This window comes from Paenibacillus sp. Leaf72, from assembly GCF_001422685.1.
Lineage (GTDB): Bacteria > Bacillota > Bacilli > Paenibacillales > Paenibacillaceae > Pristimantibacillus.
The window spans coordinates 1,960,829-2,076,171 of sequence record NZ_LMLV01000001.1; the positions used below are offsets into that span (position 1 = coordinate 1,960,829).

Consider the following 115,343-nt stretch of genomic DNA (forward strand, 5'->3'; position numbering starts at 1 on the left):
TTAAAAGCGATTTCGAGCTGTCCAATCTCATCCTGCTTATTCACCTCCACCGGCAGCGGAAGACCCTCTGCTCCCCGCCTCGTCATAGCCGCCTGCAAGCGCAGCAGACGCCTACGAATATGGCGGAAGAACAACAGCGATAAAGCCACGAAGAACAGGAACACCAGGATGAGAAAAAGAATATAAAACGGGGCTCCAGATATGAGCGGCGTATTGCTTTGCACAAGCGAACGCGGCAATTGCATCGCCATAAAGCCTTGGCCAAGCGGCTTATCGCCAATAAAGGCAACAACCGTAAACGTGTCTGATCCGGTATTTTCTTTCATAAACTGGATGGCATCTTCATTCGACCACGTCACCGGCAATCTGTCCTGCCCGCCAAGCTCCAGCTTCGTCTTCCCCTCTCCATCGACCCAAAAGAAGGAAGCATCGGGATAGCTCTCCCGCAGCTTTCGCAGCGTTTCATTGATATGCTGGCTGGATGCGCCGGACAGCACGGCCGCCTGCTGATGGAACATTAGCTCAATCTCGCTGCTCTTGCCGTATTTAAGCTCCTGCATGTCCTGTTGCTGAACCGCAACTCCCAGATAATAATAGAAAACCGTCGCCACTGGAAACACGATCGGCACGAACAGAAACGCTGATAGAATAATGAGCAGATATCTGGATTGCAGCGATTGAAACAAACGGCCGCCTATGAGTGTCCGCCGCTCCTTCTTATTCCGCTTCACGGCTTCACCCGGTAGCCGATACCCCGCACCGTCTCAATAATTTCGGGATGAGCCGGGTCCTTCTCCAGCTTCTCGCGCAAATAGCGAATATGTACCATCAGCGTCTTGTCCCCTTCCAGATAAGCCTCGCCCCATACACCCTCATAAATTTGCTCCTTCGTCATAATCTGCCCCAAATGGCGCAGCAGGTAAGAGAAGATTTGAAACTGCTTGCCTGTCAAAAGGATTTCCTCGCCCGTTTCCCGATTTTCAATGCGGTTCTCCTGTTCAAAAACAAGCCAATGCTTAACCGCCAGCGGCTCAGCCGCAACGCTCGCAAAGCGGCGCAGCAGTACCTCGACCCTTGCCGTCAGCTCATCAGGATGAAACGGCTTCGTCAAATAATCATCAGCAAACTGCAGGCCTTGCAGCTTATCATCAATTGCCGTCCGCGCCGATAGCATTAGAATCGGCATGCTCGGCTCTGCCTTTTTCAACCGCTGCCCAATCGTAAAACCATCTAGTCCCGGCAGCATCACATCCAAAATCGCCAGTGAGCAGCCCGCCGCCTCCTCCAGCGCCCGTTCGCCGCTCAGCAGCCACTGCACCTCGTAGCCCCGCTCCTGCAAATGCGCATAAACGAACTGCCCAATTTCCTTGTCATCCTCAATATATAAAAGCTTTACACTCAACGCGCTTTCCCCTCCCCAGCTACAGCAAAGGTTATCAAGCTGCAATACTTTGAAAATAATACGCAGCAGCCTCAAACTCTATTTTTCTTCCTTCAATACAGGAGCAAAGCGATGCTTCGTTAATTGTTCAAAGCCATAAGCCAGCTTTATTAGGGTTGACTCGCTGAAGGCGGCCCCCACAAAAGTGATGCCTTGCGGTCCATTGGTTACATATCCGCCGCTTGCGACAACCCCCTTCTCCGCGTATCCGCCAGGTACGGTAATAACCGGATAACCCGCTCTTGCAGCGAGATCGTCACCCCCCTCGTTGCCAAGGAACAGCAGCGCGTCCAGTTGATGCTCTGCAAGTGCATGGTCGATTCCTAGCTTACCCGCCATTTCTTTATTCCTCGCTAGGCTTTCCAAATAAGCCGGCTCCGTTAAGGTCCCGCTCGTCTCTTCCGAAGAAATGAGAGTATCTTGGCCATATTTTAACGCTTGCTCAGCGTTTGCCGCATTAAAAGCAATGACCTCCTGCAAGGAATGAACAGGGACATGCGCAGCAAGCTTGCCCAAATAATCATTCAAGCCCTGCTTCAATTCGTAGCGGATGACATTGCCATCCCACTGTTCCTGTTCACATGGCAGCTCTACAGGATCAACAATCGTTACTCCCGCCTCTCTTAGAATGACAATTGCAGCCTCTACTATCTCAAGCCGATCAGTATCTAAGCCCTGGTAATAAAATCTGGGAATGCCGATTCTCGCTTTTTTTAAATAGGAAGCGTCCAGAAAAGGGAGATAGTCATTTATAAAGCTCGTCTCTTGCTGTCCGTCCGCACCCGTCATTGCCCCCAACAGCAGTGCTGCATCAGCAACGGTTCTCGTCAAAGGACCCGCTGTATCTTGTGAATGAGAGATGGGGATAATGCCAGCGCGGCTAACGAGACCAATAGTTGGCTTCAGTCCGACAAGGCCATTTTGGCTGGCAGGGCTAATGATCGAGCCTGTCGTCTCCGTTCCAATAGCTGCCGCTGCTAAATTAATTGCGGTAGCTGCCGCTGAACCAGAACTGGAGCCACCAATGAACAATTCCCCTGGGCCATATGGGTTGAGCGTGAGACCGCCTCTAGAGCTGTATCCCGCCCATATTTGACCCGACATGCACCCTGCCCATTCGGTCATATTTGTTTTACCAAGCAGTACCGCACCCGCTTCACGCAAGCGGGCAGCTACGAACGAATCCGCTTCGGCAATGGAATCCGCTAATGCTATGGAGCCTGCGCTTGTATGCATGGCGTCATGCGTATCTATATTATCCTTTAACAAAATAGGGATTCCATGCAGCAGTCCCCTGCTCCCACGCTCCTCGCGTTCCTTATCCAACTGCTTCGCGATGGCTATGGCCTCTGGATTTAGTTCAAGTACCGCATTGATGATCGGGTTATAACGTTCGATTCTTTCTAAATATATTAGCGTCAGTTTTTCAGAGCTAAGTACGCCCTCCTCCATCGCTTTGTGCATAGAGGCTATATCAGCTTCCACAACCCATTCCTCAAACTTAATCCACATAAATCCAACCCCTTGATCGTTTGTATGTATATGGCTTCCATATTACCTTGTTCTTAGGGATTGTAAAGAAGTTTAGCCAAACTAAACTGATTCGTTATTCTTACTTTAAATCGCAACAAAGAACCAAAGCCGCCTATGGCTCTGGTTCTTTATTTTTCCGCTGAATGCGGATACATCCTTGCTTTTTGCAAAAAACGCCTCTATTGCTCTAACTCTTTATCCCATTATATATGTGCGCTTACCAGCCGAAATCAAGCGTCTTGCCCGTCTCCGCCAATGTCTTAATATTACTGAGAATCATCCACCAGCTTGTCTTCGTATTTTCATATGACGGGTGGTCAGCTGGCCACTTATCATTCACCAGCGTCAGCTTGGTGCAGCCGCCGACCTTCTCAAGTGACAGCGTAAGCCGTGTCTCGAGCTCCGCATGATTTTCACGATATGAGGGCCCCGGGTGCTCCGTACAGCTGAATAGCTCATTTGGCTTATATTCCAGTACCGTTCCGTAAACATGCACAACCTCTTCGCCCTTCTCATTTGGCCCAATGTATTCATAATGGGCACCTGGCTCAAACGTCGAATGCAGCGTGCTGCCAAAAAAGATTTTGCGCGTGTTTTCCGGCTTCATGAACGCATTCCAAACGTCCTCCGGTTCGGCATTCACATAAAAATCATATCTCAAATCCATACCTACACTCCTCCGCAATCGTGAATGGGCTGACCTTATACTTAAAATATAGGAAAGGATATGATTTTTCCATCCTCTCTCTATATTTCTCGGAATGAAACGCGCCGCGCCGAGAGAGGTCGGCGAAAGCCGTTTCACCTTATCTTGCTAGTAAGCTTAGCTGTGATAAAATTATTATAAGGTGCAAGCAGCAGCATGTATTGTAAAAACGCGACAACGACTATAACAATAAATTGCGGAGGAATTTATGATGAGCGCAAACATGCAAAGACCGAGCATGGGCCTTCTCCATTTGCAGGAGGGGGAGAAAAATTTTCAACTTACGCGTTATGCGCCTTCCGAGGATATTGCTTTTTTCGTCAAGCATTTCTGGATCGTCAGCTGGGACTTGACTGAGCAAAAACAATATTTGCAGGAGGTTGTGCCTAATCCATGCGTGAACCTTATCGTTCAGCAGGGAAGAAGCGGCATTTTCGGTGCGGCCAAGCAGAAGTATAGTTATCTTGTAGAAGGCAAAGGCTGCGTCTTCGGCGCAAAATTCCGCCCTGGCGGCTTCTATCCTTTTATGCAACAGCCGGTGTCCTCTCTAGCAGACCATCCGCTAGGCATTCATGATATTTTCGATATCGATGGGCCAGCGATGGAGAAGCTGCTGCTGGCACAGGAAGAAGAAGCCGCTATGGTCGAGCTCGCCGAGCGCTTCATTAAACCGAAGCTGCCTGCCCAGGATGAATCGGTCACGCTCATTAATCAAATGGTCGATTGGATTATAGCTCAGCGAGACGTTACGAAGGTCGACCAGCTATGCGAGGCTTTTCATATTAACAAAAGAACGCTGCAGCGTCTATTCGATCAATATGTTGGCGTTACGCCAAAATGGGTTATTCAGCTGTACCGGCTGCAAAATGCCGCTGAAACGCTGGAACGCAGCCCAAGCCATGACTGGACGCAGCTATCGCTAGAGCTTGGTTACCACGATCAATCACATTTTATTAAAGATTTTAAAGCTGTTGTCGGCGTCACTCCAGAACAATACGCCAGTGTCGACCATGGCATCAATCAAGTCGTTGCTGTTCCAGCACGAAGTTTAAAATAACATCTGGAGACTTATCGCCTTTCTCAAATCGCACATGCAGCGCCTTGGTCGCTTTTGCTTCCGTCCAATCGTTCGCTTCCGCGAGCAGTAAGCAGGCTTTAAAATATTTCTCGTAAAACGCGCTTTGCTGCTCGTGTGCTGCTTGAATCACTTCATTGCTAACGTGAGACCTTGTTAATTCCGGACTGCGTTCCGGGCTCGCTGCAGCGAGCGCCTGTTGCATCCCAGTCGCATCAAGGTCGACGCAATAGGCCGGCTTGCCCGGCTGCAGACGCCAAGACTCATCCAAACTGCCGGCATCGACAGGGTCGAACCCTACCTGATCAACCAGTTGGAAAACAATGGATTTGGCTGCGGAGTCGTCTCCGGCGACAGGCAGGGCCAGACGGCCCGGGGTTCCCGCCGGCACACCCCAAGTCAAGTTATACCATGGGGTCGCATTAAACGCCTTAATGACCGGGCGTTTAATTTGCTGCTCCACCCAACGGCTTTCGGGAAGGCCTTTTTCGATCTCATCAATTACGCCATCGTGATGCATAAATGGATAATAGTTGTTCGTATCGATAACGACTACGTTTGGAGTGGCCTTGTCCAGAAATCCGGATGGCAGGCTCGAAATCCGTTTTATCGGGATGGAGATAATCACGACCTCAGCACCTTCGGCAACGTCCTGAATGGTTGCCAGCTTCGCCCCTGTCTCTTGCGCTAAACTTTGCAGAGCTTGAGCATTGCCAGAGTTGGCGATGGCAACCTCATGCCCCCATTTCGTTATAGAAGTTCATTGGAAGAAAGAGAAGTTGACCACTGAACCTACGGAGGAGGGAAGACATGAAAACGGTGGAAACGAAGCGGTACCTCAAGGGGAAACAAACAAAAAAGAAAATATTTTCTGTTGCCAAAGAGCTCATTTTAGCCAAAGGCTACAATCAGGTTACAGTAGACGAAATCTGCGCGAAATGCGGCCTTTCCAAAGGTGCTTTTTACATTCATTACAAGTCGAAAGAGGCTATCGTCAAACAATTATACCGCGATGATATTAGCGAATATATAAATGAGCAATTCCAGCAGTATGCGAACGAACATCCTGCAGCTGCCCCGATAGACAAGCTTAAAGCTTTTGTTGTCATCGCATTAAGCTTTTCGTCGGTCGCAGGAGCAGAATTGACAAAGCTGGCGCATATCGTCAATTTGTCCTCCACATCGCCGGACAGCTCCTCTTATTTGGCGGACTGTTTGAAGCCAGAGCTGCTGTATGAAATTGTGGATGAGGGGCTGTCCCAATCGCTGTTCACTGGCGAATTGTCCCGGGAAGAAATCGCAAATTTTTTATACACCTATATCACGGGAGCTTTGATCACCTGGTGCCAATCCGACTCTGCCTACGATATCGTGAAAACGGAAGAGAAATCGGTGGAAGTGCTTGTAAAAGGCCTTCAATGACCGATATGCTTCAGGGAATCCCCCTCTCCAACTGGCTATGTCATAAAAACACCCCGAAAGTGATGCATCATCTGAAATTGCCCCCGTTCATGAAACAAGGATAAAACACCTCCAAGTTGTACGATTATTTTACAATAGCCGTATTTCCAACTTAAAGGCGCTTTATCCTAGAGTGAATTTTTCATACAAGCGCGTAAATCAGCCTACCGCTGCTCATTTTCAACAAATGCAATAAACCGCTTGGCAGCCGGAGAAATATGACGATCCTCCCTCCACTTTAAGCCTATTTCCCAATACCAGCCATCATCCGTAATCGGAATCCAAACAAGTTCGTTTAACATTAATCCCATCGTCTTAGGCAAGACAGATACACCGAGATTTGACTTAACAAAGCCGGCTACTGTGATTAAGTCCTCGGCTTCATACGCCGAATCAAGTACAAAACCAGTATGTTGGAAACGCGACATTATCGTCGCTTTTAAGCCGCAATTGTTTTTCAAACCGATGAATGGCTCGCCCGAAAGCTCTGCCAAACTCAAAGCTGAACGATTCGCTAAATGATGCTGAGAGGCTACAACAATATACAATGGGACCTTCTGGATCATCATCCATTTATGATTGTCTAAAGTAGATTCCTTCGATGTAATCATAAGATCCGAATGTCCTTGTTCCAAATGCTCATCTATATCTCCAAGATTCCCTTGTGTCAATTCAAATCGAACCTTGGGATAGTCTAATTGATAGCTTCGGACTAAATGGGGGATTAAGTCAACACCAAGGATATTGAGATAGGATAAAGTAATAACGCCCGTCTCCGGGCTAGACCATTCTTCGATTTCTTTTACGCCGCTTTCAATGTTCTGCAAGGCTTTGCCGATCCATTTGGAGAACATGGCGCCATTGCGGTTCAGCTTCACGTTTCGCCCATTACGCTCAAACAAGGGAGCCCCGATTTCGTTCTCAAGCTTTGCAATCGCATGACTTAGCGCTGGCTGGGTAATACCGAGTGTCTTTGAAGCCATCGTCATGTGTTCTAAGCGTGCTACCGTCATAAAGTACTCTAATTGTGTAAGCTCCATTATGTGACCTTCTTTATATTAATATTATTCATCAATTTCATTATTATAATAGATTGGACGTTATGGAAGAGTCAAGTGTACTATTATTCATTATAAGGAGGAATAGATATGGATAGCACATTTGAGTACTCGGCAACAGAATTTAAAGGCAAGAAGGTGCTTGTAACTGGCGGTACAAAAGGAATGGGGCAAGCTGTTGTGAAGAGGCTAGCAAGCAGTGGAGCCACTGTCTTGACAACAGCCCGTTCCGTATCTGCTGACATGCCCGCTTCGGTCAAATTTGTTCAAGCCGATATTGCTTCGCCTGAAGGAGTAGAGCAAGTGATTGCAGCAGTGAAAGAACAGCTTGGTAGTATTGATATTATTGTCCATTGTGTAGGCGGATCCTCTACTCCACCAGGAGGCGCACTTGTCCTTAGCGATGACGATTGGCTGCAGGCATTAAATTGGAATCTTCTGGCCGCAGTAAGGCTTGATCGCGGTTTAATTCCACTCATGTTGGAAAACAAATCAGGCGTTATTCTGCATTTCACCTCCATCCAAAGAAAATTGCCTCTTTACGAGACTACATTAGCTTATGCAGCAGCTAAAGCTGCTCTCGCTAATTACAGCAAGGGGCTGTCTAATGAATTTTCTCCCCGTGGTATTCGTATTAATTCATTGTCTCCTGGTTTTATTCAGACTGAGGCAGCAGATGCGTTAATTGAGAGGATGGCAACTGCAACAGGAAGCAGAGAAAGTGCGCTCCAGCAGCTTATGGATTCGCTTGGAGGCATTCCAATTGGCCGCCCTGGGTTTCCTGAAGAGGTTGCTGAGCTGGTTGCATTTTTGGTTTCTGATCGTGCAGCATCCATTACAGGAAGCGAATATGTCATTGATGGCGGAACCATTCCTACCATTTAATTACTCAAACAAACTAAGGGGGAGATACTATGGAAATCCTTCAAATTCCAACTGTAATTCGTGAATATATGGATGCATCGAATAAGCCCGATCCAGAAGCATTTATAAATTGTTTTTCAGAAGATGCCGTTGTTTTTGATGAAGGAAAAAAGCGGATTGGCAAAAAGGAGATTAAAAAATGGGCCGATCAATACCATTTTGGAGCAAATGTAACGTTAGAGCCTAGATCAATACAAGAGAATAAGGATGAGATTGTTGTAACATGCAAGTTGGAAGGAACTTACGACAAAACAGGGTTACCCGACCCATTATTGCTCGATTACCATTTCCGTATTGCAGATGTTAAAATTGCGAGTTTATCCATTTTTCTAAACGATCACAAAAAAGATTAGAGAAATCAATCGTACAAAGTTTAAAAGCAAAGAGACAGCCCCTGTGCTACCGGGAGCTGTCTCTTTGCTTTTATTACAAATGAAGCTTGAAAGCCGGCATTCGCTTATACTTTGAATCTGCTGATTTTATCCTGAAGCTCCTCAGCCATGCTGGACAATGATGCCGCCGAGGATGCAATTTCCTCCATCGAAGCAAGCTGCTCCTGTGTCGCTGCGGATACATTATGCGCGCCGCCCGAAGCTTCCTCCGCAATATGCGAAATTTGCTTCACGAAGCCGACAACCTCATCCGTGCTTGCCGCCATTTGCTCGGCACTAGCCGAAACCTCTTGGATTTCGCCAGCTACCTTGTTAACGGCATCCAAAATTTGTTCGAAGGCTTCTCCAGCATTCGTCACAACTGCGATACCTTGCGATACCTCTTGTTTGTTCATCGTTACAGCTTGGACTGCATTAATCGTGTCCTTCTGAATAACGCTGACCAATCCGGTAATTTGCATGGCCGAAGCGGACGATTGCTCTGCCAGCTTGCGGACCTCATCTGCTACGACCGCAAAACCGCGACCGTGATCGCCTGCCCTTGCCGCTTCAATCGCCGCATTCAGAGCAAGCAGATTAGTTTGCGTTGCAATGGCGGTAATCACATCGGTAATTTTGCCAATCTCATGCGAACGCTCGCCAAGTTCAGTGACCAAGTCAGCAAGCGAAGAAATCGAACGCTGAATGGAATCCATTTGTACGACGGCCTGCTGAATCGTCCGGTTGCCTTCTGATGATTGAGCCGCCGCATCGAGTGCCGATGTAGATACGCTTTGCGCACGCAGCGCGATCTGCTCGACACCTATCGACATTTCGTCGATCGCTTGAGAGGAGCGCTTCACCATATCAACCTGCTCGCTTGTTCCGACAGCCAGTTCCTCGACCGTCTCGGAAATTTGCTCCGAAGCCTTGCTGTTCTGCTCAGCGCTTGCCATCAGCTCCTCGGAGGAAGCGGCAACGAGCGAGGAGGTCATGGAGACCGAATTAATGACCTCACGCAAACTGTGGGTCATTGCATTAAAGGATTTAGCCAAATCGCCGATTTCATCGCGGTTTTTAATGACGATCGTCTCGCCGGTCAGGTCGCCTTGGGCAATTTGCTCCGCCGCTCTGCTTACTTTCTGTACAGACCTAGATACCATCTGCGAAATCAAGATAGCAATAGCAATCGCTAGCAGTACAGCGAAGATGACTACGGCTATAATGGTATTCGTGCTAGTCACAGCCAGATCAACTGACTCGTCTGCAGCGTTTTTCGATCCTTCTATTCCCAGATTGATCAATTTGGTAATATTGTCATTAGCCGTATACCAGAGCGGGTAAGCTGTCGTATGCAGCTCGCTCGCCCTTTCAAAGTTATTTTCCTTGCCATATGCGATAAACTCTGGCATTTTGGTCAAATAAAGATCCAAGCTTTTGCCGAATTCATCGAACAGCGCCTTCTCTTCTTCAGTTTGAACCATCGTTGCATATTGCTCGCGTTCGGTTTTAATCTTGTCGATAAGATCGTTCAAAGCACTGTTCAACTTGTTGACTTCATCTGTATCCGTCTCGACAATGATGTTCAGGGCAAGCCGCTCAATGTCAGACACTTCCCCGTTCATAATTCCAAGAAGGGATACGCTTGGCATCCACCTATCATTCATTTCCTTTGCTTTGTCGCCCATTCCGTTCATGGCAAACATCGCGATTAACCCTGTTGCAACAAGCAGTAACGCTACCGAAATAAAACCCGTTAGCAATTTAAAGCGAATGCTGAACCTCATAACTTCACTCCTCTGATGTGTGTCTTAAATATATCGACATTTTTATCATGGGAGTGAATATGCGTTCGACAATTTTCGGGATAATATTCCTTTCTTAGACAGGTAAGATACCATTGCCCAATAGTCACAAGGGCAAGCTGCTAGAACAGCATAAGATTCAGCTGTCTTACATCAGCCCTCAGCTCGGAAACGTTGTCCAAATAGGCTATAAGCACGCGTACAAGTGTCGGATTTCGCTGCTCTGCCCGAGCCTCCTGCCCAAGGAGCGAAACGACTTCCCGCAGTTCTGCGCGAACAGCCTCTGGCTTAGGCAGCTCGTCTATTTTCCCCGCCAGTGCTTGAAGAAACTGCACAGCCGTTTCCCGCCGTACCGGCTCATCGCTCGGGTTCAAATGGTTAAAATAGACGTTCGCGCCATCAATAATCGGCTTCGGCTGCTTGTCCGTCATATCGCTTACGATGGCGTCCATCCGGTCCACCAGAAAAGCGGCCAGCTCTGCCATCGGCACGGCTATGACCTTCTGAATGGCATAGGACAAATATTGCAGCAGCATGCCTCGAAAAATGGTAACGACATCCCATATGATAGCGTCGATTTGCTCGCCGTACGCTTCTGTCAGCAGCTCCCGATGCCACGATAGCATAGCCGCTTTTTTATTTTGCCATGCTGTCAAAAATTTATCATTCGCCGTTATCGGCAGCTCTTTAAAGTCGAGCATGAACAAATGGTTCTCCATCGTATAATACAGCTGGAATTCAATTTTCCGGCGAAACTTCTCCTTTGGCGCAAGCCCCTGCTGCGACTGCACACTGTCAAGCTCCGCTTCCTGCTCCAGCAAAGAACGGTAGCAAACGGTAAACACCTCGGTGAATAAATCTTCCTTGGAAGCAAAAAACTTATATATGCTCGCTTTCGCCATGCCGCAAGCTTCAGCAATATCCTGCATGGATGCAGCGCTGTAGCCCTTCTCCCGAAAAAGCGCCAAAGCAGCGTCTAAAATTTTTCCTTTTCGTAATTCCTCCATTTAGATGCCCTCCTCCCCCCTATCTTGACATGAGGAAAGGGCGAGGTCAACGTCTGGAGTTGACACCGAAACTATTTAGTTTTATATTGAACTCATAAGTTTTACTTTACTGGTAAAGGAGGTGCGCTGCCGCTTGTTTCTATTTAAATAGGAATAAAGCTGTGGCCTGCACATGCGCATAGCCGAAGGAATTGAAATGCTGGAATTGACTTTAAGCTTGGGAGACAATCATAGAGTATTTCATCCCACAGCGATATTAGGGCCGGACTTCTGGGTGCTGGTTGATACGGGCCTGCCAGGCTCTGCCGAAGCGATTCAGCGAATGGTCGTAGAGGCAGGATTTCCCGATGTACCGCCAAGCGCTATTATTCTTACTCATCAGGATCTGGATCATATCGGGGGCTTGCCAGGTTTTCTGTCCTCGAGTCGCAAGCTGCCCGTCGTTTACGCCCATCTTGGGGATCAGGCTGCGGTTGACGGGAAAGAGCCTCTGCTCAAAGCGTCTCCTGAAAGGCTGGCGCAGCTGCTTGAGACGATGCCCGAACAGCAGCGGACAGCGTTTGAGCACACTTTTATCCATCCAACCCGTCCGAACGTTAATTTGACGATTGCAGATGGCGATACGCTCGACTTCGGCGGCGGGCTTACCGTTATTCATACACCCGGCCATACGCCGGGACATCTCTCTCTGTATCATCAGCCGAGCAAGACGCTTCTCGCGGGGGATGCCATGGTGGTGATCGATGGCCAGCTATCCGGGCCAGTGCCTGCTGCCACCCCAAATATGGCGGAGGCTATCCGTTCCCTCAGCAAGCTTAAAGCGTTTGATATCGAGCAGGTGATTTGCTACCATGGCGGGCTGTTCCAAGGAGACGCAAACAAACGAATTGCTGAGCTGGCTGACCAGCTGTGATCCGTTTTGTAACGGCACTCGTGCTCGCTTTAGCCGGGGGCTATCTGTTCGCATCGCTTCATGTGCCGCTGCCTTGGCTGCTCGGTCCGATGGTATTCGCCTTTCTCGGTTCACGATTGCTGAGAAAGACATTCAAACCGCAATGGCCCAGCTCCATGCGCAATATAGCACTGCTTATTATTGGCTATTCAATCGGACTGTCCCTTACAGTCGACACGATGAAGGAAATGGGCCATCAGCTGCCGACTATGGTGCTTATGACGGTACTGCTGCTGCTATTTAGCGGGTTAATTGGCATCACGATTGCCAAGCTGTCTGGATTGCCGCTGCCGACCGTCCTAATGGGCTGCATTCCGGGCGGCTTGTCGCAAATGGTTATTTTAGCGGAGGATACGAAGGGCATTGATATTACGGTCGTCACCTTTTTGCAGGTATCGCGGCTGATGATGATTATTTTTTGTGTGCCGCTGCTCGTATTCAGCCCATTGTTCGGGGGCGTTCACGATGAGATCGTCGTTGCAGCAGCAGGCTCCGAGTGGACGCAGTGGGGCGCCTTATTCCCGGGCATTGTGCCGTTTGCCCTCGCTTGTGTGGCGGCGGCGCTGCTGGCAAAAAAGATCAAGATGCCTTCGTCCTATTTGCTCGGCCCGATGATCGCAACCGCACTGCTTCATAACTTTGGCTTAGACGCTCCTCTGCTGCCATCGACCTTGTTGAGTGCAGCACAGCTCATGATCGGCACCTATGTCGGACTGCTGCTGCGGCCGGAAAATTTGAAAAATAAAACACGCATCACCCTGCTCGCCATCCTAAGCGGAATCGTCCTCATTGCCGGAGCGTTCGGCATGAGCCTGCTGCTTGCCAAGCTGCATAATCTGTCGCCTGCCACTGCTTTTCTTAGCATGTCCCCTGGCGGCATGGACCAGATGGGCATTATCGCCAAGGAAATTCATGCGGATGTTGCCATCGTCAGCTGCTACCAGCTGTTTCGAACATGGTTCATCTACTTCGCCATCCCTCCCCTGCTGAGGCTTCTTTTCAAGCGTATCGGCAGTGGCAGCGGAACAGGATCGGCAGCCGGCTCAAATGGGCAGCAGCCGATGGAAAGTAAGTAAGCAAGGACAGCGGGCTTAAGCGAAGCCGCGCTGTCCTTTTTTATCCACCACTTATCGTCTTTCGTTAGCTTTCCCCTCCATTTTTGCAAGGAACGCCTCCTCAAGCTCATTCCAGTTTGGCGTCGCTATACGGGCTTGCTGCTTCCAAACGTCGAACGCTTTATGCAAATGGGCGATTTCCACGAATGAGCCATCTATCATTTTCGCAACGGGAAGACGATGATAAATGTTCAGAAAAAAGTAGACGAGCTGCCTTTTCCGGCGAAAATAATCAACCTGGCTTGCAGGTGTAATCGTATAGCCGATAGCCTCCATTACTTTAAAGCCTTCATCAACGGCTGCAATCATTTGCAGGAGCAGTTTTTTGTCCTTCGCTATCTGTTTAAATTGATTGTCTTGGACATAACTAACGGAGCTCAACACCAGAATAGGGACAATGTGGCTTTTAAGCCATGCATCTATATCCTCATGATAATCGATTTTATATTTGACATCAGCAAATGCTTTGTCGATTAAATCTTTAAAGGGAACAGGCCCGTTCAAGCTGCCAAGCACCATTTGACCGCCTCCACGCACGGAGATCATGCGCCCCTTTTCTCTGCGGCCGCCGCTTAGCTGGAAGCCGAAGGCAACCTTTTTGTCAGGCAAGCTATTCTCCAACAGCTCTTTCTCCGTCGTACTGGCCGTCGGATTATTGCCGACAAGCACGATATGGCTGCTTTTATTTTTCGCCAAAATCGGCAGCACCGCTGGGAAATCATTATATTTCATCACAACAAAAATCAGGTCATAGCTGTCATCCGCCGGGAGTGCTTGAATGACCTTCACTTTATCTACGGTCGTTTTACGCTGAAAATAATGGCGAATGACGAGCCCATCCTCGCTCAGCTCCTCCGCTCTGCTTCCTCTTGCAAGCACCGTGACGTCATTGCCTCCCTGCACTAACACATGGGCCAGATAGCTGCCTAAAACGCCCGCGCCATAAACTAATATTTTCATATTCCACCCCTTATCGATTTGAACATTTGTTGATTTATCGACATTCGTTCAATACAATGATAGTACCAACGACTTGGGATCGCTTCAATCGTTAAAAAAGTCCGATTCGTTGATTAATCAACAGATTTGGTGAAGTTGTTTATATCCACTTTTCAGGAGGATTCTATGGACAGACGGGTGCTCAAAACGCGGGATGCGATTATGAAAGCTTTTATTGCCCTTATGGCAGAGAAAAATTTCGAGCAAATTACGATTAATGAAATTGCAGACCGGGCTAATGTAAACCGGGGCACCGTATATTTGCATTATGTAGACAAATTCGATCTTCTCGATCAATGCATAGAGGTCCATTTAGTCCAATTGCAGCAAAAATGCTTGCCTAACGAGGAGGCAACCTCCTTTACGTCTAAAGAGCTGCTGCTTCGAACGCTTGTATTTTTAGAGGAGCATGCTTTCCTATATTCGACTCTGCTGACAAACAAGAGCATCCCCGCTTTTCGAAGCCGCATGATGGAGTTGATGTTTCAGCAGCTAGGTGAAAACATCGATAAGAGTGATATGAACAAAGACAGGAACCAAGAAGTACTGAAGCAGTTTTTAGTATCCGCTGCGGTCGGTGTTCTGGAGTGGTGGATTACCCGTTCCATGCCCTATCCAGCCAAAGAGATGGCCGAAGAGTTATGGGCGCTGCTTGAGCGCAATCAGATGGTGCCGCAGGATGTGGAATCGAAATAAGCCAGGGCAGTTCCTCCTTGTAGAGGTACTGCCTTATTTTCGTTGCTGATCTGCAACGGATTTATTAACGAGCAAACCGACGAATAGCTGCTTAAATTTTCAACAGACAAGCAAGTTAGCTGAAATTTGAACATACAAATGTTTTAATACTCCAGCCAAGAGAACCATTTGTTGGACAAAATTGAAAGCAAAGAGAAGTGTTAGGCTAGCTGGATGAAGGAGGCCGTGCATGAACAGCAATCCGCAAATTCGAAAATGGTACCCCTTTGTCGGGCCGCATGATCCGTGCGAGCCGATGATTGTGCGGACGTATGTCGTTCCGCCGAACCAGTACATTCCTTTTCAGCCGATGAACCTTCCGCAATTTTCGCTAGAAGAGGCGCTGCGGCTTGGAACGCTATGGCCTGCCTTATACAGCCCGTACGCATCCAAATGTGGAGGGGGGAGCTATTAGCCATGAGTGAGCAGCCAATGGTGTGCGATGAAGCCTATTATGCCAAGCTTTTGGAGCTGCAGCAGTTGGGTTTTGGCCTGCTTGAGCTGAACCTCTATCTCGACACCCATCCGCATGACCATCATGCCCTGCAGCAATTCAATTATTTGGCCCAGCAACGCATGCAATGCGCCCAGCAGTTCGAAATGAAGTATGGTCCGCTGATGAACTATGGACACAGCTTCTCGGGTTACCCTTTCCAATGGCCGAATACGCCTTGGCCGTGGCAGGTGTAGCAGGCCTGACAGACAGTCAACATGAAGTACAGCGGGCTGCCGCTGCTGATGACATCTGGGTAGCGGTCTAAAAAAGCGGCAGCTTAGCATGTTGGAGGTGACAACGGCATGTGGGTTTATGAGAAAAAGCTCCAGTACCCCGTTCGGGTTAGCAAATGCGATCCTCGAATGGCGCGTTATCTCGCCGAACAATACGGCGGCGCGGATGGTGAACTGGCGGCGGCACTTCGTTATCTGAATCAACGCTATACGATTCCGAGCAAGGTCATTGGCTTGCTAACGGATATTGGCACAGAGGAATTTGCGCATTTAGAAATGATTGCTACGATGATCTATAAACTAACCAAGGATGCGACTCCTCAGCAGCTTGAAGAGGCTGGGCTGGGGCCGCATTATGCGAGCCATGACAGCGCGCTATTTTACAACAATGCCTCGGGCGTTCCTTTCACCGCCGCCTACATACAGGCCAAGGGAGATCCGCTTGCGGATTTATACGAGGATATTGCGGCTGAGGAGAAGGCGCGAGCGACCTATCAGTGGCTGATCGATATGACCGACGACGTCGATTTGCAGGACAGTCTGAAGTTTTTGCGCGAGCGGGAAATTGTCCATGCGCTGCGCTTCAAGGAAGCGGTCGAAATTATTAAGGAGGATCGGGATCAGAAGAAGGTTTATTGAGGAAGGGACAAAAAAAGGAGTAAAGCAGCCACCTGTGTGGGATGCTTTACTCCTCTGATTATTGCTGTGGGTAATCGCTTAAACATCAATGTTCTTAATGATTTTTGCAGGATTGCCTCCCACGACAGCATTGGCAGGTACATCCTTGGTTACTACCGCTCCAGAAGCGATGACGACGTTATCCCCAATCGTAACCCCCGGATTGATGACCGCTCTTCCTCCTATCCAGACATTGTTGCCGATGGTTACCGGCTTGCCAAATTCGGCGCCGGTGATTCGTTCAAACGGATTCAATGGATGAGTAGCTGTATAGATATGTACGCCTGGTGCTATAAAACAATTTTCCCCGATACGAACCTCGCATACATCCAGAATTACACAGTCAAAATTAACATAAAAATGGTTGCCTACATGAATGTTGTAGCCATAGTCGCAACGAAACGTCGGTTCGATATAGAGATGTTCCCCTGTTGAGCCAAAGAGCTGTTTGAGCAAATCAACCCGTTTGCCATAATCCGTCTCTATCGTTTGATTCAATAAACGGGTCAATTTCCTGGCATTTTCCCGGTCTTTCGTTAATTGCGGGTCCGAAGCCAGATATAGTTCTCCAGCTAGCATTTTTTCTTTCTCGGTTCTAATCGTCACGCTCGTTCACCCTTTCATATTGCATGAACTTATCTTAACAGCTGCACGAATTAAATAGTATGGTCCGTCCATTAAAAAGGCTACCACAGTGCTATTTTCTCTTTAAAAGCGCGCTCGACCAACCAGACTGGCACCATGAGCTGCATGGAGTCGCCAATATAAGCGCCTATTGGGTCAGCAGTGGGCTTTCCGTTCACAACCGCCTCATTTCCCCAGCTGCGAACGACCAAAGTCGTATCATCCCGGGAGAAAATCGCCTCGCTCTTCTGCTCGTTCCACTCAAGAGAGGCTCCGATCCGCTCGGCCATTTCCTGTGCAGGTATCCTCGTTGCATTGTAGGCTTCCACATCCGCTGCGGATGCGACAGCATTTAAGGCATCACCCGGAATCTCAAATACAGCGAAGCCGCCTGTCTCCGGAAGCGGAAAGCGGAAAACGAGGCTCCCCAGCACAAGTGATGCGGATTCCCGAAGAGCCGCCACCGAATGATACATATGATCTAAATCGTTTGCTTCCATCGCCCGTTCCAGAGTAACTGCTAAATCGAAGGGCAGTTTTGTAGTTCCGTAATGCGGCACTTCCCCGCGAATCGACGCAAAATCATATTCACTGACCTTACAGCAGGAAAAATCGATACTCGCGTGGCGAGCGTAATCAGGCTGTATGGGACGCAGTAGTGCCTCCGCTTCATTCATCGCCTGTGTTTTCCAAAAAGTGGTCGCATAGTCGTCCGTTAATCCGAGCTCCCGTTCCTTACTATGGTAGATATAAAACTGGAGCGATGGATCGGATTTTGGCTGTACAGTCGCTACTAGCGGTTCTATGTTATCCCATAAATAACGAACGTTCACAATCGTCATGTCTTCGGCATAGGTCTCCGCCAAATAATGCTCCGCCCGCTGCTCGAATCGAAACTTTTGGTAAAAGCCGTATTGAAACTCCGCGTAAAGCAGAATAGGGATGAGAATCGCAGCAACGATTCCCACCACCACGATTTTTCCGGCATTTAGCTTCATGGATGCGCTCCTTTTGCTTTGCTTATTCCCAAGTCGTTACTAGGAAGTACAATAACTAGACGTTCCAATTCCATTCTTTGTTGCCATAAATGGGTATCCGTCAATAATTCGAACTAACTACTATAAAGAAAAAGCAAGATATAGATTCAAACTTTAAAAAAAACAAAAAAAATCATTTCAATGCATCCCTACTTCGATTACAATATGAACTGTCTTCATATTATTGAACTGGGGTGTTTGATGTGGATAAATACAAGTTTAGTCCTGCACATAATAATATGATTGTTGATGCTATTGTTGAAGGTTATCGTGACTATGTTGATCATCGGAAAGACAGAAAATCAAAAATGAAAATCAGCTCTGCGTTTTCTTGGACTAAGGGTAATTTTATTGAGAGCAAACTCGCTGAAGAGTGCATCGCTCATGGATTTACATACAAGAAAGCAAAGGCTGGATTAACATGGGACTACCTCCAATTCATGAATGGAGATTCCAAAATTCTTTTTCTTATTAAAAATGCCGCTTATTTCAATGAAGATTGCTTTTCACAAGCTACGCTCCCGGATGAGAGCGAAAGCAATGGGTCTCTTCGCACCTATCTTCACGAACTCTCAAAAATAAATAAAGATTTAGCATTTTCCTCATCAGAACAATCGCTAAAAAGAGGAAAACGAACAGAGCGAGTCGAACAACTTTCCTTATTTATTTTAGAAAGTAAAGTCAAAGCTGACCTGGATCATTTCAAATCTTCTTACAACGAATTCCACATACTCACCTATTCTATTGATGAAGCGTATCAAATTTCTGAGGTTTTGCACTACCTTCCTAATCCAAATGATAACATCGCATACCTTGTCGAGGATCTGTCCGATTTCATCTCAGGAGCTACACTATCTGATGAGGACCGAGAAGTAGTAGCACCTGAATTAAATGATGATCGTATGGACCCAGCAGCATTTGATATTGGTATTATTGAAAAAGATAAAAAACAAGATATATAAAATGGCATTATGTTAAATAAATTAGGAGGCAGCAGGCATGTTTATTGGTAAGAACCTAACCAATTTACGAATCATGCACGGATATTCGCGTAAAGAGCTCTCCGACAAGTTAGGCGTAACCGAACAAGCAGTCTGGCAATACGAGAATGCTTATACATCTCCTAAAATGCAAATCGTAAATGAGTTAAAACAGATTTTTCAAGTGAAAAGTAAATATTTCTATATAGAAGATATGCTTGAAAAGAATATCACTTCAGCCAATATCGACTTAACGAATATTGCTTATCGCTCAAAAGTGCTGAATGTCATCTCAAAAACACAAGCAGAGGCTAAGCATGTTGAATTTTTGAATGTATTTGTCAACTATCTTACAACTAAAATTAGTTATCCCACCCTTAAAATGATTAAATTACGCGATGAAGTTATAGCGTATTTAAATCATACAGAGGACGATAGATCTGTTCAAATCAACCATGTTGCTCTCTTGGCACGACAAAGACTTGAGCTATCAAAAACGAATAATGATGATCTTATGTTCTTAATTGAAAAAAGCGGTGTTTTCGTGTTTGAAAAGGCTATTGGTGAAGAAATTGATGCCTATAGCCTTTGGACTCTGGAGGATAGGCCATATATTATACTTGGCAATATGAAGCGTTCCGCCGTTCGTAGGAACTTTGATATCGCTCATGAATTAGGTCATTTATTACTTCATTATCGTATGGAGTTTACGAACTTAGAACGAAAAGAACACAAACTTATTGAGAATGAAGCAAATATGTTTGCTGGCGCTTTATTATTGCCTGAAGACGAATTCACCACCGATATGCAGGACGTGTCCCATCTTACCAATCCAGATGATTATTTGGATTTAAAAAAGAAATGGAAAACATCGTTGCAGGTGTTGGGGTATAGAGCAGCTAATCTTGGAATCCTTCAGCCAAAGGATCATCGTAACTTCTATGCAGCCATGCATCGGAAAGGTTATTTGGAGTTTGAACCCCTTGATAACGTAATTCCAATTCAGAAACCAATGAAAATCAAAACCATCATTGATTTCGTTTCAAAAAAAGGAGTTATTGACATTGGTCAAATGATTGAGAATGATTGGAAAGCCGAAATTCCCTTTTTCCATCAGCTGACAGGAATTGATTCAAGTTTTTTCAACAAATATTTGACTCGAAGCTTGGATTTTGAACTCCGTGATATTTCTGAAATATCTAAGCATACTTCTTAAGTAAAATTATTATACAAAAGGATTTATATATTGTTGAAGGTGCAAGTTACTACGATCTCTACGACAGACCAGAACCGGTTAAACAAGCTGTTGAAAAATGGGGAGCTTTCTATAAAGCTAATCTTTAAGTGATTATTTTAATCGCAGAACACAAAAGTAAAAAAGCAAAAAAAACACATTGTCGAAGTCGCAGACAATGTGTTTTTTTGCTTTCTACTGAAATAAGGTGGAAGATACGTTCCACCAAGCTTTATGAACCTATACCTTTACAAACTAAAAAGGCGAATCATTTTAGGCTTTTCATGGGTTTGCAACCCTCACTACAATTTAAGCGTCTTATAGATATTATTAGTGAGGGTTAGGTGGTGAGCACATTGAAATATATATTCTCTTTCTTGATTTTCCTTTTTGTAGTCACTGGTTGCAGTAGTAACGACGGAGGCTCTAACCATTCAAAAAAATCGAAAAACTCACTTCTTACACTTGAAGCTTTCGTTGTTGCAAAACATGATTTGGAAGGACGCAAGAAAATTCTGCTTGCATTAGATATAGAAAATACTGAGTTGCAGTCCAAATTAGAAACAATAGTTGATCAAAATGCCGAGGACATTCTAAGGGCTAATAAATTCGATTTACACTGGCTGGATGTAAGAAACATTTCCGCAGAAGAATTTGATTTTGACGCTATGAAAATCGGTTCGAAAATTCGTTTTGTTGCCGAAAATGAACAGCTGGATACCCATCCCCCAACTTCAATTGCCAAAGCAGTAAATATAATGAACTAGAGCGTGTATGCAAACGCAAGCGAGCTGGTTTCCGATAAAAACCAGCGTTCAAACGTCTTCCCTCTACTGCCGGGAATAGCACAACTTATAAATATGAAAAATGTGAACCTACGAACCAAAAGTCTGCTTCATGCTCTTCGTTTCTGGGGTTTGCTCCCTGCACAAAGACATATAGACAGACTTGGCGGACACAGAAACCGCTATTTTAATCGAATCATGGGCTACGACAGAGGCTGCGGACTCAGGGGCCGCTAATGCGCTGCACATCGTCATTTTGAGAGGATTATTAAGACAATAGCGGATCTCCTGTCCGCTTAATGCCCGAAAGGGAATCAAAAGCCAGAATAACGGAGACTCAGTCCGCCAAAAAAGGAATTCGCTTCCAAAACTGCGTGTTCTCAGCCACAGTGCTCACTGCAACTGTGCTCTCAGCAACAATTGCATGCTGTGGTTCCTTAAGCCTTGAATGGTCCGAAGAGATTTGCCTCGAATAATCACTTAACAAGGAGCAGCAGAAGGGCTCCCGTTTGCATACACACCCTAGAGCAAAAGAAAAAGGCCGGAGGTTCACCTCCGGCCATAAGGAAAAGCTTATTTGTTTAAGTGTTTAGCGGTGTTACTTGATTACAACATACTCCAGGTTCACAAGTTTAGCATAAGTCACGATTTGGTCTGTCGTCAGGTTCAAGGAAACGACCGTATGATGGCCGCCGCCATTCTCAATCCAAGCTTTTACGCCATCCTGGAAGTTCGGCTTCACCGTCCACAGCACACGAGCTACAGGGAGCTTAGGAGCTGGAACCGTTGGCTCGAATGCGGAAACCTCGTTGATTAACAGCTTGTAATGGGTGCCGAAATCCGCCATGGAGACGACGACGCCTTCGCCAGCTTTGCCGTCGAATATGAGACGCGCTGGATCCTCGCGATCGCCAATACCCAATGGGGAAACGATGATTGTTGGTTTGTTGCTGGCCAAGGTCGGATCTACTTCGAGCATATGAGATTGCAGAATGGCTTCTTGCCCAGCTGCCATCTCATATGTGTAATCCTCCATAAAGCCTGTATTTTGGTTATGACTCATCACTTTCAGCAAGCGATCAAGCGCAGCCGTCTTCCAGTCGCCTTCACCGGCAAAGCCGTAGCCTTGTGCCATCAGGCGTTGGACAGCCAGACCCGGAAGCTGCTTCATCCCATGCAAATCCTCGAAGTTCGTAGTGAAGGCATTGTAGCCCTTCTCTTCAAAGAAACGTTTCATCGCGATTTCATAGCTCGCTTGTACTCTTACGCTAGCTTCCCAAGACTCTTTGCTGCTCGTGCCATAATCAAATGTATATAGCTCTGCATAAAGCCCCATCAGATCGTCGATTTCTTGCTCCGTAACGGCATTTACGAATTGTACGAGGTCGCCGATGCCGTAATAATCTACCGTCCAACCGAATTGAATTTGAGCTTCAACTTTATCTCCATCCGTAACGCCGACGTTGCGCATATTGTCGCCAAAACGAGCAACCTTGATGTTAAAGCTTTCGTTATAGGCAACTGCTACGTCCATCCAGTCGGCAATTTGCTGATGCACTTCCGGACGCTCCCAGTAGCCTACGACGATTTTATTTTGCTTCTTCAGACGGGCATTGATGAAGCCGTATTCGCGGTCACCATGAGCGGCCTGGTTCAGGTTCATGAAGTCCATATCGATCGTGGCCCAAGGAATGCTTTCGTTGTATTGAGTTGCCAAGTGAAGCAGCGGCTTCTGCAGCAATTTCGTGCCGCGAATCCACATTTTCGCAGGCGAGAACGTATGCATCCACGTAATGACGCCCGCCACTTCGTCGCGATAGTTGACTTCTTTCATAATGCTTGTGATTTTATCTGCGCTGACAGCCAGATCCTGCAATACAACCGGGTAAGGCAACACACCGCTTGCATTCAAGGCATCCGTCATCGTCTGAGCATGTGCTTTCACTTCAGCCAATGCTTCTTCCCCATACAGGTTTTGAGAACCTACGACAAACCAAAACTCTTTAGCTAATGTTACTGACATACCGATCATCCTCTTTTCTAATTTTAGTCGTGGAAAAAATGATTATTTCTGCCCGTAATAAGCGTCTTTCCCATGTTTGCGCAAATAATGTTTGTCCAAAATGCCTTGCGGCAGTTCTTTGGCAAAATGATTCAATTGCCGTGCATACAAGTTCATTTTGCAAACTTCCTCCAGCACGACGCTGTTCACGACTGCCGATTTTGCATCCTTGCCCCACGTAAACGGTGCGTGACCATGGAGAAGGACAGCCGGTATCGCCATGACATCCAGCCCGCGCTGCTCGAAAGTTTCAATGATGACACGTCCCGTTTCGGCCTCATAACCCCGGTCAATCTCCCCTTGATTCAGGAAACGGGCACAAGGCACAGCTCCATAAAAGGTATCCGCATGCGTCGTTCCCATGACTGGCACATCAAGTCCTGCTTGTGCCCAGATCGTTGCCCAAGTGGAGTGGGTATGCACGATGCCGCCGATCTCTGAGTAATGTTTATACAATACGGCATGAGTCGCGGTATCAGAGGAAGGTCTTAGCTCTCCCTCAACCACATTGCCATCGAGATCGACAACGACCATATCGCTCGCCTTCATCTTGTCATAACTGACACCGCTTGGTTTGATGACGAAGAGTCCGCTTTCCCGATCAATGGCGCTTACATTGCCCCATGTGAATTTTACGAGTCCATGCTTCGGCAATTCCAAATTCGCCTCATATACCTCTTCCTTCAGCTGTTCTAACATCGCTAGTCCCTCCCGTTCTCTATCAGATGGTCTACAGCAGCCTGCTCAATGGCCAGCCCATTCCGGTAGCGCTCCATAAATAATTCAAAACCCAACACATCGGATGGGTCTGGAGAAATTTCCTGCCCTTCCACATCTTTAAAGACCTTGTGTTCAAGGAAGTCGTCCAGGCTTTCCTGCTGATCCTTGTTGATCAAATAAGAAGCAAGAAGCGCCATTCCCCACGCCCCGCCTTCGCCGGCTGTAGACATGACGGAAATCGGAACGTTCATCGCCGCGGCTACCATTTTTTGTCCGACGACAGGGGTTTTAAATAAACCGCCGTGAGCCAAAATGCTGTCAATGGCGACTTGCTCGTTTTCAGTCAAAATGTCCATGCCAAGCTTGAGTGCTCCGAAAGCCGTGAACAGATGGGTGCGCATGAAATTAGCCAGAGTGAAGCTGCTCTCCGGCGAGCGCACGAATAGCGGACGGCCTTTTTCAATACCGGTAATGTTTTCGCCGGAGTAATAACCGTAGCTCAGCAAACCGCCGCCATCCGGGTCGGCCTCCAAAGCTTTATTAAACATGACGCTGAACAATTTTGCATTATCCGCTTCGTAGCCCATGGCTGCAGAAAATTCGCGGAACAATCCCATCCATGCGTTGATATCGCTGGAGCAGTTGTTGGCATGCACCATGCCAACCGGACTCCCGTCTGGCGTCGTGACCATGTCGATTTCCGGATAGACCTTGGATAATTCCTTCTCCAGCACAATCATCGCAAAAACGGAGGTGCCTACAGAGATGTTCCCCGTACGCTTTCTCACGCTATTCGTGGCAACCATGCCTGTCCCGGCATCACCTTCCGGAGGACAAAGCGAAATGCCTGGCTGCAGATCCAGTGACGGGTCCAAAATGCGGGCTCCCGCCTCCGTTAATTCCCCAGCTTGCTCGCCTGAAAGGAGGACTTTGGGAAGAAGATCCTCAAGCTTCCAAGGATAACCGCCCGCAGAGATCAGTTCATCGAATTGCTTAACCATCAATGGATGGTAATTATGAGTCGATTCGTCAATAGGAAAAATACCAGAGGCATCCCCGATACCAATCGCTTTATTGCCAGTTAGCAGCCAGTGAATGTAACCGGCCAAAGTCGTCACAAAATCAATACGAGGCACATGCTCCTCTTTGTTTAAAATCGCTTGATACAAATGGGCGATGCTCCAGCGCTCAGGAATATTGAATTGGAACTTGTTCGTCAGTTCCCTTGCTGCCTCGCTGGTTGTTGCATTGCGCCAAGTCCGGAACGGTACGAGCAATTCACCCGTGCTGTCGAACGCCATATAGCCGTGCATCATTGCGGAAAATCCGATCGAGCCCACGGTCTTAAGGGTGACCTCGTATTTGCGTTCCACTTCTTGCTTCATTTCGCGATAAGCCGTTTGGAGGCCGATGAGAATATCCTCTTGGCTGTATGTCCAAAATCCGTCTTTCAATTGGTTTTCCCATTCATAGCTTCCTGATGCGATGGTCTCAAAACGATGATCGATCAATACCGCTTTAATCCGCGTAGATCCAAATTCGATCCCCAGCGAAGTTTCTCCCTTAGTTATCGCTTCTTTCAACTCTACATGATTCATGATCACGCATGTCCCCTCTCTGTTCGCGGTTTTTAAACCTGAAGGATGGAAAATAAAGTGAATGTGACACCTCATAATAACGGGTCTATGTTGTTTCGTATAATAGCTGCTCCTAATTAAACGGTTCACCTCTTAAAGAGAGGCGTATCGATTTAATCAAAAGAAGGCGCTTTCCATTAGTGACAGCCTTAGTATATTTTTTGTACGTACATTTGTCAATACAAACAAATAGTTATACTTACAACGGCACGCTCTCCTCTTAATCCTTGGAGTTAGCTTCTTCTTTTCAGACAATTCCCCATGTAAAATCCCAGTAAAAAGCATGGAATTACCTCATTTTTTTCATGAAAAATGGTACTGCATTTTCATTCACTGCAAATCATGTTAGAATGTGTACGTACAACTTTCTGAACAACGATGAAAGAAGTGGATTGCGTGAAGCCAAAGTATCAGATCATCATTGATGATATAAAAAGCAATATCCTGTCAGGAACGTACAAAGCAGGAGAGCAAATTTCTACAGAATCTGCTTTGCAGAGCAGTTATAATGTTAGCCGCCAGACGGTTCGGAAGGCCATTTTAGAGCTGTCCAATGAAGGGTTCCTAAGAAGCGAAAAAGGATCTGGGACGTATGTCAGCAGCCAATACCGCTCCAGATCGGGCGGGAATGCCGCCAAAAAAACGATAGGCGTCATTACGACCTATATCTCGGATTACATTTTCCCCTCTATTATCCGTGGTATAGAAGGCCGATTGAATGAAGACAACTATTCGTTACTGTTAGCCAGTACAAATAATGATATTATGCAGGAAAAAAAGGCGCTGGAAATGATGCTGTCCTATGGCGTGGACGGTCTCATTATTGAGCCGACCAAAAGCAATTTATACAACCCCAATATTGCTTATTACCTGTCTTTCAAGGAGCAGGAAGTTCCGTTCACCATGATTAACGCCTTCTATGAAGAGCTGGAGGTCCCTTTCTTCTGTTTGGATGACGTGCAGTCCAGCTATCTCGCAACCCGGGAACTGATTGCTAAAGGTCATTCCCAGATTGGCATTATCGCGAAAATGGATGATCTGCAAGGGAAATATCGCATGAAGGGATATATCAAGGCACTTGGGGAAGCCAAACTGCGGTTTCACCCCGAGCAAGTGCTTTCCTTCGACACGGCGACGAAGCCGAACCTCTCCACGAGCTTGGAGGAGTTCCTAAACGACAACAGGGATGTTCTGACTGCGCTTGTTTGCTACAACGACGAGGTAGGGCTGGAAGTTGTGCATGCCTGCAGAAAACTGGGGATATCCATTCCAGATGAACTATCCATCATTGGCCAGGACAATTCGTATATCGCCAAAAATGCGAATATTAAACTGACGACTCTGACGCACCCCCAAGAACAAATGGGACGGGACGCAGCGGACTGGGTCATTAAAAATTTACAAGGAAAAAAAGACCTGCCTACCAACACCTACTACCAACCCGTGTTAGTTGAAGGTGAAACCGTAAAAGAGATTGAAGTGGAGTAATTTTTTGTGATTAGGTTCGACTTAAAGGTTTCGGATCTGTCGGCGAAAAAGAAAAAAGGAGCCGCCGCGGCAAGCTCCTTCGTTGTGCTTATATTGCTGCCGGAAGCACCTCAGGCATCACGTTGTTCATTTTTAGACATCCGTTGGTCCTGCTCATAAATGCTGATGTCTAAATCTAGAACGGCCTACACACGTTTCATCCCCGAATATCGACCATTCAACTATTTCCTCATTTTTCTATCCAGCGTTCATTACCTGATCTATAAATGCCCTTAACTTGCCGCTTCGTGCTTCGAGAGACGTTTCAGCAATTCCTGCAGAGCTGGCATCTGATGGCCGCGACGCTGCCCTTCGGCAAGGGAGCTACGCATCGATTCAACGTCCTGAGCACGAACCTTGCCGCCATGATGGAAGCGGTTGAATGCCTGATAATCTAGCGGCAGCATGTCCCGCTCCATTTTAATGTGCACGTTTGCCGTCATGCGCGGCCCCATAACCAAGGCCATTAATTTGCCCAACAATCCATGCTGCGGCAGTGCCGCTATTTCGCCTTGTGCACGGATGGCAAGCCGCCAAAGCTCCTTGTTCGCCGAAACCGTCGAAAAATCAGACCAGCCCGCAATGTCACACGCTGCATATACAGGAAAGCCAATACTGGAATAAATGTTAAACATCGATGGGCTTACTTGACCACAGCGCGAAATCTTACTGCGGTTGTAAAGCTCAATGAATTGCTTCGCTGCCGCTTTATTGTTGGTCTCGACTTGGAAGCCGACCTTGTTCGTGGGATGCTTGTAACAGACAACAGCCTTTGCTATTTTCGCTGGATCTGTTGGTGCATGTACAGGCAGGTTCGCGCTTCCCTGGTGGCTGAGCATGCCGAGAATTCCTCTTAGCAAGCGATCTTCCGAAATTTGCATGACCTTGATATAGTGCTCGCGAAGGCCAATCCCGAAACCGTTCATAATGACAGTAGCTTTAGAAGCGCGCACGATGTCGCCTAATTTGCTCAACATAGCCATGCCTTCTGCCGTTCGACTGGCATTTCCGTCAAGTGTAATGAAAATAAACTGAAGTGGTGTATCCGCCAGTTCAGCGACATTCTCAATGACGTTGAAGCCGGTAAAATTTTTCAGTGTTGCATCGTCATAGCAATAAAGCTGTTGAGGAGATTGGAATGCCGTTTTCCGTCCTTCTCGCACGAGGAAGGTAATGTTAGCGCCGGACAAACTGAGATGGTAGCCGACAGAGAAGCCTACTGCCCCCGCTCCTACAATGAGAATATTGGGTTTGTTCATGCTAGTTGTCATTTTTATTCACTCTCCAATTATTCGTTGAAATAAATTTATGCCGCAGGAATAAGAGGAACGACTATGTGATTGCCGTTTCGTCCACCCCTATAAAATGAACACCTGTTGATTTAATATCATGGTGATAGTATAATCTCAAAATAGCCGCAAGCTCAATCATCAATATGCGGAATAATGTTATTCATTCAACACTTTCCCTGGCGTTTGTTCGATTAGATACGGAAAGGGACGGATCTTATGGTCGGAGTAAAAAACAATAGAAGAACCAAATATACGACGGAGCTTATTAAGCAGTGTTTTCTTGCTCTATTGGAAACGAGGAAATTGCCGCAAATAACGGTTACCGAAATATGCAAGCAAGCTGACATTAACCGAGGTACCTTCTATTTGCATTACAAAGATCCTTATGAATTATTTGAAGTGATGCAGAAGGAATTTAATCAAGAACTATGGGAGACGCTGCAAAAGGATCAAAGTCCATGCGCGGAAGATGGCTCCTTGATCAAGCTATTGAACATTATCCAAGAGAAGAAAACAATTTTTCGCATCATGATTTCGGATCGAGGAGAAAGCAGCTTTTTATCCGAGGTGCTGGTTGAGGTTCATCAAGATTATTTGCAAAGAAAAGGAGATGACCCAAACCGAAAAGACTCGTCCGCATTGGACTACTCTTTTACTTATATGGTTCATGGCTCAATGGGAGTCATTAATCAATGGCTGGAATCAGATGGCGAGGAAAGCCCGGAAGCGATTGCGCGTATCATTTCTTCTTTCAAACCACAATGAACGGCTCCTTTCCACTTAGATCCATGGCGGAAGAAGCTTTTTATCTGCAATAATATACTATAGGCTTATCCCTTTAAGATGTAGCATATGAGAATAGCTTGAAAGGGGTATTCTCATGGATATGACATCTTTTTTAATTTATTGCGTGATTGCTACTTTTACACCAGGTCCTACTAATATCGTCATATTATCTACCGTGCAAAATTCGGGTGCCAAACTAGCCTTGAAATATACGTATGGAGCAGCGGTTGGTTTTGGACTATTACTCGTTATATCGGCTATGTTGAATACGGCGCTCTTAACGATATTGCCGAAAATTCTATTGGTGATGCAGATAGTGGGAAGCTGTTATATGATCTATCTCGCTTATCAAGTCTACAAAATGGATGCATCAAACCCAGCTGCAAACCATACGGCTACCTTTAAGTCAGGCTTCCTTATGCAGTTTTTAAATCCAAAGGTAGTTCAGGTGTACTTAGATAGAGGTGAATCGAGTGGACAAATTTATTTATAAAAAATCGGCAGGTATTACTGCGCTGTCAGCAAGCATGACTGATTTTAAATATAAAAAGCACGCTCATCAGGAATATGCAATAGGTGTAACCTTGCGTGGGATTCAACATTATAACATGGATGGCGGTTTGCAATTATCCTACCAAAACGGCATTATGCTTTTCAATCCTGAGCAGGCCCATGACGGTATGGCCCATGATAAGACAGGCCTCGATTATGTCATGCTGTATATTGAACCGCAATTGCTTCTAGACGTAATTGAGAAAAAGGATAAAAAGCAAAGGATATGCTTCATGCCCATTTTGAACATGTCCTTAAGCTTGACGAGATCTGTGAAGAGCTTCAATTATAACTGCAAGATCGAATATGCCAAGCAATTAATTGAAAAAAATAGCGATGTTTATTCAGCCGTAGCTGAATGCGGTTTTGTTGATTTAACTCATTTAAATAAACATTTTAAAGGCGTATATGGAACAACCGCATTTGAATATATTTCGCAAATAAATGGATGTGCAAAATAAAAGACTGCTCGTTCATCTTCCGTTCACATTGTCGTCATCGCGAGGACATCTTCGTCGTATAAGCTTACATGAGCAGCCGTTAAGGCAGTCTACTATCAAGATAACGACAGGAGAAGATACGATTATGAAAAAATGGCTTAGGGTTTTACTTAAAATATTGGCAGCAATTGTGATAGCAATCGTCGTTTTTATGGCTATTGTGTTTATAGTCAACAAGGTCAGCAGCAAATCTGAGCAAGGCAAAATACATGCCTATGGCCAGCTCGTACCCGTAGACGGGAAAAAGATGAATGTGCTGATTCAAGGGGAAGGCAAAGAAACCATCGTGCTTCTGCCGGGTTATGGAACAGCAGCGCCGGCGCTCGATTTTAAGCCGCTAATCGATGAGCTTTCACCCTCTTACAAAGTAGTTGCAGTTGAACCATTTGGTTATGGCTTAAGTGATGGAACCGATAAGGAAAGAACGACAGAAAATATAGTAAATGAACTCCATGAAGCGCTGCAAGCTCTTAACATTGACCGCTATATTCTAATGGGCCACTCGATTGCAGGCATTTACGGTATCGATTATGCAAACAAATATACAAGCGAAGTTACTGCATTTGTGGGCATCGACAGCAGTGTTCCGACACAACCCGGCATGGATGTGAAATTCCCATTAAAAACGTTTGGTTTTCTCAAACAATCCGGTTTGCAACGATTGATCGTGAAAACAGGCAGCGACCCTTATGAAGGACTTCCATATGATGAGGAAACCAAAGAACAGCTGAGCATGCTTTCGCTCAAGAACAGCAATAGTCCCACGATGCTAAATGAAATGAAAAATATTTCTTCTAACTTTAAAGCAGCTGAACATTTAACCTTTCCAAAAGAGCTTCCGATTATTTTCTTTATCCAAGCGAATAATGAAGACATTCCAACCTGGATACCGCTGCATGAAGAGCAAATTAAAGATTCTATGCATGGAAAAGTGATGACCTTTGAAGGCGGACATTATTTGCACCATACCAGATCCAAAGAAATCGCTGAAAACCTTAAGGCGTTTATGGAAGAAGCAAGGTGAAACGGCCGAAAGCCGTCCCCTGGCGGCGCGCGGCGTTTCAGTCCGAGAAGCAGATAAACGCTTTTAGTATTCCCTATGCCATGGCCATATGTGCAAGCTTCCTTGCATATGATGCCATGGCATTTTTTTACTTATTCATACTCCGTTCATAATGACGTCACGGTGAGGACATCCCCGTCATATAAGCTTTATTTAGCGGCCCTTAAGGCAGCTGAATACACTGCTGAAGATAGGAGTAGATCAGAATGAAAAGAACTTCCATTGTCGCTGTCACCCTCGCGCTGAGTATGCTGGCTCCCATGTCTGCAATGGCTGCTGCGAATAGCAACCCACTTGCTTTTGATGCGGCTAAAAAAATAGCGGCTGAGAAAACCAAGCTGCTGACAGAAACCTACGGCATCACAAGCGTCCAATACGCGCTCATCGATGACGGGGAAATTACGATTTCGGGGCATGCAGGAAAAAATGATCTAACGGATTCGATTCCACTCTCCTCAAAAACAATATACGGCATCGGTTCTACGAGCAAAATGTTTCTCACGGCGGCTGTTATGAAGCTTGTAGACGAGGGCAAGGTAGATTTGGATTCGCCCGTTGTGAACTATATCCCTGATTTTAAGATGAAAGACAGCCGCTACAAACAGATTACACCACGCATGCTGCTGAATCATTCCTCCGGTTTTCTCGGAACTACGGGCAATAATGCAACCTTGTACGGGGATAATGATACTTTTGCACATGATACTTTTCTAGAGCAGTTGGCGACGCAAAGCTTAAAGGCAGACCCCGGAGCCTTTTCGGTCTATTGCAACGATGGTTTTACGTTGGCTGAGATTCTGGTAGAAAGAGTTAGCGGCATCGGCTTTACAGCATTTATACACAAATATATTACTGAGCCTCTAGACATGAGCCATACGAAAACACCGCAGGATCTCATTGATCAAGCGGCGCTGGCCGGCAGCTATTCCCCGCTGTACGAGGGACAGCTTCCACAAGAGAATTATAATATTATTGCAACGGGAGGCCTTTACTCCACAGCTGAAGATCTCGCTGCTTTTTCACAAATTTTCACAGGGCAGGCTGAAGGCATTATTTCTGCAAAATCGCTAGAAGCGATGGCACAAGAGGAGTATAAAAGCGGCATGTGGCCGGAGGAAGCCAATCCGTCCTACCTCTCCTACGGGCTAGGCTGGGATAGCGTCCACTTGTTCCCCTTTAACGAATACGGCATTAAGGCCCTTTCCAAAGGTGGCGACACGATTTCGTATCATTCATCCTTAGTCGTGCTCCCGGAATACAAGCTGTCTGCCGCTGTTATCTCTTCAGGTGGTTCAAGCGCATTAGACCAAATGATCGCCAATGAACTGCTGCTTAGCGTCCTTCAGGAGAAGGGTGTTATTAAAGAACGGAAACCGGAGGAGTCGTATGGCGTGCCTATTAAGGCAGACATGCCGCAAGAAATAACACAGTACGCGGGTATTTATGGTAGTGGTTCAAATAAGTTATTGAAGATAGAAGTGAATACTGAGGGCGAAATGGCTGTATCCACGGTTACGGCTCCGAACAATCCTGCCCAAACGTATACGTACACTGCTGACGGTTCTTTTGTAAACGATGAAGGCACAGAGAAATTAAAATTCGTTGAGGAGAAAAATGGGCATGCCTACTTGTGGTCCCGCTCCTATATAGCTGTACCGGGGATAGGACAAACGGCAATCTCCGAGTATAATGCCGAGAAGCTTGAAGACAACCCATTGGCTCAAGACGTAGCTGACGCATGGGAACAGCGTGACGGTCAAAAATATTATTGGGTGAATGGAAAATACACATCAACGTCCTACCTCCATTCAACACCTATCATACCTTTTCAGACCATTAAAGCAGTTCCAGGGTATGTGTTGAATCATAAAATTATTGGAGCAAACAAAGCCGTTAACCAGTTGCAAATCCCTGGCATGGATGGCCGTGACACGATGGAAATCGAATTTTTCAAGAAAAATGGAGTAGAGTATTTGAAGGCAGCAGGCAACCTATACGCCAGTGGGGAGCTTGTAAAACCGCTCTATTCGGGTAAACAATCCTGGGCAACGATCCAAGCGGACGGCGAAGCCAAATGGTATACCGTTTCAGCGAAGGATAAAGGAAAAGTTTTGACGGTTAACATGCCTGCCCACGGCTCCTTTGCCGTCTATAATCAAGCCGGAATATGCATAAACCATACCGTTATCAGTGATAACAATCAGGTCGTATTGCCAGAGAACGGCAGCGTTGTCTTTGCGGGCGAGGTTGGCTCTACGTTTGGCATTTCATTGAAAAAGTAAAAAATAGAGACTTGTCTTCATATATTAAACAACACTAGGGGTCACCTCATTTAAGGTGGCCCCTTTACTCCTTGAATTCGTATTAGAGACGTTGCTCAAAATATTATGAATGAGCAGCATTCTAAAGAAGGGACTGAACAATGCTGACATCCGGAATCTTATACCCGTTTGGAGCTGCTTGAAAAACACGCTCCCAGATGTCCTCCTCTATTGGAGGAAGCTCGTCATATCGCGGGTATACAAATAGAGAAGATAAAAGATTAGAGATTTTATCTACAGGCTGCGCTGGCTGTATGGCTGGATCATGGTCATTTGTGGGCACTACTTGTTGATTTTGTAATACATGGCTTGCCCGTTTCAGTCTGGGGTGACGTTTACGTACCCGCCTTACGATCTTTTTCTTGTAAATCTTCTTTGTTTTCTTCTTATTTTTCTTTTTCGCTTTATTGCTGCCGGTTGTTTTTTTCTTCGATTGGCGCGCCATTTTCTTCTTCCCCTCTGTAGTGGCGTTATTGGGCTTTGCTGCTCAGTCTGCTGTGCGAGCTGTGGTTCGATTTGCGGTTCGATCTGTTGCTCAGCCTGCTGTTGCTCAGCCTGCTGTTGAGCAGGCTGTTCCGTCTGCGGCTCAATCCCCGTATTTTGTTCGGGATGCTTGCTCCTCGCCAACTCATACAGTGCTAACACACGGTTAGTCATCTCAGGCAATGCCCAATGCCGCTCTCCCCATTCTTTTGCCTGACTCGCCATGCTGCTTAACCAGTTTGTATCCTGTAAAGCGGATCTTAAGCATAAATGCAGCTCATTAATATCTCCGGCATGAAATACAAGCCCATTCACGGAATGGGTTACCATTTCCGGTATACCGCCAGCGTCAGAAGCGATGACCGGCTTGCCCGCTATTTGAGCCTCAATAACGGCAAACGGCTGATTATCCTGCATGCTGGGCAAAACGATAAAATCTGCCTGATGAATCAAAGCTGGAACGTCCTCACGGTTTCCTAAAAATATGACGTGGTCGCCCAGACCGTAATCTTTCGTTATATTCATGATTTCATCACGGAGTGAGCCTTCTCCAGCTAACCAGCAAACCCAGTCCGAACGCTCCGCTTTCAGTTTTACTAGTGCATGAATGAGATAAATATGTCCTTTCACAACATCAAAGCGGGCAGGGCATAAAAATACACTTACTCCTTCAGGCTTGACAATCATGGAATCACGCAGCATATTTTGTTGAAATTGTTCTTTATCAAATCCATAGTGGCTTACGATAATATTGGGTTCGGGAACTGCAAAATCCTCAACCATTACTCTTTTTAACCACTCTGAAGGCGATATCGTGACATCACTGACTGTTGCCCCCAGATGCTCACGTAATGCCGAATATTTCCAAAGAGGGGAGTTTGTATCTTGGTCTGTTAACCCCAATGTCTTTAATCTAACGAACCATTCCTTCGTGAGGCATCCGTGAATAGTCGTTACTAAGGGCGTATGAGGAGGCTTCACACGTGACAATGCATGAGCACTCATAATGTCCTGTGCGTGTATTAAGTCATACTCGGCCAAGCCGAAATACATAGCAGCTGCTTCAAAACAGTAACGCTCAACTTCAGAAAATGTAATCCAGGGATCAATTCCGGACAAATGGTGTTCCATGTAGTGGTTCGATTGATGGGCAATCAGTGGTTGCAGCTTGGCTTTATCAATAGCCATTTCTTTGCCTGGAATATAAAACCCCTGCCCATCAGGTGTCGGGGAGAAGATATCAACATGATGCCCCGCGAACTTTAGTCCTTTTTCCAGCTGATTTACATATGTGTTTACGCCGCCGGCATGTGGCAGCGACCAACTGCAGGCGATTAATATTCGCATGTGTTCCCTCCGATTGGTCTGTCGTCCAAATATAATATGAGATTTCAAGTGCGTTGTTAACGTACACCAACCTATTTATCCCTCGTATCGATACAGGCAATTATCATATCGTTTTTTCTTTCCAGCCCCTTTAATTCCAACTATTGTTTCCGAAACCCAGCGCCTCTCTCTATTTCTGCTAGACCTCGTGATACTCTACTATTTCCATAAAATTTAGACACTCAACTATAGCGGCTTTCATTCATTCGCGTATCATGCTAGAAGATGAATGAAAGGAGTTGACAGAATTATGGAGCAGGCCCCTGAGTATAAAATTGGTATTATCGGTCTGGGGTACGTCGGATTGCCACTCGCCAAATTGTTTCTGGAAGGAGGAAACACGGTTTATGGCATTGATGCAGACGAACGAAAAATCAATATGTTGAACAAGCAGCAATCCTACCTGTCTGACTTTAATAGAAAAGACATCCGAAAGCTTTTTAGTAAAAATAGTTTTCATGTAGGTACTGCATTCGATGTCATTGAGAAAGTCGATGTCATAATCCTTTGCGTTCCGACACCGCTTGATGAGCAGCATCAACCTGATTTGAGCTATGTAATAGGCGCAGCACAAAGCTCACTCCCCTATTTGCATAGAGGGCAGCTTATTGTACTGGAAAGCTCTACATTTCCAGGAACAAGCGAGGAACGGCTAAAACCGATGTTGGAGTCAACTGGACTTCTTGTAGGTAAAGACATTTCGCTCGCCTATTCACCAGAGCGAATTGATCCCGGTTCTAAATGGGAGCTGGAACAAATCCCTAAAGTGGTTGGCGGCGTAACTCCATCCTGCACAGCCTATGCGAAGCAAGTATATGGCTCAGTGTTTAATGAAGTGGTCCTCGTGTCATCGCCACGCGTAGCTGAAATGACGAAGCTTCTGGAAAACTGCCAGCGATACTTGAATATTTCATTTATGAACAGTCTGTTGAAGTTAAGCGAGGAGCTGGATATTAATCTCTGGGAAGCCATCGAGGCCGCGGGAACTAAGCCGTTTGGATTTACAAAATATTATCCAGGCCCTGGCGTTGGAGGGCATTGTATTCCGGTTGACCCCCTATATTTGCTCTGGAAGGCGAGAGAACATCATATGGATTTGCCGTTCATTGACCTTTGCCATCAAGTAAACGAGGATATGCCTGGGTACATTGTGGGACGAGTGGCAAAAAGCCTGCAGCCAAAAGCGCTTAACGAATGCAGTGTGCTTGTCATTGGAGTTACGTATAAAAAAGACGTTAACGATATGCGGGAGTCCGTTGCGCTGCCTATTATGGAGCATTTACTGCAGGCGGGCGTCAATCTGGGATACTTTGACCCCTATGTGAAAACTCTGAAAATAGGTGAAACTGTCCTTCATAGTACACCGCTTACTGCCAGAAAAATGAAAAATTATGATTGCACTTTAATTTTAACGGATCATTCTAATATCCCATATGAGCTTCTTGTGGCGCACACGCCCATTGTCATCGATACACGTAACGCCACTGGAAAAATGGCAGATCGAAACAATGTTATTTTACTCTAGGAGGGTATTCCAATGAAGGTAGTAGTAACGGGTGGTGCAGGTTTTATCGGCTCTCATTTAGTAGAGCGTCTGCTGGAAGCGGGCCATACGGTGTGGTCGTTGGATGATTTCTCGACCGGACGGCCGGAGTTTTTATCCCATCTTCAAGCTAATAAACGTCATACGCTCATCCAAGGCTCAGTAACTGACCGAAGGACGCTCAAGAAATTGATGGATAGAGCGGATGTTGTCTTTCATCTTGCTGCTGTATTGGGTGTCAAAAATACAGTAGAGGATCCCCTCAAGGTTATTGAAGGCAACATTGATGGCACGCGCAATGTCCTTGAATTGGCATATCCACGTCATACAAAGGTCATTTTTTCATCAACGTCAGAAATATATGGAAAAAATGAAATTCTGCCCTTCCACGAAATGTCCGATCGTTTTTATGGTGCCCCCTCTGTCCATCGTTGGTGTTATGCAACAGCAAAATCGCTCGATGAGCATATGTGCTTCGCCTATGCAGCAAAGGGACTCCCTGTCACCGTGCTTCGATATTTCAATGCATATGGACCAAGACAAACGAACTCGCAATATGGCGGGGTAGTCGCAAGATTTATTAAAGCAGCTTTGAAAGGGGAACCGCTAGAGGTTTATGGCGACGGAGCACAGACGCGTTGCTTCACCTATGTGGACGATACGGTTAATGGCACCTTAGCGGCACTTCACGAGAAAGCAAACGGACTCGCCTTTAATATTGGCTCAAATTGCCCTATCACAATCTGGGAATTGGCGCAGCTGATTATAAGGCTTAGCGGTTCGACCTCCCCGATCTTGCTCAAATCGTATGCCGAAGCTTACGGCTCAGGCTATGAGGATATGCCTGGACGTGAGCCGGATTTGACTCGATCCGAATCATTGCTCGGCTACAAGCCTTCCGTGAATTTAGAAGAGGGGCTTTACAAGACAATCGAATGGTATCGTAATCGATTATGATATGAATCCTTGCAGCCGAATGGGGAGTGACAGATGAAAATTGGACTTGTTTCCTATTGGTGTATTCCTTATACAGGCGGAGTATCCACTTATGTTTTGGCGCTGCGAAAAGGCCTTGAGGAGAGGGGACATGAAGTTGACATCCTCTCCCATAACCAATCCGGATTACATTATCATATCGTTGATAAAGGCAAATCCATGGATAAGCAAACCTTTTTAACTCCGATTATGAAACAAATTGGGATTCGCTTCAATATGAATTCAAGAAACTACGATGCTTGGCTTGCGGCAATGGAAGGTGAGCGTCTTGCTTTTCGTCAAGCTCTAACAGCATTCACACTAACAAAATACGATGTACTTCATGCACAAGATGTCATTTCTGCGACTGCTGTTTCTGAAATTAAGCCAAAGAACACTCCGCTTGTCGTTACCCTCCACGGCAAGCTGGCAGCCGAATGGAAGCTTCAGGGTGTTATTTCTGACCCCTCCCCGGCAGCAACGTGGGCCAATACACTTGATCAATATGGAAGCAGGGTGGGAGACCGAATCATCGTCCCTTCAGGGTGGCTCAAGCAGCAGTATGAGTCAACTAGCGATTTAGAAAAAGATCCATTTGACGTCATACCATATGGCTTCGATACGTTATCTTTTCTTCGCCAAGCCATAAGTCTGAATGGGGCCATTCCAAAAAACGATTTAAAGCTAATCGTTTGTCCGGCGCGCCTAGACGCGGTTAAAGGCCACGAGGTTTTACTACATGCTCTTGAACTTCTGCGAAAGAGACGGTCAGATTGGGTTTGTTGGCTAGTTGGGGATGGTCCGCTGCGCCCAAGGCTTGAGCAACTGACCCATGATTTAAAGCTTCAGCAGCATGTTATGTTTCTGGGACATCGCAACGATATGGCAGCACTTCTAAGTCAGGCTGATATGGTTGTGGCACCAAGTATTCATGACAATTTCCCTTTTGTCATCATGGAGGCACAAGTAGCCGGGAAGCCAATAATTGCGTCGGATGCAGGAGGAATTCCAGAAATGATAGCTGATAGAGAAAGCGGGTTATTATTCACATCCGGTCGTGCAGATTTATTATGTGAACGCATCAATGAACTGCTTGACGATGACAGGCTTCAGAAAAGACTTGCCAATCAAGCCAGATACCACGGGCTTAGGCAATGGTCTTTGGATACAATGACGGAACGAACGCTGCAACTGTACGATGAGGCACTTCAAGCCAAGCAGAGTGGTGGAAAATGAGGATTCTCCTTGCCACGTATTGGAAGCTTCCACATGTTGGCGGTGTATGGGCATATATCCAAGATTTAAAAACTAGTTTGGAGCGTCTAGGCCATGAGGTAGATGTGTTTGCGTTACATCCCGATGAAAAAAGCTACTATATGCTGGGTACAGGGCAGCGAGTACAGAAAAGGTATTTCAAACAGCTCGTCGAGAGAGAAATTAAGGCCGTATATGCTGCACAGCAAATTCCCATCGATCCATGGATCGTCGACCAAGAAATTGAGTTTTGCACCTATGCGCTAGCAGCCTCGTATTTCGGACTGAAAAAATATGATTTGATTCATGCACAGGATGTCATATCCTCCCGGGCGCTATGGCAGATTAAGCCGGAGGGCCTGCCTTTAATAAACACTATTCATGGATGCCTGGCGACCGAATACTGGATTTCGCTTGAAGGAAAAGCACCACCTGAATTCATTTGGAAATATGCTTGCGCAAGAGAATATTACGGAGCTACTTCGAGCGATTTGTCCATCGTGCCGACAAAATGGCTGCAGCAAACACTAGCCAGCTATTTAGTGCCCATCGATCATATGGAAGTTGTACCCTATGGAATGAACGTTGAACATCATTTGCAACGGATGAAAGAGAATACTACCTTAAAGCTCCCGTCCAATCTTAACATTATTGCCTGTCCAGCTAGGCTTGATAAAGTGAAAGGTCATAGCAGCTTGCTCAGTGCTTTATACAAGTTAAAGCAGACCAGGAGCGATTGGATTTGTCTGTTTATTGGTGACGGCTATCTTCGGTCGGAGTTGGAAAATCAGACTGCTCATTTGGGACTGAGTCAACATGTGCTTTTTATTGGCAGCAGAAACGACGTTCCCGCACTGCTGCAGCAATCCGATATTGTTGTACTCCCGAGTCTGCATGATAACCAGCCTTATGCTGTGATGGAAGCGCAAATCTCGCGCAAGCCCCTCGTCGTCTCCAATGCCGGTGGAATTCCGGAAATGGTGAGGCATAACCACACCGGATTGATGGCAAAAGCAGGTGATAGCAATGAACTGTCACGTTACTTGCAAGTACTGCTCGAAAACCAATCGCTTTCACAAAGATTAGCTTATAACGGTTACGAATGGGGGATCAGACAATGGTCGCTTCCGAAGATGGTCGATCGGGTAGTTGACTGTTATGAAATACTTCTAAGTAACCAGCATATACGAAAAGCAAATCATCCTCCGAAATATGCTGGCCATTATGGATCTGGCATATGTGAATTGCTCCGCAATAATCAACGAATGTATATTCCAGCTTCCTTCTCCATCGTGGATGATCACATTGTCGGCTCGATTATTTTTCAAGCGAGATAAGATTAACTAAAAGTATAGAAAGGAAGCTGCAGATGGCCAATATACAAGTAACCCCCTCAGGCCCTCAACAGGAGCCGTCTATTGCGCTCAATTCACTGGATCAAGCAACCGTTATCGTGACGACGAATGACTTGCGTTCGGGAAACAATATGACGACCGTTTACCGCTCAATTAATAGCGGGGCATCGTATACCCAGATGCTGATGTCACCCCCGGTTGGATTCGCAGCCTCCGGTGATGGGGTTGCTGCGTATGGTTATCCCAATTTGTTTCTTGTTGCTGCAACGGCATTAAATGTTAACCCTGTAAGGGATTCATCCATCATTGTTTACCGATCAACAAACAATGGCGCTTCTTTCTCCACACCCATCATTGTCAATCAAGGGTATAGCACGGCGATCTATAATGATAAACCAGCGATAGCCATTGATACGGCGAATGGGAGTCCTTATGTTGGCCAGGCGTATATTGCATTTACACGCTATTTCAACAATTTCAAAAGCTCCGAAACGTTATTTCAACGATCACTCGATCAAGGTGTGACCTGGTCTGTGCCTATATTGCTAACGAACCAAGTACAAGGTGTAACTAGCTTCGGATCAACCATTGCTATTGGACCGCAAGGCGATATTTATGTGGGGTGGATGCAATATGGGCCAGGAACACCGCAATTTCTTATGCGCCGATCTGTTGATGGCGGGATAACGTTTGGACCCATTATTACGATATCGACCGTTTCGCTCGTTCCAACCCCTCTTCCTGTACCAACCTTTGGCTTTCGCGTCCTGACTATTGCTTATTTAGCGGTCGACATTTCGCCGTTCAATGGCGAAGGAATAGTCTATGCTGTCTGGCAGGATAACCGAACAGGCAATGCACACATCTATATGTCACGTTCAACCGATAGAGGCCTTTCCTGGTCAACTTTACGTCAAGTAGACGATAGCCCTGCCGTATCACAAAACTTTTTGCCCAATTTAACGGTTTCTCGTGATAATGGAGGGGTACGGGTTATGTATTATACAAACCGTCTCACCACCACGCTGCTCGATGTATATTTGGCAGAGTCCAACGATGCAGGCTCCACGTTTTTACCTAACCGCCGCATAACAAGCGTCTCCTTCGATCCTAACGCCGATCCGTCGATTGGAGTCCCTACTCCTTCAATTGGGGATTATAACGGCCTCGTCGTAAGAGCCACGGGCACTCCTATTATTGTATGGATGGATACTCGCACAGGGTCCCAAAACATTTTTGAGGATGTGTAAACGTAAACGGCTGTCGCCGTCCTCTGGCGGCAAAGCTTCCGTTTCGAGGGTGAAATATAAGCCCACTATACGGGGGAAACTTATACATGCTTATATTTTAAGAAAGAGTGGTCGGATTTTCATTTTCACGAAAATCCGACCACTTGGTAAATTTCAACTACATCATAAATAAACAATACCATCAAAATGAACGGGTCCGGTTATCGTGGCGGAGTTTTGCCCAATATGCTCTACAGTCAGGGCGTATTGTTGAAAGGTTCCGACGATTCCAGCTGTGGCAGCTTCAGTGTGCTGAAACGAAGTTGTGAAATCAAGCGGAACCCATGGACCTTCAGATGCTGTTCCCAAAAAAACGGAATCCGTTGTTTGAAATACAACGGTTGCCGGGGCGCTTGTTCCTCCGCGACGAATCCGAAAAAGCAGCTTCGGCACAATATTCAAGAGCAGTAATTGCGCCTCCCATCCGATTGTAGCTTTTAACTCAATACGGTTATTAATATTGTTAATCTGGAGAAAGAGAGACGTCAGCAGCACTTCCGATCCTGGAGAAATGATAAACGGAAGCGAACCTGTTCCAACAGCAACCTCTTGAAACTGATAATCTACTATTGTAACGGTCATAGCGATCACCTCCTTTCTAGTAACGCGTTCTATATATTAGATTCATAGATAGGGTTTGATGCAATGTACAGATGTACCAGGAGAAATAGCTGATATTTTCAAAGAGAGAAAGCCGTGAGAAAAGAGACTAGACTGGTAATGGAGGGAAATTAGATGGATGACGAAATCGCAAAGATGGAACGGATGTATGCTACCTCCATTCATGATGTCATGATGGATCATCATTACCGCTATCATTTTGCAACGCGCTTTATCCGCCCTGGAGATTTCATACTAGATGCAGCATGCGGCTCGGGATATGGCACTCATTATATAGCCATTCATTCCCCAAGTGCATTAGTCGTAGGGGTTGATCGCTCGGAGCATGCATTAAATTGGGCCATTGATCATTTTTCAGGTGACAATACGGTTTATGTAAAAACGGACTTGTCCGAATCGTTTCGTGATGAGCTTCCTATCCAAACGTTCGATGTTATTACCTGTTTCGAAACCGTGGAGCATATAAAGGATGATCGGACCTTTATTCAAAAGCTTTATGAATCGCTCCATACAAACGGTATTCTTCTCATCTCGGCCCCTAACGAAGAGATTATCCCCCATTTGAAAAACCCTTATTTTCTTAACGGGGTGAATCCTCACCATTATCGGCATTACCGGCCAGATGAATTGCGTAAGCTGCTAACGGATTGCGGTTTTACAATCGAACAGGTGCTGACACAGGATAATGCGACGTATGAGCTAGTTTATGGGCGTGAAGATGGGTTTGCGAATGTGCTTGTAGCCATAAAATAATGCATAATAGTAAAGCCGATATATGTCATGTTTTTGAATGACATATATCGGCTTTTGGCTTATACCTATCCTTCAACGATATTGCTGATAGCTTTGCGTTAATCCTTCAAACAGGCTGCTCATTGGCCGCCATCCTAGCACTCGTTCAGCTTTTGAGTTATCTAGACAGCTATCCATAATATCACCCGGCCGTTCGGTGCCATACGTAATCTGGGCGTCCTGGCCATGAATCATTTTCATCATGTGTATGAGGTTGTTTATAGAAGTCCGCAAACCCGTGCTTATATTAATCGTCTCTTGCTCTCCTTGGTGAATGGCCGCCATGTTTGCCTTAACAACATCCTGTACATAAATAAAATCTCGAGTCTGATCGCCGCTGCCGTGAACAAGTACAGGAAGTCCTTTATTTAATTTATTTAGAAATATGGCGACAACACCACCTTCTCCTGTATAGCTCTGTCGTGGGCCATACACGTTGCTATAACGCAAGATGGTATAGTTAATGCCGTACATTCTATGAAACAATCGAATATAGCTTTCGCTAGCATGTTTGGAAAGCCCATAATAGGAAATTGGGGCGGGAATAGCTTCTTCTTCATGGCGTTCGTTATTGGAGTCTCCGTATGTGGCAGAAGTAGAAGAGAAAATAATCTTACTTACTTTAGCTTGTTCGCAAGCTTTTAAGAGCCGGATTGTTCCGACAATATTAACAGTAGAGTCAAAAGCGGGGTCAGCCATTGAACGCTGGACATCGACTTGAGCAGCTAGGTGAAAGACAACATCAGGCCGAACATGTTCAATAATTTTAGAACAGGCATCACTGTTAATATCCTCAACATGCAGGATAGCGGCAGGATGCACGTGATTCTTTGATCCCGTTGATAGATTATCAATGACATGTACCACAGCACCGCTTTGGATAAGCATATCCGTTAGGTGGGAACCAATAAACCCCGCACCCCCGGTAACCAACGCTTTCATAACTCCACTCCTCATTAAACGATATACTTCATAGTACGCATATCAATGGAATTGGAAATGTGCATATATCTCATCAGCTATAGCCAATTTATTCGTTTGTAGACACTAACGATTACAACATGCTAAAATCATCATGTGATGAATTATTGTTTTGAAGAAAGTAGGCCGACAAAGTGAAAGAGACGAAGCGCCGCCCGGGGCGTCCATCCAAGGATGAACCATTCCAGAAAGAGCAGATATTGACTCATGCCCTTATTGAATTTGCTAAGCATGGTTATGAGGGGGCAAGTCTTAGAAAAATGGCAAACTTATCGAATGTGGATGTCGCCCTGCTATCCTACCATTTCGGGTCAAAGCTTGGTTTATGGACTTCGGTGGTCGATTATTTAACTGAACGGATCACGCTTCAAACCGTACCCTTTAAAAATAATTATAGGCATATGAAGCTAGAGGCTGCTTGCCTTGCTCTTGTCGACAACATTGTAGATTTTTGCTTTGAATTTCCTTTCCACATGATGTTTGTGACGAACGAGTTGTCCCACCCGAGTGAACGCTCCACCTATCTAATGGATAAAATGCTCCTGCCGACTTACCGGCATCTCGTGCCTTTTATTAAGGATTGTATGGAGGCTGGCGTTATCAAGAAACAGGAGCCTACTCTCTATTATTTAATGCTTGTGAACTCCGTTTCCCTTCTTGGAACGATTCCTAATTTTGTAAATGAGTTCAAAGAAGACGTTACGGCAAACAGCGATCTTAAAGGCGAAATGAAGCAATCCGTTTTGGCTAATTTTTTTCAAATAGCCGTCGATTAAAAAGGGAATAATAAAAAAGGGAAACCATTTTGCTGGAAAAATGGCTCCTCTTCTTATGATTATAATTCATCGATTGTTGAATTAATTCCATTCAAATTAGACTTGAAAGGTGTGGAACAAATGAAACGAAACAAGCATGAACATGAAGAAGAGCATGTGGATGAGTCCTGGCTGCTGCCCTATTCGGACTTAATGACTTTACTAGTCGCTTTATTTATCGTGCTTTATGCCATGAGCAGTGCTGATGCTGCAAAGTTTGAACAGATGTCGCAAGCTTTTCGAATGGCCTTTAATAGCGGTACTGGCGTACTCGAAGGGCAGCCTGCATTAGAGAATCCTGTCATTGCAAAATCAGATAAGGGAAACGTGCAGGAAACGCCGGATACCGCGCAAGCACAAGAAATAAACGAATTAGAACATATACAATCGCAGGTGAACCAATATATTTCCGAGCACCAGCTCACCGCAAAGCTAGAAACCCAAATGACGGATGAAGGGCTGCTCATTACGATCAAGGATGATGTTTTATTTGCTTCCGGCAGTGCCAAGGTCCAAAGCTCCAATATCAGCATCGTCAAAGATATATCACAGCTTCTGGTCATGGACCCTATACATAATGTAATCATTAGCGGACATACCGACAATGTCCCGATTGGCATGACTGAATTTGATTCCAATTGGCATCTTAGCGCCATGCGAGCACTCAATTTTCTAAATTTATTGCTGCAAAACAAGGAGCTCGATCCCCGGAACTTCAGCTCCAAAGGCTTTGGCGAATATAAGCCCATTGACAGCAATGCTACAGAGGCGGGCCGGCAGCGCAACAGACGTGTTGAGATTTTAGTGCAGTCTAATACGATTCAGATGAATTAACCTTCAGGATGCGTCACCAAATCAATGACCGTTTAATGCTGCGCCGATGCTTTCTTGGAGCCGAAGATTATAAAACTAATCGCGGCCAAAACCCACACGCCAACGCCACCATAGAGCATCACCAAGCCAAAGCCGTGCACAAGTGCTGCATGGACCACTGCTCCGGACGCGTCCAGAGCAGTTAGCTCTGGCAAACCCTGATTGAGAGATGCAAAGTTTCCGGCGGCTATTTTCTCGGCTAAATCCCGTAATTGCGTTGTATTGAGATTCCCAAGAAGGGTTCCCTTCAAATAAGACCGTATCCCTTCCTGTAAAATGAATCCCATCACGGCGATATTGATGGCTAGACTGATTAATCTCGCACTCATGTCTATACCTGAAGCCATGCCTGCACGGGTAATCGGAACGGAGCCAGTCGTCGTGTTGGTCACAGGCGTATTGGTCAAGCCCAGCCCAATCCCAGCCAACAGAGAGCCTGGAAGCATGGTCAGCCAGCTGGCGTGATCGCCTCCACTGCCATATTTCATCAAAATAAAGCCCAGCCCAATGATGAACAGACCCAATGGGATAACTATACGAGGCTGATAGCGAAGCGAAAGGCGCTCTGCCAAGGGCGGGATCACCAGAGTGGGAAGAGCATACGCCAAGAGGGATAACCCGGCGGCTACAATGCCATAGCCAAGGCCGCTCTGAAAATAGATTGGCAGATAGATCATGAACGGCCAGAAGCTAAAATTCATGCCGATGGATCCAAGGAGAGCACCGGAAAAATTACGTATCTTAAATACGGAAAAGTCGAACATCGGATGAGCGCTGAGCTTTTCCGCAAAAAGAAAAACGATAAAGCTTGTTGCCGCTGCAGCAAGGATGATGATGGAGGTTAGACTGGTAAAGCCTAGTTCAGAGCCTTGTGTGATAAAATAGGCAAGGCCAAAAACCGCGAGCGAAAGCGTGACGATGCCGATCATGTCCAGCTTTTTCGCTTGCGGATCACGCGACTCCTCGACACCGCCAAAGACAAGAATCAAAGTGAGAATGGTCAGCGGGACGTGGACTAGGAAAACCCAATGCCAGTTCAATACGACCACAATCATCCCTCCGATGATGGGTCCAAAGCCGAGGCCGATCCCAAACACGATCCCCCATGCTCCAAAAGCTTTGCTGCGTTCTCGTCCTTCCTGAAACCGATGCGAAAGAATGGCTATCTGGCAAATCTGCATCGCACCAGCACCCACACCTTGAAGAAACCGACTGACGATTAGAACCGATGTGCTCTGGGCCAAGCCACAAACCAAGGAGGTAATGCCGAACAAGACGAGGCTGATAATAAAAATGCGCTTCCTTCCATAACGGTCAGCCAGCGTTCCCACAGCCATCAGAACCGTCGCACATGCAATAGTATAGGCATTCATGATCCATTGCATATCCTTAAGATTGCCATGCAATACCTTTTCGAGGGTCGGCAGTATCACTGGCACACTGGAAATTTCGAGGCCGAACATTAGCGCGGACAAACATATCGCGGACAATGCGATAATATTTTTACTGGAATGGGAAAGAGTCATTGAAAGCACCCTCCAAATAAATCGTATTTACTCATTGCTTGCCATCCTCTCCAACTTCTCATATGTGAATCACCTTATTCCCGTTTGACTTATTATATAATTTAAATTCTTTATTTTACATATTAGATCAAATCAAATATGATGAATACACAAATGAATATAATCTGTTTTATTTAAAACGCCTTAAATTTAAAGGAGTGTATTCTAAGTGGATCATACAGACAAGCAAATCCTCTTCTATCTTCAAAACCAGGCAAGGATTTCTATGACTGAGCTGGGTAAAAGCGTGGGGTTGTCCCAGCCTGCTGTAACGGAACGAGTGAAGAGAATGGAAGAAAAGGGAATAATCGAAGAGTACCGCACCGTCATTTCTCCCGAAAAAATTGGGAAGCATACGGCAGCCTATATGTTATTTCGGACTAAGGACTGCTTGGCGTTTCTTGATTTTATCCATGCATCTCCCCATGTTGCCGAGTGCCACCGCATAAGCGGAGAACATAGTTATTTATTAAAAGTAGTGACGGACTCCACACGTACGCTAGAAGAGTTTGGCAATCAGTGCGATAAATATGGAACCTATACCATACTGATTGTCATGTCTTCACCGATCGATCATAGTCTTCTCATTCGTTCTCTCGAAGAAGCAAATGGAGTTTCCTAATGGGGAACGTAAAATAGTGCGCTTCTTCTACGGATAAACATGCAAGTCACCACGCGTATCAATTGCTGGCTAAAGCCTTTCTTCAGTAAATGGCGGAAAATGCAGCGGTGTATGCTTCAAGTTCCACTTGGGCTGGGATAAAATTCAATCCAACTTCTCATACTACACTTTGAAAAGATGGAGGTGAATATCATGCCCAAAAATAGCGCCGATCCCAAAATGGACCGCTCTAATAATCGTGCAGATAAGAAAAACAATCAACAAAACGACGATCACTTAACGGAAGAAGCTCAGACGTTGACTAGCAACAAAGCTGCCGATTTTGCCCCAAGCTTGAATGGCATTTCCAAAAATGAAATTTAACTAGCAGCCTAGCTGCTTTAACGTCGCTGCATGGCGAAGGTTTTACTTTCTGCACAACGCCTCGACTTGGCGGACTCAGCAGCCGCTATTTTCACCGAATCACGGGTTAAGCCATAGTCTGCGGACTCAGGAGACGCTAATGCGCGGTAAACGGCCATTGGGACGGGATAACGAGAGCCATAACGGCCTTCCTGTCCGCTTACGGCCTGAAATCGAAGCAAAAGCCAGAATAGCGGAACGCCAGTCCGCCAAAAAGGAGTAAAGCAGCCTCAATGGGGCTGCTTTACTCCTTTTAATTTGCCAGAATCGCGCCTAACCTAGCTTTCTTTGAATGGCTATTTTTTGATGCTGTCATACACAGCTTCACAAAGGTCGACCGTAAACTGGCCCGACATGCCTTCCAGTGCAGTATTGGTGAACGCCACGACGCTGAGCCGCTGCTCTGGATCGACAAACCATGAATGTCCGTAGGTTCCGCCCATACGCCATGTGCCCGGTGATTCCGGTGTATTTGCCGCAATGGGATCCTTGAGCACCGTGATGCCTAGACCGAATCCTCGCCCTGGCCAATAAGCCATTGGTAAATCCCCAATCTGATTGGTAGCCAGCTCATGAACTAGAGCCTCCGGCAGCAGAGGCGCTCCTCCTTTACGCAAGGTTTCCAGCAGCTGCATAAAATCCCCGGCGCTGCCGACCATACCGGCTCCTCCCGAAGGGTATGCCGTACCGTCAAGTGCACGGCCTGGAGCAAGCCGGAAGCCTGCCGTGCCTTCCAAAAAGTCGATTTTATCAGGATTCCGTATTGGCCTCGGCTCTGGACGATCATTGGTATATGCAATAGCCAGTCTGTCTGGGTCCACTGCAATAAAATCGGTGTCGCTCATGCCAATCGGCTTTGTCACTAGGGAATGCACGGCCTTGCTGAGCGTTGTTTCCGTTACCTTTGCAATGACTGCTCCGAGCACATCTGTCGCGATGGAATATTTCCACTCGGCACCTGGCGTATAGAGTAGCGGAACAGAGGCAATACGCTGCAGATTTTCTTCCAACGTAATACCCGACTGATCCATGCCATCCGATACCCCGGCTTGTTGATAGGGGCCATTTTCTTCTTGAAAGAAGCGGTAAGTCAGACCTGCGGTATGTGTCATCAAATGACGAATCGTCAAAGCAGCTATCTCTCCGCTTTGTAATCGCGGCCGGAACTCGGGCAGCCAACGATCAACGCGGTCATCCAACTGCAGGCGACCTTGCCCCACCAGCACTAGGGCGGCCGTTGAAACGATAGGTTTAGAAACGGAAGCGAGACGGAACAAGGCATCTTCTTGCATGGGCCGGTTCATCTCGCGATCGGCAAAACCTGCAGCGCGGCTGTACACCATTTTTCCATCCATCGCCACTTTAATGACAGCACCGACCAAACGCTTGTCAGCAATCGTCTGATCGATTACCTCATCCATTCGGCCGGGTAGAAATTCTGGGCTAACTTTGCTTGAATCCATCTTATTCAACAGTCTTCATCCTTTCGAATAGTTAAAGCCTTTCGACTTTACTATTGTGAGTTAATTATATTAAATAAGTATTTTCGTTTATATAAGGCAATTAAGTTAAATCGGTCTTGCAGCAATCAAAATGAAGACAGTTTGCATGGAAAACCTTAAATTTAAAAGAGCCGGTTTCAATAAAATATTAGCTCAGTGTCAGAACCACAGCTAAACAAGACATTATTATGCAAAACCCACAATCCCATATGATTTTCGCAAAAAGACAGCTTTTTAATACGGCTGCGATACGTTATGATAAGCTTGCTTAGTTATTAAACATCTTTAAAAAGTATAATAGCGAGTAAGGGGAGCTTCTAATGAATGAACAATTAAGCGCAAGACAGATTGAATTATGGCGTAATGCCATCTATGTGATTTTCACTTTATGCGGCTTTGCCACGGCATCCTGGATCTCCCGTACGCCCGCCATTCGCGATACACTCGGCGCTTCGACTGGCCAGATGGGCTGGATTATTTTCGGGCTGTCTGTTGGCTCAATCCTCGGCCTGCTTGGCGCAGGGCATTTTATTGCTAGCAAGGGCGGACGTTTCGTCATGATGAACGGGATGCTCATTGCTGCAGGAGGCCTCACAATCATTGCTCTTGGCAGCTCCTTTTTCACCTATGCTCCTGTTGTGTTCGTGGGGTTAGCAATCTTCGGATTTGGCTTTGGCATTTGTGATGTGGCAATGAATGTTGAGGGCACCATGCTGGAGCGCGCAATGAAAAAGTCTTTGCTGACCGGCTTTCATGCTGCCTTCAGCTTAGGAACCTTTATCGGCGCTGTCGCGGGCTGGTTAGCAACGAAGTCTCATGTGTCCGTCATCATGCATTTGGGTATTGTTCTTATTTTATTAGTTGTGCTCATCGTCTATTTGTCCCGATTCGTGCCTAAAGGAACAGGACAAGAAAGTAAAACAGACAAGAATGCTCCTACGCTAACGACTAAAGAGCGCCTTGCCATCTGGAAAGAGCCGCGCACCCTACTGCTCGGCATTATTATTTTGGGTATGGCCTTCGCCGAAGGCTCAGCCAATGACTGGCTTCCTTTAATTATGGTCGATGGCTATGATACTTCTGCTTCAACAGGTTCGTTCGTCTATGGCATATTTGTAGCAGCAATGACGATCGTTCGGGCAACTGGCGGCATGCTGCTCGATAAATTCGGCCGAGTAGCTGTGCTGCGAGCGTCTGCTGTATCCGCTATTGCCGGCCTGCTCATCGTGATCTTGGGTCACAATTACATCATCGCTTCTATCGGCGTTGTATTGTGGGGCTTTGGCGCAGCCTTCGGCTTCCCTGTCGCTTTGTCCGCCGCTGGCGACAATCCGCATGGTGTAGCTGCACGGGTCGGAGCTGTAGCAACAGCCGGATATTTGGCTTTCCTTGTTGGGCCGCCGCTGCTTGGCATGATTGGCAACTCAATTGGCTTGCGAATGGCCTTAATCGTCGTCCTTGTCGGCATTGTATTCGCAGGGCTGACGTCTCATGCCGCGAGACCTCTTGGCGAGAAGGATCAGGCAAAGACCAAGTAGGTCTCACATTTTATAACCGTCAGGAGGGTGGAAAAAATAAAGCTTCCATTTGTGAATCCTAAATTAATGGGCGAAATGATCCGGCAGCAAATTCGCAGCGCGCTCTATTATGAGCAGGAGTCGACCAAGGTCGAAATCGCTCAAATAACAGGGCTGACCTTCCCGACCGTGAGCAAAGCGATTGAGGAAATGAAGGCGGATGGCGAGGTTTTGCTGTCGGGGCTGCGGGAATCCAGCGGAGGTCGAAGGCCGCAAATTTATATGCTGAATGCAGCGCATATGTCGGGCTTAGCTGTGTATTTGGAAAAGGACTGCACCATTTATACCTTGCTGAATTATGTCGGAGAGGTCCTTCTGCAAGACAGGCTGCCCGGTGTTTTGGATGAAGGGCCGGAAGCGCTGGACCGTCAAATGAAGGTTTATTTGGAGCGATATCCGCTCATTCGCGCATTAACCTTCGGCGTTCCTGCGAGCGTGACGAACGGCCAGGTTTTTCATATTCCCAGCTACGAGAAATTTAACGGCTATGATTTGAAGGCCGCTTACGAGAGCCGCTATCCGCTTCAGGTCCAGATTGAAAATGATATGAACGCCACGGTACTCGGCTATCATGACCAACTGGATAACAACAAAAGTTTATCGCTTGTTTATCTGTATTTCGGCATGAATGGCCCCGGTGCTGGCATTATGGTCAATGGAAAGCTCGTCAGAGGGAACACCTTTTTTGCTGGCGAGGTTTTTTATTTGCCCCTTGGGCAGCAGAACTTTGGCGAGGTCATTCAAGAGCTTACCGATCGTTCCAACGAAAAACGCGATGATGCCAAGCTGATTGATGCCATGAGCCGCTTGGTTGCGATTTTCACGGCAACGCTGAACCCGGATATTTTTATTTTTTGCAGCATCAATCTGTCTGAGCAGGAGCTGGAGGAGGTAAGAAGCCGCAGCGCTATTTATGTGCCAGAGGCTCATTTACCCGCACTTATCATTCGAGATTGGCAGCAGGACTACATTCATGGATTAAAGCAAATGACAATCCGTACGATGCTGGGCACGGGAGTCGAATAACGTTCGTTTCAGGGTTATATGCGGCTTGCCGCAGCCGTTATCGCTATCTGCATAGAAAAAACCGCATGGCAGCAGCCGTGCGGTTTCCTTCTATTTTCACGCCCTATTTACATGCCCTTTTTACACGCCCCATTGTCTGGCTATGCCCTTACTTCCAACACCTACAGCGCTGCAAGCTCCTCAAGCACCTGGTCAATCGTCTCCTTGGAAATACGGAACATGCCATTGTCGCAGATTTGCTGAAGAGAGAACGGCTTAGCAATGTTTGCCTGTGCGCCGCTGAACAGATTTGGCATATGCCGGCTCACAATGGCAATCGCCCGCTCATCCATCCATATTTCACTCATCTTCGTCTTGGCACTGTACTGCGAGCGGAACAGGCCTTCACTCTCATAGGCAAACTGGTACGTACCCGAGCCGGCACGGATGATCAAGCCAGCTGCGGTTTCCTCCACCGATGCGATGTCCGCTTTATTTTCAAGCGAAGTCCCGCCTTCTGTCGTGCCAGCGAGCGTCGCTCCCCGCAAAATAATATCTGCTGTCGTATTCGCTGGAATGACAACTTGAAGCTCAATACGGCTGCCTTCTACACGCCAGCCCGACTCGATCCGTCCGTATACGGAGTCGTAGGAGGCTTTAGCATAAGTCAGCATGGTCGATCCGAACAACGGCTCGATTCGAATATGCTTGAAGGCAGGCTGCGAAGGGTCCATGTCTAGCCCAGCAACCTTGCGGTACATCCAATCGCCGATCGCCCCATAGGAATAATGGTTGAACGAGTTCATGTCGTCGCTCCAGAACGAGCCGTCCGGCTTAATGCTGTCCCAATGCTCCCAAATCGTCGTTGCGCCTTTCGATACCGAATACAGCCAGCCCGGATAGCTCTCTTGCAGCAGCAAGCGAACCGCCGTTGTGTGATAGCCGCTGTTCGACAGGGCAAAACATAAGTACGGCGTACCCACAAAGCCGGTCGTCAGGTGGTAGTCATTTTCGACGATGAGGTTGTTTAGATCCTCTGCTACCCGATCCTTCACGCTTTCATCCACCAGGTCGAACATAAGCGCCAAAATATGCGCGGTTTGCGTCGGTGAAGCGATCCGTCCCCTCTTAGTCATAAACTCGTCGCGGAACGCGGAAATTACGCGGCTGTGCAGCTCGTCATAGCGCTCGGCGTCCTCGTCATGTCCGAGCACCTTCGCTGCATCGCGAACAATGCGCGTGGAGTAGGCATAATAGGCTGTTGCAATCAATGCCGTTGGCGTCGCGCCAATATAGCTGTTCTCCTTCGCATCGAGCGCAAGCCAATCCCCGAAATGAAAGCCGCTATTCCACAAATACTCTTCGCTGCCCTGTGCCCGAATGTACTCCACCCATTGCTTCATGCTTTCATACTGCTCGGAGAGCAGCCGCTCATCGCCATAATATTGATAAACCGTCCATGGGCAAATAACCGCAGCGTCTCCCCATGCCGCCGAATTGGCTCCGCCTACAATATCAGGAATAACGAAAGGAATGCCGCCATCCTCATGCTGCTCCGCCTTCAGGTCATGCAGCCATTTTGCAAAAAACGGCGCGCCTTGGAAGTTGAATAAAGCGGTGCTGATAAATACTTGCGCGTCGCCCGTCCAGCCGAGCCGTTCATCGCGCTGCGGGCAATCCGTCGGCACGTCGAGGAAGTTGCCGCGCTGTCCCCAGCGGATATTTTGCTGGAGCTTGTTGATTCGCTCGTCAGAGCATTCGAATTCACCAGATGAAGGCATATCGGAGTGAATAACCTCGCCTTGGAATGCATCTGCCGGCAGCGCAGCGCCTGCTTCCTGCCCGGGGAAGCCCTGCACCAGCACATAGCGGAAGCCCATAAAGGTAAAATGGGGCGCATAGCTTTCTATCCCGTCGCCTTTCGCGATATAGGTCAGCGTCTGCTTCGCCGGACGCAGGTTGCCAAAATATATGTTGCCTTCCTTGTCCAGCACCTCCGCATGGCGCAAAACGATTTGCGTTCCTTCCGGCGCCTCGACGGTAAATCTCATGCGTCCAACGATATTTTGCCCCAGATCCAGCACATGATCGCCTGCCGGGGTAATAAACGAGGAGATCGGCTTGATGATTTCGGTGACGTTCGTCGGCCAGTTTTCTTGTGCTACAAGCTGGCTGTATGGCAGATCCAGCACTTGCACTCCCGACCATCCGCCAGCTGCCTGCTTGTCATCGCTATGAGCTTCCGATCCGTTCATTCCACCATCGGCTTCGCTCCAGCCCTCGATTTCCAAGCGGGCATCATACGTCTCACCGTGATAGATATTCGCGTATTGAATCGCCCCAAGCGCCGCCTGCCACGAGCTGTCCGTCGCTACGACCTCTTCCGTGCCATCCGCATAACGGATATGCAGCTCCAGCAGCGCGGCACGATTGTCGCCGTACATATAATTTTTGTCATCAAAGCCCAGTCCGCCGCGGTACCAGCCGTCGCCCAGCATAAAGCCAATGCCATTTGCGCCTTCTTTCAGCTCCGCCGTCACATCATAGGTCTGATATTGCACACGGGTGTGATAGCTGGTCCAGCCTGGAGCGAGCAAATCATCCGACACCTTGCCGCCGTTCAAGTACAGCTCATACACGCCAAGCGCGGTCGCATACACTCGTGCGGATACGATACCCCCCGCTTTCACCTGAAAGGTGTGGCGCAGCAAATAGGCTGGGGCCGCATCTGCAGCAATAGAAGACGTATCCGGCGTAATCCATTTCGCCTGCCAGTCTGCCCCGCCAGCAAGGGCCAGCTCGAAGGTGCCCTCCTCGCTCCAAGGCGACTCTTCTCCTGCCGTATCCCATACTCTAACCCGGAAGCGATAAGCAGTACGGGCTGCAAGCGCAGGACCGCCATATTCGATATGAAGCGACTGCTCCTGTTCGATCCGGCCCGTATCCCAAAGGCTTGTCTCAAAGCCGCTTGATGCCTCGGCTACTTGCAGCTGGTAAGCGGCCTGGCGGACTCCTCTGCGTTCTGCTGCTTCCAGCATCCAGCTGAATCGCGGCTTTGTGAGGTCTGTGCCAAGCAGAGCACCTCTATATTCACAGCTTGCGGAATGAACATTTAACATGTAGCTATCCCCTTTTTACTGGATTTATGAATGAGACACTAACCTTTAACCGAACCAGCTGTCATGCCCGCTACAATACGCTTGTTAAAAATAATAAACAGCAGCAGCGGCGGAATCGTAATCAGCAATATGTTCGTGAACAGCAGATTGTATTGCGTCACATACTGGCTCTGGAAGTTATAGAGCGTCAGCTGCACCGTGACATTGTCCGAGCCCGGCAGAAAATAAAGCGGGTTCGTGAAATCATTGAAGATGGTAACCGAGGACAATACGACTACCGTTGCCGTTACAGGCTGGAGCAGCGGCAAAATAATACCAAAGAACAGCCGAAGGCCGCCAGCGCCGTCAATAACGGCCGCCTCATCCACTTCACGCGGAATGCCGCTCATGAAGCCTTTATAAAGCAGAACTGCGAATGGAAAGCCCAGCGCGACTTCGATCAATATAAGACCGATCAGTGTTTTGAACAGGCCAATCCCGTCCATGACCCAGATCGTCGGCACGATGGCCGGCGGAATGATAAGCCCGGCAAGAATCAAGAAGTTGAACAGTGGCGACAGCTTTCCTGTCCGGCGCTGCAGCACATAGCCTGCCATCGCGCACAGTACGATCAAAATAGCGATGGAGGCCACCGTCAGCACCGTACTGTTGATGAAGGCGCGAATCAGCATAAAATCGCGGGCCACAACGACGGTTTTAATATTTTCCCAATATTGGCTATTGGAGGCCCATGACATCGTGAGCAGTGAAGACTCTTTCGCGTCCTTGCCCGAATTGACCAGTATGAAGTAGAACGGAATCCAGAACACGACAATCGTAAACAAGACGGCACCAATCTCAAAGCCCCATTGTCTGATCTTTCTCACAGGTCTACCTCCTTGCGGTTCAAATACGTATAGAGCGGGAAGGCAAGCGCTGTCACAACGAGGAACAAAATCACATTGCCCGCAGTAGCGAGGCCATAGAAGCCGCCTTGATATTGCTTGTAAATGATCGACGCAATCAAGTCGGTCGTGAAGCCCGGGCCGCCCTTGGTCATCGCCCATACCAGATCGAAGGAGCGCAGACCGCCGATGAAGGCCAAAATAATAACGGAGTTCGTAGCTGGACGGCTCAGCGGCACAATAATGTTCCAGAACTTATGCCAGTTGTTGCCGCCGTCGATTTGCAAGGCTTCATAATATTCCGCGGGGATCGACAAAATCCCGGCAATGTAAATGACAGTCGCGAAGCCTAAGCCTTTCCACACATCGACCATGGCGACCGACAGCAGCGCGATTCTCGTATCGCCGAGCCAATCCGGACCTTCAATGCCGATGGCGGCAAGCGCTGTATTAATGACGCCTTGCGTCGGGTGCATCATCATGCTGAAGGCAATACCGACAGCAATCGTGCTCACCAAGGTAGGGAAAAATATGACAGACCGCAAGTAGCTTTTGGTCCGAATTTTCGAGGTTAGCAATACGCCTAGCAGCAGTCCCAGTGCAACCTTGAGCGTACAGGTAACGACCGCATAGATCAGTGTATTTTTAAAACCAATGCTTAAGGACTGCTCCTGAAAAAATGTAATAAAATTTTCAAACCCGATAAACTCCCAATCCGACAGCGTCCATCTCGTCATACTGAAGAAGAAGGACATAATCGTCGGCAGGATGAAAATAATAAAATAAATAATGGCTGCTGGCAGCAGGAACCAATAGGAGTAGGTTCGTTTAAATATACTGTTCATCGTTATCACTCCTACACAGTCAAGCGTATATTTTGAAGTAAAGCGGCCCTGCAAGCAGGGCCGAGCTTCTCTATCTATTTTTTACTACTACTTAAGTTGAAAATTACCAGCCCGCCAGTCCAAGCTGTTTCGCTTGCTTCTCCACATCTTTATCGTAAGCAGCCGCGCCTTCCGCTGCCTTCTTAATGCCTGCGCCAACCTCGACGGTAATTTGCTCCAGGCTTGGTCCTTTAACTGGGGAAACGAACTCCAGCGCTGGCGCCGTTTTGCCCGATTCGAAATACGGCAGCATGTCTTTCACCAGCGTAGGCACATCGTCCGGAATCGTCGCATCCTTGATCAGATACGGGCCGGTTGGCTTCGAGACAGCTGCCGCAACCTGTGTCCCTTCTACAGAAGCGATGAAGGCCACAAACTGCTTGGCTGCCTCTACATTTTTAGTTTCCTTGTAAATATAACTCGCCCCTGGCATCCAGATGCTCAAACCGTTTTTCGAGGCATCGTCGCCAGGCTGGGCGAAAAAGCCGATATTTTCGATTTCATCCGGGAAGTTCTGCACAAGCGATGGTGATGCGAACGATAGCATTGGATAATGCGCGCCCTTGCCATCGGCAAGCATTTTGAGGCCTGCATCATAGGTTGTCGCCAGCATATCCTTGTTCATAAAGCCTTTATCATACAGCTCCTGCAGCTTCTCGAAGCCTCTCAACGCTGCAGGCGTGCCTGCGAAAGTTGCCTTATGAGCGGTAAAATCTTCCGCAAATGACGGTACCTGTGCCTGTACATTGTAATAATCGGCCAGCACAACGAGCTGCGAGGTCCACGAGTCCTTGTAGGAGCCTATAACCGGGGAAATGCCTGCCGCTTTAATTTTCTCGTTATTGGCAATCAGCTCATCCCAAGTAATAGGCACCTTCAGTCCAAGGTCAGCATAAATTTTCTTATTATAGAACCAGCCTCCAGCAATCGTGGAAGATGTCGGCACGCCATACACTTTTCCATTGAAGGAAACCGTCTGCTTGAAGGAGTCCACGACGCCCGACTGGAATGCTTCATTCGTCAGGTCCAGCATGTTTTTCTCTGGAGACAATGCCTGCATCAAGGAGCCCGAGTTATAAAAGAAAACATCCGTCATATCGCCTGTCGCCAGACGAGTCTTTACAATATTGTCGCCTTCGCCGCCGCCCGGCCTTGTTTCCATCTCAACTGTAATGTTCGGATATTTCTTCTGGAAAGCGTCGACATAAGCATTCGCCAAATTGACCGAATCCTGCGTATTATCAACCAGCAGCGAGAGCGTTACCTTCTTCTCTGTATTGCCTCCTGTGCCGCCCGCCGCCGTATCCGTACCGGTATTGCCGCCCGAATTGCTTCCGCCGCATGCCGCTAGCGTTCCGGTAAGCACAAGTGCGGTTGCTGTCATTGCGAGCGATTTTAGCTTCATGTTCTTCATGTTTCGTTCCCCCTCGTTCGTTGTCGCTGATGCTGTATAAGTAGCTTTCTATACCCTTATTGTAGAGAGGAAATGACCTTTATGAAAGCGCTTCATTTTTCAGGTGAGTGTCGGTTTTTTTTAGGTAGGTTCGATGGGTTGAAGCGCAGGGTCACACGGGTGCCCTCTCCTTCTCGGCTCCAGACGGTCAGCGAGCTGCCTTCCCCATAAGACAGCGACAGCCGTTCCTTAACGTTGCGCATGCCGTAGCCCTGCTCTGTCTGGGCCATATCCGCCATCCCCACCCCGTCATCCTCGACCGTGAAAATCAAATACGGCCCGTCAGTTCCACCCGTCAAACGGATCGTTCCTTTTCCGACCTTCGGCTCCAAACCATGGTAAATGGCGTTTTCGACCAGCGGCTGCAGCAGCAGCTTCATGATCTCCAGCCCCTTGATCGTCTCCTCCACCTCCTCGATATAGTGGAAGCGGTTGTTGAACCGAATGTTTTGGATGTTCAAATAATGCTCGATATGCTTCAATTCGTTGTATACGAGAATCGTCTCCTTGCCCTTGTTCAAGCTGAGCTTGAAGCTTTCGGAGAGAGATACCGCCATTTGGGCGACCTCTTTATTATTTTGCAAAATCGCCATCCAATAGATCGAATCCAGCGTATTATACAAAAAATGCGGCTTAATTTGCGATTGCAGCGCCCTAAGCTCCGCCTCCCGCTCCTTCAGCTCCGAGTTGATGAGCCGCGCATTCAGCTCCTCATTTTCGCGGGCAATGCGCTTGAACGTTTCACCGATGACACCGACCTCATCCTGGGCAAATTCCGCCGGAAAATCGCGCTTGCCAAGCGTCCAGTCGTTCATCATTTTTTTCAGCCGCAGCAGCGGCCTTGTGATGGTTCCCGATATAAAAAAGGATAGAATCAGCGCTGTCACCGCGAAAGCCGCGGCAATAAGCGTCGTCGCCAGGCCAATGTATTGGGTATGCTTTAGCAGCTCCTTCGATTCGACGAGATGGACCAGCGTCCAGCTTGTCGTCTGATTATAATAAGGATTGACCAGAAAGCCTTCATCCTTCAAGTGGCCCAGCGTTTCCGAGATGGTCCCGCCAGCAAGCGGAACAGTATCATTATGGCTGTATACTGCTTTTGTCGAGCCAGTCCCCTCGCTGAGCACCATGAAGGAGCCGTTCTCCTTGCTGCCCCCGAACACTTTATCAAAAATCGTCTTGGATACATTGATGACGAGAATGCCAATCGGCTGGCCGCCCGGGTCCTCCGCATCGCGAAACAGCTTCACGGTAGAAAAGGACTTATTCGTATCGTCAAAAATATCTGACGGATAATACACAACCTTTCCCTTGCTCTCATACGCCGCCTTGTACCAGTCCGAGCTTGTAATCTTGGCTATTTTATCGCTTCCTTCATACACGCCCGCATCATCGGAGCGGCCAAAGCAGTAGGTGTGCAGCTTTAGATCAAGCAGACAGACCGAGGTTACATAACGCGTATCAGCAAAGCTGCTGCTGATTAAGCCTTTGAGCCGCGAGGAGGTTGTGCTGTTCACCGTATCGGGCTGGCTGCCCGGATTTTCTCCGCTGCTGCGCAGGCTCTGCCGAATGGCATCGTTGACAACAATAGATAGATGAAAATTGTTAATATTTCGAAATAATAGGTCGGCCACCTCGCTGGACGTACGCAAATGGTCCAAATTCGTTTTTTCATTCATATCCGTCAGCGTGTCCTTCGTAATATTGAAGGAAATGTAGCCGAGCAGCATAATCGAAGGCACGATGAGCAGAATCATTGCCGCCAAAAACCGGCTTCGGATTTTTTTGAACCGCAGCCATTCTACTAGCCGTTTTTTAGGCATGGCCATCTTCCTTACGCTCGATCGAGTAGGCTTCCCGGTAATGCTTAGGCGTCATGCCTATGAGTTTTTTGAACGTTTCCGTAAAATGCCTGTAGTTGAGATAACCGACCTTCTCGCTGACTTCCCCGACGAGCATCCCTTCTCGCAGCATCACCTTTGCACGCTCCATCCGTTCATGAGTCAAATGCTTAATATAGGAGATGCCCATCTCTTCTTTGAAAAGCAGGCTGAAATACGTCGCATTCAGGCCAACATGCTCCGCCAGCTCCTGCAAGGAAATGTCCTGCCCAAAGCGAGCCTCCATATAGGCAAGCGCCTTCTCGACCGCCGCATGCTTCGCGGAGCGCCTAGCTTCGGTAACGGCCGTCAGCATCGCCTCCACCTTGCCCCGGAGCCAGCGGAACATTTCCTCGCGCGTATGCATGACGCCAAGCTCCTGATGCGCGACCTTGCCGAGAGAGCGAATGTCCCGCCCCGTCTCCTTCAGCACCTCAAGGCCCACATAAACGAGCTGCAAAATTTCGCGCTCCGCCTGCTCCGGGTCCAGCTTCTGCTCCCCAACCGACACCTCGAATTCGTCCAACGCAGCCAGCAGCCCCTTCTTGTCCCCCGTGCGCAAGGAGAAAATGACCGACTCCTCATGCTTCGTCAAATGGCCTGCCAGCTCATCGCTGCCTTCCATTTCCTCAATGCGGATCAAGCCGCTTTCCTCCAAAAACCGGCCGTAGCGCAGCGCCCGCAGCGCTTCCTTGCAGCTTTTTGGCGCTTCTGCTAGCGTTGCATAGGTTCCTCCTGCTGCGAACAGCTCACAGTCTCCGCCCTGCAGCATAAGCTGCTCCCACAGCTCGTCTGCGGGCAGCTTGAAATGAAGCACCGCCGACAGCCGGTCTGCCCCATTCGTCACCTCAACGATTTGATAAGCGGCACTTTCTGGCAGCTCTACACATTCCGAGGAAAAAGCGAGCACCGTAATGCCCGCAATCGCTTCCCACTCCGGGCCATAGCTTTCCTTCCATTTGCCTAGCGCACTATCGCCCGCTAACAGCAAGTTCAGCGTCGCTTTCTCCAGCAGCTCCTGCTTCGACGCCTCCCATTTGGATTTCATGGAGCTGAATGCTTGCTGCTTCTCAATTCGCTCGATTGCTTTGCGCATCACTTCATCTATTTTCTCTACCGTAACCGGCTTCTCCAAATAATCAACAACGCCAAGCCCAATCGCCCGCATCACATATTCAAATTCATTAAAGCCGCTGAACACAATAAACATCGTATCCCCTGCTTCGCCTGCCACCGTCTCAATGAGCCTCAGTCCGTCCATGCCCGGCATCCGAATATCCGTCAGCACAATGTCCGGCCGCTGTTCGCGAAACATCTCTAGTGCCGATAAGCCGTCTCCCGCCGTTCCTACCAGCTCGACGCCATAACGCTGCCAGTCGATCATTTGGCTCAGCCCTTGGCGGACAATATATTCGTCATCAAATACAACCGCTTTCAGCATTTTCCCCATCCTCCCTGCAAAGCACCTTCTAAATAATTCTAGTATACCCGCCTTATTCTCCTTCATCGTAATGGAGAGCTGGATTTTTTCCTACCGTTGTTTATTTCAGGTCGATGTCTGCTTTTTTCAGGTAAAAAACAAGATGAAACGGCTGTCGCCGTCCTTTGGCGGCGCAGCGCGTATCATTACGAGAAAATCATATCCTTTCCTATATTCAAAAAACGGCACATCGGAGCATGCTCCGATGTGCCATTTTTATAAAGTATATATAGCTACTCATCCTCTTTCAGCAGCTTGTAAAGATAATCGACAGAGCGCATCGCGTATTCGAACCGCTGGGGCTCGCCGTCCTTCACCAGCACTAGGCAGGGAACGCTCGTAATTTTCCAAGCCTCGCGCAGCTTGGGCGCGTAATTGATGTTAATTTTATACATCGTCGTCGGCACTTCCGCTGCCTGAACGATGTCCAGCATCCGCTCGGCTACCTTGCACGTTCCGCAGAAAGGGCTGGAGAACAGCAGCGCATCCTTCCCATTGCCGATTCGCGCCAGACGCAGCCACTCATCCTCTTCAATTTCATAAATTGCCATACGCTCTTCCTTCTTTCCTTGCTCTGGCTGTATATGTGCCCAGCGGCACCCGGCCAGCTTCGTTGTCTTCTATTTTAACATAAGACATAGACGAGCAGCCGCCAACATACGTTTTTATAACAACCGTTTTTGGAAAGGATGCGATAAGGCTTGATGGACCTGCTGCTGCTGCTCGGAATGGCGTTTTTTTGGACAATCACCTATCTGCTTATTATTTATCAAGGCTTTAAGGACAGGACGTGCGGCATGCCTTTGGCTGCGCTCTGTGCCAACCTGACGTGGGAGCTGCTGTTTGGCTTTTTCATGCCCTTCAACCCGCTTCAGCAAATCATTACAATCGTCTGGTTCGCGCTCGACATCATCATTTTGCTGCAATTTTTGTATTACACCCGCAATGACTATTCACCGAAAAAAATTGCCGTCATCGTAGGCTCTCTGCTCGCTACCGCCTTCTTGCTGCATTATGGCGTCTCGGTCGAATTCCATGACCCGGAGGGCAAATATACCGCCTTTGGCATCAATTTGATGATGTCCATATTGTTTATTCAAATGCTGTTCCAGAAGGACTTGCTAGGGCAGTCCCGTTTTATTGCCTGGGCGAAAATGCTCGGCACCCTATGCGCCTCCGTGCTCAGCTACAAGCTCTACCCGGATTCCCTGCTGCTGATGTTCATGTATGTCCTTATTTTCCTTTTTGATGTTGGCTATATTTTACTCGTGCAAAGCCGTTCGGTGAAAATCGTGCAGCGCCCCGGCGCAAAACAGGACAATTCGCAGCAGATTGTAACATAAGACGCAAAAATCGTCTATTTGTCTTGTTTTATTTGATCCATAAACATCCTGAGGTTTTCAACGATTTCTGCCGAATGAGTACGATATAAATAGTGGTCTGCTTCAAATAACACTATTTTCCCATGAACAGAATCCTTGATTTGCTTCTCATGCTCGGGTATCCATCTATCCGTTACTGGATGATTGGCTTGGATAAAGAAAATAACGGGAAGAGCTTTTGGGAAGGTTAATTGTTCTGCTGCTTCAAAATTAGCATACATACTTCCGGCTTCATTTAATTGACTGGAATTATAAATGTTTTTGCGAATCATGATTTTCAGTTGCTCTTTGGTTTGATCATCATATGGCAATTCAGCATAAGGGTCATCGCCTAATTTCAATTGCAATCTGGCGAAGCCTGATTCTCTGAGCAGGCTAAGCGTCTTTAATATGGAAGATCCTATCTTCTGCTCTTTGAGCGTTGGGACACTGCTGTCGAGTCCGACAAATGCGCTCACTTCGCTTGGATATTTGTTCACATAATCTAAGCTGTATAATCCTGAAATGGAGTGGCCCATTAAAATGTAACGGTCAATATGGAGACTTTGCAGCGCTTCATGAATTTCACTTACTATATTTTCTGTGCTTCGTTCCTTGTCGGTCAGATCGCTTAATCCATAACCAAATGGCTCAACTACGACGACTTTGTAATACGGTGACAGTTGTTCGATTAGCGGCTTAAAATCAAGTGCCGGCGCTGCTGTGCCATAACCTGGCAGGAGCACGATCGTTTCTTCTCCTTGTCCATGGGTCGATACATTCATATATTTCCCATCTACAGCTACCGACTGGCCATAAGGCAATAATTTCGCTTGCTCTGATTTGCTGCTGAACAAATTCACGAAAAAAACGACGGCTATAAAAACGACGATTGCTATTCCTATGGCCGCTATTACTTTAAGCAACCTGCGAAGCCATTTTTTCAACCTGCTGGCTGGCTTTTTATTTGTTGTTGTATCCAGCTCCATCTTGTTTACCTCTCGTATTTCCACTTGCATCTTCTCCTATCGTCATCTCTCTACTGGGCGCCCTTAAGGGCCGATAGGGAAAGCTTACACGATGAAAATGTACTCTATATGCCGGCAGGATGAACGGAATATGAACACGCAAAAAAACCTGCGTCATCATAGGCAGGAGGCTTGTACCTGATGACGCAGGCATGGGGAGAAGCGAGGGGACCGCTATGAGATAATGATGGATAAGCCTCTTATTCAGCCAGCATTGTGACGGGCAAGGTGATGATGAAGGTCGTTCCCAGACCCGGTTCGCTTTCCACTCGAATATCGCCTTGATGAAGCGAAATAATCTGCTTAACGATGGCCAGACCCATGCCGCTGCCTTCATATTTTCGGCTGTGAGAGCGATCTGCCTTAAAGAAACGCTCGAATATACGCTTCTGGTCCTCTAGTGAAATACCAATGCCCTCGTCTGATATTCGGACGGTCAAATGTTTGATGTCTTGCTCGATGCTGACTGTAATCATGCCGCCATCGTTGGAAAATTTGATGCTATTGCCAATGATATTGATCCATACCTGATTTAGCTGATCGTGATCAGCCGTTAGCATAGCTGGCTTCAAATTAAGCTCAAAATGGATGTTCCGCGCCGACCATTGCGGCTGAATCCCGACGATGACTCGCCTAATCTGTTCATCAAGTCTGAGCGTTACGAGTTGCAGCTGCTGTGACTGTGATTCGAGCATGCTTAGCTTGAGCAAACTATCGCTCATCTTGGACATCCGCTTGGCTTCATTAATAATAATATCGAGATAACGGCTGCGCTCGCTAGCTCCGATGCCTTCTTGCTTGAGCGCTATCGCATAACCGGATATCGAGGTGAGCGGCGATTGTACCTCATGCGATACGTTCGTTACGAATTCCCTGCGCATCTGCTCCAGCCGCTGCAGATCATGCATCATTTCTTCGAAGCTGCGAGCCAAAGTGCCTAATTCACCCGTCTGCTTAATATTCAGCTTGACGTTGAAGTCTCCAGCCGCTATCCGTCTGGTCGCTTTTGTCAGCTTGTTAATCGGGCTTATGATGAAGATCGAGGCAATTAGAACAAACAAGCTTCCTGTAATTAACGAATAGGCTGCAATCGTTAATCCCCATTTTATGACAAATGAGGTGGACGGAGGGGAGAGCGTCTCCACAAACATCGCTTTCGTCCCCATATCTGTGTTCAACGGAAATCCAATGTAGGCAACCGTAACACCTTCCTTATTGCCTTGAACCGTTTCCCCAGCTAATACCTGTTTTACTTGCTCCGTTATTATAGCAGCAGGCTTATGTCCGCCCAGCGCTCCAAAAGACTGGAATCGATCCGTTGCTTCATAAATTCGAATATGATAGGAATTGAGCTGCTTCATTTTACTAACTAACGCGTCCGCTTCACGCGAAGGAATGGTTTCGTAGATCGAGGCGATGTCATGTCCAAAATTACGCAAAAGAATTTGCGAGTTTTCGTTCAATTGATCTTCAAATAGCCAAGTGGCTGCTAAAAAAGCAATGATCGTGCTCCCGATCACGGAGACTAGGAATATTAGGACTACGCGTGTATATAATGATTTGATCATTGTTGCACCTCAAGTCGATAGCCAAGCCTACGAACCGTTTCGAGTTGAAAAATAATAAGCATCCAATCCCTCTTTCCCTGTTTCGTATCCTATTCAGTAGTAATCATTATACTATTATAGCAAGGAGATATAATAATGGGATTTAGGTGCCTTTCCTTCGGTCATCGAGTATCCGATTGTCGGAAGATGTATATCCTAAGTATATACATGATAAAAGGGGTGAAGTATACTTGAAAGACCAGAAGAGAGAGGATATGAGCCCAATGACGACTGTAACGCTTAGTAAATGGGGAAACAGCAGTGCTGTCCGGATTCCGAATCAGCTTCTTAAACGTCTGAATTTGGAGGAGGGCGCTGAAATCGAATTGGTCATTACTCCTGAAAATGAATTGCTGCTGCGTCCTATGAAACAACAGCAAGAAACGAATGAAGAGCTGCGCACTCATTTAAAGCAACTCCTTGCTAAAATCCAGCCCGCTTCCCCACGGCATGAGGAATTCGATGTTGGCATTGAAGGAGACGAGCTCATTTGACGATACCTATCCCCCAGCGCGGCGATTTAATATGGCTGGATTTTGATCCCCAAGCTGGTCATGAGCAGGCTGGGAGAATACCAGCTCTTGTGTTGTCCGAGGCTGATTTTAACGAACTAACCGGCTTTGCAGTTGTGTGTCCCATTACGAGCCAAATTAAAGAATATCCGTTTGAAGTCGCGTTGCCTGGCGGTCTTGCCTTCTCTGGAGTTGTCCTGACCAATCAAATGAAAAGTCTCGACGTGCAGAAACGGAAAATTAAAATTATGGGCAGCGTCCCTGTAGATTCTCCTTTCATGAAAGCTGTGCTGCGCAACACGCGCTCTATACTGGCCTAATTAAGCAATCGCCGCGCCCTTAACCATTAGGAGCGCGGCGATTTCGTATGAATGAGCGATTTGCCAACTCTATTTTTATTCGCGTATAGTTAGGATGAGAAAAACGGTGGGCGAACAAGAGCAGCATACTAAAGCGCTCGGTCAGCTCAGCACGAATATTCTCCATTTAAAAGGACTGACATTCCGCTATTTCAGCAATTTTCATGTTTTCGACTGTTGCGCGGACAGGGAAGCCGTTATGCCACACCCTATCGCTTCAAATAGGAGGAATAGGGGCGATTAGCGGCTTCTGTGTCCGCCAGCACGGCCAAAAACCATTTTTGCAGAGAATAACGGCTGCTGTGTCCGCCAAAGTCTCTATATATCCAAATACATAACCATAATTGCCTATACCTCGCACTTTTTGATGAATGGAAGCTGAATGAAGCTAGCCCACAAGCCCAGCCTTCAAGAAAATGTCTCAGGAGATTGATTCGAATGATGCCTATAGATAAACAGAACGAGCGAAAAAAAAATGCCGCACTCCAGCAGCTACCCGAGCAGCCGATTTCGCAGTGGCGAAAATGGCTGCTGCAATGCTTGGAGCCGCTGGCCGCACAAACGAGAAACAGCGACTATGCTGGCCGCGCAGCTGAGCTTATTAAGCAATCGCGGCCCGCTTTTTCCCCTGCGATGAAATGCCTGTTCGAGCTGCACAGCTTCCTGTTTATTATGGAGCAGCTGCATACGGGCACGTTCGTCGGCTACCACACGCGAGTCGCGATGGAGGATGTGCAGGGCAGCATCAACAAGCTGTTCGAACTGTCGCCGGATCTCGCTGATGCCGAGCCGGCGTTTTGGGACCGCCTGGCGGAAACGCTGGCGGATTTGCGTGGAAGACTGCTCGCGGAGGAGCGGTATGCGGATTATTTTTCACCTGTGTATTATGCGCTTTGGAGAAAATGGCTCTATCCCCGCCTGCCCGGCAGCCCGCTGCTTGCGGAGGAGCTTGAACACCTTGAGGCGCTAAAGCCCCAGCAGAAAATCGCCCAGACGCGCTATCAATGGATGTTCGCCAAATGCTGGCTGAGCTTTCTGCTAGGGCGCGACGAGGAGGCGCAAGCGCTGCTGACCGCGCTGGGCCGCAAATCCAAGCTGCGCATTCATGATTATTATGCCTTGCTGGATGAGCTGGAGCAGCGCAAGGAGTGGAATCGGCTGCTCTACTGGCTGAAGCAAACCGCGAGCCTGCTGGCGGATCATCATGGCGTGCATTTGAACGCTTTTTTCGCCTATTGGGATGCGGTGCTGGCGGAAATGCCTCAGGAGGAGGAAGCGATGTGGGAGCAATTGCTGCTCCTGCTGCCCGCCTCGCGCTCCATCTATGCAGACAAGCTTCATCATTATGAAAAATGGCAGGAGTGGATCGATTACCAGCTAAGCGAAGGCATCGACCCCCTGTATTATCGCGTCGCCATGTTCGCTCCGATCGAGAAGCACGCGCCTGAGCTGCTGCTTCCCTTCTATCACCAAGCCGCCGAGCGTTATGTGCTGCTGAAAAACAGGGACGGCTACAAATCGGCAGTCAAGCTGCTGAAACGATTAGCGAAGCTGTATAAAAAACGCAAGGACGAGGCGGGCTGGGAAACGTTCATCACCGCCTTCGCTGGGCGCTACAGCCGCTTGCGGGCTTTGCAGGAAGAGCTGCGAAAGGGGAAATTGCTGTCATGAGCACCGAGCTGACGAAGAGCCCATCATGGACGACGATAACGGTACATTTGGCTTTAACCGATTTTGGCGATGCGCTGCTGTATGCGGTGGATGACCGCCAGGATCTGCTTTCCGGCATACGCCTCAAGCAAAGCCTATTCGCTTGGCATGCGGCCACCACCTATGGGACCGAGCTTGAAATCCGGCAAATGGAGCAGGTGGAGTTGGTTGTGCTTCCCGCGGAGCATGTGCTCCCCTTCTTTGCCGAGCAGCGCCTGCTGGCGCATATTCATTGGGAATGGGACGAGCAGTCGGCTGCGCTCATCCGGCTTGCGCCTTTGCTGCACGAGCACACGGAGGCCAAGCGCTACTTGCCGAGCCACTCCGCATGGCGAGCCGGACAGCTGCAATGGGTGTGGGACAGCTCCGCTTCGGCGGAGCTGGCAAGCGAGCTTGCGCTTGCTGAGGAGAAAGTGAAGGACGGCCGCTTGTCGAATGGCTTTCTCGGCATGCTGGAAGCCGCCTTCTCGGCGGCGGTGTTCCAGCGCTATTACAACAGTGAAGCAGCATCCGCCGATTTGCGCGCGGAATATCCGCTGCTGTTCGTGAAGGAGAAGGCGATCTTCGCTGGCCTTGATGCGTCCGGCTGGCTGATGGCCGTCGGCTGGAAGGCAGACCATGCGCCGTTCCGCCCTATGCTGCAGCTGCTTGAGCCGGGCGAGGAAACCGATGAGGCGTGGCAGCTGCGGCTCGTGCTGCAGGACAAGCTGGACCCATCGGTGCTGCGGCCTGTGAGGCTGTCGCAGCATGGCGATGTCGCCGGCGAAGTTCCGGCGGCTTGGGTTCATGCTGTGCGCGAGCGATCCTCCGGATGGCTGGATCATCTGCGCGCCAGTCTGCCTGACGAGCATTTGGCAGGCGAGAAATACGATGTGCTGAGAGTGCCGCTCAGCAGCGACTCCGTCTGGCGCTTCCTGACGGTGGGCAGCAACCGCCTGCTCGAAGCAGGCTGGCAGGTGCTGCTCCCCGCCTGGTGGGAAAGCGCCCGCCGCAAAAAGCCTAAACTGCGCGCCAAGGTCAAGGAAGAGGAAAATCCGGCGAAAGGCCGCTCCTTCTTCGGGCTGGACGCCATTATTGAATTCGATTGGCGCGTTTCCGTCGGCGATCTTACGCTCACGGAGGCGGAGTTTTCGGAGCTGCTTGCCCGTCAGGAGCGGCTGCTGCAATTCCGCGGGCAGTGGGTGACGCTCGATCCCGGCTTGCTGGAGCAAATCAGCAAAATGATGAAGGGCATGAACAGCGCCCAAGGGCTCTCCTTCCAGGATGTGCTTCAGCTCCATCTGCTTTCGCGGAAAGACTATTTCGCCCGCAAGGAAGAAGCAGCAGAAGACTCGGCGGATGAGGCTGAGGATGAAAATGAGCAGCTGCGGCTGGAAGTCGAGCTTAACAGCTATATGCAGGAGATGATGGACCGGCTCGTGCAGCAAAAAGAGGCGCCAGCGCTTCCCGTTCCTGCGGGCTTGCAGGCGACGCTGCGCGCTTATCAGCAGGAAGGCTATTCATGGCTTGCTTTTATGCGCCAGCTCGGGCTTGGCGCATGTCTTGCCGACGACATGGGCCTCGGCAAGACGGTGCAGCTCATCGCCTACCTGATGCAGATGAAGGAGACGAGCGGCACGGGCCGCGCCGCCGCTCTCATCATTTGCCCGACCTCGGTGCTCGGCAACTGGCAGAAGGAAATTAGCCGCTTCGCGCCATCACTGAACGTCATGCTGCATTACAGCAGCAAGCGGCTGACGGGCGACGCTTTCTACGAAGCCGCCAGCAAAGCGGATGTTATTCTCACTTCTTTCGCGACCTCCATGCTCGATCAGGAGCTGCTGCAAGGGCGCACATGGGAAGCGATTTGCCTCGACGAGGCGCAAAATATTAAAAATGCGCAAACGAAGCAGGCCGCTGCCATCCGCAGCTTGCCCGCCAAGCATCGCATTGCGCTGACCGGAACGCCGATTGAAAACCGGCTGAGCGAGCTGTGGTCGATCTATGATTTTATGAATCCCGGCTTTCTTGGCAGTGCGCAGGGCTTTCAGAAGCGCTTCGCAACGCCAATTGAGCAGGAGCAGGACCCGGAGCGCGTTATCGATTTGCAGCGGCTGGTCAAGCCTTTCATGCTGCGCCGCAAAAAGAAAGACCCGGCGATTCAGCTCGACCTGCCGGATAAGAATGAGATGAAAACGTACGTTCATCTCACCGCCGAGCAAGGTGCGCTTTATACGCAAACCGTCAATGAGCTGATGGCTAAGGTGCAGCGGGTGGAGGGCAACAAGCGCCGAGGCGCGATTTTGTCCGTGCTGACGCAGCTCAAGCAAATATGCAACCATCCCGCTTTACTGGAGGATGGGATGCCGCTTGAGGTGATGGAGGCGGAAATTGCCAGTGGCACGACCGGCGCTGAGGCCGCAATGGAGTCGCTGATTAGCCGATCGTCCAAGCTAGAGCGGCTGATGGCGATGGTGAAGGAGCTGCGAGCCGAAGGCGAGCGCTGCCTTATTTTCACGCAATATATCGGTATGGGACAACTGCTACAAGGGGTTCTGGAGCGGGAGCTTCAGGAGCGTGTGCTTTATTTGAACGGCAGCACGACGAAGCTCACTCGCGACCGGATGATTGAACGGTTCCAATCGAATACGCTCCCGGCGTCCGAGCAGCCGAACGTCTTTATTTTGTCGATTAAAGCAGGCGGCGTCGGCCTGAATTTGACCGCAGCCAATCATGTATTCCATTTCGACCGCTGGTGGAATCCCGCCGTGGAAAATCAGGCGACCGACCGCGCCTACCGCATGGGGCAAACCCGCGACGTGCAGGTGCACAAGTTCATTGCGCTCGGCACGCTGGAGGAACGGATCGACGAAATGCTGGAATCCAAGCAGAAGCTGAGCGAAAATGTCATTTCCAGCAGCTCCGAGACGTGGATTACCGAGCTCGATAACGCGGCGCTCCAGCAGCTCGTCACGCTGAAGCAGGACTGGGCCGGTGAAGCTTAGGCGGCTTCGCGCCGCCAGCGCCATACGGACGGTGAATGGGAGGCGCCGCCTCACTCGCGCTAGACAGCGGAATGATGATCTCCTTCCTTATGCTAATGACCCTCCCAGCCTCACCACAAGTGCACGCACGGTCGCCAAGATGCTGGATGGGCCATTTTTATGCTAAACTGGTTGTACCTAAAACAATTTAGCCGGAATGACGGAAAGGCGGGAATATGATGGAGTATGCGTTTGTAATTGAACCGCAAAATTACCAGCTCTTTGAAAATGATGAGGAACAGGTGGAGAAATGCCAGGAGTGGGGCCTGCTTTCAGGGAAAGCCAGCAAAACAAAAACCTTTTATTATAAAGGCCACGGCCTGAATATCGTTTGCAGCATCGTCGGTTTCGTCGATAAAATGACCGCCGTCATACAGCTCGGCAACGATCAGCTGCACTGCATCCATCCTTCGTACCTGAAGGAAATGCAAGCGGCAAGCTATGGCGCGAAGCATGCGGCCGGCGTCGAGGCTGACGAGACTGGCGAGGAAGCTGCAATTAATGAAACAGAAGCCGTTGAAGCGCAAGCTGTAGAAAACGGCACTGACGTTAACAGCGATTTCGCAGCCGTGGGCGAGAGCGATGCGGGTTCGGCCAAGACGGTCGAGGAAATGCTTGCGGAAGCAGGCTTTGCTTTCGACTCGGTCGAAAGTGCAGCAGCGATTCCAGAAGCAGTAGAGGAAGCGGCGGACAAGGCGGAGCAAGCGGAAGAAAAACCGAAAAGCAAAGCCAAAAAAGAAAAAGCGCCGAAGCTGGAGCTGCCGGAGGACAAGGTTAAAATGATCGCGACCGTTAAGGAGTTTACGACGGTGCCGAACCATTTTTCCGATAATGATGATGAGGTTGTCATTTATGAGGCCGTGTCCATCACTGAACAAGGGACGCTCGTGGGCGAAGCCTGGTCCAGCCATAGCGCCACGCTCAAAAAACAGGAGCTGGAAGTAGGCGATGTTATCACCTTCGAGGCTAAAATTGTAGCCAAAAAGCTGACCAAGCATCCCGTTCCTTATAAAATCAACAACCCCGCGAAAATTAAAAAAGAAGAGGCTTGAATATAAGGGCAGCATCAGCACAGCCTACTTAAATACGCGGACGCAAAAAAGAGCTCCTTTGAGAGCTCTTTTTCCCTTTTTACCTATAAAATGATCGTTATGCTTTAATTTCACGGCCTTCTGAATCTTTAAATGCGCCGCAAATGATCATAATTAAGTCGATTAGTGTCCAGATACCAAAGCAACCCAATGTAATCAGCATCAAAATGCCTGTTCCCACTTTTCCCGCATAAAAACGATGAATGCCGAAAGATCCTAAAAAGAAACATAACAATATTGCTGCTACAAAAGATTTATCACTCTTTACCACTTGTAAATCCCTCCATTATATATTCTACTCTTCCATTATCGGCATATGGCCAGAAATTCTTTACATATAACATGAAAATGTTAATAAAATATTTGGTATTTCTTTAACTATATAACCCTCTTAACCTCTCATTTGCATTTCCCCTGATTATTTTGCTATTATTATAGAACGAACGTTCAGTATAATTAACAGAAAGGGGCAGCGCCTCATGAACAAGAAACAGCTGCAAAGCGAGCAAACGAAGAAGAAAGTCGCAAGTGCCGCGCGGGCGCTTTTCGCCCAGAAGGGCTATAAAGGGACTTCGATTGAAGACATTGTAGAGGCGACCGAAAGCAGTAAGGGCAATATTTATTACCATTTTAAAAGCAAGGAAGGCTTGTTTCTCTATCTTTTAGAGGAATGGGATTTGGAATGGGAGCAAAAATGGAATGAGCAGCAGGCGCTCTATGAGACGTCCACCGAAAAGCTGTACGCCATTGTCGAGCAAAGTGTAATGGATGATTTCAGCCATCCGCTTACGAAAGCGGCCGATGAATTTTTCAACCATGAGGAGAAAACCACTGAGGTTGAGAAACGGATGACGGTCATGATTGACCGGCATTTGGAATTCAACAAGCGCCTCATTCAGGAAGGCATTGACCGTGGCGAATTAGAGCCGATGCAGGTTGAGCATTTGGCGATTATATTGGAAAGCTTGTTTTTCGGCTTGAATCAATTGTCCAGACGCTCCTATGCGATGGATGAGGTTTTGACCATTTACAGAACCGCTATAAAGGTTGTTCTTTATGGCATCGCAACCTCTAAGCAGCACCAAACCTAATCATTAAAACAACCTAGATCAGGGTGAAAGGATTTTAACCATGTCATTATTACTACGGAACAGAGGAGCTATACTCCTTCTGATGGGCAATATTTTGCTCGTATTTACAGGCATTGGGCTCGTCATTCCCGTTATGCCTGCCTATATGCGAGAGCTGGATTTGAACGGAAGCATACTTGGCTTCATGGTAGCGGCCTTTTCCTTGGCCCAATTATTATTTTCCCCGCTTGCAGGCAGGCTCTCCGATTCTTTCGGCCGAAAAAAAATGATCGTCGCAGGCGTTACGCTGTTCGCGCTCTCAGAATGGATGTTTGGCGCGGTCAGCGAGCCGTGGCTGCTGTTTGTTTCACGCATACTTGGCGGAGTCGGGGCCGCGTTCAGCATGCCTTCGATTATGGCTTACGTCGCTGACGTTACTAGCAACGAAGAACGCGCCAAAGGCATGGGCTATATCAATGCCGCGATTACGACCGGATTTATTATTGGTCCCGGCATCGGAGGTTATTTAGCCGAATTTGGCGTTCGCGTCCCTTTTTATGTAGCGGGCATCGCCGGCGGGGTGGCCGCCATCGTTACGCTGCTTGTTTTGCCAGAATCCAAGGCGAAGGCCGCTCCAACGGCTGCCGCTTTAGCCCCCTCTAAGGCTAAGGCCTCAGCCTCGGCTTCGGCTGGCGAACCCAGCTTTATGTCCCAGCTGCTGACGTCTTATAAGCAGCCGTATTTTTTCAGCTTAATCATCGTGCTTGTCGCCTCGTTCGGACTTGCGAATTATGAGACGGTATTCGGCTTGTACGTTGACCATCGCTTCGGCTTTACAGCAACCGACATCGCTTTTATTATTACGTTCGGCTCGATCGCGGGCGCGGTTGTGCAGGTCACGATTTTCGGCTGGATTTTGAATCGGTTTGGCGAGCAGAACGTCATTACGTGGTCGTTGTTTATTGCGGGCCTATTCGTTCTGCTGATGTTATTGACCAACAACTACTGGATGGTGTTCGTGGTCACTTTCTTTCTGTTCCTGTCGGTCGATATTTTGCGCCCAGCCATCGGCACCCAAATTTCCAAAATGGCAAATGACCAGCAAGGCTACCTCGCTGGCTTGAACTCCGCTTTTACGAGCCTCGGAAACATTCTTGGCCCGATCACTGCGGGCGTGCTGTTTGATATGAATATCAACTTCCCGTATGCCTCCGCTGGCATCGTGCTCCTGCTGTGCTTCCTTCTGTCCATGCGGGCTGGGAAAAAGAAAGCTGTCCCCGCTCGCGGTTAGAGCCGCGCATCGTTTGCAGGCGGGAGCGATTCTGTTTAGCATCGCCTGTCATCAAAGCAAAGCAAGCTGCCGCATGCTGTGAAGCACGGCGCTTGCTATCTCGCATTCTATGGGTGAGTTTTGGCTTAATCGCCAAAGCCCACCCTTTTTTTATTAAGAGATACGCTTTGACCAATCCCATTCTCTTACAGCTTGCCCTGCTGCTCCTCCAGCAGCTCTCGCGTTCGGCGCGGCGATTGGCCGATGACCTTTTTGAACATTTTGGAGAAAAGAAAGGGATCGGTGTAGCCCACCGAGCGGGAAATATCGCTCACCGACAGCTGCTTGCTGCTCAGCAGCTCCACTGCCCGATTCATTCGAAATTGCAGCAAAAACGCTTGCAGCGATAGGTCAAACTGCTGCTTGAACAAGCTGGACAAATAGGTACGATCCAAGCCAACAGCGTGAGCGATTTGCTCAACCGTTGTTTTCTGGCTGTAGTTATTTTCGATATAGGTAATCGCCTCATTGATATAGGTTTCCTTGGAGTTCGCACGGAGCGGCTGCGCATCCACTAATGCAGGGTCTGCACATTCCATCAACTCTCCAATTAGCCGGTACAAAATGCTCTGGTACAAAATGTCCCGACAGCCCGTTTCATGGGCATTCACAAGCTCCTGATGGCTAGTGTCAAACCAATTGGCACAATCACTATTCTCTCTATTGCTCTCCCCTCTCCTCTCACAGCTCTCACTCTCGCTCTCGCTCTGGCCCCGGCTATGGCCTTCCCCTGTCCTCTTGGCGCGAAATATCGGCTGCGATACACTGAGCCCCGCCCGCCGCATAAACGCCCTTGCGTGAAGCCCATCAAAGCCCACCCACGAGTAGACCCAAGGGTCAGCCTCATCCGCTGTATAATGGACAATTGCGCCCGGCGTTATGAGAAAGCCCTGACCTTGTGTCAGCTGATACGTCTCTCCTCCGGTACTAAATTCACCTGAGCCGCTGATCACATAATGGATAATATACAAGTCGCGCAAGCCCGGGCCCCAGCTATGTCTAGGCTCACATTCTTCCTTGCCAAAAAAACGCAAAAACAGCTCCATCTGCCGCTGCGGCGTCTCCCGATTATGCCTAACTTCGGTCAGAGGCATTCCACATCCCCCCTCATTATGACAGGTAATAGTATAATATGATGAATAAAATCATGCAATGTAAAGGCATTATGACAGGTTTAACAGGAATTACTCCATGTTCCTGCTTCCGCTTCGGGGCTATAGTTAAGGAGTCAAAGCTATTCATAAACGGAGGCGAATTCATTGGCAAAAATAACGTTCCTTGGTGCGGGCAGTACTGTTTTTGTGAAAAATGTGTTGGGTGATGTCATGCTTACAGAAGCCCTGCAGGGCTTCGAGCTAGCTTTGTTTGATATTGATGGCGGCCGGCTGCGTGAATCCGAGCAGCTGCTGCAGAATATGAAGGAGTCGCTCGGAAGCAGCTGCATCATTAAAGCGTATACCGACCGCAAGGAGGCGCTTCGCGGCGCTAAATATGTCGTCAATGCCATTCAGGTTGGCGGTTACGATCCTTGCACCATAACCGATTTCGAAATTCCGAAAAAATACGGCTTGCGCCAGACGATTGCCGATACGGTTGGCATCGGCGGCATTTTCCGCAATCTGCGTACGATTCCGGTCGTGCTTGATTTTGCAGCAGATATTCAGGAGGTTTGTCCAGACGCCCTGTTCCTCAACTACACCAATCCAATGGCTGTACTGACGAATGTGCTCATATCGCAAGGCGGCTTGCAGGCTGTAGGACTCTGTCACAGCGTACAAATATGTGTACCGCATCTATTCGAGCATCTGGGCATCGATACGGCAGGTGTCAAAACGAGGATCGCCGGCATTAACCATATGGCGTGGCTGCTTGAAGCAACGAAGGACGGCGTCGATTTGTACCCGGAAATTAAACGGCGCGCAGCGGAAAAACAAGCGGAGCAGCACCACGATATGGTACGCTACGAGCTCATGCTGAAATTCGGCTATTATGTAACGGAATCTTCCGAGCATAATGCAGAATACCATCCGTACTTCATTAAAAGGAACTATCCGGAGCTGATTGAACGCTTCAATATTCCGCTTGATGAGTACCCGCGCCGCTGCATTGAGCAAATCAAAGGCTGGGAAGAAAGACGTGATTCGATGCTTGGCAATAAGAAGATTGAGCATACGCGCAGCCGCGAATATGCTTCTCATATTATGGAAGCAATCGAAACGAATAATCCTTATAAAATCGGCGGCAATGTGATGAACACTGGCCTCATTACGAACCTGCCGAAGGAAGCCTGCGTCGAGGTGCCTTGCTTGGTTGACCGTTCCGGCGTGACGCCAACCTTTGTTGGCGACCTTCCACCGCAGCTCGCCGCGTTAAACCGCACGAATATTAATACACAGCTGCTCACGATTGAAGCCGCCAAAACATTGAAGCGCGAGCATATTTATCACGCCGCTCTGCTGGACCCGCATACGTCGGCGGAATTGTCGATGGACGACATTGTCTCGCTTTGCGATGAGCTGATTGAAGCGCATGGCAGCTGGCTTCCGTCGTATCGTTAAGAAAAGAGTAAGGTATACAGCAAAAAAGGGCTAGTCCAACTGCATGCAGCAGCCGGACCAGCCCTTTTTCATTTATATATAGGCTTACGCTTTGTTGGAAGAACCGAACTCGCGAATTTTGCCCATAACGGTTTGTTTGATCGCTTCACGGCCTGGAGCCAAAAATTTACGTGGATCGAATACTTCGGAATCCGAAGTCAGGATTTCACGAGCAACTTTAGTGAACGCGATTTGGTTTTCAGTGTTAACGTTGATTTTAGCTGTTCCAAGGGAAATGGATTTTTTGATTTGCTCAGTAGGGATACCAGTACCACCGTGCAATACCAATGGCAGCTTGATTGTTTGGCAAATTTCTTCCATTTCTTTGAAGCCCAGGTTTGGTTCGCCTTTGTAAGGACCGTGAACGGAACCAAGTGCTGGAGCTAGGCAATCGATACCTGTAAGCTCAACGAGTTGTTTACACTCTTGTGGATCAGCGTAGATAACGCCATCAGCAATAACGTCATCCTCTTGTCCGCCAACTGTTCCCAGTTCAGCTTCAACAGAAATGCCGCGCTCGTGAGCATATTCAACAACTTGCTTCGTTGTTTTTACGTTTTCTTCGAATGGGGAATGGGAAGCATCGATCATAACGGAAGTGAAGCCTGCATCGATTGCTTCTTTACATTTTTCGAAGCTGGAACCGTGGTCCAAGTGAATCGCAACTGGAACCGTGATTTTCATTTCTTCGATTAGGGATTTAACGATTGCAGTAACAACCTTGAAACCGCCCATGTAACGTGCTGCGCCTTCAGAAACGCCCAAAATAACTGGGGATTTTTCTTCTTGAGCTGCGCCCAAAATTGCTTGCGTCCACTCCAGGTTGTTGATGTTGAATTGACCAACCGCGTAACCTTCTTTTAAACCTTTGTTCAACATGTCTTTCATCGAAACCAATGCCATGATAAATCCTCCTTCAGTGTAGTTGCAATTTAATGAATAGAACTTTCAATCATGCCCATTGATCTACAGCTTAAAACAACGCTTATAAACGACAGATCTATAAGCATGAACGGAATAATTTTATCCTTGTTCACATTCCTCATCTAATACTATATGTTATCACAAATTATATTATAAAACTACCTGCCCTGCGAGTGAATACTTTTCACACAATTGATAAGAATTTATAAATGAATTATTCCGGTTCAACAGATACACCATTTCTTTTGGTCAGGGAAAACAATGGGCTTAGCCGTTTCTCCGCCCATTCGGCAAGGAATAAAATCAGCATCAAGCCGAGCAGAGCCGCGCATACGGATATCGGAATGAGCCAAAGATGCGTCGAGTGGGAAAAGAACGGTATGAGCGACACCGCTACAATAGGCGGAGCATTCCATTTAAATTTGGTAATCATCCAGATTGTGATCAACACATTCACGAATAAGGAAATCGCGCTTGGATAGATGAAGAAAAGCAGCGTGCCGACGATTGACGAAATAAACGCGCCTAATGTAATTTTGCTGATCTCCGTATAACGGAATGACCGGGAAACGAACAGGAAGCTGAAAGCCCCCAAAGTAGGGAAAAATAAAGTATCGAGAAACGTAAAATGCAAGGAAAGCCAATAAATAAGCATAACGTAGGCGCCGATTGCGATCATTTTTAGATTCATTTTAAACCAATAAACCTCCAGTCAAAATTGCCAGCGGATTAGCTGAGTGTTCTGCATGGAATACTGGCAGTTTTGTAGTGCCTGCTTCATTCTATTAAGTTTCTCAAGAGGTGTCAATGCTGTGAACCGTCTGCCAAACGACAAAAGAGCACCTTTACGGTACTCTTCTCGTCTAACTGATTTTTTGTTTCTGAATCCGCCTAATCCGCTCGGGTCGATGCATGTATTTGCACCCAGACCGGGCGTCCAGCTATGCCGCTCTTAGGCTTCTCTTCCGAACACCTCAAACTGCGTTAAAGCCGGGAAAGGTGAAGGATCGGATGATTTTTTCAATTCGCTTAGCGTTACATGGTCAATCGCTCTGGATTCCAGCAGAATCGTTTGTGGTTTATGGGTTTTGATCAGGCTGGCCTGATGCGAGCTGCCATCCGAAAACGTCAGCGTCACATTTTCCCAATAATTATCATGTGGAAAATCGGCTCGCAGCGTTAAGACGACCTTGTCTACGACTACGGTGCGTCCGAAATCAATTGATATAGCCGCATCCGCTCTCTGGTTAATTCCCCATGATTCATAAGGCCATTCGCCATGCGAGTCATTCGCGGCATTCCCATTAATGGCGTTCCGTGCCGCAAATACGGCCTCTCCCCGCGTCTCGACATTAGCGGTAGCATGAGGGAAACAAGTGTCGTTGGCATGCTGGTCATATTCATTTTTCGCTACATTTTTGTAAGCGCCTATTTCCTCGTCGGTTGCCAGGCGAGCAGTCAGCACATGGATGTCGCCCGTAAACGATTTAGGTGAGTAAGATACTCTTTTTTCATCAAAAGGAATGATGTAGCGGTACTCCTCGCCCTTCAAATAAATGAAGGCCGGATTGATCGAATCCTCCAGCTGAATGACCAGATGCACATTGGCCCTCGAGCTTTTGAGAACGATTACATTTCCAGGCTCGTAAGCTTGCTTGTACACCAAATATACCTGTTCGCTGTCCGTACGGGTCTCAAGCACCGCTCCGTCGGCATTTTGAATCTCTAGGGATAAGTTAATCATCGCTTATTCTCCATTCTTTATGATAGTTCAGGAAATGATTACTTGAAAAAAAAGAGCAGGGGCTCTTCACACTTACTGCCCCTGCTCTCCATCCTCTTCTACAATCCCAGCCTCTGTCCCTTCTCCAGCCGCTGAATTTGCACCTCGCCGGTATCCGCCAGCTCTCTGAACTGCTGGATCGTTTGGCGCATTTTAGGCAGCGCCTCCTGCTTGTAGGTGCTGATCGAGTCCATCGCCGAAAGCACATCAGCGAAAGCCGTCTTTAGCGTATCGACGGAGATATTCGCTTCCATCGATTGCTTTTGGATCGCGGCTCCTTGGTTTTTCAGCATTTTGGAGGTGCCGCTGATCAGGCTATCGGTCGTCTGATTCAGCAGCTCGATTTTTTGCAGGACGATTCGTTGGTTGTAGAGCGCGCTGGCTACGGTAACGGAGATTTTCAGCGCCGAAACGGTGACGTTTCTCGCCCGATCTACCCCGCGGATCAGCTCCTTGTTGTTGCGCATGACAACCTCAATCGCCATAATGCCCTGCTGGTTCACGACGAGCATCTGCTGCAAATCCATGACGCGCTGGCGAAGCGGGAACAGTACCTCCTCGGTTATGAAACGGATTTTATCCTCCGACTCCTGACGTGACTTGGCTGCTGCAATCTGCGCTTCAATGCCTTCATCCATCAGCATGCCAAGCTGGATTTCCTTCTGCAGCTTCTTCGTCAGCTCGCGAAGCGCGTGCTGTTCCAGTTCCAGCGTAGTGTTGTCATTTTTAAGTATCGTACTGCCTTTGTCCAGCGATAAAATGATGCCCGAAATGACCGTATCCGCCTTCTGGTATTTCGCAAAATAACGCCGCAGCGGATTAAAAAACATGCCGAGCACGCCGCTTTTGGCAAAATCGACGACGCTCGGGTCCAGATCCTTGAGCTGGATGTGCAGCTCCGTCAAACCTTTCGCCACTTGGCCGCCTTCATCGCCCGTTTGAGACAAATGGCCAACCGCCACCTGCAGCAGCGAATTTTTCTCCGAGGAAGACCTCATCGACTGAATGCCAAACTGGTCAATCGATTGCAAAATCGCCTTCCGTTTTTCGAGTGAATCCAAATCCAGCTCCAAAATCGTCGACACATTGCTCGTCGCCAGCTCCCGCAGCTGGGTGACTTCCTCAGGCTCAGGCTTTACCTGCTCTTCAATGACCGATTTCAGCTTCTCCTCACTGACCACTTCCATCGTAAATGACATGGCTACCCCTCCTCTTCAACATAAAACGGTACTGTAAAATTACATTTGAACGTTCAGCAGATTTCCAATTTTATAGACGACATCGTCGGTGTCGGCGTTAATGCTTGCCGCCTCGTTAATGCTCGAAATGCTTTGCAGCGCCTTAATATTCGCGTTGTAACCAATGGTGTAAATCGGAATTTTGTACGTTTCGATAAGCCCTTTAATATCCTTCAGCGAATGCCCTTCATTCGTCTCCCCATCGCTTAGCACAAAAATGAGCGGCTTCACATCCGGGTTCGCAGCAAGCTCATCTTGCAGCATTTTCATGGCAACGACGATGCCGTCGAAGGTCGCCGTTCCTCCGCTCGCCTGCAAGCTATTGATTGCGCCAACAAACATCGATTGATGGTTGGTGTCGTATTTTCCGATTGGCAGGTTGATTGCCACGTCACTGGAATACGAAACGAACCCGATGCTGTTGTTTCTGCCCAAAAATTTCTGCCCCTTAAGCAGCGATTCCTTCAAGCGATTAAGCGGCTCGCCGCCCATGCTGCCCGAAATATCGGCTACAAAAACAGCGGCAATCGGCTTGCTTCCATCCTTCTTTTCCTTCCAAAGCTTCTGCGCGGAAGCCAGCGTTTTGCCGTTCACAGCTTCCATCTCGGACTTGTAGTCATTCAGGCCATTAAAGCCTTTTTCCTCAGCAGCCTTCTGGTATTTATCCTGCGTAACAAAATCGGCGAACTTCTGGATAATGTCCTGCTTATCCTTCGGCAGCTTGCCGAGCGCATACAGCGGGCTGTCATGTCTGACGCCGAAAGGCGTAAACACGTAACCGCTCTGGAAATCCGCCGCATTCACATAGGTTTGATATTCCAGTACAAAAGCATCTAGCATCCCCGTCTTAGCAGCCTCACGCATTTGCAGTGTAGTCGAGGCAAGGAATGGAACATTGGCCTGGAACTTCTCAAAGCCTTGCACCGCCTTCTCGCCCAGCAGCTCTTGGCTGTCAAACGTCGCGAGGGACGTCACTAAAAAGTTGAGGCCCGTTGAGCTGGCAAAAGGGTCGGTATAGCCCATCGCCACCTGATTGCTTGCAATGGCATCGGTCAGCGTCTTCACATTAAGCGAGCCATATTCGGCAATCAATTCATCATATTTCGCTTGAGTGGATACGATTCCCGCTACATTGCCTACGAGCCGTTTAGACACGAGCTTCGTTTGAACGCCACTCGCTGCGACCATCTCGCCCCACAGCTCGTTGGACGGGGTGAACGCATCCGGCACATATTTGCCTGAACGGATATAATCCGTTGCAGTGCCAGAAGCAATATTGCGGATTTTGACCGAAGCCGTTTTCCCATTCACTTTAATCTTCGCTTGATTAAAAGCGGTGGCGACATCGTTCAGCCAGCCATCCATTTCCGTACCTGATTTCTCGGTGGAGGAAAAAATTTCGACGAATTGGTCTGTCGTATTTTCAACCGATACGGGGAACTTCGAAATATCCGGCAAGGAGTCGCCGACATCGGCAGGATCAAGGTCGATCTGTCCTTTGACCGGCTCCGCAGTCGTAACTGAAATGCCTTGATAAAGCTTATTCAGCTGCTTGCTGGCATCTTCCGACGAAATCTGCGTATCCGTCTTGCCTATGTTCGAGGTCAAGCTAATCCCAAAGTAAACGAGAGCAAAAACAACAATCGCAATAAGTGCCAAAACTACAAAAGCTTTTCCTTTACTCGCCATCTGCGTCACCTTCTCATTGTTGATATAATTTGGTTTGCTTTATTAATACATCGATCTCCTTCATGCAGGGCATTTCCTCGACCGTCCGATAATCTGTGCTCCCCAGCAGTGAAATTTCGAGAGCCAAGCGGTCCAGCTTCAGCAAAATCTCTTCATTCGCTCCCAGATAACCGGACACGTAGTCCAGGTATTGCTGGTAAAGCTCTATTTTTTCCTGCATCAGCTTATTCGAGAACTTCCCCGTGCTCCGCTGCCGTTCCAAGGAGGCAAACTCAGCAGCATCGAACACGCCGAGCTTATTCAGCATCCCTTTAATATTCAAGTAAAAAAGCTTCTCGACCTCAACGATGACGGAGTCGAATTTCTTGTAGCTGATTTCCGTCTGCTCAAATCTTTGACCAAGAATATCGGACAAGATCGCTCTCTTCTTCGCTATCCGTTCCAGTTGGTCGAGGGCCACGGCGATGTCCTTGTGCAGCACTTTGACATTTTTGTAATAGGAAAGCGCCGCCATGAAATCCTCACGTGTTGCAATCGAACGGAGCTGCGGCACCGAAGCCGGCTTGAGCAGCAGCGTATAGCTTCCGTAAGTCAGAACCAGAAAGCTGCTGAACAATAAGGTTACGCCTGAAGCGGTTGCAAGAACACTTTCACCCCCTATAACCACCCCGACAAGCCCCGGTGACAAAATAACGATATTTAGGGCGACAACTCCGCCAATGAGTCCGAGCAGCTTCAAATATTTCGAATTATTCCCCATAAATAATTCCTCCACGAATGCGGTAACTTGTCTCCATTTGTAAAAAACAGCAGCATCATTCGCCTGCCTATTTAATTTTAACAGAGAATAACCGAACAAGCTCCTAAATGTTGCTAATCTTGCTTTAGATTCTATTTATACTCTAAGTACTTCCACGTTATTTGTCCGGTTCCATTTTATTTTTGAGTATGTCTTGAAACACGTCACTGTGCTTGAGGCGAAAAAAGAGAATTTGCTTTTCGTTCCGTTAAAGGTTATTGTAGATATACAGAGTCTTTAAAGTCTACGAAATGAAAACCATATTATAATTAAGGAAGGAATGACGAGATATGAGCAATGACTTGTTTAATGCAGCTGTGTGGGAGAAAGCTTGGACGGAGGACCCGAACGCGACGGGCAATAAAATGAAGAAGGCCGGCATTGGCCGTACATCCTTTGACCATAAAGCAAAGATCTTTAATGCAGAGGTATTCAGTGCAGAAGGAAGACATAGAAGCGAGCGAATTATTCGCTGGATAGAAGGGCAAGGTGTGGACTTCCAAGGGCTGTCCGTACTCGATATCGGAGCTGCCTCGGGCGGTTTTACGGTGCCTTTCGTTGACCGAGGAGCACGCGTGACAGCTGTGGAGCCTAATGTTCCGTTAAGCGAGCTGTTCAGGGAGAATACAGCAAGGTTTGATCAGGGGCAAGTAGAGCTAGTACATGATGTGTTTGAAGAGCTGGATATTGACGCAAGGGGCTGGAACAACGCCTATGATCTCGTATTTGTGTCCATGTGCCCAGTCATTGTCGATTGGGAAAGCGTGGAACGGGTGCTCAGTACCGCTCGCAAATATTGCTACATTAGTGTAGGTGCAGGGCCTAGAGAGCATAGCCTGCTCCAAGCCATTCTTCCTTTGCTGACGGGCCGCGAGGTTCATCCGGAAAGCTCGGATATGGCCTACTTGACCCACCTGCTCTATTTGAAGGGTTATTCGTTTGAATCCATTATTACGAAAGAAACCAAAACGACCGAGTCCACTTATGAAGAGGCCATAGAGGAAGTCATGCAAGCGCTGAAAACCCATAATCTGAATCCTGATGAGTCTACCCGCCAAACCGTTACCGAATATGTGCATCGTACTTATCCTGACGGCAAAGTGGTCATACATCAGAGCGGACGTTATGGCAAGGTGCTGATCCGGCTGCAGGAGCTGAATATGTATACAAGACCGGAAACTGTTAGAGCATAGGTCAGCGTGCGTCAACGTAGGCCGAGGTCATACCTTTCATTATATACCTTTCATTATTTTGCGTTATCAGATAATTCACTGACCAGAGAATCGTACAAAAGGAGCAACGCTTTGGATGGACGAATGCCGAGCTCTTTTTTGATCAATCTCACATAGTCGGTGTATTGGGCTGTAAGCCCCTTCTTGTTTCCGTCCTGCGCATGCTTGCGGAGCAGCAAGCTCAGGACGGATTCATCAAGGGGATTTTGTGCATAAAGCTTTAGCAGCAGCTTCGACGCTGCGGCCGTATTGGAGAGAACGAAGAGTGTCTCCACTACATTTTTGACGAACGAGGTGTAAAGCTCTGCCAGCCGCTCTGTCTCGTGTATAGCCCAGACGTAGGCTTTGCTGCCGAACAGCTCCCCCGTGTAGAGCCTTTCCACGTTCAGCGCGTCCTCCACAGTAGCGGCGTCAACCTGCTTAAACTTTACCGCATGACGCTCGAACTCTTCAAAATCAATTATGGCATCTGCTAGTTCCAGTGCGTAGCCGTCGTTTTCCGAGCGAATAGCATCCCGAAGCGCTAACGGCTCTAATGATTTGCGGAGCTGATAAACCGTCGTATTCAAATACTTTTCAGCATTTACACTCGTCATCCCGGCAAAAATATCTGCAACGAGCCTGGCACGCGAAATTCGCTGACCACGGTTCAGCAGCAGGTAGGCAAACAGCTCGGCGCTTTTGCTGGAAATCCATTTTACGCGTCCCCGTTCATTTCGCACGGAAAAGTCGCCTAAAGCTGTAATGCTGACACGGTTCACGTTCTGAATTTGGGCGCTTGCTGTAAGGGAATCCCCTACCATCCTTCTGCTTTCAAGCGCGCGATGAATCGTCCGCTCCAGCCGCTCCTGCGTGACGGGCTTCACCAAATAATCAAGCACTGACAGCTCAAATGCCTCAACCGCATAGTCTTTATGCGAGGTGACGAACACAATTTGTGTTTTGCTGCCCGCCTTGTCCAGCTTGGAAGCAAACGCAAGCCCGCTGTCGCCCGGCACGGATATGTCAACGAACGCCAGCTCGACATCGGTATTTTCAGCGAGAAAATCGCCCGCGGCATGCATATTCACGAATGCCCCGACAACCTGCAGCTCCGCATATTTCGCCAGCATTTTCCGCATAATTAAATGCATGACAGGCTCATCGTCAATTAAGATGACTTTCATAAACGTTCACCACCGTTTCCTCGCTGTCGCTTCCAGCCCCGCTGCTAACGGCCCCTCGCAATGTAAACTGGAAAGTCGTTCCTTGCCCGGGCGAGCTTTCGAACCGGAGCATGCCGCCATGCATGCGGAGAAACTCCCGGGTCAATACGAGACCAAATCTCATTTCGCTGCCGTCCTCTCCACTTGCAAAGCCAGGCTCCTTGAAAAAGAGCTCATCCTGACGCAGCAGCCGCGCCGTCTCCTCATCCATTCCGCTCCCGTTGTCGCTAACGGATACCGTTACCACATCATGCTCAATAGAAGCGCTGACCTCGATCTTCCCATTGATATCCGTATATTTAATCGCATTAGACAGCAAATTTCGAAAAATCAGATCCAGCATTTCCTTATCGGCATTCACCGTCAGCTTCCCATCGACAAGCTCGGAAATTTGAATGTTTTTCATCGCCGCTCTGGCCCCTGCCAGCGATAAAGCTTGGCGGATAACCTGCTGCAGGTTCCAGGCCTGCGGCCGGAACGCAACCTCGCCATTTTGACTGCGATACCAGTCCAGCAAATTGTCGACGAGATGGAAGGTGCCGCGTACCTGCCGTCTAATCTCTTGAAAAACCTCGGCGCTGGCAATATCGGTATCCGTAGGCTCCTCGCCCAGCAGCTCGGTCAAGCTAACGAGAAGGGCAATGGGGTCGCGAATATCGTGAGCCATGACCGTAAACAGCTTATCTTTAAAGGCGTTCAGTTGGGACAGCTGCTGCGATTTTTCTCGCAGACGCTCCTCATTCTCCTTCAACTCCGTTATATCGCTGAACATCAGCATTTTGCCAATCGGGGTCGTCCCCGTGTCGTAAATATAAGTTAAGCTGCAAATGTAATACATCTGCCGATCGCCAAGCAACAGCTGGAGAGGAAAGCGCTCATCCTGAAAATCCGCTGCCGATATTCGCTGAAGCAGTTCAGGACTGGTCGCTAGTATGTCCTTGCTGAGGGCAGGGAAGCTTCTAGTTTGCATCAGCTCAGGAAATACCTCTTCAGCCGCGCGATTGTGGTTCACGATCTGATTGTCATAATCCAGCAGTACGACGCCGTCGCGAACGGTATCAAACATTTTGGCATAAGCAAGCGGTGTTAAACGAAGCAGTCCGAACCGAAAAATCCCCCAAGCATAGATGACGCCGGATACAGCGAACCCCAGCGGTGTAAAGTCAATGATCGTATTAAACATATAGCCAATATTAAACAGCATCGGCGCGGCCGCTCCGAGAGTTAGGAGGACAATCTGCTTCCGCACAATGGGCAACGCTCGTATATACAACGGAATAAACAGCAAAATGCCCAGCAGCAAAATCGTATAATTATAAACGCCATGCACCGTATACCACGGGCCTTTTAATGTATTGTACAACGGAACGGTATCGTTCGGGTTCGGAAAATAGCCTTCGTACACAAGATGATGCCACTCATTAGTAAGATGCAGAAGAAATGTGGCCGACGGAATGAGAAAAAGCAGCAGCGCAAGCCACTTTCGGTAAGGGGCTGCAAGCCCGGTAAACTGGATCACCATCAGCAGCCAGAAGGTGGAGACGAAGGGGATGCCTAAATATTCGAACTGAAGTGACCATTTTACGCCGTCCAAGGTAACGCTCAAAATTTCGAAGGCATAGCCAAGCGCATAGCAGGATGCTGCTGCCATCATATAAACCATCGTCCTAGCCACCTGCAAATGGCGTTTGCGATAGGATAGGAACAACACAAACAGCATCAGCGCCGTCGCAAAGCATAGCAATACTGACATCCACAACCTCGTATCCACGACGGCACCTACCTTTCATTCGCTCTTTCGAACATCTCGTCTATTGATTTATTTCCTTATGTGTTTCATTTTCAGGGTTGTCCGTAACGTTTGCAATAGCGCCGCGCTCTGCTGCCCGATTAATTTTTTTATCCAACTCTGAGCTCACCCAGGATAATAGCGATTCAAATACATTCAAAGGCAACCACGCTCCCCACCCAGCACGAAGAGCGTTCGCAACCATCGACTGTATAACGTGATAGAGGAGCCCGGCAGTTAGCGCACCAAAAAAGAGACCTGGCAAATTAAACAACAGATCTAATAAATGGCCGCCAGCCGGCAAAGCCAGCATAAAAAATGTGCGAAATACACCATCAATTCCATACTTGCTCGCGTATGAAAAATCCTTTTTAGCTGCCCTTATGCCGCTAATCCAATCCATTGCTACGAAAAATAGCAACGCCATCATTGCTGTTAACACTGCATCACCCGCTCCATACAAATATTCAAAAATAGGTACAACAAACGCACCCGCTGTTGAAATAAGGGCTTGCCCTTTGTTCATAATTTTTTCCTCCTAAAAGTAAAAGCTCCGCCGCGGCGGAGCTTTATTTTAATTTTTTATGATGAGACGACTTTATAAAACGAAGATAACAAAAAACAGGTTAATCATGGTGGTATCTGACCATAATCGACCTGTTTGATGTAACGTTATTACGTTATTTAGGATATAAAATTAGAGCATTGTTGTGAGTACAAACAATCGAAAAAGACTATAACACAGGTGGTTAGCTGGTATTGTGGCTTCGTTGGTTGTATTGTACGATCTTGGAGATAGAAAATTAACGAGTTTACACAATCTATTTTACAGACTTAATTTTTCATGTAAATCCATTCTCTGAAACATAAAGAGTCTTTCACTGCTCCTTCTTGTATTTTTCAACATACTGGTTAATTCCTGTAAAAAGAACTTCTTTTACAGTTTCCGTATAATCTCCAAAACTCTCTTTTGATGAGATAATATCTAAAACTTGCTTTAATTGACCATCAATAATGATTGTAATTCCATCTGTCAGAACATCGTTTTTTTCATTTTTAAATACATCTTTTATTATAGTAATATTTTTTTCACTCATGCTATATCCCCTTTGAAATAATTTTATTATCATTTTTTCACTAATTATATATTTATTTTAGTAAAATTTCAAAATAATCAAAAGTATGGTTCTTTAATTACTATACTGCGTATTATGAATAAACACCTTAAATACTGCTGAAGTAGCTATTAAAGATAGTATCCTTATTTCTATAAAGTGTGCTTTAATCCTTAAAATCGTCATCTGAAAAATTCAAGTTCAAGTGAATTATTGAACCCTTTTTTAATTTCTCAATATTCACTCGTTCTTGAATATTTATTCCTATAAGAGGGGTATTTGAAATCGAAAATGACACACTAATATCTTTTACTACAAATTCGAATTCCGTTCCATTCACGCTGCTGACAGTTATCTTAGAACCAACTAATTTCTTTAATTTTGTAATGTGATGTGTATCTGATTCAACAAAGTTAACGACTAACACCAAACCCCGGTTGGGTATATGAACTACATCATCTAACCTCATTAACTCCAAAATAAACTCTCCCTTCTATCGACTATTAATATAAAGCAAATCCCGTACATCTCTGATTCTGATTCCTGCGTTTCGTAGCCTGGATATTCCATCTCGTAAAAGCATAATTCTTTCTGCTTGTGTTATATCAGGAGCAAACCTCGCAGCACGTATGCTGGCTTGAGCCTCATCCAACGCAAAATTTCTAGTAATAGTATTAAATTCTTCATCCATAACTTGAAATGATCTTCCAGCTATGCCTGCTTCATAATGTCCTATTACTTCATGTGCTATAGTAGCTTTTCCCGTAATTTTGCTATTTGCAGACAATTTCCCTGCTCTTTTTGAAGGAAGAACATCATTATTTATGTTGAGAACTGTATCAAATATTATTCCTGTCGGAGAGGTATCATCAGGACTTGCTACACGAATATATTCCTTCGGTATTCCTAAATTTATAGCATAATCTGTAACTTCTTTAATTTGAGTTTCAGTTAGAGGTAACTCATTACGTTGACCATTGGTTTCTATAATCTTTCTTAAATGCTCTAGCCCTTCCTCCATCCCCTCAATACTGAAATTCGAACTATTTTCAATATCCGGCTTGCTCTTTTCGGAACTTTTCAAAGCTCGAACAGTCGAATCTAGTGCACCTTTTGACAGCGTTCCATCAAGGGGGCGTATTGTACTAGACAGATAATTCGTGTTTTGAAAGTATAGATCTCCTACTGGATTCGCTGCAGCTGCTTCAACAGGATCGCTACCTATATAACCAGCAGCGAAATCCGCATTCTCTTCTAGCATCCCATTTATCCTAAATGTATCAGAGTTTACATCCTGCGCCAAGTCTTGGGCTAGCTTATCTCCTAGGGCAGTAGCTCGTTGATGTTCTCCCGCTGCTTCTAGCTCTTGCATTGGTCTATACCCTGTGCCCATTTGCTCTGCACTTAACAACTCTTTAGATAAAACATTCAATTCAGCTGGGCCTAAATCGCTTCCCGCGTTAGAAGCAGTCCCGCTCATGTTATTCGAAGTAGCGGCAGCTTGGTTGCCCAACTCGTGCTGTATTTCTGAAGGTAGTTGACGGTTATGAAGCGCCTGCGTTTGGTTCCTTCCAAGCTCCTTCAGCCTCTCCAATGCCGCTCGGATGGGATGCAGAGCTTTTCCAGAACCTCCTACCGCTTGGCTTAATCGCTCTGCCGCCTTCAAAATAGTAGCACGGGGAGCTTCAAACTTATTCAGTGCTGAGCCTGCTCGGGGAGCATCGGCTGAGCTGCCACCACTCTTCTTCCTCAAAAAAGTACGCTCTATTAGGTCACTGAGGCTTTTCCCCTCTACATCCGTCACTGGAGCTCGAGATGACTTTATCCCGTCCTCCCCCCGATTGGGAGTGAGGCGCCCTTCCTGCTTCATTTGTTGCCCGGTTTGTACGAAGTCTTCCCATGCATTCGGGAAGGGTTCAGCCGATTCACCTTTTGAAGTACTTGTACGCAGAGCGGCCTGTACATCCGGCAAACCATCTGCAATTTCTCGCCAGCCACTCCTCTCTCCTATTGGAGCCGCCGGCCCTACTTGCACCTCCCCTACAATATTATTCAAGCTGTCTACATTTCTCAGCGTGCTGGCAAGCACCTCTCCCGGCGCTTGTCTAACCATCTGCACACCTTTACCCAGCCCGTATAGAGCCAGATCTCCAGCACCTCCCAATACGGTATCTAAGGCTATATCCGCAGCTCGACCGCTTAGAGACTGCTCATTCACCCCCAGCTGGTATTCGCCCACTTCGCGTGCGGTACCCAACATCGCACCACCCATTGCCCCACGCGTTACGGTTTGACCTGCTTTATTAGCCATTCCCTTCGTAGCAGCACCAGCTACTTTCCATGCTGCCGTGCCGGGTAACAGGTAACCTACAAACTGACCTGCTTGGCCTGCCGTTGTTTGCGTGGCACCCTCGGCACGTTCTGGCATGCCCATTTGACGATCCATATACGTGGATAATCCTAATGTCGCTGTATCTCCTATTCCTCGAATGAAGTTGGGGATTGGTCCCGTGTCCGTCACGCCGGGAATATCTGTCGCCCGTATGGCATCCCCCAGTCGTTCTCCTCCTGTTTTCCCTTCTAACAGGCTCGAAAGTCCTTCATCCACTTCTTTCGGGACAATCCGATCTATTAGCTTTGCAGTCGGCCATTCCGCTGGCCGATACCACGACGTCAGCTTGGATAATGGGGAATTCAAGGCCTGTTCCTGCCGCTCTGCGGCTTGCTGCTCCTGCAAACGCTGCTTCTGGCCCTTCACCGTTCCCGAAACACCCGTTGCCGGCGAAAGATCACGATTAAATAGCGTTCCTGGTATTTGCTCCGGTTTGGCTTGAACTGCACTTCCACCCTGGGCAGCTCCCGCTAGTTTATCCCAGGCTGGCGTCGGTGATGCCACTTGAACAGCAGGCTGTTGCACTGCGCGGTTGCGTACAACCTCATACTTATCTGGTACAGCTGCAGGACGGTTGTACATGCCGGAGAGCACGTTCCGCCTCGCTTCCTCTCCTTGCCGCTGTCGGTTTCGCACGACATCGTATTTATTTGACATCCGCTCCCCTCCAGTTCCCCATTACCTTGGCTACATATTTCTGTGTTTCCGTTGGAGCATAACTCGCAATTGCTGACCAGTTAGCTCCGTATTTCTTAATAGCCTTGTCCAAATTACCCGGTCCCCAATTATACGCAGCTAATGCTAGCCGGGGGTCGTTGTTGTATTTGCTCATCATTTGACTAATATACTTCGTACCGCCATTTACGTTTTGAATCGGGTCGTTGACATCTTTCACTCCTAATCCGGAAGCTGTTCCAGACATTAGCTGCATCAGGCCACCAGCACCAGCGGATGATTTAGCTTGGGGATTCCAACTAGATTCTTGCTGGATAATGGCCGCTATTAAGCTAGGTTCTATATTATATTTCTGTGCCGCCGCATTAACGATGCTCTGATAAGTTGACGGAATACTGGTATTACCAGAGCCACTTACTTTCCCTCGGTCACTCCATGCTTCTTATTGAGCGTACTTAACTCGTCCTTACTAAAACCAAGAGATAGAAGAAGCTGATCTGTTTGTGTTTCGGGTAACCCAAGATCGATAGCCGATGTGTACATCTTCTCGCGATCTGTAGCGTTTGTAGGCATCGTATTTTTGCCTGTAGGCTGCCCTGACGAATCGAGAACTGGAGTACCGTATAAGCGGCTAATAGCGCCATACGCTTGATCTAGATTCATGCCATTGTATGCACTGCGGTTCGTCTGGGACATCTCCCAATCCAAGCCTGCCCACTGGCGAGCACTATTATCTTTATACTGTTGTTCATTAAGATTTTGTGCTGCCCATTGAAGAGCATTCTGCATGCCGAATTGCCGAACCTGCTCATTAAACTGATCTAGCCATTGCTTGTCAGAAACGGCATCTCGACCGGCCGTATAATTATAGGCGCGATCAGACTCAAAAACACCGCGATCATATTGCTTGCCAGCCAATGTCTGCTGTCCAGCATTCGCATTTTTCGCAAGGCTGCCCCATGTCTGCGTTGGGCCAGAGCCTAAATTACCCGTTTGCCCGACCATATCCATATAAGCATTCCAGTTACTTTGTTTATTGGCCAAATCCATTTCTTGACCAGCCAGCGTTCTTGTACCTGCATAAGGATTAGCTGTTACATTTGCTGCTGAAACATTTGCCCCAAGGGTCGACGTATTCACCCCCATCGCTTGAAGCTGCGAGCGGATAACATCCGCCTGCCCACTAAGCTGCGCACGATCTGTCGCCGTAATTCCTTTTGTCTCCGCTTGTTGTTTTAAACCGATGAGCTGCTGGATAAGCTGCTGTGAACCGGCTGGCATATAGTTTCCCGTTAAGCCTGCCTCCGTTACGGATTCATTAAACTGATCCCCACGAAGTGCTCGTGCTGTATTTAGTAGATTGGCGGCATTAGCCAAACGGTCTTGATATTGCGCATAAGCCTGTTGGCGATATTCAGGAATATATGCTGCCGCTTCCTGCTCAGCTCGCTGTTGAATTTGACCTAGCTGCGACGAAGTCAGACTGCTATTTAAAATACCCTTTTCGTTAGCCGTCTCCATAGCGCTTTTACTTGCATCGCCTGCACGAATTTGTGCCAGCTGCCGCTGTGCCTGATAGCCGGCATCAGTCTCAGGATCGTAGCTAAAGGGTGTCCCCGTAAGACTTTCAAGCGCCGCATACTGCTCCGCACTCTTGGCTTGCCAATCATTATATTGAGGCGTTGAAAAAGAGGGGGTTGGCTGAGTGGTCGTCGGAGCTGGTACGGGAGTTACTTTGGGCACAACCGGAGTAAAGATTCCTGTCCCCGGATTTTGAGATGCTGACGAACCAGATTTAGCCCTTAAATCAGGCAATATTGGATCTGCTTTCTTCTTTTCTAGAGTGTTAGTCTGCAACGTCGCATTTGTTGTATTAGCCGCCGTGGTTGAACTAGGAACACTGCTTTTAGCTAATTGGGCCTTTGCCCAAGCTTGCTGGCCCGCATTAGCCGTTCCACCCGCAGCCGTCTTGCCCGCTGCCATATTTGTCAAATATTGATTTTGATTTGTGTTTACTGTCACTACTCTCACCTCCAAAAATAATAAAAAAAGCCGTTTATTTAACGGCTGGCTTTACGGTTCCTCTTTGCTTCAATGAATACTGCTCTAAGAACTATTGCTAAATCAACTATCTCTAATCGCCTTCACTCCTGATCGGGTGTAGACCCTAATTGGGCTAGCCTTCGCATCACTTGTTGCCAACAGCTCAAATGCGCCAACGCGTGTTGGAGTTGTTATTCGCATGGAGGAGCTTCCAGATTCCAGAATACTTGGATGATAGATGGGCAGTCTATGCACACGAGAGGTTCCCTTCACATTCAAAAACTCTAGCGTGTGGTTTAAAAGCAAAGACAATGCGCTTAATATTTCCCCGCCCCAATAGGTATACCAAATATCATTACTAGGATCGACAGACCATGTCCCGCCTACTTGGCTGGTCGGTGTATTGGGGTCAACATAAAACCTGTCCAAATACCTTAAGCTTCTGGTAATAATGGTAATAATGACAGAATCATCTCCTCCTGCCAGATGGGCATACAGCGCTGTGCGCAGTAATAAACCCGCCATATGTGTCTCATCATAGTTTCCATAAGGAGCTCCATTTGCAGGAAAATCGGTTAAAATTTTATTCTGACTGCTGGTCCAGTACCTATTAATCATATGGAGAAAATCCAGTGTCAAGGTTGCGGCCACTTGATTATCGGGGTCCAAATACCATGTCCTAGCTACCGTGTCAGCTGTCCGATATTGAAAGCCTGCCCAGGTTGTATTTGGATCTGGCCCGTCCCATGTGAACGTATTTTTAGCTCCGTAATCCTTCGAGTCCCATCTATCCCATAAATAAACGGGAGCAAAACCGCCTCTTACTCCTGTAGCCGCATAATAAGCATCTGCCGCATCTGATAAAAAGTCCAAGACGACATTTACCCCCGTTGACTCATTAAGCTTCTCCCAAATGTACGGAGCCTGGTAACCGGAATATGGCATTCCTCTCCAATTCATAATTTGATTGTTTTCTGTTCCAAAACCGAAAGGTGCCACCCATGGCGTATAGTTCAGAACCGGAAGAGGATACGGTCTTACGTATTCAATCGTCAATTTATGGGCTGCTGGTTCATTATCATTAATGCAGAAGGTAGATATATTGGTTTGAAGCGGCATCTTCTGCAGCACTCCGATATAGACAATCTCGCACCAGGCCTGAATATTCAATCCATTCAGTGCGTAATTCCGCACACGCCCACCCGCCGGCCTTGTCACACCTGATATATCCACCTCCTGGTAATCTGCCAGCACAAAGTCACTCCAGGAGAGAGCCACCGTGCCAAAAGATGATCGATCTGGCAGATTGGCCACCCAACCTACGCCATTGGCATCTGTTACGACCATGCCCATTCCATTTCCACGATATTGCATCGGTAAAATCGTACTAGGCATCCCTTCGGCAAAGGTTAGAAAATACTGCGCCCAGCCGGTGTAGGTATATACAATCTCTTTAGGAATCGGTGTTCCATCTTCATCCGTCTCCGAGTAGTCTACGATGGTGCCTTTCTCTTCACCCCGAAAAAACTGAAATCGCCGCGCAGTCGCTCCCAATGATGTAGAAACATCCGTGTAGCTCACTGTGCTATGCGAACTTTTTACAATAAAGCCACTCTGGCTATCCGGTCTATAATACGCGCTCCATCTAACCTGACTAGCATTATAAAAATCTGTATACCGCAGCGATATGGTTTGAAGGTTATTCCCGCCAATAAGCTGCAATCGAGCCTCCCAATATTGGTCATAATGCTCTATATTAGGTATGATGACGGCTTTAGCCGTTAAGGGAATATCCGAAGCTAAGCGCACATCTATATACTTGTTAGCATTATCCCACTTTTCCTGTATATTCCCTTTGCCAATTTCCACAGATTTATAATTGCCGTCCGCTTTTACCTCTAGCACAATATGTCCACTTGGCTTTCGATAAGACCTTGTTTTATTGGCTCGCATATCATAAATATAAGTACCTGCTGAGTTGAGAGCATCGGTACTGCTCGTATCCAAGGCCAAATAATCATTATTCACAGTAATTTGATGTGACATATAAATCATATTTTTAGTTGCTTCTCTTGCCTTATACCATTTTGTGTTTCCTGTAAAACGGTATAACAGTTCATAACAGTCATAAGACCAAAAGAGGGAATCAACCGCTGCACCTTTTTCACCATCTTTATATTTACGCCAAATCGGATACGCGTCGAAAACTTCATTTTTATGGATAATCGGCCCGGTAAGTGTTGATAGTGCCACATATAAATCGCCTGTAAAGTTTGAACGAAGCCTAATTAATGTTCCAGACGATACAGGTTCAAAATAATAAACATCATATTTCGTGCCGATAATATCTGCTGTTGGGCTATCCCAGCTCAATCGGCTGTCTAATGAACGGGCAGAAAATACTCGGTTTACATCTTTAGAGGTATAGCCTACACCGCCAGCAAAATGAATAACATCATCCAAAACGAATTCCTCAGAGGTTGCTTGACTCTGCTTAGCATTAACAAGCCAGTAAGGAACCCATAATTGGTTGGTTACATTGGGCTCAGGAAGAGACATGCCGCTGTAATAAACCCAATCCAGTGAAGAGGCAAGATGAAGAGCCTTATCCAGCCACTCTCGTTCATGAGTCGTTCCATACATATCCAAATAACCCCGCAAAGCTAAAAATTGTCCTTCTGAGGTTCCTGCATAGGCTGGAAAATAACCGCCACGCCCTACTTCATTATGAAAATGCGCTACGGTAACTCCCTCTGAGTTCGTAATATTAGGCAAAGCATCCCTTGTATACTTCGTTAAAAATTGACTGTAGCCTTTTATCCATTTTCCAATCTTGGGGATGGAGAAAGCGATGGATTGAGAAGTAAATAATCTGCTTTTATCAACCGCCATTACAAATCACTCCTAAACCACATCTGACCGACAGCGGGACTAGTCGGATCAGCGGTGCGCACGTCTATGCCAAACCCTACACCACTCTCTCCCACCTTTAGCTCAACCAATTCTCCATTTGACTCACGGTAATATTGAATAGCAATACCGTCTGTCAGCTTTCGAATGAAACTCTTCCCTCTATTTCCGTTGCCATTTCCTGATCCCAACTGAAACTCTGGCAAATATTGCCCATCCTTCAGTTGAAAGCTAATCGCGGATTTCACCAACTCATTATAAACGTACTGCATAACCCCCCAGCTTGTTGGCTGAGCGGTAACAGCAGTTTTAGCTGAGTTGGTCCAATATAGTAAGTTGCCATAGCGGTCTCTAGCCTGTTCTATTGAACTCCCCGACCGGCTGGCAGTTACCCACTCGGCCGTCTGCCCTCTTATACGAATATAATTAACATCCGAAGTATCGCCATTTAAATACTTTTTCACCTTGTCACTTGTTTCCAGCTGATCCACCGTAAGCTCGGCGATATACCCCTTATCCGCAGCTAATACATTCGTTATCGTTACATTAGATACAACAAAATCAATTTCCGCCTCTACTGCCGCAAGAAGCTCCGTTATTTTTATTTTATCTACTGTGATAGAGCCAGCAGCAATATTGTCTGAGGTGATGGTTCCCGCTGCAATCTGGTCTGAAGTAATCGTCCCTGCTGCAATCTCATTAGCTGTTATAGAACCAGCCTCAATATTGTCGGCTTTAATTCCCCTTGCACGGATATTTTCAAAATCTAAATTGCCGTTTACTAGATATTTCACGGTTTTTTGCAGCTTAGCGAGCTGCTCAAAGGAATCCTCTATCGTACCAACCTCTGCCGCAACATGTATGCTTTGCGTGGGCATACCATCACCTCCTTGTAGGCAACTGACGGAGCTGCCTTGTAATTTCGTGGATCGTCACTCTTCCCGTTGCTACAATTTTAAGCCTTACACTATTAGCAGCAGCAATACTGTTAATAGGAACTAAAATCTCCTTATATCTAATGCCTGTGTCGGTTGATATGATAGGCAATGGTATCCAACTGTTTCCTGTTGGTTGTCCGCTAATAAGTATTTGAAGTGTACTTCCGGCTGCTAAAGTAGCGACAACCCAAAGCCTAAACCAGTGCTGCTTCCGCGCCAGACTGTCTGCCGTGAATGGCTTTGTCACCGCCGTCGCTGTAATAACTCCTCCTGCATCTGTATCTGCTCCTAAACGCAATATTCTTCCTGTTGCATCGCCAACATACATATAATCGCCAACGCGAAGCATCTGCATTGCAGAAATGCCGTCCCATGTATACCATGCCTGATGAATAGGATCAAGCTGCAGGATACAGTTGATTTGAGAGGAGGTGTCTAAAGGCACACCAAAGTACAGGCTTGCCCCATCGTTTCCAGCAACACTTTTGTGAATATTTGCTTTATTGGCATTGTTTATGATGGTCTGTATAGGCATAGAGTAATCCTTACGAGGACGAATCCCTCCGCTATACCGATAGATCCCATCCCTCGATATGAAAGGAAGTGTCTCATCATAAGCAATAATTGCCTTATTGCTTACGGCTCCAATATCAGAAGCTACCTTATCCATGCTGTAGCTTTGCGGGCCCTTGCCATATAGCTCATGCATACTGGAGGGCTTAAAGACGGTCAAGTGTCCATTGCCTGCATTCAGCCCATTAATCGTCTCGCCATCTGGCGTATCAACCGCAATCTCGCCCGCATCATCTACGGTTGTCCAGTCGTCGGCTTCATTAAGTGCTGAGAACCGAATAGAATTGCCGATTGCACAATATAGTCGATTAGAGTGAGTCGTAATAAAATTGCCTCCTGCTGGAGCATTTGCAAGGTTTTGAACAGTTACTCCGTCATATCTTTTTATAGCATCAATGCCATTTGACCCAATTAAATTAATTCCTGACAAGTTGCCTTTAAAGTTGCAGAAGGTCCATTCCGCAGCCGTATTAAGTCCTGATGCAAGAATAGTCCATACTACTGTATCCCACTTGCGCCAAGTTCCATCTGAAAATACGGCATGCAGCTCCTTCCCTTTCCAAGCCCCCATACCCAGCACAGAGCCAGAACCATATGCCCCAATTACCGTGTATCCCTTACGAGTTGTAATAGCTGGATATTTGTTGGCGCTAAAATTAGTAAGCTCAGTGAAAACGTCATCTGGCAAGTTAAAGCCCTCATCATCGGGTTTGAATATCCCGTTAAACGCTCTCACAGGTATTGGATCGGAAACGCCCCGTATGCCTTGCCACATGCGATCTACCACAATGTCGTCTCCTTTACTCTCCTAATTCCCATAGTCTTAATATCCCTCTGTGCATCCTGCAAAAGGGATAAAAATTCAGCGCGGAAGTTATTGAGCATATCCACATCTTTCTGCAGTCCGGCAATCCATGCGGCCGCATCATAAATGTAAAGCCCATGGTAATCTTCAGGAAGCCCTGGCGTATCAGTCAGGTGACCTGCACTTAGTGCAGGAGGACGCTGTCTATACAACAGAACAACCTCTGATTGAATAGGGTTCGGCTCTAAATAAAGCTTGCCGCCAATCATTTTTGCATGTAAATTTGGCGCCCCTTGCAAATTAGGCGATATTTTTGTATAGCTCATTCCCCCAACCGTAATCATCTGAATACGATCTTCCGGACAATCTGCGGGCAGCACATATCCATTAACTGCAGTTGTTACAAAAATATGTTCCTTATTAGGTAAAGGAAATGATCGAAAAAGCCGTCGAGAGAGTTCATTGAACCTGCCGACTATTTCAGCATCGGTAAGGTCATTGAATATCTCTAGCCGGACACGTTCGATTAACTCTCCTACGTTCATGTACTTGCACCGCCAATCGATACGGAATATTTATCGCCGTTATACATATCCTTGGCAAAATCCTTTGCCAGCTGTTCCTTGCGCTGTTCCATATGATGCTCCCTCATTTCGTCAGCCTTCTCGATTACAGCCGAAGCGCTAAAACCGTTAGCGGTATGGATTTTACGAATGTGCGTGACAACGCGGCTCGACAGCTCGGGAAAACCACTCTGTGGCAGCTTCATAACCGCAAGCTCCGTCCAGCCATCTATAATTAAATGTTCTCCTGTATGAGGATTCCACATTAAATATAGATGCTCATCATAGGCTTGCAATTGTGGCTCAACGTCATATAAATCATTAATCATCACTCTGGTAAAACCGTCTTTATAGTGTCTATTCATTGATCCTCCTATAAAAAAGGGGCCCGAGGGCCCCCTTCATTTTGATGCTTAAATTAATAGCCAGTCGGTTCGTTAAGATCTCCCAATTCGCCAAACGAACGACGATTATGGCAAACCATCGTCTCGTAGCAAAATGCTGTTGCCTCATAGGCAGCTTTGTTAGGGACTCTGCTAAACATACTGCCGTCTTCATCCATAAAGGCAAGCTGCGATGTATAGTACAGGCCCAGATCATCCCAGTTTCCAGCCCAAATACGTTTAGCTGGCATATAGCGATCAACGATCAGCGGCATACCGTCAAACTCAATCGCTTTATAGCCGCCTTCCAGCTCCATCGGATTAACAAAACGCTTCATAGAAGTAAGAGACGCCTCATAAGCTGCACGAACACCATGGGAGCAAGCAAGCCATTCCACTTTTTTGCCACTCACAATATCCAGCCGATCGAGCAGTGAACGAATAAGCGTATCGGATACCGCTCTGCCTGTACCGCCGTTCGCCATTACAGTGGACTGCCACCATGTATATGTGGCTGGATCAAGCGTTTGCAGTGCTTTAGTCTTGCTGATGATACCCGCCAGCCCCATTGGCTCCAAGTTAAATGCGCCAGTAGATACCGCAATTTGACCAGCCGTCGTTGCAACTGCTGCTCCGCTGATTGTAATTGTTTTAGCATCGTAATCAACCGAGGTGATCGTACGACCCGTTGCAGCTGCAGTATTTGGCAATGTATAAATATCGATAACCTGGCCGACAAAAAACAAACGGACATCATCTACGTTAAGTGTCGTTGATGCCGACTGAGCTGGAAATGCCGCCAATTTACCACTTCCGTCACCTAGGGAAACACGACGCATGTAGTTTTGAAGGTCTGTTGTTAAACCTTTGACCTCGCTTGTCAATGCACGAATATATGACGTTTCGTCACGTTTGGAGGCTTGAATGGTAGCGTTGGATACTTGAAGTCGGCCATGAACATAGGCAACGTTACCAGAAGAGCCTTTGTAGCCTTGTTGACCCGCGCTTGGCAGATCACCCATTTCTGTACCGGCCCCTACACCGCTATTACGGCCAAAGTGATGGGCGATATAAAAGTTTTTGCCATCACCATCAATTTTCTCGGCCTTATCCTTCAATTTTTTAATAAAGTAGTTGGAACCGTTATTGACCTGCTCCTGCACCTCAGGCAAATAATCAATTTTTAGAGCTTCTTCAATAGTGGACAATGTAGCTGGCATATATAATTCCTCCTCTTATTCTGCATTCCGAGATGCTTTGATTCGCTCAATCGCTCGAGCTTCTGCCCCTTTGAATCCTCCACCTATTTTGGTGTTGGATAGAGCGGCTGCACCTGGTGCGCTGTCTGTTTTTACTCCACGTTTGGAGTTAAGATAATCTTTAATGGCATCCTCTTTAGCTGAGGAAAGCTTAGACTCTAGAGCATCTGCTTTCATAGCTTTGAAAGCAAACTCAGGCTTTGCAATTTCATTCTCATGCATATACTTCCAAAGCTCCTCATGGTGAAGGGAATTGCCATCGATTTTCTTATCGATACAAAATTCCTTCAGCATGTTTTCGAAGTCCTGAACCGCTTGCTTTTGACTCTGTTCCGCCTCCATTTCATCCGCTCGTGCAGCCTTTGCCTCAAGCTCCTCGATACGGCGCTTCACTTGTGGAGAAACATTTTCCTCTTCTGCGCGATCCTGCAGTTCAATCAGCTCAATTTGCTCCTTAAGGGTCATAATATCGTTTATACCGCTGGCCCGCTGGAGATACTCGGCAGCCTGTCGATACATGTCATGATCCTTGTATTCCTTGCGAATTTGCTCAATTTCATCCTCCTTTTCCAGCCGCCATTTCTCTTGAGCGGCTGCGAGTCTTTTAGCAAAAGCAATATCCTCCTTGCCCTGACCTTCAGTAACCTTTTGAATATTCACTTAACCTACCTCCTCCTTCTTCATACTCCCCGGCGTCAGGAGCTAATTTAACGCCCGATTTTTCTGTCTTTGTTCCTCAAATAAATGAAGCTTTAAATTGAAAAACAGTTTTGACATAGTCATTACTCGAGTTATGCGGCGGCCATAACCTATTAACGCCCGCAGATATAGTGAACGGGCTACAAGACTGTCACTTGTAGCCCGTTACAGGGTTTCGATTACAAATTCAGTTTCACGTTCCTCAACTAACTGCCAATCGCCATTATAGTCAGGACGGTATGGGTCATCGTCAGTGCCGGTACCAATCTTACTTACCGTAATAATCATTTTATAAGGCCTCCACTTTAAAATTATCAAGACGACAAACCGAACCCGCAGACTCCAAACCAACACGTGTTGGCGTCTGAAAAGTGGTGTCTGTCACAGTCACCTTGAGCTCGTTATTGTAATAGCCTTGAAACTGGTTTCCGTTAACTATAATTTTCAAAGTATCTCCATCCGTAGGCGTAACGGAAAATGAAGAGAGTGACGTGGTTGATCCAGCTAATCGTCGCTGCATAAATACAGTGTTCGAGCTCAGCACAAACCTATACCAGTTAGCGGAATCAGTAAATCTGAAAACCAGGCCCGAACGATTGACCCGTACCGCGAGAGAAATTTCCGCCTTATAATCCGTAAAGCCTGCATCTACTGTAGCGTAATTTTCCGTACCTGTAGGCGTATACGCACGTTGAGATTGAATCCCCCATGTGCCTGTGTGGCTTGTCCACGGCTGTCCCGTATCTGTAAAACCTAAAACAGAGCTATTATCATCACGGTCAAAGCTATCTGTGGCAATAAGCTTGCTGGATCTGCCGCCCGCTAAGCTATTTGATCCGTTAAGGCTAATATTAAGTCCCAGCCCCAGCCAGACCCCCATTAGTAAAATCCTCTTATTCCTGCTGCTGTCGTAGATGTTGCTAGTACCTTTACTACAGAAATAGGATACATGCCGGTGGGCAAGGCGGGAATAATCGCTGTAGTACCGTCGAACATCTGCACATTTAGATCGCCTCCAGTTCCTACATAAATAGCACGGGTAGCCTCAAAAAGATTGCTGTCGCTAGGTGCAATAACCTTAATGCCTACCGCTGGTCCATCATGCATAGGGATATCCCCTTTCACTTTTGATATTATTTTCCACTATACTCTCTGTCCATTCTGCTGCTGTTGAGCTTCAGCCAAAGCTTGCTTTTCCAATAAAGGTGCATTCAGCCGGCTTACGTGCTCCTCATAGTGCTGATCGACAAGTGAACGCAGCTCTGGCGGCATTTCACGATAACGGCCTGATTTTCTAAACGTATTATGGACGTAAATGTGTACCTCGTCGTCGTCGCTATCCCATAAGCTTGGTATATCCGGTGGCTTCGGAGGCATATATGGCGCCCACTGCTCATGCGGTATACCCGCTTGTTGAAGCTGCTGCTGAATAATCTGTGTCTGCTCGTTGTACATGTTAAGCATCCGCATAAACTCAACATTATCCTGCAAGTCTTCAAAAGCTTTATTTTCAAGCTTAGCGTTATTACTGTCGAGTGCTTCTTGCTCGAATAATGCTGTAGAATCTCCCATACCCATCAGACGCAATAATTTGGCCGGATCAGGTGTCCCGTCCTTCTTGATAATTGCCCCTGCTCCCCACATAGTCATCACCCGTTCCTGCTGCGCCGCCTTCATTTCTGGCAGGCTGGAACCTTGAACAATGTTGATGTCCTCAAAACCCGTTAAGTCAGAGCCACTAAAACTAATCAGTTCAATTTCATTATCCTCACCCAGCAGCCTTGACTGGCGCTCCTCTGTGTAATGGTCCTTAAGCAGCCTCAAAATACGCTGCATAACCTTTTTCATTCCTTGCTCATAATTCTGGGAAGCTACGGCTAGCTTTTCATTCTCCTGCTCTACCATAAGCTCTAAGCCGCCAAGCGTATCAAGTCCAGCAGGCAATCGCCCTTGTGATACTTCGCGAGCTCCGCTCATATCATCTAAATCAATAGCATTTTGGAGCAGTTCCTGGCTGTAGAATGACGGAATGTCTGGAGCGTATATCCGTTCGGGCTTAGCATTGTTAATTGGGTTATACGAAATAATACCTGCAATTTCATTGGTTAAGTCTTCTTCATCTACTCCACTGCCTATTGGGTTCAGCCACATCGAGTTACCCAGCCTCCTTGCATGAGTGGCGACCATTGATCGTAGAACATTAATTTCACGCTGCGGAGCCAGCATATCCGTTACAATGGCATCGTATTGAATAGACCCCGGTATTGGAATATAGCCAAATAGCTGGTATGGCAATTCTCCGGAGTTTTCACTATAATCAAGCTCCTGGCCATTGCAAACCGTGATTTTTGCTCCTGCAGGGTATCGTTTGCAGGGCTTATACCAAAGCTCATAAACGATAGCCTGATTTTGCAATCCCCTATTGCTATAAGCGCCTCCCCCGTCCAATGACGTTTTAGCTATGTCATAGCGGTTGAGATAATCTATATTGGCATCAGGGCTGACCTGTACACCGTACTCTTCGTAGATTTCATCTACATCGCGAGCCTTTCGCTCAATGATCCAGCGTATCTCTTCTTCAGTGGTCGCTGCAGGATCTGCAAAAATAGTTAAAGGGTCACACACTCGAGCACGAATAGCTCCTTCATTCACGGACTTGCTTCCACCCTTTACCCACTCCTCGTAACCTGGCTCGCCTTCGTTTGGTGTGAGATCCATTCCCACTTCACTATCGAACCAGGTTTTGACCCAGCAGCGCTTCTGAATCAGCATATAGAGGAACATTTCTTTCGTTTTCCTGCTTAAATCAAGCTCCTGCCAGAGGACATGCATATATTTGTCTGCTGCCTTGGCAGCATCAATATCTGTCTGATCCTTGCTTCCAGGAATCACATCGAATTTGAGCTTGTTTTTTATATGCTTAGCAAGCAATGCCATAATTCTTGGCCTGATTTTATTACGAGTCACTCTTGTCTCGCCAGACGGCTGTGACATAGCCTGAACACGACGCTCTCCACTATTCCAGCCTATCCATTGATTGCCAAGATAATAATTTATATTGACAAGCTGTTGACGAATATCCGTCCAGTTTTCGGCGCTTTTAAATAATAGATCAACACGATCAGGAGTGAGCCGTTTGGGCTCTTGTCCTACTGCGTTCGCATTAGTAATGGCATTTTGTTTAGACACGGCTCACGCCCTCCTATTTTTGCATCTGAGCAGCTAACACCGCTTCTCGCAAACGCTGGTCCCCCCATTGTGGTACATAATGTACCTGGTTCGTCTTAAGCCACTCGATCAACTCTGAGCGCTCCATCGTCTGCATTTCCTCTACTTCAATTCCAGATTTATCATTATTATTAGGATTAATAGTAATTGTGTGATGAGGAACAATAACCTCTTCGATTTTCACTTCGACGAAGCCATAGGTAGGATCCACCTCTGCCCGGCGCTCATAAGCATCTCTAGCATCTGCGGCCGCCCCGTAACGCTCATCAAATCCACATGTATATTTAAATAAATTCATGCTCTATTAACCTCCTTAAAGTGGCTCGAGCGGTGCTCGCTCTATCATTCCCAGTTTTGTTTTTAATATCTTGACTTCCGCATGCTTAAATTCACCAAATGATGGGGCTTGGATTCGATCAAGCAATTGCTGGCGCTCCAATAACCAAGCCTCCCGCTCATTAGTCCAGCGCTCAAACAAATCAGCATTTGTACGCTCATACATACTTCCCAATCTTTCCACATGCATCAGAAGCATTACGATTAGCCCGATTTGCGCCAGTGCGCTAATCAAAATAACTAGCAGCAGTTCCTTATTCATAGTGGCTGAATTCCTTTCTTTTTCTTTTTCCCTTGATTCGCAATGTTTCGCCTAATACGAGCCTCTAAGCTATTATCGCAATCCTCTCCAAGCTTTAAGTTGCCGCCAAAATAAATAAAGCGATGGAGCGCTTGGCTCATCGCATCTACTTGATCATCATGTTTTCCGTTTGGAAAACTGGCAGCTTCTTCAACAAAATCATTTACCCATGCCTTTCGAGGCAAATAGACATTTCCCGATTCAATGTAAGCTGATACGGCATTCACCCTTGAAACCTTTCCACCTTCTGGATTAACGGCAATAATGCCTCCTATTTGCCCCTGCAGTGTCTGAATGATCGCCGAACCATTGGCTTTATCTTCAATCAGCTTAACCGCTGCATCAGGATACTTCATGCAAATATTCCGTATGCTTTGTATCGTGGCAGGAAAATTGAGCTTCGCTCTAATTTGATCGACCAAATACATGTTTGCCTGATTTTTCCCCCATACTTGTATAACCACATAATCACTATCGGCCTCATCCTTAAAGGCAGCATCCACAGAAATAAGAAGTGATGCAAAAGGTGGGGCATTTTCGTAGTATCTCCACCACTCACGCTTGAGAAAGCTGCCCTCAGCCGCACTTGGGCGCTGCTGATAGAGAGCGTTAAATACCCTTGAACCTACATCCATCCTGATCTGGTCCATACGATGCTTGTCGAAACCAAACTCAGGCCATAGAGGCTGCCCCTCCTCTCTGCCTAGATAATCATCTTTTTCTGCCAAAGCTGGAAAGTTAATGACTGTCCACTTTTCCCCGCGATGAGTTCCTTCAGCAATCGCATCGGCCTCTTTTTTGAGCAGCCTGCCGACAAGATCATCCTCATGCCAACGGGTCATGACGACAATGATGCGTCCATCTGGCGTTAAACGAGTGTAGAGGGTTGACGTATACCAATCCCAAATCTTGTCTCGCATGGTTTCGCTATCCGCTTCCTCCGCGTTTTTTACTGGATCATCAATAATAGCGATTTTTGCGCCTTTGCCTGTAATTGCCCCGCCCACACCAGCTGCTGTTACACCGCCCCGATAGCCTTCAATTCCCCAAGACTCCGCAGCTTTATTAATAGGGTCAACACTCACTTCAAAAACATGTTTATTAGCCATTAACGTATCGCGGGCAATTCTCGAAAAACCGCGGCTTAAATCTACAGAATAGGAGGCCAAAATAATTTCATCTACCGGATTTCGTCCAAGATGCCAAGCCGGAAATTTTTTACTGACCCGTTCGCTTTTGCCATGCCGTGGCGGCATCGTAATGATTACCCTTTTCAGCTCGCCTGATGAAACCTTAATAAGTGCCTCATCCAACACATCCAAATGTTTCCCTTCCCTGTCATGAAACTTGCTATCATAGTCAACAAAATAGCTAAAATCAATATAAGCCCGAGCACATTGAATTTCATCCAGTGTCGGCAGCTTTTCCAATGATCTGTTCAAGCTGTTCCAGCTCCTTTGCGCTAAGCTTCCGCAAGTCATGACTATGAGAATGGACCAGTTGCCCCTTTAGCTCGAATTTGTCCTTAAACATCCCAAGATGACGGCCTATCTTCTCAAGGGCACTTACCTTATCATGCAGCTTAAACTTCACACTGCCTCCAGAGCCAGTAATGGTCTGGCTGACCTCGGCTATGCATGCTGCTTGATCAGATGAGAGCATCTCTGAATTAATAAGCGATACGCCGTTATCCCCCCATGTTGTAAACATTCGCATATCACTAAATCCGATCTTAGCTAACTCATGCAGAACTCTATCCTGTGTAATTTCAGTACGCTGCTCTCGTTCTTTCATCCGTTTTTGAAGCGTTTCTTGGATATTAGCATTAGCTAGTAGTCTGGATCCCTGATCTCCTGCTGTCTTCATGCTATAACCAGCACGTCTGGCTGCAGCAGCCGCATTTAAATCAACGAGATATTCATCTATAAACCGGGCCTGTCTAGCTGTAAGAGACATTACATATCACCTCACTCCTTGTTCATTTTTAGCCAAAACAGTATATAGAAAAATAAAAGGCCACTCGGTTAGGAGTGACCCCGTGATAATGTATATAAGACTTGCATGTGCCGCTTATATTTTATTACCACACTAGCATAATAACACGGTTTATAAGGCCAAAAGTGCCATCATAGTGCCAACTCATCTCCAACCCAGTTTTTCTGCAACAGCATTTACGATTTCATCTCGCCAACGCAGCGCTTGCCTTCGGCTGACATGCAAATGATCAGCCGTCCCATCCCACGTTAAGGGTTGCGATTTCGTCCAGTAACGAAGCTTAATAAGCTCTCTCTTTTCAAAAGGCAGCCTTTCGACTACCGTTTCAATCGCATCAACGATATTTTGCAGCTGCTCTAGTTTCTTATGGCTGGTTAACAGCAGCGCTGCACGTCCTGTTGGGTCACCAGGCAAATTACTTCGACCTCCACCAATGTTTTCATCGTCTCTATATCTTCCATGCAGAATTTCATTCCTCAGTCGAACAATTTCCTTTTGGGTATCCTGATAAGCATAAAATTCACTTTCCACATGCTGAAAAGTTCCCTTTTTAAGTTTAGGCTCTTTAATCATTGATCGTTCCTCCTGTTTTCTCAACTGTTGTTCTCTACTTTATGCACCACTGCTTTAATAGCAATCAAACAGTCAATTTAATTGACGTATAAGTTAAAAAAAAAGAGTTTACTTAAAAAACAATTTGCGTCAATTAAATTGACTGTGTATAATGAAGAAAATATTATAGCCGGTTTAATTGCCAGCAAACTCAATATCCTGGTCTGCTAAATCAGGAAATAGCGTTTCCGCATTTGTTCCAAAATATTTAACTAATTTAAATAGCAGCTTAGCATCGGGATTAGCTCTTCCATTCTCAATATGTCGAATATGGCTCTCAGTAACGCCCACTGCAAATGCAACTTCGCGCTGCGTTTTTTTAAAGCTTTTACGATAGTTGCTAAATACCATTCTTTTCACAGCACTACTCTTATTTTTCATCTGTTCACCTCACTTCAATGACGTTTATTTAATTGACGTTAAGTTATACTACCACGTCAATTAAAATGGCGCAATATATTTAAAAATCATTTTTTGGAGTTGATTCATTTGGATGATATTCAAAAAAAAGAAATGGGCATGCGCATTAGGGCTCTTCGAGAGAAACGGGGGATCTCACAGGAAGAATTAGCAGAAATACTTGGCATGAAACGAACTAATATTTCGAACTATGAAGCCGGGCGAGCTGTACCCCCGGGCAATATTATAAGGGATTTAGCAACAGAACTTCGAAGCACATCCGATCATATACTTGGAATAGAATCTGACCATATACCTAGCTGGGCAAGCTCTAAAGATATTTTGGACTTTAAGAAGATGCTTGAAGAGGAACATGAAATTATGTTTGACGGTGTGTCAATGAATGCAGCGGATAAGAAGCGGGTAAATGATATTTTAACAGGCCTTTTCTGGGAGGCTAAAGAAATGAATAGAAAAGAGAAGAAGAAATAATATAACCAATGATATAAGAAAAAACCTGCTTATCTCCTTTATAAAAAGAAAGAGATAAGCAAGTTCTTGAAAGCCGCGTTATTTTCATAAATATTTGAGCAGCAAAGCTTAGTCAGCTCAACCTCTATTTAACCTACACCTGTTTAAACTCAATCCACTCTATCTGCAAGCCCGGCTTGATGAATTCCAGCTTCAGCTCATAGAAGCCGGCTTCGAGCTCGACTTTCACAAGCTTCTGTTTGATCCATTTGCCTTCGGTTCCATTCGTTTGAATGGTCGTCATCAGTTGATCGTTCAGCGTTACATTACAAGCACTTTGAGCCAGCTCCGTCTCTGGGGACATAATGCTGACAATGATCCGGTATTGCCCAGCTTGATCCACCTGCATATAGGTCGATTCGGCCGCGGAAGGCTTCACCTGTGCATTTTGGGAAAGTACTTGCACTTGCTCTGAGGAAGCTGCTGCTGCAAGCGAAGCATTTGCCTTGAACGCTTCAACCGTCTCTACGATTTCGTGTTTTCTCGAAAATACTGGCGCGTTCATGATGAACGTGCAAATATTTATGGCAGAGCGCTGCAATTCACCGCGGGTCAACGTGCCATTTTCAAGCGATTCGATCGTATTGTCATCCCAGCCATTGATTTCCGCACCGTAGTTCGGCACCACCATATACAGATCGTTCTGCGCACGAACCATCCAGTTCGTTAGTTTGCGATCCGCTGGGCCGCCACTCACGACATCGTTCATGATCGCCCACCAATCCGTCATCACGATGCCTGTAAAGCCCCACTCGCCGCGAAGAAGCGTCGTATTCAGGTCATAGTTGGAAGCGGCCCAATGTCCGTTAATCGGATTGTAGGACGTCATAATCGAATTCGCACCGCCTTGCTTCACGGCGATTTCAAAGCCTTTCAAATAAATCTCCCGAAGAGCGCGTTCAGAGACGACCGCATCTACCTTGCTGCGATGCTTTTCCTGATTGTTGCAGGCAAAATGCTTCAGCGTCGCGTTAGAGCCGCCCTTCATAATTCCTTTCGTACATGCTGCCGCAAACATTCCGGAAATCAATGGATCCTCCGAAAAATATTCAAAGTTCCGTCCATTAAGCGGACTGCGGCGAATATTTAGACCCGGCCCGAGCAGCGTATCGATGTTGTTTCTTAATAGCTCCTGGCCTTCCATCACATACAGCTCTTCGACCAACTCCATATTCCACGTTGCCGCGAGCAAGGTGCCGATTGCGACCTGAGTCGCCTTCTGACCGCTATCCATCCGAATGCCAGACGGGCCGTCTGCTGTACAAGCAACAGGAATGCCATAGTTGAACAGCTGGTCGCTGACTCCGCCGAAAGCCGAAGCCGTTCCCGATGTAACGAGCGGGCTGCTCATGCCCTCGCCCCTGACGATTGCCGCCAAATCCTGATCGCTAAGCTGCGCGATGAACGTTTCCATGCCGACTTTACCCTCAAAAACATCCCTTAACGTATGTCCCTGATTGCCCGTCTGCGCTAGCGTTGCAGGAAGATTGGTCTCAATCCGTTCCGCCATAGAAATTTTCCGCTGCGGCACCTCTACGGAGCTAAGCTCATAAGTGCCGTCTTGCTTGCGAGCGCCCGGCTTCATTCTCGTAAAGCTTTCCGTTGGCGCCATCGCTTCTTGCAGTTGCTCTACGACTTGAAGTGCCTCCACGACGTAGCCGTTTTGACCCTCGACAGCTACTTCTGCCACCTTTTTCACACTCGTTCCTACATAAAAACGGTATGTGCCCGCTTCCAGCACATAAGCGGAAGGATTTCCCGTCACACCAGCGTCATCATAGGAAGCCATAGCAGCAACAGGGAAGCTCACCGTAAGGCGCTGCGATTCGCCCGGCTGAAGCGATTTAGTTTTCCCGAATGTGACCAGCGCTTTAACAGGTTGGCCCAGCTTGCCTTGCGGCGCTTCGTAGTAAACCTGCACCACTTCTTTGCCCGCGTAGGCAGTTCCCGTATTCGTTACGTTGACGTCGATTTCAATGTATTTTTCGCCTGCTTTGGTTGTCAGCTTGGCATCCTCCGACTTGATGTCGAATGAAGTATACGAGATACCGTAGCCAAACTCAAACTGAACCTTATCCGGACAAAACGTCTCAAAATAACGATATCCCACATAGATATCTTCCTCATAAACGTTTTTAAATTCATTGCCGTAATTGCGAGTCGATGGATAATCGTTGATGGAATAAGCGATTGTATCCGTCAATTTGCCGCTTGGCGTTACATCACCAGCCAGAACATCGGCGATCGCATTGCCGCCTTCCATGCCGCCCTGCCAGGAGTAGATGACACCTGCAATAGGATGCACGTAGCTTTCCTCGTTCAGCCAGCTCATATCTATAATGTTCGATACATTGAGCACTACAACGGTTTGTTCAAAATAAGCCGTCACCTGCTTCAGCATCGCTTTCTCATCCGCCGTTAATTGGTAGCTTCCTGCTTCATCGGCATTGTCTTGGTCTTCCCCTGCGGTACGCCCGATGACCACGATTGCCTTGTTCGACTTTCTTCTTGCTTCCGACACCAGTTCATCCGTTAAAGGCATTTCCTTCTGATGCCATGGCTCAGCTGCCCAGCCGCCACCGCCGTTGTCGAATGGATTTTCCTCAATCCATTTCTCATAGACAGCAGCTAGCGCTTCATTGACAGCAGCATTCTTCTTGCTGCGAAGCCCGCCTAGCAGATTTGTTGTATAAGTAACATGAACACTGCCGCCCGAACCGGTACCGCTGCGATAATAGTTAACTTGGGTTCTGCCAAAAACAGCAACGTTGTCGCCATCCTTAAACGGAAGCACCTGTCCTTCATTTTTCAATAATACGGCGCCCTCTGCGGCTACCGTTCGGCTAAACTCTGCAAAACCTTCTAATGGAACTCCAATACTTTGTGTACTCAATTGATTTCCTCCTGTTTCTCTCAACCTCTATATCCACCCTCTTACTATACAAGCATCCCTTCTATAAAAGCAAAACCTCTTATTTATGAAAACAATCCTTCACACGCAAAAAAATCCCGCTATCATCTAGCAGGATTCATTCACTGAGCAATTATCTCTTTCGTCTCCCTCCCCTACCTGTATTTGCGAATAAAATCAACCGCTTTACGAATATCAAGCTCCGGCTGCGTCCCTACCTCGCGCTCAATCGTCAAATAACCGGTATACCCAATGTCCTGCAGCGCCTGAAAATAGCGATTAAAATCGACTCCGCCCTCTCCAAGCGGAACTTCGCGGAAAAACAAGCCGGAGGATACCATCTCTGCGATTTTCTCATGATCCATAGGCGCATAACCAACCGCTCCGTATACGTCTCTCGGATCAACCTCCTTAAGGCGAACGCCATCCTTCACATGGGTATGGACAATATAATCCTTCAATAGATGAACGCCTTGCACCGGATCATCGCCCGTCACCATGACCATATTTGCCGGGTCAAAATTAACCGATACGCCGTTCGTCGACAAGGTGTCGAGAAACGCTTTTAAGTCGGCCGCCGTTTCAGGGCCGGTTTCAATGGCGAAGTAGGCTCCGACGCTTTTGGCATATTGGCCTAGCTCCTCGCATGCGGTATGCATCGTATGAAAAGCAGCGGAGGACGAATCGTGCGGCGCGATGCCAATATGCGTCGTTACAATCGTCGTGCCGAGGTCCAGCGCCAAATCGACGATACGCTTCGATTTTTCCACTTTCCAGCGATTATCCTCCTTGACCCCGAAGCCATGACCGCCTAAATCGCCGACCAGTGCAGAAATTTCCAAGCCGAGCGATTCTATGTAGCTTCTTAACTCCTTGCGTGCCGCAGGCGACAAATTTTCCGGGTCCATTTCCCCCTTAACCGCATAAATCTGTACGCCTTCCGCGCCGACCTCCCTGGCTTTCACCAATCCCTCTCGCACGCCCAGCCCGAAGCTGTCTACGATTACGCCTATTTTATTCGTTAATTTCATCGATTAATTTTCCTCCTGTTTCGGTTCCAAAATCCCCTTTGCCATCGCCTTGTAAACAAGCTGTGAGAACAGGCTGTTCGACCATGCGAACCATGGACGGGTAAATTGGTGGGGATCGTCGGCATGAAAGCCCTCATGCATAAAGCCCGTATCAGCATCCGTCGCTTCCAGCACCTTAATGATAGCAAGCATTTCCTCATCGCTCGCGGCCGTCAGCCCCTGCATCGATAAAGCCATAGGCCATATGTATCCCGGCGGCGTATGGGGGCTTCCAATTCCTTTAGCAGCTGTTCCTTCATAATAATAAGGATTTTCTCGGCTCAGGATGAAGCGCCTTGTGTTTTGGTAAATAGGATCATGAACATCGGTGTAGCCAATGTACGGAATGGAGAGCAAGCTTGGCGTACCCGCATCATCCAATAGGCAGTAATTGCCGAAGCCATCCGTTTCATAAGCGTAGATTCTGCCATACACCGGGTGATTGTACATCCCATAAAGCTGTATGCCATGACGGATCTCTTCCTCCAAAATGGCCATTTCCCGCACAAACGCTTCGTCGCGGAATACCCATCTCGCCATTTCCTGCATTTGAGCGAGCGAGACAGCGGCGAACATATTCGCCGGAATATTGTAATGCAGCTCGCAAGCGTCGTCGCTTGGACGAAAGCCTGACCACACCATGCCCGTATAATTGACAGGCATTCCGAGCCCATCATTGCGCAGCGTGTCTATAGCCGGGCAGTTGGAGCGTTTGAACCGGTATCCCGATTGCTCCGCATGGCGCTGCTCTGTTTTCCATACGTTCACAATAGAACGCAGCGCTTGCTTGAACTGCTCGTCGAAAATAT

106 protein-coding genes and 3 pseudogenes (2 of these 109 running past the window's edge) are annotated in these 115,343 nt (G+C 47.4%); 43 read left to right on the plus strand and 66 right to left on the minus strand.

Annotated features, from left to right (window positions below; genetic code table 11):
* The 4 genes from ASF12_RS08365 to ASF12_RS08380 all read right to left on the minus strand — a co-directional run.
* A protein-coding gene (locus ASF12_RS08365; protein ID WP_063892477.1) for a HAMP domain-containing sensor histidine kinase crosses the window boundary here: on the minus strand, window positions 1–731 show its 5' portion. 697 nt of this gene lie to the left of the window's left edge; only the first 731 of its 1,428 coding nucleotides appear in the window; its start codon is at window positions 729–731; the stop codon falls past the left edge of the window.
* Window positions 728–1,402, minus strand: coding sequence for a response regulator transcription factor (locus tag ASF12_RS08370; RefSeq protein ID WP_056033039.1), 675 nt, complete (start codon window positions 1,400–1,402; stop codon window positions 728–730). Before ASF12_RS08370 ends, ASF12_RS08365 begins: the two co-directional genes overlap by 4 nt.
* 78 nt (window positions 1,403–1,480) lie before the next feature.
* Window positions 1,481–2,953: an amidase family protein gene (locus tag ASF12_RS08375; RefSeq protein ID WP_056032118.1), complete on the minus strand. Its 1,473-nt coding sequence runs from the start codon at window positions 2,951–2,953 to the stop codon at window positions 1,481–1,483.
* Window positions 2,954–3,191: 238 nt separating this feature from the next.
* A complete protein-coding gene (locus ASF12_RS08380) occupies window positions 3,192–3,641 on the minus strand; it encodes an SRPBCC domain-containing protein (RefSeq protein WP_056032121.1) in 450 nt (149 codons plus the stop codon).
* A 247-nt stretch (window positions 3,642–3,888) separates the two neighbouring features.
* Here ASF12_RS08380 and ASF12_RS08385 point away from each other — a divergent pair, with 247 nt between their 5' ends.
* Complete coding sequence (locus ASF12_RS08385; RefSeq protein ID WP_235533078.1) at window positions 3,889–4,737, plus strand: AraC family transcriptional regulator; 849 nt, start codon at window positions 3,889–3,891, stop codon at window positions 4,735–4,737.
* Here the strand turns inward: ASF12_RS08385 and ASF12_RS08390 are convergent.
* Window positions 4,697–5,509: an NADPH-dependent F420 reductase gene (locus ASF12_RS08390; protein ID WP_056032127.1), complete on the minus strand. Its 813-nt coding sequence runs from the start codon at window positions 5,507–5,509 to the stop codon at window positions 4,697–4,699. The genes ASF12_RS08385 and ASF12_RS08390 overlap by 41 nt on opposite strands.
* A 56-nt stretch (window positions 5,510–5,565) precedes the next feature.
* Here ASF12_RS08390 and ASF12_RS08395 point away from each other — a divergent pair, with 56 nt between their 5' ends.
* Window positions 5,566–6,177 carry a TetR/AcrR family transcriptional regulator gene (locus tag ASF12_RS08395; RefSeq protein ID WP_056032130.1) on the plus strand — a complete coding sequence of 204 codons (612 nt, stop codon included), beginning with the start codon at window positions 5,566–5,568 and terminating at the stop codon, window positions 6,175–6,177.
* Window positions 6,178–6,380: 203 nt separating this feature from the next.
* On the opposite strand, the gene ASF12_RS08400 is transcribed toward ASF12_RS08395, so the two are convergent.
* On the minus strand, window positions 6,381–7,256 hold the full coding sequence (locus ASF12_RS08400; protein WP_056032133.1) for a LysR family transcriptional regulator: 876 nt from the start codon (window positions 7,254–7,256) through the stop codon (window positions 6,381–6,383).
* Between the two features lie 108 nt (window positions 7,257–7,364).
* Here ASF12_RS08400 and ASF12_RS08405 point away from each other — a divergent pair, with 108 nt between their 5' ends.
* Together ASF12_RS08405 and ASF12_RS08410 are read left to right on the plus strand one after the other, a co-directional pair.
* The gene (locus ASF12_RS08405; protein WP_056032136.1) at window positions 7,365–8,159 is read left to right on the plus strand and encodes an SDR family oxidoreductase; all 795 of its coding nucleotides are present in this window, start codon (window positions 7,365–7,367) and stop codon (window positions 8,157–8,159) included.
* 29 nt (window positions 8,160–8,188) lie between these two features.
* Window positions 8,189–8,551, plus strand: coding sequence for a nuclear transport factor 2 family protein (locus tag ASF12_RS08410; RefSeq protein WP_056032139.1), 363 nt, complete (start codon window positions 8,189–8,191; stop codon window positions 8,549–8,551).
* Between the two features lie 104 nt (window positions 8,552–8,655).
* Here ASF12_RS08410 and ASF12_RS08415 read toward each other — a convergent pair whose 3' ends face one another.
* Entirely contained in the window at window positions 8,656–10,356 is a 1,701-nt protein-coding gene (locus tag ASF12_RS08415; RefSeq protein ID WP_056032141.1) for a methyl-accepting chemotaxis protein, read from the minus strand.
* 140 nt (window positions 10,357–10,496) lie between these two features.
* Window positions 10,497–11,381 carry a TetR/AcrR family transcriptional regulator gene (locus tag ASF12_RS08420; protein WP_056032144.1) on the minus strand — a complete coding sequence of 295 codons (885 nt, stop codon included), beginning with the start codon at window positions 11,379–11,381 and terminating at the stop codon, window positions 10,497–10,499.
* Between the two features lie 196 nt (window positions 11,382–11,577).
* Here ASF12_RS08420 and ASF12_RS08425 point away from each other — a divergent pair, with 196 nt between their 5' ends.
* On the plus strand, window positions 11,578–12,294 hold the full coding sequence (locus ASF12_RS08425; RefSeq protein ID WP_235533079.1) for an MBL fold metallo-hydrolase: 717 nt from the start codon (window positions 11,578–11,580) through the stop codon (window positions 12,292–12,294).
* Window positions 12,291–13,409 (plus strand): AbrB family transcriptional regulator, encoded by a 1,119-nt coding sequence (locus ASF12_RS08430; RefSeq protein WP_063892479.1) that lies wholly within the window; start codon window positions 12,291–12,293, stop codon window positions 13,407–13,409. The genes ASF12_RS08425 and ASF12_RS08430 overlap by 4 nt, the downstream gene beginning before the upstream one ends.
* 51 nt (window positions 13,410–13,460) lie before the next feature.
* Here ASF12_RS08430 and ASF12_RS08435 read toward each other — a convergent pair whose 3' ends face one another.
* Window positions 13,461–14,408, minus strand: a complete 948-nt coding sequence (locus tag ASF12_RS08435; protein WP_056032149.1) for a ketopantoate reductase family protein — start codon at window positions 14,406–14,408, stop codon at window positions 13,461–13,463.
* 165 nt (window positions 14,409–14,573) lie between these two features.
* Between ASF12_RS08435 and ASF12_RS08440 the strand changes: the two genes are divergently transcribed.
* The 4 genes from ASF12_RS08440 to ASF12_RS08455 all read left to right on the plus strand — a co-directional run bounded on the left by ASF12_RS08440 (window position 14,574) and on the right by ASF12_RS08455 (window position 16,550).
* Window positions 14,574–15,143 carry a TetR/AcrR family transcriptional regulator gene (locus ASF12_RS08440; protein ID WP_056032152.1) on the plus strand — a complete coding sequence of 190 codons (570 nt, stop codon included), beginning with the start codon at window positions 14,574–14,576 and terminating at the stop codon, window positions 15,141–15,143.
* 229 nt (window positions 15,144–15,372) lie between these two features.
* A complete protein-coding gene (locus tag ASF12_RS08445) occupies window positions 15,373–15,597 on the plus strand; it encodes a spore coat associated protein CotJA (RefSeq protein ID WP_056032155.1) in 225 nt (74 codons plus the stop codon).
* Between the two features lie 2 nt (window positions 15,598–15,599).
* A complete protein-coding gene (locus ASF12_RS08450; RefSeq protein ID WP_056032158.1) occupies window positions 15,600–15,872 on the plus strand; it encodes a spore coat protein CotJB in 273 nt (90 codons plus the stop codon).
* 108 nt (window positions 15,873–15,980) lie between these two features.
* Window positions 15,981–16,550, plus strand: a complete 570-nt coding sequence (locus ASF12_RS08455) for a manganese catalase family protein (protein WP_056032161.1) — start codon at window positions 15,981–15,983, stop codon at window positions 16,548–16,550.
* Between the two features lie 78 nt (window positions 16,551–16,628).
* Here the strand turns inward: ASF12_RS08455 and ASF12_RS08460 are convergent, their stop codons facing one another.
* Together ASF12_RS08460 and ASF12_RS08465 are read right to left on the minus strand one after the other, a co-directional pair.
* Window positions 16,629–17,189 (minus strand): maltose acetyltransferase domain-containing protein, encoded by a 561-nt coding sequence (locus ASF12_RS08460; protein WP_056033042.1) that lies wholly within the window; start codon window positions 17,187–17,189, stop codon window positions 16,629–16,631.
* Window positions 17,190–17,275: 86 nt separating this feature from the next.
* Entirely contained in the window at window positions 17,276–18,211 is a 936-nt protein-coding gene (locus tag ASF12_RS08465; RefSeq protein WP_056032164.1) for a copper amine oxidase N-terminal domain-containing protein, read from the minus strand.
* A gap of 242 nt (window positions 18,212–18,453) precedes the next feature.
* On the opposite strand from ASF12_RS08465, the gene ASF12_RS08470 reads away from it, so the two are divergent.
* The 4 genes and pseudogenes from ASF12_RS08470 to ASF12_RS08480 all read left to right on the plus strand — a co-directional run bounded on the left by ASF12_RS08470 (window position 18,454) and on the right by ASF12_RS08480 (window position 21,231).
* Entirely contained in the window at window positions 18,454–19,212 is a 759-nt protein-coding gene (locus tag ASF12_RS08470) for a spr1630 family ClpXP-sensitive toxin (protein ID WP_056032167.1), read from the plus strand.
* A 37-nt stretch (window positions 19,213–19,249) separates the two neighbouring features.
* On the plus strand, window positions 19,250–20,446 hold the full coding sequence (locus ASF12_RS08475) for a spr1629 family repressor/antitoxin (RefSeq protein WP_056032169.1): 1,197 nt from the start codon (window positions 19,250–19,252) through the stop codon (window positions 20,444–20,446).
* A 14-nt stretch (window positions 20,447–20,460) separates the two neighbouring features.
* A pseudogene (locus tag ASF12_RS36305) lies at window positions 20,461–20,574 on the plus strand (alpha/beta hydrolase); the annotation flags it as partial.
* 246 nt (window positions 20,575–20,820) lie between these two features.
* Window positions 20,821–21,231, plus strand: coding sequence for a hypothetical protein (locus ASF12_RS08480; RefSeq protein ID WP_056032172.1), 411 nt, complete (start codon window positions 20,821–20,823; stop codon window positions 21,229–21,231).
* Window positions 21,232–21,847: 616 nt separating this feature from the next.
* On the opposite strand, the gene araA is transcribed toward ASF12_RS08480, so the two are convergent.
* The 3 genes from araA to ASF12_RS08495 are packed head-to-tail and all read right to left on the minus strand — an operon-like array spanning window position 21,848 to window position 25,629.
* Entirely contained in the window at window positions 21,848–23,272 is a 1,425-nt protein-coding gene (gene araA / locus ASF12_RS08485; RefSeq protein WP_056032175.1) for an L-arabinose isomerase, read from the minus strand.
* A 42-nt stretch (window positions 23,273–23,314) separates the two neighbouring features.
* Window positions 23,315–24,010: an L-ribulose-5-phosphate 4-epimerase gene (locus ASF12_RS08490; RefSeq protein ID WP_056032178.1), complete on the minus strand. Its 696-nt coding sequence runs from the start codon at window positions 24,008–24,010 to the stop codon at window positions 23,315–23,317.
* A 2-nt stretch (window positions 24,011–24,012) separates the two neighbouring features.
* Window positions 24,013–25,629, minus strand: a complete 1,617-nt coding sequence (locus ASF12_RS08495; RefSeq protein ID WP_056033045.1) for a xylulokinase — start codon at window positions 25,627–25,629, stop codon at window positions 24,013–24,015.
* Window positions 25,630–26,064: 435 nt separating this feature from the next.
* Between ASF12_RS08495 and ASF12_RS08500 the strand changes: the two genes are divergently transcribed.
* Window positions 26,065–27,156 carry a GntR family transcriptional regulator gene (locus ASF12_RS08500; RefSeq protein WP_056032181.1) on the plus strand — a complete coding sequence of 364 codons (1,092 nt, stop codon included), beginning with the start codon at window positions 26,065–26,067 and terminating at the stop codon, window positions 27,154–27,156.
* Between the two features lie 272 nt (window positions 27,157–27,428).
* On the opposite strand, the gene ASF12_RS08505 is transcribed toward ASF12_RS08500, so the two are convergent.
* Window positions 27,429–28,466 carry a ketopantoate reductase family protein gene (locus ASF12_RS08505; RefSeq protein WP_200931589.1) on the minus strand — a complete coding sequence of 346 codons (1,038 nt, stop codon included), beginning with the start codon at window positions 28,464–28,466 and terminating at the stop codon, window positions 27,429–27,431.
* 237 nt (window positions 28,467–28,703) lie between these two features.
* Here ASF12_RS08505 and ASF12_RS08510 point away from each other — a divergent pair, with 237 nt between their 5' ends.
* The 5 genes and pseudogenes from ASF12_RS08510 to ASF12_RS08530 all read left to right on the plus strand — a co-directional run bounded on the left by ASF12_RS08510 (window position 28,704) and on the right by ASF12_RS08530 (window position 33,670).
* A complete protein-coding gene (locus tag ASF12_RS08510) occupies window positions 28,704–29,252 on the plus strand; it encodes a TetR/AcrR family transcriptional regulator (protein ID WP_056032184.1) in 549 nt (182 codons plus the stop codon).
* A gap of 115 nt (window positions 29,253–29,367) precedes the next feature.
* Window positions 29,368–29,718 (plus strand): annotated as a pseudogene (locus ASF12_RS08515) (LysE family translocator); the annotation flags it as partial.
* A gap of 28 nt (window positions 29,719–29,746) precedes the next feature.
* Window positions 29,747–30,286, plus strand: a pseudogene (locus ASF12_RS08520) (AraC family ligand binding domain-containing protein).
* 124 nt (window positions 30,287–30,410) lie between these two features.
* Window positions 30,411–31,349 carry an alpha/beta hydrolase gene (locus ASF12_RS08525; RefSeq protein ID WP_056032187.1) on the plus strand — a complete coding sequence of 313 codons (939 nt, stop codon included), beginning with the start codon at window positions 30,411–30,413 and terminating at the stop codon, window positions 31,347–31,349.
* Window positions 31,350–31,594: 245 nt separating this feature from the next.
* Window positions 31,595–33,670 (plus strand): serine hydrolase domain-containing protein, encoded by a 2,076-nt coding sequence (locus tag ASF12_RS08530; RefSeq protein ID WP_056032190.1) that lies wholly within the window; start codon window positions 31,595–31,597, stop codon window positions 33,668–33,670.
* A gap of 121 nt (window positions 33,671–33,791) precedes the next feature.
* Here ASF12_RS08530 and ASF12_RS34320 read toward each other — a convergent pair whose 3' ends face one another.
* Together ASF12_RS34320 and ASF12_RS08535 are read right to left on the minus strand one after the other, a co-directional pair.
* Window positions 33,792–34,154 carry a hypothetical protein gene (locus ASF12_RS34320; RefSeq protein ID WP_155972885.1) on the minus strand — a complete coding sequence of 121 codons (363 nt, stop codon included), beginning with the start codon at window positions 34,152–34,154 and terminating at the stop codon, window positions 33,792–33,794.
* Complete coding sequence (locus ASF12_RS08535) at window positions 34,058–35,539, minus strand: glycosyltransferase family 4 protein (protein WP_056032193.1); 1,482 nt, start codon at window positions 35,537–35,539, stop codon at window positions 34,058–34,060. Before ASF12_RS08535 ends, ASF12_RS34320 begins: the two co-directional genes overlap by 97 nt.
* Before the next feature lie 289 nt (window positions 35,540–35,828).
* On the opposite strand from ASF12_RS08535, the gene ASF12_RS08540 reads away from it, so the two are divergent.
* From ASF12_RS08540 to ASF12_RS08560, 5 genes are read left to right on the plus strand one after another with little or no spacing between them, the layout of a single operon-like run.
* Window positions 35,829–37,103, plus strand: a complete 1,275-nt coding sequence (locus ASF12_RS08540; RefSeq protein WP_056032196.1) for a nucleotide sugar dehydrogenase — start codon at window positions 35,829–35,831, stop codon at window positions 37,101–37,103.
* Between the two features lie 12 nt (window positions 37,104–37,115).
* Window positions 37,116–38,078, plus strand: a complete 963-nt coding sequence (locus ASF12_RS08545; protein WP_056032198.1) for an SDR family NAD(P)-dependent oxidoreductase — start codon at window positions 37,116–37,118, stop codon at window positions 38,076–38,078.
* Between the two features lie 33 nt (window positions 38,079–38,111).
* Window positions 38,112–39,332 (plus strand): glycosyltransferase family 4 protein, encoded by a 1,221-nt coding sequence (locus tag ASF12_RS08550; protein ID WP_056032201.1) that lies wholly within the window; start codon window positions 38,112–38,114, stop codon window positions 39,330–39,332.
* Window positions 39,329–40,687: a glycosyltransferase family 4 protein gene (locus tag ASF12_RS08555; RefSeq protein ID WP_063892480.1), complete on the plus strand. Its 1,359-nt coding sequence runs from the start codon at window positions 39,329–39,331 to the stop codon at window positions 40,685–40,687. Before ASF12_RS08550 ends, ASF12_RS08555 begins: the two co-directional genes overlap by 4 nt.
* 32 nt (window positions 40,688–40,719) lie before the next feature.
* Window positions 40,720–41,955, plus strand: coding sequence for a sialidase family protein (locus ASF12_RS08560; RefSeq protein ID WP_056032203.1), 1,236 nt, complete (start codon window positions 40,720–40,722; stop codon window positions 41,953–41,955).
* A gap of 162 nt (window positions 41,956–42,117) precedes the next feature.
* On the opposite strand, the gene ASF12_RS08565 is transcribed toward ASF12_RS08560, so the two are convergent.
* Complete coding sequence (locus ASF12_RS08565; RefSeq protein ID WP_056032204.1) at window positions 42,118–42,576, minus strand: hypothetical protein; 459 nt, start codon at window positions 42,574–42,576, stop codon at window positions 42,118–42,120.
* Between the two features lie 153 nt (window positions 42,577–42,729).
* Between ASF12_RS08565 and ASF12_RS08570 the strand changes: the two genes are divergently transcribed.
* Entirely contained in the window at window positions 42,730–43,368 is a 639-nt protein-coding gene (locus ASF12_RS08570; protein ID WP_056032206.1) for a class I SAM-dependent methyltransferase, read from the plus strand.
* Between the two features lie 72 nt (window positions 43,369–43,440).
* On the opposite strand, the gene ASF12_RS08575 is transcribed toward ASF12_RS08570, so the two are convergent.
* Complete coding sequence (locus tag ASF12_RS08575) at window positions 43,441–44,349, minus strand: NAD-dependent epimerase/dehydratase family protein (protein ID WP_056032209.1); 909 nt, start codon at window positions 44,347–44,349, stop codon at window positions 43,441–43,443.
* A 173-nt stretch (window positions 44,350–44,522) separates the two neighbouring features.
* On the opposite strand from ASF12_RS08575, the gene ASF12_RS08580 reads away from it, so the two are divergent.
* Window positions 44,523–45,164 (plus strand): TetR/AcrR family transcriptional regulator, encoded by a 642-nt coding sequence (locus ASF12_RS08580; RefSeq protein WP_056032211.1) that lies wholly within the window; start codon window positions 44,523–44,525, stop codon window positions 45,162–45,164.
* 120 nt (window positions 45,165–45,284) lie between these two features.
* Window positions 45,285–46,037: a flagellar motor protein MotB gene (gene motB, locus ASF12_RS08585; RefSeq protein ID WP_056032213.1), complete on the plus strand. Its 753-nt coding sequence runs from the start codon at window positions 45,285–45,287 to the stop codon at window positions 46,035–46,037.
* 32 nt (window positions 46,038–46,069) lie between these two features.
* On the opposite strand, the gene ASF12_RS08590 is transcribed toward motB, so the two are convergent.
* Entirely contained in the window at window positions 46,070–47,602 is a 1,533-nt protein-coding gene (locus ASF12_RS08590) for an MFS transporter (protein ID WP_056032215.1), read from the minus strand.
* Between the two features lie 208 nt (window positions 47,603–47,810).
* Between ASF12_RS08590 and ASF12_RS08595 the strand changes: the two genes are divergently transcribed.
* Together ASF12_RS08595 and ASF12_RS34325 are read left to right on the plus strand one after the other, a co-directional pair.
* Entirely contained in the window at window positions 47,811–48,263 is a 453-nt protein-coding gene (locus tag ASF12_RS08595; RefSeq protein ID WP_056032219.1) for an Lrp/AsnC family transcriptional regulator, read from the plus strand.
* 192 nt (window positions 48,264–48,455) lie between these two features.
* Window positions 48,456–48,626: a hypothetical protein gene (locus ASF12_RS34325; protein ID WP_155972888.1), complete on the plus strand. Its 171-nt coding sequence runs from the start codon at window positions 48,456–48,458 to the stop codon at window positions 48,624–48,626.
* A 335-nt stretch (window positions 48,627–48,961) separates the two neighbouring features.
* Here ASF12_RS34325 and ASF12_RS08600 read toward each other — a convergent pair whose 3' ends face one another.
* Window positions 48,962–50,128, minus strand: a complete 1,167-nt coding sequence (locus ASF12_RS08600) for a serine hydrolase domain-containing protein (protein ID WP_056033051.1) — start codon at window positions 50,126–50,128, stop codon at window positions 48,962–48,964.
* Window positions 50,129–50,487: 359 nt separating this feature from the next.
* On the opposite strand from ASF12_RS08600, the gene ASF12_RS08605 reads away from it, so the two are divergent.
* Window positions 50,488–51,705: an MFS transporter gene (locus tag ASF12_RS08605; protein WP_056032222.1), complete on the plus strand. Its 1,218-nt coding sequence runs from the start codon at window positions 50,488–50,490 to the stop codon at window positions 51,703–51,705.
* A 27-nt stretch (window positions 51,706–51,732) separates the two neighbouring features.
* Entirely contained in the window at window positions 51,733–52,770 is a 1,038-nt protein-coding gene (locus ASF12_RS08610; protein ID WP_056032226.1) for an ROK family protein, read from the plus strand.
* Between the two features lie 161 nt (window positions 52,771–52,931).
* On the opposite strand, the gene ASF12_RS08615 is transcribed toward ASF12_RS08610, so the two are convergent.
* The 7 genes from ASF12_RS08615 to ASF12_RS08645 form a co-directional block, all read right to left on the minus strand.
* Window positions 52,932–55,868, minus strand: coding sequence for a glycoside hydrolase family 78 protein (locus ASF12_RS08615; protein WP_056032230.1), 2,937 nt, complete (start codon window positions 55,866–55,868; stop codon window positions 52,932–52,934).
* 38 nt (window positions 55,869–55,906) lie between these two features.
* Window positions 55,907–56,734, minus strand: a complete 828-nt coding sequence (locus ASF12_RS08620) for a carbohydrate ABC transporter permease (RefSeq protein WP_056032237.1) — start codon at window positions 56,732–56,734, stop codon at window positions 55,907–55,909.
* On the minus strand, window positions 56,731–57,597 hold the full coding sequence (locus tag ASF12_RS08625; RefSeq protein WP_056032240.1) for a carbohydrate ABC transporter permease: 867 nt from the start codon (window positions 57,595–57,597) through the stop codon (window positions 56,731–56,733). Before ASF12_RS08625 ends, ASF12_RS08620 begins: the two co-directional genes overlap by 4 nt.
* Before the next feature lie 103 nt (window positions 57,598–57,700).
* Window positions 57,701–59,050, minus strand: a complete 1,350-nt coding sequence (locus ASF12_RS08630; RefSeq protein ID WP_056032245.1) for an ABC transporter substrate-binding protein — start codon at window positions 59,048–59,050, stop codon at window positions 57,701–57,703.
* A gap of 92 nt (window positions 59,051–59,142) precedes the next feature.
* Window positions 59,143–60,912: a cache domain-containing sensor histidine kinase gene (locus tag ASF12_RS08635; RefSeq protein WP_155972891.1), complete on the minus strand. Its 1,770-nt coding sequence runs from the start codon at window positions 60,910–60,912 to the stop codon at window positions 59,143–59,145.
* Window positions 60,905–62,410 (minus strand): response regulator, encoded by a 1,506-nt coding sequence (locus tag ASF12_RS08640; protein ID WP_056032251.1) that lies wholly within the window; start codon window positions 62,408–62,410, stop codon window positions 60,905–60,907. Before ASF12_RS08640 ends, ASF12_RS08635 begins: the two co-directional genes overlap by 8 nt.
* Before the next feature lie 272 nt (window positions 62,411–62,682).
* Entirely contained in the window at window positions 62,683–63,000 is a 318-nt protein-coding gene (locus ASF12_RS08645; protein ID WP_056032253.1) for a thioredoxin family protein, read from the minus strand.
* Window positions 63,001–63,153: 153 nt separating this feature from the next.
* Here ASF12_RS08645 and ASF12_RS08650 point away from each other — a divergent pair, with 153 nt between their 5' ends.
* The gene (locus tag ASF12_RS08650; protein ID WP_056032256.1) at window positions 63,154–63,792 is read left to right on the plus strand and encodes a transmembrane-type terpene cyclase; all 639 of its coding nucleotides are present in this window, start codon (window positions 63,154–63,156) and stop codon (window positions 63,790–63,792) included.
* Window positions 63,793–63,806: 14 nt separating this feature from the next.
* Here ASF12_RS08650 and ASF12_RS08655 read toward each other — a convergent pair whose 3' ends face one another.
* Both ASF12_RS08655 and ASF12_RS08660 read right to left on the minus strand, forming a co-directional pair.
* On the minus strand, window positions 63,807–64,829 hold the full coding sequence (locus tag ASF12_RS08655; RefSeq protein ID WP_442952507.1) for an alpha/beta fold hydrolase: 1,023 nt from the start codon (window positions 64,827–64,829) through the stop codon (window positions 63,807–63,809).
* Window positions 64,830–65,038: 209 nt separating this feature from the next.
* Window positions 65,039–66,406: a sensor histidine kinase gene (locus ASF12_RS08660; protein ID WP_056032261.1), complete on the minus strand. Its 1,368-nt coding sequence runs from the start codon at window positions 66,404–66,406 to the stop codon at window positions 65,039–65,041.
* A gap of 230 nt (window positions 66,407–66,636) precedes the next feature.
* Here ASF12_RS08660 and ASF12_RS08665 point away from each other — a divergent pair, with 230 nt between their 5' ends.
* The 5 genes from ASF12_RS08665 (at window position 66,637) to ASF12_RS08685 (ending at window position 73,101) form a co-directional block, all read left to right on the plus strand.
* Entirely contained in the window at window positions 66,637–66,939 is a 303-nt protein-coding gene (locus ASF12_RS08665) for an AbrB/MazE/SpoVT family DNA-binding domain-containing protein (RefSeq protein WP_235533080.1), read from the plus strand.
* A gap of 2 nt (window positions 66,940–66,941) precedes the next feature.
* Entirely contained in the window at window positions 66,942–67,277 is a 336-nt protein-coding gene (locus ASF12_RS08670; RefSeq protein ID WP_056033054.1) for a type II toxin-antitoxin system PemK/MazF family toxin, read from the plus strand.
* 477 nt (window positions 67,278–67,754) lie between these two features.
* The gene (locus tag ASF12_RS08675) at window positions 67,755–68,987 is read left to right on the plus strand and encodes a hypothetical protein (RefSeq protein ID WP_056032266.1); all 1,233 of its coding nucleotides are present in this window, start codon (window positions 67,755–67,757) and stop codon (window positions 68,985–68,987) included.
* Window positions 68,984–72,010 (plus strand): DEAD/DEAH box helicase, encoded by a 3,027-nt coding sequence (locus ASF12_RS08680; protein ID WP_056032269.1) that lies wholly within the window; start codon window positions 68,984–68,986, stop codon window positions 72,008–72,010. Before ASF12_RS08675 ends, ASF12_RS08680 begins: the two co-directional genes overlap by 4 nt.
* A 218-nt stretch (window positions 72,011–72,228) precedes the next feature.
* Window positions 72,229–73,101 (plus strand): hypothetical protein, encoded by an 873-nt coding sequence (locus ASF12_RS08685; RefSeq protein ID WP_056032272.1) that lies wholly within the window; start codon window positions 72,229–72,231, stop codon window positions 73,099–73,101.
* 97 nt (window positions 73,102–73,198) lie between these two features.
* Here ASF12_RS08685 and ASF12_RS08690 read toward each other — a convergent pair whose 3' ends face one another.
* Complete coding sequence (locus ASF12_RS08690) at window positions 73,199–73,411, minus strand: TM2 domain-containing protein (protein ID WP_056032274.1); 213 nt, start codon at window positions 73,409–73,411, stop codon at window positions 73,199–73,201.
* A gap of 208 nt (window positions 73,412–73,619) precedes the next feature.
* Here ASF12_RS08690 and ASF12_RS08695 point away from each other — a divergent pair, with 208 nt between their 5' ends.
* Both ASF12_RS08695 and ASF12_RS08700 read left to right on the plus strand, forming a co-directional pair.
* Window positions 73,620–74,231 carry a TetR/AcrR family transcriptional regulator gene (locus ASF12_RS08695; RefSeq protein ID WP_056032277.1) on the plus strand — a complete coding sequence of 204 codons (612 nt, stop codon included), beginning with the start codon at window positions 73,620–73,622 and terminating at the stop codon, window positions 74,229–74,231.
* Window positions 74,232–74,271: 40 nt separating this feature from the next.
* Window positions 74,272–75,501, plus strand: a complete 1,230-nt coding sequence (locus ASF12_RS08700) for an MFS transporter (RefSeq protein ID WP_056032280.1) — start codon at window positions 74,272–74,274, stop codon at window positions 75,499–75,501.
* A 185-nt stretch (window positions 75,502–75,686) separates the two neighbouring features.
* On the opposite strand, the gene ASF12_RS08705 is transcribed toward ASF12_RS08700, so the two are convergent.
* Window positions 75,687–76,634, minus strand: coding sequence for an AraC family transcriptional regulator (locus ASF12_RS08705; protein WP_056032282.1), 948 nt, complete (start codon window positions 76,632–76,634; stop codon window positions 75,687–75,689).
* A gap of 165 nt (window positions 76,635–76,799) precedes the next feature.
* Between ASF12_RS08705 and ASF12_RS08710 the strand changes: the two genes are divergently transcribed.
* Window positions 76,800–78,098, plus strand: coding sequence for an alpha-glucosidase/alpha-galactosidase (locus ASF12_RS08710; RefSeq protein ID WP_056032283.1), 1,299 nt, complete (start codon window positions 76,800–76,802; stop codon window positions 78,096–78,098).
* Window positions 78,099–78,182: 84 nt separating this feature from the next.
* Here ASF12_RS08710 and ASF12_RS08715 read toward each other — a convergent pair whose 3' ends face one another.
* The 6 genes from ASF12_RS08715 to ASF12_RS08740 all read right to left on the minus strand — a co-directional run bounded on the left by ASF12_RS08715 (window position 78,183) and on the right by ASF12_RS08740 (window position 84,531).
* Window positions 78,183–79,040 (minus strand): class II fructose-bisphosphate aldolase, encoded by an 858-nt coding sequence (locus ASF12_RS08715; RefSeq protein WP_056032285.1) that lies wholly within the window; start codon window positions 79,038–79,040, stop codon window positions 78,183–78,185.
* Window positions 79,041–79,275: 235 nt separating this feature from the next.
* Window positions 79,276–79,752, minus strand: a complete 477-nt coding sequence (locus ASF12_RS08720) for an HPP family protein (protein ID WP_056032287.1) — start codon at window positions 79,750–79,752, stop codon at window positions 79,276–79,278.
* A gap of 261 nt (window positions 79,753–80,013) precedes the next feature.
* Window positions 80,014–80,805: a hypothetical protein gene (locus ASF12_RS08725; protein ID WP_056032289.1), complete on the minus strand. Its 792-nt coding sequence runs from the start codon at window positions 80,803–80,805 to the stop codon at window positions 80,014–80,016.
* Between the two features lie 98 nt (window positions 80,806–80,903).
* Window positions 80,904–82,043 (minus strand): toxic anion resistance protein, encoded by a 1,140-nt coding sequence (locus ASF12_RS08730; RefSeq protein WP_056032291.1) that lies wholly within the window; start codon window positions 82,041–82,043, stop codon window positions 80,904–80,906.
* A gap of 39 nt (window positions 82,044–82,082) precedes the next feature.
* A complete protein-coding gene (locus tag ASF12_RS08735) occupies window positions 82,083–83,771 on the minus strand; it encodes a vWA domain-containing protein (protein ID WP_056032294.1) in 1,689 nt (562 codons plus the stop codon).
* Window positions 83,772–83,784: 13 nt separating this feature from the next.
* Window positions 83,785–84,531: a hypothetical protein gene (locus ASF12_RS08740; RefSeq protein ID WP_056032297.1), complete on the minus strand. Its 747-nt coding sequence runs from the start codon at window positions 84,529–84,531 to the stop codon at window positions 83,785–83,787.
* Window positions 84,532–84,860: 329 nt separating this feature from the next.
* Here ASF12_RS08740 and ASF12_RS08745 point away from each other — a divergent pair, with 329 nt between their 5' ends.
* Window positions 84,861–85,763, plus strand: a complete 903-nt coding sequence (locus ASF12_RS08745) for a class I SAM-dependent methyltransferase (protein ID WP_056032300.1) — start codon at window positions 84,861–84,863, stop codon at window positions 85,761–85,763.
* A gap of 53 nt (window positions 85,764–85,816) precedes the next feature.
* Here ASF12_RS08745 and ASF12_RS08750 read toward each other — a convergent pair whose 3' ends face one another.
* The 25 genes from ASF12_RS08750 to ASF12_RS08865 form a co-directional block, all read right to left on the minus strand.
* Window positions 85,817–86,968, minus strand: a complete 1,152-nt coding sequence (locus ASF12_RS08750) for a response regulator (protein ID WP_056032301.1) — start codon at window positions 86,966–86,968, stop codon at window positions 85,817–85,819.
* Window positions 86,949–88,760 (minus strand): sensor histidine kinase, encoded by a 1,812-nt coding sequence (locus ASF12_RS08755; protein ID WP_056032306.1) that lies wholly within the window; start codon window positions 88,758–88,760, stop codon window positions 86,949–86,951. Before ASF12_RS08755 ends, ASF12_RS08750 begins: the two co-directional genes overlap by 20 nt.
* Before the next feature lie 58 nt (window positions 88,761–88,818).
* Window positions 88,819–89,322, minus strand: a complete 504-nt coding sequence (locus ASF12_RS08760) for a phage holin family protein (protein WP_056032309.1) — start codon at window positions 89,320–89,322, stop codon at window positions 88,819–88,821.
* A 352-nt stretch (window positions 89,323–89,674) separates the two neighbouring features.
* Window positions 89,675–89,893 (minus strand): hypothetical protein, encoded by a 219-nt coding sequence (locus ASF12_RS08765; RefSeq protein WP_056032310.1) that lies wholly within the window; start codon window positions 89,891–89,893, stop codon window positions 89,675–89,677.
* A gap of 184 nt (window positions 89,894–90,077) precedes the next feature.
* Window positions 90,078–90,380, minus strand: a complete 303-nt coding sequence (locus ASF12_RS08770; protein WP_235533104.1) for a hypothetical protein — start codon at window positions 90,378–90,380, stop codon at window positions 90,078–90,080.
* A 24-nt stretch (window positions 90,381–90,404) separates the two neighbouring features.
* Window positions 90,405–92,960, minus strand: a complete 2,556-nt coding sequence (locus ASF12_RS35525; RefSeq protein ID WP_235533081.1) for a hypothetical protein — start codon at window positions 92,958–92,960, stop codon at window positions 90,405–90,407.
* Entirely contained in the window at window positions 92,950–93,372 is a 423-nt protein-coding gene (locus tag ASF12_RS08780; protein ID WP_081418678.1) for a lytic transglycosylase domain-containing protein, read from the minus strand. The genes ASF12_RS35525 and ASF12_RS08780 overlap by 11 nt, the downstream gene beginning before the upstream one ends.
* 20 nt (window positions 93,373–93,392) lie before the next feature.
* The gene (locus tag ASF12_RS08785; protein WP_056032319.1) at window positions 93,393–95,000 is read right to left on the minus strand and encodes a hypothetical protein; all 1,608 of its coding nucleotides are present in this window, start codon (window positions 94,998–95,000) and stop codon (window positions 93,393–93,395) included.
* Between the two features lie 102 nt (window positions 95,001–95,102).
* Window positions 95,103–97,913 carry a hypothetical protein gene (locus tag ASF12_RS08790; RefSeq protein WP_056032322.1) on the minus strand — a complete coding sequence of 937 codons (2,811 nt, stop codon included), beginning with the start codon at window positions 97,911–97,913 and terminating at the stop codon, window positions 95,103–95,105.
* Entirely contained in the window at window positions 97,913–98,809 is an 897-nt protein-coding gene (locus ASF12_RS08795) for a hypothetical protein (RefSeq protein ID WP_056032325.1), read from the minus strand. Before ASF12_RS08795 ends, ASF12_RS08790 begins: the two co-directional genes overlap by 1 nt.
* A gap of 4 nt (window positions 98,810–98,813) precedes the next feature.
* Entirely contained in the window at window positions 98,814–100,229 is a 1,416-nt protein-coding gene (locus ASF12_RS08800; protein WP_056032329.1) for a hypothetical protein, read from the minus strand.
* Window positions 100,223–100,792 (minus strand): phage adaptor protein, encoded by a 570-nt coding sequence (locus ASF12_RS08805; RefSeq protein ID WP_056032332.1) that lies wholly within the window; start codon window positions 100,790–100,792, stop codon window positions 100,223–100,225. Before ASF12_RS08805 ends, ASF12_RS08800 begins: the two co-directional genes overlap by 7 nt.
* The gene (locus tag ASF12_RS08810; RefSeq protein ID WP_056032335.1) at window positions 100,789–101,175 is read right to left on the minus strand and encodes a hypothetical protein; all 387 of its coding nucleotides are present in this window, start codon (window positions 101,173–101,175) and stop codon (window positions 100,789–100,791) included. Before ASF12_RS08810 ends, ASF12_RS08805 begins: the two co-directional genes overlap by 4 nt.
* A 53-nt stretch (window positions 101,176–101,228) precedes the next feature.
* Window positions 101,229–102,413, minus strand: a complete 1,185-nt coding sequence (locus ASF12_RS08815; protein ID WP_056032338.1) for a phage major capsid protein — start codon at window positions 102,411–102,413, stop codon at window positions 101,229–101,231.
* 15 nt (window positions 102,414–102,428) lie between these two features.
* The gene (locus tag ASF12_RS08820; protein WP_056032343.1) at window positions 102,429–103,112 is read right to left on the minus strand and encodes a hypothetical protein; all 684 of its coding nucleotides are present in this window, start codon (window positions 103,110–103,112) and stop codon (window positions 102,429–102,431) included.
* Between the two features lie 204 nt (window positions 103,113–103,316).
* Window positions 103,317–103,439 carry a hypothetical protein gene (locus ASF12_RS36145; RefSeq protein WP_268795410.1) on the minus strand — a complete coding sequence of 41 codons (123 nt, stop codon included), beginning with the start codon at window positions 103,437–103,439 and terminating at the stop codon, window positions 103,317–103,319.
* A gap of 1 nt (window position 103,440) precedes the next feature.
* Window positions 103,441–104,031, minus strand: a complete 591-nt coding sequence (locus tag ASF12_RS08825) for a hypothetical protein (protein ID WP_056032346.1) — start codon at window positions 104,029–104,031, stop codon at window positions 103,441–103,443.
* Window positions 104,031–104,258 carry a spike base protein, RCAP_Rcc01079 family gene (locus tag ASF12_RS08830; protein ID WP_056032349.1) on the minus strand — a complete coding sequence of 76 codons (228 nt, stop codon included), beginning with the start codon at window positions 104,256–104,258 and terminating at the stop codon, window positions 104,031–104,033. The genes ASF12_RS08825 and ASF12_RS08830 overlap by 1 nt, the downstream gene beginning before the upstream one ends.
* Window positions 104,259–104,294: 36 nt before the next feature.
* Window positions 104,295–106,340: a portal protein gene (locus ASF12_RS08835; protein WP_056032354.1), complete on the minus strand. Its 2,046-nt coding sequence runs from the start codon at window positions 106,338–106,340 to the stop codon at window positions 104,295–104,297.
* A 13-nt stretch (window positions 106,341–106,353) separates the two neighbouring features.
* Window positions 106,354–106,677: a hypothetical protein gene (locus tag ASF12_RS08840; protein ID WP_056032357.1), complete on the minus strand. Its 324-nt coding sequence runs from the start codon at window positions 106,675–106,677 to the stop codon at window positions 106,354–106,356.
* Window positions 106,678–106,692: 15 nt separating this feature from the next.
* Window positions 106,693–106,977, minus strand: coding sequence for a hypothetical protein (locus ASF12_RS08845; RefSeq protein ID WP_056032360.1), 285 nt, complete (start codon window positions 106,975–106,977; stop codon window positions 106,693–106,695).
* A complete protein-coding gene (gene terL / locus ASF12_RS08850) occupies window positions 106,974–108,446 on the minus strand; it encodes a phage terminase large subunit (protein ID WP_235533082.1) in 1,473 nt (490 codons plus the stop codon). The genes ASF12_RS08845 and terL overlap by 4 nt, the downstream gene beginning before the upstream one ends.
* Window positions 108,421–108,972: a terminase small subunit gene (locus tag ASF12_RS08855; protein WP_063892481.1), complete on the minus strand. Its 552-nt coding sequence runs from the start codon at window positions 108,970–108,972 to the stop codon at window positions 108,421–108,423. The genes terL and ASF12_RS08855 overlap by 26 nt, the downstream gene beginning before the upstream one ends.
* Before the next feature lie 183 nt (window positions 108,973–109,155).
* Window positions 109,156–109,584 carry a transcriptional regulator gene (locus ASF12_RS08860; RefSeq protein WP_056032363.1) on the minus strand — a complete coding sequence of 143 codons (429 nt, stop codon included), beginning with the start codon at window positions 109,582–109,584 and terminating at the stop codon, window positions 109,156–109,158.
* Window positions 109,585–109,758: 174 nt separating this feature from the next.
* Entirely contained in the window at window positions 109,759–110,004 is a 246-nt protein-coding gene (locus tag ASF12_RS08865; protein WP_056032367.1) for a helix-turn-helix transcriptional regulator, read from the minus strand.
* A gap of 108 nt (window positions 110,005–110,112) precedes the next feature.
* Between ASF12_RS08865 and ASF12_RS08870 the strand changes: the two genes are divergently transcribed.
* Window positions 110,113–110,514: a helix-turn-helix domain-containing protein gene (locus ASF12_RS08870; RefSeq protein ID WP_056032370.1), complete on the plus strand. Its 402-nt coding sequence runs from the start codon at window positions 110,113–110,115 to the stop codon at window positions 110,512–110,514.
* A gap of 133 nt (window positions 110,515–110,647) precedes the next feature.
* On the opposite strand, the gene ASF12_RS08875 is transcribed toward ASF12_RS08870, so the two are convergent.
* The 3 genes from ASF12_RS08875 to ASF12_RS08885 form a co-directional block, all read right to left on the minus strand.
* Window positions 110,648–113,446 carry a glycoside hydrolase family 3 C-terminal domain-containing protein gene (locus ASF12_RS08875; protein ID WP_056032373.1) on the minus strand — a complete coding sequence of 933 codons (2,799 nt, stop codon included), beginning with the start codon at window positions 113,444–113,446 and terminating at the stop codon, window positions 110,648–110,650.
* 173 nt (window positions 113,447–113,619) lie between these two features.
* Window positions 113,620–114,495 carry a sugar phosphate isomerase/epimerase family protein gene (locus ASF12_RS08880; protein ID WP_056032376.1) on the minus strand — a complete coding sequence of 292 codons (876 nt, stop codon included), beginning with the start codon at window positions 114,493–114,495 and terminating at the stop codon, window positions 113,620–113,622.
* 3 nt (window positions 114,496–114,498) lie between these two features.
* Window positions 114,499–115,343: the 3' portion of a glycoside hydrolase family 125 protein gene (locus tag ASF12_RS08885; protein ID WP_056032379.1), read on the minus strand. Its footprint extends 496 nt past the window's final position; only the last 845 of its 1,341 coding nucleotides appear in the window; its start codon lies beyond the right edge, outside the window; the stop codon is at window positions 114,499–114,501.

What these genes read in the sequence shown, in the direction of transcription:
- ASF12_RS08825 (WP_056032346.1), bottom strand. Translation starts at nt 104,031, where the DNA reads ATGGGGGTCTGGCTGGGGCTGGGACTTAATATTAGCCTTAACGGATCA.
- ASF12_RS08725 (WP_056032289.1), bottom strand. Translation starts at nt 80,805, where the DNA reads ATGATTAACTTATCCCTAGAGATTCAAAATGCCGACGGAGCGGTGCTT.
- ASF12_RS08465 (WP_056032164.1), bottom strand. Translation starts at nt 18,211, where the DNA reads ATGAAGCTAAATGCCGGAAAAATCGTGGTGGTGGGAATCGTTGCTGCG.
- ASF12_RS08745 (WP_056032300.1), top strand. Translation starts at nt 84,861, where the DNA reads ATGAGCAATGACTTGTTTAATGCAGCTGTGTGGGAGAAAGCTTGGACG.
- ASF12_RS08715 (WP_056032285.1), bottom strand. Translation starts at nt 79,040, where the DNA reads ATGGCATTGGTTTCGATGAAAGACATGTTGAACAAAGGTTTAAAAGAA.
- ASF12_RS35525 (WP_235533081.1), bottom strand. Translation starts at nt 92,960, where the DNA reads ATGTCAAATAAATACGATGTCGTGCGAAACCGACAGCGGCAAGGAGAG.
- ASF12_RS08880 (WP_056032376.1), bottom strand. Translation starts at nt 114,495, where the DNA reads ATGAAATTAACGAATAAAATAGGCGTAATCGTAGACAGCTTCGGGCTG.
- ASF12_RS08655 (WP_442952507.1), bottom strand. Translation starts at nt 64,829, where the DNA reads ATGCAAGTGGAAATACGAGAGGTAAACAAGATGGAGCTGGATACAACA.
- ASF12_RS08735 (WP_056032294.1), bottom strand. Translation starts at nt 83,771, where the DNA reads ATGGCGAGTAAAGGAAAAGCTTTTGTAGTTTTGGCACTTATTGCGATT.
- ASF12_RS08420 (WP_056032144.1), bottom strand. Translation starts at nt 11,381, where the DNA reads ATGGAGGAATTACGAAAAGGAAAAATTTTAGACGCTGCTTTGGCGCTT.
- ASF12_RS08545 (WP_056032198.1), top strand. Translation starts at nt 37,116, where the DNA reads ATGAAGGTAGTAGTAACGGGTGGTGCAGGTTTTATCGGCTCTCATTTA.
- ASF12_RS08635 (WP_155972891.1), bottom strand. Translation starts at nt 60,912, where the DNA reads ATGCCTAAAAAACGGCTAGTAGAATGGCTGCGGTTCAAAAAAATCCGA.
- ASF12_RS08750 (WP_056032301.1), bottom strand. Translation starts at nt 86,968, where the DNA reads ATGAAAGTCATCTTAATTGACGATGAGCCTGTCATGCATTTAATTATG.
- ASF12_RS08525 (WP_056032187.1), top strand. Translation starts at nt 30,411, where the DNA reads ATGAAAAAATGGCTTAGGGTTTTACTTAAAATATTGGCAGCAATTGTG.
- ASF12_RS08535 (WP_056032193.1), bottom strand. Translation starts at nt 35,539, where the DNA reads ATGCGAATATTAATCGCCTGCAGTTGGTCGCTGCCACATGCCGGCGGC.
- ASF12_RS08685 (WP_056032272.1), top strand. Translation starts at nt 72,229, where the DNA reads ATGGAGTATGCGTTTGTAATTGAACCGCAAAATTACCAGCTCTTTGAA.
- ASF12_RS08815 (WP_056032338.1), bottom strand. Translation starts at nt 102,413, where the DNA reads ATGCCAGCTACATTGTCCACTATTGAAGAAGCTCTAAAAATTGATTAT.
- ASF12_RS08805 (WP_056032332.1), bottom strand. Translation starts at nt 100,792, where the DNA reads ATGAACGTAGGAGAGTTAATCGAACGTGTCCGGCTAGAGATATTCAAT.
- ASF12_RS08410 (WP_056032139.1), top strand. Translation starts at nt 8,189, where the DNA reads ATGGAAATCCTTCAAATTCCAACTGTAATTCGTGAATATATGGATGCA.
- ASF12_RS08630 (WP_056032245.1), bottom strand. Translation starts at nt 59,050, where the DNA reads ATGAAGAACATGAAGCTAAAATCGCTCGCAATGACAGCAACCGCACTT.
- ASF12_RS08650 (WP_056032256.1), top strand. Translation starts at nt 63,154, where the DNA reads ATGGACCTGCTGCTGCTGCTCGGAATGGCGTTTTTTTGGACAATCACC.
- ASF12_RS08440 (WP_056032152.1), top strand. Translation starts at nt 14,574, where the DNA reads ATGGACAGACGGGTGCTCAAAACGCGGGATGCGATTATGAAAGCTTTT.
- ASF12_RS08475 (WP_056032169.1), top strand. Translation starts at nt 19,250, where the DNA reads ATGTTTATTGGTAAGAACCTAACCAATTTACGAATCATGCACGGATAT.
- ASF12_RS08425 (WP_235533079.1), top strand. Translation starts at nt 11,578, where the DNA reads ATGCTGGAATTGACTTTAAGCTTGGGAGACAATCATAGAGTATTTCAT.
- ASF12_RS08720 (WP_056032287.1), bottom strand. Translation starts at nt 79,752, where the DNA reads ATGAATCTAAAAATGATCGCAATCGGCGCCTACGTTATGCTTATTTAT.
- ASF12_RS08660 (WP_056032261.1), bottom strand. Translation starts at nt 66,406, where the DNA reads ATGATCAAATCATTATATACACGCGTAGTCCTAATATTCCTAGTCTCC.
- ASF12_RS08680 (WP_056032269.1), top strand. Translation starts at nt 68,984, where the DNA reads ATGAGCACCGAGCTGACGAAGAGCCCATCATGGACGACGATAACGGTA.
- ASF12_RS08385 (WP_235533078.1), top strand. Translation starts at nt 3,889, where the DNA reads ATGATGAGCGCAAACATGCAAAGACCGAGCATGGGCCTTCTCCATTTG.
- ASF12_RS08560 (WP_056032203.1), top strand. Translation starts at nt 40,720, where the DNA reads ATGGCCAATATACAAGTAACCCCCTCAGGCCCTCAACAGGAGCCGTCT.
- ASF12_RS08450 (WP_056032158.1), top strand. Translation starts at nt 15,600, where the DNA reads ATGAGTGAGCAGCCAATGGTGTGCGATGAAGCCTATTATGCCAAGCTT.
- ASF12_RS08830 (WP_056032349.1), bottom strand. Translation starts at nt 104,258, where the DNA reads ATGCATGATGGACCAGCGGTAGGCATTAAGGTTATTGCACCTAGCGAC.
- ASF12_RS08865 (WP_056032367.1), bottom strand. Translation starts at nt 110,004, where the DNA reads ATGAAAAATAAGAGTAGTGCTGTGAAAAGAATGGTATTTAGCAACTAT.
- ASF12_RS08705 (WP_056032282.1), bottom strand. Translation starts at nt 76,634, where the DNA reads ATGCCTCTGACCGAAGTTAGGCATAATCGGGAGACGCCGCAGCGGCAG.
- ASF12_RS08625 (WP_056032240.1), bottom strand. Translation starts at nt 57,597, where the DNA reads ATGAACAGTATATTTAAACGAACCTACTCCTATTGGTTCCTGCTGCCA.
- ASF12_RS08375 (WP_056032118.1), bottom strand. Translation starts at nt 2,953, where the DNA reads ATGTGGATTAAGTTTGAGGAATGGGTTGTGGAAGCTGATATAGCCTCT.
- ASF12_RS08860 (WP_056032363.1), bottom strand. Translation starts at nt 109,584, where the DNA reads ATGATTAAAGAGCCTAAACTTAAAAAGGGAACTTTTCAGCATGTGGAA.
- ASF12_RS08855 (WP_063892481.1), bottom strand. Translation starts at nt 108,972, where the DNA reads ATGTCTCTTACAGCTAGACAGGCCCGGTTTATAGATGAATATCTCGTT.
- ASF12_RS08810 (WP_056032335.1), bottom strand. Translation starts at nt 101,175, where the DNA reads ATGAATAGACACTATAAAGACGGTTTTACCAGAGTGATGATTAATGAT.
- ASF12_RS08645 (WP_056032253.1), bottom strand. Translation starts at nt 63,000, where the DNA reads ATGGCAATTTATGAAATTGAAGAGGATGAGTGGCTGCGTCTGGCGCGA.
- ASF12_RS08495 (WP_056033045.1), bottom strand. Translation starts at nt 25,629, where the DNA reads ATGAATCATGTAGAGTTGAAAGAAGCGATAACTAAGGGAGAAACTTCG.
- ASF12_RS08790 (WP_056032322.1), bottom strand. Translation starts at nt 97,913, where the DNA reads ATGGCGGTTGATAAAAGCAGATTATTTACTTCTCAATCCATCGCTTTC.
- ASF12_RS08755 (WP_056032306.1), bottom strand. Translation starts at nt 88,760, where the DNA reads ATGTCAGTATTGCTATGCTTTGCGACGGCGCTGATGCTGTTTGTGTTG.
- ASF12_RS08770 (WP_235533104.1), bottom strand. Translation starts at nt 90,380, where the DNA reads ATGAGGTTAGATGATGTAGTTCATATACCCAACCGGGGTTTGGTGTTA.
- ASF12_RS08575 (WP_056032209.1), bottom strand. Translation starts at nt 44,349, where the DNA reads ATGAAAGCGTTGGTTACCGGGGGTGCGGGGTTTATTGGTTCCCACCTA.
- ASF12_RS08455 (WP_056032161.1), top strand. Translation starts at nt 15,981, where the DNA reads ATGTGGGTTTATGAGAAAAAGCTCCAGTACCCCGTTCGGGTTAGCAAA.
- ASF12_RS08700 (WP_056032280.1), top strand. Translation starts at nt 74,272, where the DNA reads ATGTCATTATTACTACGGAACAGAGGAGCTATACTCCTTCTGATGGGC.
- ASF12_RS08590 (WP_056032215.1), bottom strand. Translation starts at nt 47,602, where the DNA reads ATGACTCTTTCCCATTCCAGTAAAAATATTATCGCATTGTCCGCGATA.
- ASF12_RS08570 (WP_056032206.1), top strand. Translation starts at nt 42,730, where the DNA reads ATGGATGACGAAATCGCAAAGATGGAACGGATGTATGCTACCTCCATT.
- ASF12_RS08695 (WP_056032277.1), top strand. Translation starts at nt 73,620, where the DNA reads ATGAACAAGAAACAGCTGCAAAGCGAGCAAACGAAGAAGAAAGTCGCA.
- ASF12_RS08675 (WP_056032266.1), top strand. Translation starts at nt 67,755, where the DNA reads ATGATGCCTATAGATAAACAGAACGAGCGAAAAAAAAATGCCGCACTC.
- motB (WP_056032213.1), top strand. Translation starts at nt 45,285, where the DNA reads ATGAAACGAAACAAGCATGAACATGAAGAAGAGCATGTGGATGAGTCC.
- ASF12_RS08795 (WP_056032325.1), bottom strand. Translation starts at nt 98,809, where the DNA reads ATGCCCACGCAAAGCATACATGTTGCGGCAGAGGTTGGTACGATAGAG.
- ASF12_RS34320 (WP_155972885.1), bottom strand. Translation starts at nt 34,154, where the DNA reads ATGGCGCGCCAATCGAAGAAAAAAACAACCGGCAGCAATAAAGCGAAA.
- ASF12_RS08415 (WP_056032141.1), bottom strand. Translation starts at nt 10,356, where the DNA reads ATGAGGTTCAGCATTCGCTTTAAATTGCTAACGGGTTTTATTTCGGTA.
- ASF12_RS08490 (WP_056032178.1), bottom strand. Translation starts at nt 24,010, where the DNA reads ATGTTAGAACAGCTGAAGGAAGAGGTATATGAGGCGAATTTGGAATTG.
- ASF12_RS08565 (WP_056032204.1), bottom strand. Translation starts at nt 42,576, where the DNA reads ATGACCGTTACAATAGTAGATTATCAGTTTCAAGAGGTTGCTGTTGGA.
- ASF12_RS08510 (WP_056032184.1), top strand. Translation starts at nt 28,704, where the DNA reads ATGGTCGGAGTAAAAAACAATAGAAGAACCAAATATACGACGGAGCTT.
- ASF12_RS36145 (WP_268795410.1), bottom strand. Translation starts at nt 103,439, where the DNA reads ATGATTATTACGGTAAGTAAGATTGGTACCGGCACTGACGATGACCCA.
- ASF12_RS08505 (WP_200931589.1), bottom strand. Translation starts at nt 28,466, where the DNA reads ATGACAACTAGCATGAACAAACCCAATATTCTCATTGTAGGAGCGGGG.
- ASF12_RS08530 (WP_056032190.1), top strand. Translation starts at nt 31,595, where the DNA reads ATGAAAAGAACTTCCATTGTCGCTGTCACCCTCGCGCTGAGTATGCTG.
- ASF12_RS08605 (WP_056032222.1), top strand. Translation starts at nt 50,488, where the DNA reads ATGAATGAACAATTAAGCGCAAGACAGATTGAATTATGGCGTAATGCC.
- ASF12_RS08615 (WP_056032230.1), bottom strand. Translation starts at nt 55,868, where the DNA reads ATGTTAAATGTTCATTCCGCAAGCTGTGAATATAGAGGTGCTCTGCTT.
- ASF12_RS08765 (WP_056032310.1), bottom strand. Translation starts at nt 89,893, where the DNA reads ATGAGTGAAAAAAATATTACTATAATAAAAGATGTATTTAAAAATGAA.
- ASF12_RS08840 (WP_056032357.1), bottom strand. Translation starts at nt 106,677, where the DNA reads ATGAATTTATTTAAATATACATGTGGATTTGATGAGCGTTACGGGGCG.
- ASF12_RS08405 (WP_056032136.1), top strand. Translation starts at nt 7,365, where the DNA reads ATGGATAGCACATTTGAGTACTCGGCAACAGAATTTAAAGGCAAGAAG.
- ASF12_RS08730 (WP_056032291.1), bottom strand. Translation starts at nt 82,043, where the DNA reads ATGTCATTTACGATGGAAGTGGTCAGTGAGGAGAAGCTGAAATCGGTC.
- ASF12_RS08400 (WP_056032133.1), bottom strand. Translation starts at nt 7,256, where the DNA reads ATGGAGCTTACACAATTAGAGTACTTTATGACGGTAGCACGCTTAGAA.
- ASF12_RS08640 (WP_056032251.1), bottom strand. Translation starts at nt 62,410, where the DNA reads ATGCTGAAAGCGGTTGTATTTGATGACGAATATATTGTCCGCCAAGGG.
- ASF12_RS08555 (WP_063892480.1), top strand. Translation starts at nt 39,329, where the DNA reads ATGAGGATTCTCCTTGCCACGTATTGGAAGCTTCCACATGTTGGCGGT.
- ASF12_RS08845 (WP_056032360.1), bottom strand. Translation starts at nt 106,977, where the DNA reads ATGAATAAGGAACTGCTGCTAGTTATTTTGATTAGCGCACTGGCGCAA.
- ASF12_RS08435 (WP_056032149.1), bottom strand. Translation starts at nt 14,408, where the DNA reads ATGAAAATATTAGTTTATGGCGCGGGCGTTTTAGGCAGCTATCTGGCC.
- ASF12_RS08395 (WP_056032130.1), top strand. Translation starts at nt 5,566, where the DNA reads ATGAAAACGGTGGAAACGAAGCGGTACCTCAAGGGGAAACAAACAAAA.
- araA (WP_056032175.1), bottom strand. Translation starts at nt 23,272, where the DNA reads ATGTCAGTAACATTAGCTAAAGAGTTTTGGTTTGTCGTAGGTTCTCAA.
- ASF12_RS08540 (WP_056032196.1), top strand. Translation starts at nt 35,829, where the DNA reads ATGGAGCAGGCCCCTGAGTATAAAATTGGTATTATCGGTCTGGGGTAC.
- ASF12_RS08550 (WP_056032201.1), top strand. Translation starts at nt 38,112, where the DNA reads ATGAAAATTGGACTTGTTTCCTATTGGTGTATTCCTTATACAGGCGGA.
- ASF12_RS08600 (WP_056033051.1), bottom strand. Translation starts at nt 50,128, where the DNA reads ATGGATTCAAGCAAAGTTAGCCCAGAATTTCTACCCGGCCGAATGGAT.
- ASF12_RS08740 (WP_056032297.1), bottom strand. Translation starts at nt 84,531, where the DNA reads ATGGGGAATAATTCGAAATATTTGAAGCTGCTCGGACTCATTGGCGGA.
- ASF12_RS34325 (WP_155972888.1), top strand. Translation starts at nt 48,456, where the DNA reads ATGCCCAAAAATAGCGCCGATCCCAAAATGGACCGCTCTAATAATCGT.
- ASF12_RS08760 (WP_056032309.1), bottom strand. Translation starts at nt 89,322, where the DNA reads ATGAACAAAGGGCAAGCCCTTATTTCAACAGCGGGTGCGTTTGTTGTA.
- ASF12_RS08445 (WP_056032155.1), top strand. Translation starts at nt 15,373, where the DNA reads ATGAACAGCAATCCGCAAATTCGAAAATGGTACCCCTTTGTCGGGCCG.
- ASF12_RS08380 (WP_056032121.1), bottom strand. Translation starts at nt 3,641, where the DNA reads ATGGATTTGAGATATGATTTTTATGTGAATGCCGAACCGGAGGACGTT.